The sequence below is a fragment of the Sphingobium sp. V4 genome (assembly GCF_029590555.1).
Lineage (GTDB): Bacteria > Pseudomonadota > Alphaproteobacteria > Sphingomonadales > Sphingomonadaceae > Sphingobium.
This window is the reverse complement of record NZ_CP081002.1, coordinates 288356-403002: the sequence shown is the minus strand read 5'-3', so window position 1 is coordinate 403002 and position 114647 is coordinate 288356. Positions and strand designations below refer to the sequence as shown.

The following is a 114647-nucleotide window of genomic DNA, read 5'->3' as shown; positions in this document are numbered from 1 at the left end:
GTTGAGCCCGTCAAAGCCCATAGCGCCGAGCATGGGCAGCAACCGTGGCAGGTCGGCGGCGCCATAGCCCATCACTTCGCCGTCCAGGATGCGATAGACCATGGTCAGGCCGAGGGCGCGGGCCTCCGTCTCGTGCATTTCGGGGCTGCGCGATCCGGCGATGCCGCTGCCGATCAGGCCGCAGAGGATGGACGCGCGGGGCCGGCCCGCATCGCGCACGGGTTGCTGGAACATGAAATATCTTCCTTGAGAAAGGTCGGGGTCAGGCGGCCCTGGGCAGGCGGATCATCGCTGCGCAGATGCCGGCCAGCACCACCGGCACCGCGAAGATGCCGAAGATCACCGGCAGCGATACCTTGGCCGCCAGCAGGAAGCCGCCAAGCATCGGGCCGATGACCGCGCCGATACGGCCGACGCCCATGGCCCAGCCGATGCCGGTGCCGCGCGCTTCGGGGGGATAGAGACTGGCGGCCAGCGGATAGCAGCCGTTGAAGCCGCCCTGCACGAACACGCCGATCAGGAAGGCGGTGGCCAGCGTCGCCGCGAGCGGCATGGCGACCGATCCGAACACAACCAGGGCAGCGGCGGCGAGGGCCATATAGACCAGGATCAGCCGGCGCAGGTCGAAGCGCATCGCGACGAGTCCGATCGAGGAGGTGCCGACGAAGGCGCCAATATTGTAGATCGCGCCGGCATAGATGGCGTCCTTCGCCGGCAGGCCGGCCTCCACCGCCAGCTTGGGGATCCAGCTGATTACGAAATACAGCGTCATGAAGGCGAAGATGATCGCCAGCCAAAGAAGGATCGTGCTGGGCGCGCGGCCTTCGGTCAGCAGACCGCGCACGCCGGCGTGGCGCGTTTCGCCGCCATTTTGCGCAGGCAGAGCGTCCAGCCGGGGCTGGCCGATCGAGGCGAGCAGGCGGTTCGCCTTGTCGAGCGCGCCCTTGGGCTGGCGGCTGAGGAGGAAGGCGATGGATTCGGGCAGCAACAGCCAGACGAAGGGAATGGCGATGGCGCAGAGCACGGCCGCGCCGAGCAGCATCGCCTGCCAGCCATGGGTGCCGACATGGCTGGCGACGACGAAGCCGGTGATGGTGGCGCCGACGGGATAGCCGGCCTGGAGGAAGCCCACCGCGAAGGTGCGATGCCGGGCGGGGGCATATTCGGCGGTCAGCGCGGCCATGCTGGCCAGCACCGTGCCGATGCCGATGCCCACGACGAAGCGGCTGGCGATCAGTTGCCAGACCGAGGTGGCGACGCCCGATGCGAACATCGCGAGCGTCATCATGACGAGCGAGGCGAGGATCAGCCTGCGGCGGCCGAAGCGGTCAGCCAGCGGTGCGATCAGCAAACCGCCAGCCGCCATGCCGGCGAGGCCGGCGCTGAATACGACGCCCAGGCTTTCAGGGCTGACCTGCCAGTCGGCGGACAGGGCCGGGGCGACATAGGACAGGATCAGCACGTCCATGCCATCGAGCATGTTGAGGATGAAGCAGATGGCGACAACCAGAATCTGGCGCCCGGTCCAGCTGGAATCGGAACCGTGCGACGGGGCGCTGTCAACGGTGACGTAGGGCCGCACGGAGACGCTGCCGGTGGCGGAATAGCTGGCCATGGAAATGACGCCTTTCATCCTCTCGGGGCATTGAGCCCCTGCTCTGAAAACCAGCCCGGTGGCCTGTCGGCTTCTATTCTGCGGGTGTGCCTTCATCGTCTGACCGGTAGGTATTTTCCACTATATGAAACGATGTTCTCTATGCTCTTATGTTATGTCCTGGCGGAGCGGAGCGAGAGCAGGATGGTCCGGGCGATCTCCTCGAACGTCTCGCCGATGATCGCGCGGGGCGATTCCAGATTGCGATTGATATAGACCGGAAGGACGCCGGGATCGTTGAACTCCAGGAAGCGGACCGTGTCGGCATGGGGCTGCATCGCGGTGAAGCTGTCGACCAGCGCGATTCCCATTCCGTTGGCGACGAAGGCGACGGCGGTTTCCGCAAAGCGGATATAGGTGGATACCTGGATCTCGCGTCCCGCCCGCTCGAACATGTCGGCGATGGCCCGGCCATGCGGCGTGTCGGGGCGGAAGGACTGTAGCTGTTCGTCCGCTATCTCCGCGACGCTGATGCGGTCGCGGCCCGCGAGCGGATGGCTGCTGGGGACCGCGCACACCATGCGCCCCGTGCCGATCCGGCTGGACAATATGTTGGGGTGGTCGATCGGAAAGACGGTGAGCGCATAGTCGCCCCGCTGCAACGCCAGATAGTCCGCCGCCTGCTCGACCGACAAGATGTCGAACTGGATGGTCAGCCCCGGATAATTGGCGGTCAGGCGCGCGAGCATGGGCGGCACGATCGAATGGCCGAGCGAGGGGGAAGCGCCGACGCGGAACAGCCTGTCCTCTCCCTTGGCGAGGCGGCGGATGACATGGGCGAGGTCATCGAACCCCTTGTAGATATGCTCGATTTCCTCGAACAGCGTGCGCGCCTCCTGCGTCGGCACCAGCCGGCCGCGGGTCCGGTCGAACAGCCGGAAATTCAGCCGGTCCTCCATATGGGCCAGCATCCGGCTGAGGCCCGGCTGGGAAGTGCCCAGCATCCGGGCCGCGCCGCTGATCGTCTTGGTGATCATGACGGCGCGGAACATTTCAATCTGGCGAACGGTGAGCATGATGCGCCATTATCGCATGAGTAGGGCCGATCCCGCTAGTCCATGGCGGCGGTCGGCGGCGAAAGTCCGACAGCGACATGGACAGTTGCAGCGAAGATCACTTCCATCCGGGTAAATTCTCAGCAAACGATTGCGTAAACGGTATCGAGCCGATATGCTGGCCGAATCCGGGACCAAGCCGGCGACGACAGGAGAGAGGATCATATGCGGGATCGAGCCGGCAAGCCGAGGATGCGCCTCCTGCAGATCGTCGAGATGAATCTCGGCTTTTTCGGCATCCAGTTTTCCTTCGGCCTGCAACAGGCCAATATGGGACCGATCTATCGCTATCTGGGGGCCGATGAAGCCAGCCTGCCGCTGCTGTGGCTGGCCGGGCCGGTGACGGGCCTGCTGGTGCAGCCGATCGTCGGCGCGCTGAGCGACCGGACGGTCAGCCGCTGGGGGCGACGCACGCCCTATTTCCTGATCGGCGCTGTGCTGTGCAGCCTGGGCCTGCTGCTCATGCCCTACAGCCCGACGCTCTGGTTCGCAGCCAGCCTGCTCTGGATTCTGGACGCGGCCAACAATATCACCATGGAACCGTATCGCGCCTATGTCAGCGACCGGCTGAACGAGGAGCAGCGATCACTCGGCTTCCTGACGCAGAGCGCCTTTACGGGCCTCGCCCAGACCCTGTCCTATCTGGCGCCGTCGCTGCTGGTCTGGTGGGGTTTCAGCGCCGATCTGGTCGATGCGAACGGGATTCCCGATATCACCCGCATCGCCTTCCTGATCGGCGCGGTGATTTCCATTTCGACCATCCTGTGGTCGGTGCTGCGGGTGCCCGAACTGCCGCTGGCGCCGGAAGAGATCGCACGGATGCAGGAAGACCGGCTGTCGCCGGGTACGGCGTGGCGCGATTTCGTCGCCGCAGTGCGCGAAATGCCAGCGCCCATGCGCCAGCTGGCGCTGTCGATGCTGCTGCAATGGTTCGCGATGTTCGCCTATTGGCAGTTCATCAGCTTCGCGCTGGCGCGCGCCCTGTTCGATACCGCCGATCCCGCGAGCAGCGGCTTTCGCCAGGCGGTGCTGCTGACCGGCCAGGCGGGCGCTTTCTACAATGCCATCGCCTGCCTGTCGGCCTTTGCCATGGTGCCGCTCAGCCGCCGCATCGGCCCGCAATATATCCATGCCGGAGCGGTCGCCCTGTCGGGCGCGGCGATGCTGGCCATTCCGGGGGCGGACAGCCATGGGCAGCTGTTCCTGCTGATGATCGGCATCGGCATCGGCTGGGCGAGCATGATGGGCAATCCCTATGTGATGCTGGCCAACAGCATCCCGCCGGAACGCACGGGCGTCTACATGGGCATCTTCAACATGTTCATTGTCATTCCCATGCTGCTGGAGACATTGATCGTGCCGGTCATCTACCGCCCCCTGCTGAGCGGCGATCCGCGCAACATCCTCACCATGGCGGGCGTGATGATGATCGCGGCGGGCGCGGCGACGCTGATCGTCCGCGGCCGCGCCGTTCGTGCCTGATCGGCTTCGCGGCGGCGGATTGTCCTATGTCGTTCATGGCCTTAGAAGAAGGGCATGACGGATAAATCTGATGGCCCGGTGAAGAGCATCACCGATCTCGCGCGGATCGCGGGCGTTTCGGTATCGACCGTCTCGCGCGCGCTGACATCGAAGGGAGCGCTTAACAAGGATACGCGGCAACGCATCCAGGATCTGGCCGCCCGCCATGGTTTCCAGCTCAATGTCGCGGCGCAGAATCTGCGGCTCGGGCGCACCGGCGCGATCGCGGTACTGCTGCCTTTGGGCCATGAGCGCGGACAACATCTGTCCGATCCCTTCTTCATGGCGATGCTGGGCTTCCTGGCGGACGAGCTGACCGAAAGGGGCTATGACCTGTTGCTGTCGCGCGTGTTGCCGACCGGGGACGACTGGCTCGACACTTTCATTCGCGGCGGCCGTGTCGACGGCGTCATCATCATCGGCCAGTCCGACCAGGGCGCGGTGCTGGACCGTACGGCGGCCCATTACAGCCCGATGGTCATCTGGGGCGCCTACGCCGCGCGCAACCGCTATCTGACGGTCGGTACCGACAATGAGGAGGGCGGCAGGCTGGCGGCGCGGCATCTGCTGGAGCGGGGGCGCAGGCGGCTCGCCTATTTCGGCAATGTTGCCGTGCCCGAGTTCGCCGCGCGGTATGAAGGGTTCCTTTCGGCGCTGCCGGAGGATGTGCGGGGGCAGGTCGATCTGGTCCATGCCCATGTGACGCCCGAAGCGAGCTATCGCGTCGCCGCCGACTATTTCGCGGCGGGGCATCGGCCCGACGGGATATTCGCCGCTTCGGACGTGACGGCAATGAGCGTCATCACCGCGGCCGCCGAACGGGACATCCGCGTTCCCGACCAGATGTCGGTGGTGGGGTTCGACGATGTCCCCCTGGCCCGGCTGGCCAATCCGCCGCTGACGACGGTGAGGCAGGACATTCAGCACGGCGCGGCGCTGCTGGTCGACCTGTTGTGCCAGCGGCTGGCGGGTGAGCAGCCGGACTCGATCCAGATCGCGCCGGACATCATCGTGCGCGAATCGAGCTGACCCGGCTCCCCCAAAACAAGAAAAGGCCCGGTTCACGAGGAACCGGGCCAGTATCGTCCGGAGGGGCCGATCCCGAATTGGGGGAGGAGAACGGCCCGGCTCCGGCGTCGGAGAGGTCAGAAGTTGTAGCGGATCGAGGCCGTCACCGTGCGGCCATAGACCGCGCTGTTCTGGAAGATGCCGCTCGTCGCGCTGATCGGCAGCAACTGGCCGCCGCCGCGATAGCCCAGCGTGTCGAAGATGTTGTTGGCGTTGAGGCCCAGTTCCAGATTTTCCACCGGCCGCACCTTGATGAAGCCGTTGAAGAAGGTCGTGCCGCGCACGGTGTAGAGGTTGAAGTCGTCGTTCGGCGCGCTCGTCTGGCCGCTGGCCGACAGGCCGACCGCGAACAGGCCCGCATCATAGGAAGGCGAGATCAGGTAGGTCAGCTTGGGGATGCCGCCGGGCCGGTTGCCGACCAGCGCGGCGGTCGCGCTGTCCTTGATCTTGGGATTCACCCATGTCGCATCGACCGCGAGATGGAATTTGTCGATGTTGAGACGACCGGTGAGTTCGATACCCCAGGACCGATAATCATTCGAGATATTGGGGTCGTTGTTCGGCGGAGGATTGTTGATCCGCGTGAAGTCATAGTTGTTTTCGGTGAGGGTCGAGCGAAAACCGGTGATTTCCACCGAGTAATTGCCCGACCCGCCGACATAGCCACGATGCTTCACGCCGATTTCCTGCTGGTTCAGGAAATTGATGGCGGTGCTGGCGCCCTGGCTGTTGAGCGACCCGTCGGCATTGAAATTTCCGCCCAGCGTGCGGCGATCCGCATTGAAGCGGCCGCCCCGGCTGACGCGGGCGAAAATGCTGTTGTTGCCGTCGATCGCGTAGAGCGCGCCGATCGACCAGCTGGTGTAGCTGCGCTTGTAGTTGATCCGCTCGATCGGTCCGCCCGGCAGCATGGACGGCAGGGTCGCGGTGCCCGTTTCGTCGCTGACGACATAGTCCGGGCCGGGGACGCCGGCCTGCGCCGTGCCTTCGCCCCGCACCCGGTCGTACCGGATGCTGGCGTCGAGATCGAACCCACCGCCCGAATAATTGACCGACAGGAAGGGCGCGTCGTCGGTATATTTGAGGTCGACGGTACGGGCGCAGCATGGCCCCCAATTGTCGTTGAAGCCGGCCTGGCCCGCCGCCGTCAGCTGAACCCCGGTGGTCGAGAAGAGATTGAGCGGGGCCGGATTTTCGCCTTCGAGCGCGCTATACTGGCGATTGACATGCCAGTCCTGGACGATGTTCTGGCTCATGTGGAACCAGCCGGCCTGGACCGTGACCCGGCCCGCGCCGACATCGAACTTGCCCGTCAGCGCCAGATTGTTGGCGATGCTGCCCATGTCCTTCATCAGCGTGTTGATGTTCGGATTATTGTTGAGATAGGTGCCGGTATAGGCCTGCCCCAGCTGCGGGCCCGCGGCGTAGCGGATCGCGCCGACGGTCTGGCCGTTCACCGTCGACCCGAGCACGCTGGCGGTGGTGGCAACGTTCAGGAACTGCGTGGTGAAGCTGCCGCTCATGTCGGTATAGCGGAAATTATTGTCGACCGTCAGCAGGTCGCTCAGCTCATAGTGGAACTGCGCGCCGACCGACGTCACCTTGGGATGGATGCCGTTCATGTCGGCGGTGGAGAGCTGGCCGTCGCGGTTCACATATTGGAACTGGCGGTTGTAGATGGAATAGGTCGACCCGTCGCGAGCGTCGAAATTGGGCAGCGGCTTGAAATCGGTGATCTTGTTGCCGTCGATCGTCACGAGCGAAGGCATGGTGGTGTTGGTCGGGGCATGTTCATCCAGCCGCTTGAAATGGAAGCGGATGAAACCCTTGCCGTCGTCGAAATCCTTGGTCAGGTTCGCCTTCACCTGATAGCCGCGCAGGACGTTGAAATCCTCGTTGGTGGGGCCGCCGCCTTCGCGGGCATAGCCGCCCACATGGAAGCGCAGCGTGTCGCTGATCGGGCCGCCATAGTCGAAGTCGATACGGGTCTCGCGGAAGCCGACCCCCTTGGACAGGGCGATCGCGCCGCCCTCCTTGTCGCCCGTCTTGCTGATATAGTTGACGACCGCGCCCGGCGCCTGGCTGGCGAAGGTGGAGGCGGAGCCGCCGCGCACGGCTTCGACCCGCTCGACATTCTGGTCGAAGCGCAGCCAATAGTCGTTGTTGCCGAACTGGATGTCACCGAACAGGGTGACGGGCAGGCCGTCCTCCTGCAACGCGACATATTCCGATCCGCCGGTGGAGACGGGGATGCCACGCACGCCGATATTGGCGTTGCCGCCGGGACCCGCCGTGTCCGATGGCTGAAGGCCGGGGATCGAGCGCAGCACTTCGGCTTCCGACCGGGGCGTGAAATTCTGGATCGCGTCCTGGCTGATCTGGGAGACGGAGATGGACGAACGGAAGCGGGACTTGTCGCCCGCCGCGGCGGTGACGACGATATCCTCGCCGCTGACGGGGGCGGGCTGCTCGGCGGCCTGCGCTTCGGCGGGCGCCGCATCCTGCGCGTGGCCAGTCGCGGTCAGGCACGCCATGGCCAGGGCGGCGGTGGAAATGCAGGTGTAGCGAAAATGAGTCTTCATGATCCCCTCCAGGAAAGGCCGCCGCGCATTGTCTGCGGTCGGTGACGGATACTTGATAGGCTCATCTGCAAACCTTTGCAACGGATTTATGCAAACGTTTGCAGCTTAAATTGGCGATGTCGCGTCGGACGCCGTATATCATGGCCGGCAAACAGCTGACGGGTCGGGGCGTGGGGAGGGTCGGTGTGGAGAAAGACGCGGTTTTTTCAGACCTTGCGGCGCGACAGCCGTCTTTCATGGCGGCGGATGCGGCGGCGTGGCTGATCGAAGCCGAGGCTGCGGCCTTTGCCGCGCTGCGCGCCGGAACGGCGGCGTGGGCGCTGCCCTGCTTCGATCGTCTGTCGGATCGGTGGCCCGACTCGGCCCGGCTGCATTGGCTACGCGCGCTGCTGCTGCGCGAGGAGCAGTCGCACGAGGCGGCTCTGCGGGCCGCGCAGGAGGCTGTCCGGCGAGCGGCGGATGATCCCCGCGCGCAGGCGCTGATCGCGCAGCTGCGCTACGAGACCGGGCGGACCGCCGCGGCCGATTTCGCCGCCGCGCGCCAGCTGGCGCCGGACGATCCGGGACTGATCCGGGGGCAGGCGGGCGCGCTCGCGGCTGAGGGTGAGGGGGCGGGGGCGTTGGCGCTGCTGGACCGGGCGCTGGCCGACCGCCCCGGCTGGGTCGAGGGACAGGCCTATCGGGCCACGCTGGGCCGGCTGTGCGGCATCAAGGGCCGGGAGGATGGCGGCTTCGCGGCGGCGGCGGCGCTCCAGCCGCGCAATCTGGCGCTCTGGATGGCGTGGTTCCATTGGCGCGCCAAGACGAAGGACTGGGCGGGCGCGCGCGACGTGCTGGCGCAGGCAAGGCGGGCGTGCGGGGATGCGCCCGCGATCGAGGTCGCGGGCCTCTATCTCGCGGCCGAATCGGGCGAGGCGCAGGATCGGCCCGACCTGTTCGATGGCCATGCCGCGAGTGGCGATCCCGGCCTGATGCTGGCGCAGGTGCGCCATGCGCTGCGCTGCGGCGCGCCGGACCGGGCGGCCGGGCTGGCATGGGCGCAAATCGGCACGCCGGCGGCGTCGCTGTTCTGGCCCTATCTGTCCCTGTGCTGGCGACTGCTGGGGGATGATCGCGCATCCTGGCTGGATCGGCCGGAGCAATTCATCAGCGTCAGCCAGATTGGTCTGGACATGGTGGCACTGGAGGAACTGGGTGCGCTGCTGCGCACGCTCCATGGCGCGGCGGCGCCCTATCCCGACCAGTCGGTGCGCGGCGGCACCCAGACGGACAGGCCGCTGCTGTTCCGGCATGAGCCTGTCGTCCGCCAGGTACGATCCGCGATCGAGGCGGCGGCGAGGGACTATATCGACGCGCTGCCGCCGCCCGAACCGGGGCATCCGCTGCTGGGGACACCGCGCGGAGAGGTGATGTTCGCGGGAAGCTGGTCGGTGCGGCTCAGCGCCCAAGGCTATCATGCCGCGCACAGCCATCCCGCCGGCTGGATCAGTTCGGCGCTCTATGTGTCGCTGCCGGAACCGGCGATGCTGGGCATGGCGCCGGCGGGGTGGCTGCGTTTCGGGACGCCGCCGCCGGAACTCGGCCTGGATCTGGCGCCCTTCAGCGCGATCGAGCCGGGCGTCGGGCGACTGGTCCTGTTCCCCTCGACGCTCTGGCACGGGACCATCCCCTTCGACGATGGCGAGCGGCTGTCGATCGCCTTCGACGTGCGGACGCCGCGCTTCTAGGTGGTCCGATCCTGACATTCGATACCGTTTGAACCCAGGTTACAGTCGAATGTCAGACTCTTCAGGACCACTGGAAATCATGGATTCTAGTGGATTTTACGATTTTGACATTTGCAGACCGATCCCGGCCGCCAAGGGATGCAAATGTCAAAATCAATCCACTAGCGAACGGCGTCGAACAGGAAGGCCGCGCCCTTATAATCCCCCTTCAGCTTCGCCTTCAGCCCCTGTTCCATCCAGTAGGCGCCGCTCGCCTGGGCCGGCACGCCGTCCGGCAGCACCGCGCCGTCGAGCATCCGCACCCGGTAGCGGCGCGCGGGGTCCAGCCCTTCGACCCTGATCGCCGCCACATTGTCGCGGAACAGGGAGCTGTGCAGCATCTGGAAGAGCACGGCCTGACCCTTGTCGGCGGAGACATAGACGGTGGCGGATGTCGCCGTGCCGGGCAGGGGTGAGGCGATGCGATACAGGTCGCCGCGCTGGACGGTCTGCCGGATGCTCTTGTACGCCGCGATCCACTTGCGCGCGGTCGCGAAGTCGGCGTCCTGCCAATGATCCAGATTGGCGCCGATGCCCAGGCTGCCCTGCATCGCCGACAGGAAGCGATAGTCGAGACTCGTTTCCCGGCCGTTGCCCCAATTGGGGCTGTCGGTGACCCATGCCATCATGATCGAGGGCGCATAGGCGCGGGTGAAGCCGTCCTGGATGAGGAGGCGGTCATAGGGATCGGTATTGTCGGAGGTCCAGCTCTGGTCGGTCAGGCCCATGATGCCAAGGTCGATCCGGCCGCCGCCGCCCGAACAGCCCTCGATCTCCAGCCCCGGATGGCGACGGCGCAGTTCGGCGAGAATATGGTAGAGATTGCGGACATATTCGACCTGCAAGCGCTGCTGGTCCCCCGCTGCGGCCTCGGGCCAGCCGGCCTCCGTCCAGTTGCGGTTATAGTCCCATTTGAGGAAGGCGATGTCATTTTCGCTGACCAGCCGGTCGAGCACGGCCAGAAGATGGTCGCGCACGTCGGTGCGGGCGAGGTTGAGCACCAGCTGGTTGCGCCCCTCGGTGCGTGGCCGATCGGGAAAGTTCAGCACCCAGTCGGGATGCGCGCGATAGAGGTCGCTGTTGACGTTCACCATTTCCGGTTCGACCCACAGGCCAAAATCCATGCCCAGCGCCTTGACCCGGTCGATCAGCGGCTTCAGCCCGTTGGGGAATTTCCGGCGGTTGACCGTCCAGTCGCCAAGCCCCGCCTTGTCATCGTCGCGCGCGCCGAACCAGCCGTCATCGACCACGAAACGCTCCACGCCGATCCTTGCCGCCTTTTCGGCAAGCGCCATCTGCCCGGCCTCGGTCACGTTGAAGGTGGTGGCTTCCCAGCTATTGTAGAGGACCGGGCGAATCCTTGCCCCGGTCCCGCCGGGAATGATATTCGCCCGCTGGAAGGCGTGGAAGCGCCGCGACGCGTCGCCCATGCCGCCGGCGGTATAGCCGCTATGGATGACGGGCGTTTCGAGCGTCTCTCCGGGCCTGAGCGACCAGGCGAAGTCATAGGGATTATAGCCGCCGCTGATGCGTACCCGGCCCAGATTGTCGGCCCCCACGGCGATGCGGAAGGAACCGGACCAGGCGAGCGCGCCGAACCAGACGGGGCCGTTCGTTTCGCTTGTCCTGCCGTCCCGGCCGATGGCGAACCAGGGCTGGTTGCCATGTCCGGTCGAACCGCGGCGGCTTTCCAGTACGGTGAGGGCGGGGGTGACGGGCACGGCCATCTGCGACCATTCGGCGGCGTGGCGGCCGGTCAGATAATGGAGACGATAATCGTCGCCCGTGGGCAACATATAGGTGGCCGCAGCCATCTGGTCGATCCGGACCGGCCGGCTGTCGCCATTGCGGACGCTGGCGGAACGGGACAGGATGCCGGTCGCCGGGTCGATCGCGTAGCGGAGCGTGACGGTCAGCGGCCGGCGGATGTCCGCCAGTTCCACGGTCAGCGTCTCCCCCGTGACCTTGTGGCCGCGATATTTGAGCACCAGGTCGCGATTGCCGTCGGCGAACACGGCCTTGATGCCGGGTTCGCTCACCAGCCCTTCGCCCTGTCCGGGATATTCCTGGGGCGTGATCGATCCCGCCGGGTCGAAGCCCGACAATTCGCCGGGCGCCCTGGCCGCGAGGGGCGCGGCGGCATCCAGCGCGGCGCCCCAGTAGAGCGGTTGCAGATAGCCCTTTTCGTCCACGCCCACCGCATAGGTGACGCCGCCGCCGTCCAGCCGCATGGTCCGCCCGTCCGCGCTTGCCGTCACCTTGGCCCAGCCCGCCGCCGGCGACAGGAAAATCATGGCCATGGCCGTCATCGCCCAGCTCTGTCCGATCCGCATCCTCGTTTCCGCCTTCCTATGTTGTCCTGTCTGTTGGGCCGGCTATTCCGGTACGCCTTCCAGCGCGCTCCAGGCCAGGGCCACCGCGCCGAGCGGTCCGGCCTGATCGCCCAGCGCCGGGGCGCGGACGATCGCGGCGATGCTGTCCGGGGTAACGAACGGCAGATAGCCGTTGAGCTGCGCTAGCAGCTTGGCCCGCACCCTGTCCATCAGCTCCGGCCGGCCCATGCCGACGCCGCCGCCGATCAGTATCTGGCGCGCCGCCGTGGTGAGCAGCAGGGTGCCGACCAGTTGGGCGATGTCATGCGCGACATGATCCCAGCGGGGATCGTTGGCCGCGATCCGGTCGCCGGGCGCGCCGAACCGCCTGGCGAGCGCCGGGCCGCTGACCAGCCCCTCGATACAGTCGCCATGGAAAGGGCAGGCGCCCGCGAAATCGTCGCCCGGCGCGCGACGGATCTGGATATGGCCGAGTTCCGGATGCATCGCGCCGTGCAGCGGTCGGCCCTGCATGGCGAAGCCGCCACCCAGGCCGGTGCCGATGGTGAGGTAGCAGAGACAGTCCGACGGCGGGCTGGATTGCGCGCCCGCGCCCCAGCGCCATTCCGCCAGAGCGGCGCCGTTGACGTCGGTGTCGATGCGCGCGGGGCAAGGCAGGGCCCCTGCCAAGGCGCCAAAGATGTCCGCGCCGACCCATCCCGGCTTGGGCGTAGGCAGCATATGGCCGAAGTCGGGCGCGGTGCGATCCAGTCGCAGCGGTCCGAAGGAGGCGATGCCCAGCGCGGCGAACGGTTCCTCCGCCTGCCAGCGGTGCAGGATCGCGGCGGCGGCAGGCAGCGTTTCGTCCGCCGTGGTGGTGGCGATCGTCTCCCGTTCGAAAATTTCGCGTCCGCGCGCGCGCAGGACGAAGACCTTGGTCCCGCCCAATTCCACTCCCGCCAGCAGCGGCGCTGCATTCATGACACCAGGCCTCCCTTGTCGCCATCCAGCCGCAAGTGGACAAAGGGCGCGAAGCTGCCGCCGAACCGGCGTTCCGTCCCGCTGCCCCAGTCGTCCACGAAACTGGTGACGGACAGATCGGGTAATATCATCCAGCTATAGGCTTGTGCAGGCGCTTGTGGCGGATTGGCGAAAACCAGGCCGCTGCCGTTGATGGGCCGCCAGGGTCCGGCCAGCGTATCGCCGACCATGCCGTACAGGCCCGTCGGGCCGGTCGCCGCATCGGGATTGAAGACATGACGCTGGGTCGACCAGAAGAGATAATATAGCCCCTGATGATGGACGACATGCGGCCGTTCCAGTTCATTGTTCAGCCCGTCGGCCGAAATCAGCGGCGGCGCGATCGTCCAGCGATCGGGCTGGTCCGCCGGGGCGGACGCGAAACCGACGACGCCATTATAGGCGGACTGCGATCCCGCCAGCGACCCGGCGAAGAACAGATAATGGCGGCCATCGGCGGGATCGCGGAAATAGGCGGGATCACGAAACGCCTTGATGGTGCCGATCTGGCCGCCGCCGCTGGTCGGCATGTAGAAGGCGGGATCGGTCGGGATGACTTCCGTCAGGGCGTGCCAGCCGGTCAGGCGGCCATCATCCGCCAGGCGGGCGCGGGCACTGAACATGCGCTGGGCGAAGCCGGGCTCGGTCTCGCCGCGATAGCCGGCGGCGGTGAAGTAGAGGATGATTTCAGCGCTGGCCTCGTCGAATATGGCCGAACCCGACCATTCCCGGCTGCCGGGAGAGAAGCCTTCTGGCATCGCCGGACCAAGATGGTCCCAGCGCCCGTTTTCATGTCGAAAAAGATGGATGCGCGCATGGCCATGGCGTTCATCGGGATCGGCGAAATGGGGTGCCGCGAGCGCCATCCACAACTGGACGCCGTCCTGCAGCACGAGGGGCGTGCCGTCGCGCTGCTGCACCGGCCATGCGTCCCATATGTCGATAGCGGGCGATATGCGCGTGAAATCCCCGGCGTCGATCAGTTGCGAAGCCGGTGGAGCGGCGGAAATCGCGCCGACATGCGCGGCGGTCCAGTCTGTGGCCATAGACGGCGTCCTCTCGTGGGGAGGAGGATGCCCCCAAGCGTGCAGTCTTGGCGACATCCTCCCCCAAGGTGGAAATCAGGCTGGATACGGACCGGGGAGCGGCCGTTCGCAATCTGCTCCAACAGCGCGATAAGGCATTAGGCAAACGTTTGCAACATATGTTTTGAAGTTCGGCACCGACATGTGGCGCATGGTCGGTGTGGCGATCGCCTGGCCACCCTGAAAGTTTATCATGTGGAATGTCGGTTCACATTGAGAAAGTATATGAAGTGTTTTAGCTTTTGAATTGGCAGTCCATGCCGAACGAGCAGAGGGAAACAGGGGATGCAGGAAGCAGTTGTCAGGCGCGGGATCGGCGTCGCCCTGAGCGTCGTGGCCTTGCTGAGCAGTACGCCCGCATCCGCCCGCGAGGCGCTGCTGTTCGACGGCCGGAAGGTCGCCACGGTGATCCATTCCGATGACAGGCCGCTGGAACTGGCGGCGGCCATGCTTACCCGCGACCTGCTGAAAGTGACGGGGATCGCTCCGCGCCGGTCGGCGGACCTGCAGGATTGCGCGACCCTGTGCATTGTCATCGGGAACAGGGGATCGGCGGTGATGGATGCGGTCGTGCGGGACAGTGGGCTGGATCTTGATTCGCTGAATGGCGAGTGGGAGCGTCATGTCCGGGTCCTCGTGCCCTCTCGCAGCCATCCGGGCCGCCAGTATCTGGTGATTGCCGGGTCCGACGTGCGCGGGGCGATCTGGGGCATGGTGGATCTGACGCGCGAGATGGGCGTTTCGGCCTGGGAGTGGTGGGCGGACGTGGCGCCGCAGAGGCGGAAAAGGTTGGCGGTCGATGGCGGCCATCGCCTGTCGAAGGCGCCATCTGTCCATTATCGCGGCATCTTCCTCAACGACGAGGATTGGGGATTGCAGCCCTGGGCGGCGCGCACATTCGAGCCGGAGACGGGCGATATCGGGCCCAAGACCTATGCCCGCATCTTCGAACTGATGTGGCGGCTGAAGGCCAATTTCATCTGGCCGGCGATGCATGACAGCACCCGGCCCTTCTACCAGATTGCGGGCAATGCGCAGGCCGCGCGCGATCATGCGATCGTCGCGGGCACGTCCCATGCCGAACCGATGATGCGCAATAATGTCCGCGAATGGGATGACAGGGCGCGGGGGGCGTTCAACTTCTTCACCAATCGCGACGCCATGATCGAGTATTGGCGCGTCCGCGCGGTGGAGGTGGCGCCGTTCGAGAATGTCTACACCGTCGGGCTGCGGGGCAAGCATGATTCCGAGATGGAGGGGGCCGCAACGCCCGGTATCGCCCGGGATGCGCTCGCCAAGGCAATCGGCGTGCAGCGCGGCCTGCTGGCCGCAGCCCAGGGCAAGCCGGCGGACCAGGTGCCGCAGGCCCTGACGCTCTACAAGGAGGTGCTGGACCTGTACGGGCTGGGCCTGAAGGTGCCCGACGATGTCACGCTGGTCTGGCCCGAGGATAATTACGGCTATATCAGCCAGTTGCCGACCGAGCAGGAACGGGCGCGCCGGGGTGGGTCGGGTGTCTATTATCATGTTTCCTACTGGGGGCGTCCGCATGATTATCTCTGGCTGGGCACCACCCACCCCGCTTTGATCCGCGAACAGATGGAGCGCGCCCGGCAGATGGAGGCGCGCCGCATCTGGATGCTGAATGTGGGTGACATCAAGCCGGCCGAATATCTGACCCAATATTTCCTCGATCTGGCGTTCGACCACGAGCTGTTCGGGCAGAGGGCGCGCGCCCATATGGAAACATGGCTGGCGAGACAGTTCGACGCGCCGCTGGCGGGCCGCATCGCCGACATCATGACGGACTATTATGATCTGGCCTGGGAGCGGCGGCCGGAGTTCATGGGTTTCAGCCAGGTCGAACCCACGCGGCCGATCCGGATCGGCGATCATGTCCGCACCGGCGGAAGCGAGGCATGGCGGCGGATCGACCGCTATGCCGATCTGGTCGCACGGGCGGAGGCGATGGCGGCCCGCATCCCGGCGGATCGGCGCGATGCCTATTTCCAGCTGATACTCTATCCGGTGCGGGGTGCGGCCAGCATGAACGAGCGCAATCTGAAGCTCGATCTGGCGGCGCTCCATGCCCGGCAGGGCCGGCCTGTCGCCAACCGGCTGGCGCAGGAGGCGGAGGCCGCGCATGACCGGATTGTCGCGGATACGGCGGCCTATAATGACCAGCGGGACGGCAAGTGGCGCGGCATCATGAACATGGCGCCCCGCGACCTGCCGGTCTTCGCCCGGCCGGTCTTTCCCAAGGCGGATTTTCCCCGGAAGGCGGGCTGCGGGCTGGATGTGGCCGAGCTGAGTTTCGTCGAGGGGCGCCCGGCGCGCCACGCGCTGACCGTGCATGGCTGGGGCATGGACGGCGAGTGGCGGCTGGCGGACCAGAAGGGGATCGTGGCCGAGGCGACACATGGCGCACTGACGGCCGCCAACGGCTTTCAGCAGCGGATCATCCTGTCCTATGACGGCGGCGGCGCGATCAATTTCGGTACGCTGGAATGTGGCGGCAGGCGCCTGGCCGTCGCGGGGCGGTTCATCCGTGCGGGGCACGCCGCCGCCCCGGTCGAGATCGATCGCACCATTTCCCTGACCGCGGCGTCGCCGGCCGCGATGAACGAGGATTGGGAAGTCGTGCCCGGGCTTGGATCGCGGCAGGCTGCCTTGCGCGCGAAACTGAACCTTCCGTCGCGGGATGCGCCGGGGGAGACGCAGCCGTTGCGCTATGTCTTCGAGACGGGAAACGAGGCCGGGGCGGAATTGCGCGTCGTCGCCGTTCCGGTCCATCCGCTGACCTCCGCCAACGGCCTGCGTCTGGCGGTGCAGGTCGATGACGGCCCGGTCCGGATACTGGATTTCGAAACGCACGGGCGCAGCGAGGACTGGAAGCGCAATGTCCTGGGCAATATGGCTTTCAGGGGCATCGCGTTGCCGCAACTGGCCGAGGGCAGGCACGAGATCCGAGTCCATGCGCTCGATCCGGGCTTTCTGCTGGACCGGATCGACGTCCGGCTGGACGGCGCGGCCGACTTCTATGGCGCGCCGCCCTTGTCCTGAGCGGGAACGGTCAGAAAAATATCCCGCCGCCGAACCGGCGGGGCGGAATGCGACCCTTTGGGACGTCAATAGTCGACGCCGACGGTCACGCCATGGGTGCGTTGCGGACCAGACGGTTGCGACCAACGCGCCTTACCATCGGGGGACAGCAGCGCCTCCGAAATTCCGGTCAGCGGCGACTGCGCCCAGGCCGGTAAGACCGACCTTCCGGCCGTAACCGGCGCTGCGCTCATCCCAGCGTCCGCCGGAACAGGGCAATCGTCCGCGCCCAGGCGAGATCGGCGGCGGCCTTGTCGAAGCGCGGCGTGGTGTCGTTGTTGAAGCCATGCTCGGCGCCGTCGTAGATGAAGGCCCGATAGCGGATGCCGGCTTTCTTCAGCGCCTCTTCATAGCCGGGCCATGCGGCGTTGGTGCGCGCATCATTGCCGCCATAGTGGATGAGCAGTTCGGCCTTGATCGCCGGCACCTCCTCGATCGGCGGCGGGCTGCCATAGAAGGGCACGGCCGCCCGCAGGTCGGGAACGCGCGCGGCCAGCAGGTTGGCGATGCCGCCGCCGAAGCAGAAGCCGACAGCGCCCACGCGGCCGTTGCCGCCCGCCATCCCCTTCGCATGTGCAGCCGCGGCGATGAAATCCTCCTGGATTTTCGCGCGGTCCAGCGTCGCGAACATCGTGCGCGCCTTGTCCTCGTCGCCCGGATAGCCGCCCAATGTGGTGAGGGCGTCTGGCGCAACGGCGAGAAAGCCGTCAACGGCCAGGCGGCGTGCAATATCTTCGATATGTGGGTTGAGGCCGCGATTTTCGTGTGCGACGAGGATCACCGGCAGCCTGGCGTCGGCCCTGCCCACCGGTCGGGCCACATAGGCGCGGATCGTGCCGTTGCCCCTGGGCGACGGGATGTCGACATGGCTGACGGCGATGCGCCGGTCGTCGGGCGGGATCACTTGGCCGCGCGCGAAATCGGGACTGAGCGTGGTCAACATCGCGGTGGCGGCAGCGGTCCCGCCGACATGGATCGCGCATTGCTGGAGGAAGCCGCGCCGGTCGATCGTCCCATGGACATAGGCGTCGAACAGGTCGAGCACGGCGCGGGGATAATCGGCGGCGCGCCTGGATGAGGGCGTGTCGGATTCACTGGGCATGGGGCACTCTCCTTCGCCGGCCTTGATCCAGTCTTCCTGTCCGTCGCCGGCTTGTCCAGCCAAACATGATCGCCCGGCGCGCATGATGGGTGGAACCGGCGGCCAAGCCTCGCTATGGCGTGGCATCCCCGATCGGAAACAGGATCATCGCCTTCTCATGACTGTCTCGCCGTCGCGCCGCGCCATCGGCCCTTTCACCGTGTCTCCCATCGGCCTTGGCTGCATGAATCTCAGCCATGCCTATCTGCCCCGGCCGGAACCGCGGCAGGCGGAAAAACTGCTGCTCCATGCGCTCGACCACGGGGTCGATTTCTTCGACACCGCCGCGCTCTACGGCTTTGGCGCCAATGAAGAACTGCTGGGCCGCACGCTGATGGACCGGCGCGACGCATTCGTGCTCGCCAGCAAATGCGTGCTGGGGGGCAAGGACGGGCAGCGCGGCCTCGACGGATCGCCCGATGCGATCAGCGCGACGCTGGAGGATTCGCTGCGGCGGCTGAAGGTCGAGCATATCGATCTCTATTATCTCCATCGGCTCGACCCCAATGTGCCGATCGAGGAGTCCGTCGGCGCGCTTGTCCGCGCGGTCGAGGCCGGGAAGATCGGCGCGATCGGACTGTCGGAAATGTCGGCCGCGACGCTGCGTCGCGCCCACGCCGTCCATCCGATCGCCGCGATGCAGACCGAATATTCGCCCTGGACGCGCAATGCCGAAGTCGCGGTGCTGGACGCCTGCGTGGAACTTGGCGTCGGCTTCGTCGCCTTTTCGCCGGTCGCGCGTGGCGTGCTGGCGGGCGGGGTCGGACCGGACGGCGTGCCCAAGGGCGATATTCGCGGCGCCATGCCGCGTTTTCAGGCGCCGCACCTCGCGCGCAATCTGGAATTGGCGGCGCAGTTCAGGACGATCGCGCAGGACGCGGGCTGCACCATGGCGCAACTGAGCCTGGGCTGGGTGCTGTCGCGCCGCCCCAATATCGTCGCCATTCCCGGTACGACCAGCATCGCCCATCTGGACGAGGATCTGGCGACGCTGTCCTTCGACCTCTCCGCCGAGACGCTGGCGGCGGTGGACGCGCTCTTCACCTTCGAGGCGGTGTCGGGGCCACGCTACCCCAAGGCCGCGCAGGCGCAGATCGATACCGAGACCTGGCCGGGCGAACCGCTGGAATAGCCTATCGCACGACGACCCGGACGCGTCCCAGATTCTGGATACGCGCAAAGGGCGTTGCCCTGTCACCATGGCGTTCCGATGCGACGCGCAGGGCGGGGAAATAGACGCCTGGCCGGGTGAAGGCGTACCGCGCGGTCAGCCGGACGCTCGATGGTGATCCGGCCGGAAGGCGCGCGCTGACCGGAAAGCGGCCGTCGCCCTCGAAGTCCCATTCGGCCGAGACGATCTTTCCGGCACCCGGCGGAACTGCGATGGTTGCGCTGAACGCGACCGGCTCCCCCGGCCTCGCCGTCGCCATGTCGCCGCCCCGGACCGTCACGGTCGCGACCGGCTGGATGCCCTTGCGCGCCGCCGCGTCCGCCGGAACCAGCACCTGGCCATCGGCGATGCGATAGGCGGTGCCGGCCGGAGGCGCGACGCCCTCTTCCACCCAGGCGGCCAGATCGCGCAGCGCCTGCTGCAACATGCCGAGATAGCTGACCGTGCGGGTCGGATCCTCCTGTCGGCTGCTGTCGCCGTGCAGCGCGTGATCGGTGTACCAGAGCCGCACATGATCGTCGGTCGCCGCGCCCAGATGCGAGGCGATCCGCTGCCGATACCAGTCCGCCTGCCAGGGCATGGCTTCGCGGTCCCACAGATTTTCGACGATGATCATCTTGCCCTTGAAGCGGCCCGTCAGCTGCGATCCGGCGGTGGACTGGACGAAGAGCGGCCCGATGATCATGGGACGCTGGGGATAGATTGGCCGGCCATCGGGCTTGCGGAACTGATCCCAGACCGGAAAGTCCGGCCCCGGCACCTGGTGCCGGTGGTAGGTCTGCGCGGCGAGGAAGTTGCTGTTGTCGACCTGGACCGCATCGCCGGGCTTGAGGCTGGCTGCCAGCGCCGGGTCGGTCACGCCCAGGATCGCGATATCACCCTCGATCCGGCTGAGCGCCAGCCGCTTGCCCATGCCCGCGCCGGATGCGACGACCAGGTCGCCGCCGAGAAAATCGACCCTGGGCGGGGCGCTCGACAGGCGATAGGCGACGATCCGCTGGGCCTCGTTGCCCTGCAAGGCGGCAAAGGCATTGTCGACGCCGCCATCCTTGCGACCGTCGACGACGCTGGTCGAGAGACCCATGCGGGCCGCTTCCGCCGCGCTGATCGGTGCGGCGATGGCGGTCTTGTGCTGCACCCGCGCGCCATCGAAGCCATGGGGATCGTCAAAGCCCAGATAGCCCGGCTTGGTCCAGAAATCGTTGAAATAGGTGGGATCGGCCATCACCAACCCCTGATAGAGGGCGGCGAAGCCATGGACGCCCATGGTGCGGTAGCCGAACCAGGAGGGCGTCGGGAACCCCATGCGCGTAACCTCGCGCAGGGCGGCCGCCTCCTTCGCGTTCAGCCCGGCATAGGGATTGCCGCTGCCGCCCGGCTCCACGGCATCGACGATCTGCGGGAAACGGTCCTTCAGCAGACGCATCGCGTGCATCCGCACGGTGAACATGTTGGGGATCGCCATGGTCGATCCGATCACATAGGGCACCACCCCGTCCCAGACGCCGTCGCTATTTTCGATCGAACCGATCGTGCGGAAGCCGCCGCCGCTGCCGCCATAGGCATAGCCATAGGGTCGTTTGCCGCCATATATGGACTGCGCCACCACGCGGGAATAACGGGCCGCCGCCGCATTGGCGCGCCAGGCGGCGATGGTCGGATCGACCCCCTTGCCCGGCATCCCGACCTGATCGCGGCCGCCGCCGTTGGTCTCGACGAAATAGGCGCCCGATGCGATGGCGAAACCGATCTTGTCCTCTTCCGGCGTGCCTGGAAGCTGGGCGTTGTTCTCGCTGTCGGGAACCGGCGTGATATGCTGGAAGAAGCGGCCCTGATATTGGGCAGGCTCAGGGAAATAGAAGGAAAAGCGCGTCTGCGTGCCCTTGAACCCGCCATGGACGTAGCGGTGACGGACGGGAGCGTCGTGCCATTCATCCTTGTCGATATAGGGCTGGGCGAACAGCGCGTCCTCCACCGACGGGGAGGCTGGTGGGGCCGGCGGAACGGGCGAGGAGGCGGCGCCCGTCGATCCCGCCATCAACAGGGCCAATGTCGCAGCAGTCGCCAGCGCCTTCATGTCCGGTCCCCTCCTTCCATCCTTGTCAGGCGATCGCCGCCGTCATGGCCCGTCGCCCCGCTTCCGCGTGCCAGTGATCCGCATCGCCGCCCAGCACGGCGTTCAGCATCGCCCGCTTGAGGAAGAGATGGCAGGGATGCTCCATGGTCAGGCCGATTCCGCCGTGCAGCTGGATCGCCTCCTCGGCGATCAGGCGATAGACGCCTGCCGCATGGGCCTTGAGCGCGCCCATCGCGATCCGGTCCGCCGCCGGATCCTCGGCGCGCGCCCAGAAGAGCGCTTCGGCCGCCGCCAGCGCGGTCTTCATGTCCGCGACGCGATGCTTGAGCGCCTGGAACAGCGCCAGCGGACGATCGAACTGGCGCCGGGTCTGAAGATAGTCGATCGTCATCGCGAGTGCGGCCTCCGCGCCGCCCAGGCAATCGGCCGTGAGGGCGATGCTGCGCAGCGTGGCGATCCGGTCGGCCAGTGCGGCCGCCTCCGCCCCCGCCACCAGCAGGATCGCGCGATCGTCGGCGACCGTTACGTCGAACAGCCGCCTGGTCCGGTCCCAGGTAGGCCGTTCCGTGACGGTGCAGCCTTCGATCGGCGCCAGCAGGATGCGCGCTTTGTCGGTCAGCACGATATGGCTTGCCCGGTCGGCATCGAGCACTGCCGTGGCTCCATCGGCCAGGGGCGCCGTCATCACCTCGCCCGCCATCGCCCGTTCGAGCAGCGCGTCCTGCCCGGTTGCGGTCAGCGCCTCAATCACCAGCATCTGGGCGATGGCCGGACCCGGCACCAACGCGCGGCCCAGCGCCTGATGCGCCACTCCGACGGCTTCCAGCCCCAGCCCCAGGCCGCCCTGGTCCTCCGGGACGGCCATCATCAGCCAGCCCATCTCCGCGATCATGGTCCAGCTGCGATCGGCGTCGGGTACCAGGTCGGCCGGCGGAAAGGCGCGTATCGCAGCATCCTGCAATTCGGTGCGGGTCATGCTCATGCTGCATCCTCCCGCAGCGTCCAGCCTTTCGGCTCCCGCGGCATCCCGAGCAGACGTTCGGCGATGATGTTGCGCTGCACCTCGTCGCTGCCGCCTGCGATGGTCCAGGCATAGCTGTTCATGAAATCGGCCATCCAGTTGCCCGTTTCCATCCCCCCGCCATAGGTGATCGGGGCATGATATTGCGCGTCGATCCCGCCGATCCGCACCCCCAGATCGGTGAAGACCCGCAGCGTGCGGGCATAGGCGAGCTTGACGATCGAGGCGTCTCCCACCCGTTCCTCGCCCGCGATGCGGTTGGCCAGGAACTGGTCAGCCACCGCGCAGGTGGCGTCCACGCGGGTCGCCAGCTTGCCCAAATCACGCAGGATGCCGGCATCCTCCTGCCGCCCCGCCGCGCGGATGAGGTCGGCGATCCGCCACAGCGCGCCCTTCATCCGGGCGCTCAGTTCCAGCAGGGTCAGGCCGCGCTCGGACGCAAGGGTCGATTGCGCCACGGTCCAGCCCTGGCCTTCCTCGCCCAGCCGGTCCGCCACCGGCACCTCGACATTGTCGAGGAACAGTTCGGCGAACTCCTCGTCGCCATGGATCTGGTGGATCGGGCGGATGGTGACGCCGGGCGCCCGCAGGTCCAGCAACAAATAGGTGAGGCCGGCCTGCTTGGCGCCTTCGCTGCTCGTCCGCACGAGCAGCAGGCATTTGTCCGCGAACTGGCCCATGGTCGACCAGAGTTTCTGGCCGTTCACCACATAGACGTCGTCGCGCCGTTCGGCGCGGGTCCGCAGCGCGGCAAGGTCCGATCCGGCATTGGGCTCGGAAAAGCCCTGGCACCATATCTCGCCTTCCAGGATGCGGGGGATGTAACGCTGCTGCTGCGCCTTGCTGCCCCATTCGAACAGGGTGGAGGCGGCGTGATAGGTCGACATGAAGGAGAGGAGCAGGCGCGGCGTGTCGGCGCGGGCGAATTCCTCGTAGATGACCTTCTGCTCGGCCAGGCTGCGGCCGCCGCCGGGCCATCCGGCGGGCCAGTGCGGCACGGCATAGCCGCCCTCCACCAGCGCGGCGAACCAGCTGCGTTGCAGCTCCAGAAAGGCCGCCTCGCTCGTGCTGCGGGCGCGCCAGTCCCTGGGCGCATGATCGGCAAGCCAGGTCCGCACCTCCTGCCGCAGATTAGCCGCCATGTCGGTCAAGCTGCCACTCTCCTCGTTCGTTCATGCCTCTGTGCGTCGGCCGGGCGCCAATTGCGATGGCCGACGCGCCGGATGGCGCGCGATATCGGCAAGGCGATGAAGATTGCCGCGCGGCTCAGAGCGCCACCTCGATCATGCCGTCCACGATCCGCACCGCATAAGTCGCGATCGGCTCCGTGGCAGGGCCGGTCAGCGGCTCGCCCGTTTCCAGATCGAAGCGCGCGCCATGCGCCGGGCAGGCGATCCAGCCCAGCCGCATCCGGCCGCAGGCGAGCGGTTCCTGCGCATGAGAGCATAGGTTGTCGAGGGCATGAACCTTCCCCTCGAGATGGCACAGCATGATCGAGCGGCCGTCCGTTTCCACCGCCTTTGTCGCGCCATTCGGCACGTCCGCCAGCCGGGCGAGGGGGGTGTAGCGGATGTCGGTCATCGGCGGTCTGGTCCTTGTCGGTCGCGCCGATATTCTCGCGCCGAGCATCCCTTGTCCAAGCCCCGCCGCGCCATATCACCGGGGCGTTCTCTTGGGGGCTGCCCTGTTCTCGGCGCCGGGCTTTGGGTACCCGGAGACATGCGCCATGCCGGAAGAGCGATGCGATGAATTTTGAGTGGACAGAGAAAGAGGCTGGCTTTCGCCAGCGACTGCGCGATCTGCTGGCCGACTGGCTGCCGGAGGATTGGGAGCGTTTTTCGCAGCATGGTCCGGCGTCGCCGGCGCTCACCCGCTATGCGGAGGGCTTTTGCGGCAGGCTGGCGGAGGAGGGGTTGCTGATCCCGCACTGGCCCGTCGCGCTGGGCGGGCTGGGCCTTGATCCGTGGCACCAGGCGATCTTGGCCGAGGAGATGTGGATCGCGGGCGAACCACGCGGCGGCCAGTATATGAACGTCAACTGGATCGGCCCCACCCTGATCCGTTATGGGTCGGAGGCGCAGAAGGCGCGCTACCTGCCACCGATCGCGCAGGGGCGGGCGCTCTGGTGCCAGGGCTTTTCCGAACCCGGTTCCGGGTCGGACCTGGCGTCGCTGCGAACACGGGCGGTGCGCGACGGCGAGACATATCGCGTCAACGGGCAGAAGATCTGGACCAGCTATGCCGGCCTGGCGGACAGCTGCTTCCTGGTCTGCCGGACCAGTGACGATCGCAAGAAGGGCATATCCATCCTGCTGGTGCCGATGGACACGCCCGGCATAACCGTGCGGCAGATCCCCTCGCTGATCGGCGAGGGCGATATTCATGAGGTATTTTTCGACGATGTGACCGTGCCGGTTTCAGCGCTTCTGGGCGAGGAAGGCCAGGCGTGGGAGATCATCGCCTATTCGCTGACCAACGAGCGGCTCGGCATACCGCGCTATGCGCTCGCGCGCGCGGCGCTCGACCGGGCCGTGGCGGAACTCAGGATGCTGGGTGACTGGCGCGGCGATGCGGTGAAGATCGAGGCGGCCCATGCGGCCGCCCTGTGCGAGGCCGCCCGCATGGCGAGCTATGCCCTGATCGACCGTCGCGCCAAGGGCGAGCGGATCGGCGCGGAATCCAGTTCCGCCCGGTTCGCGACGGTGATGGCCGAGCGGCGAGTGTGTGAGTTCGTCGTCGAATATCTGCCCGAAGCGCTGGCGGACGCCCATCCTTATCTGAAGATGCACCACCAGCGCGGCATCGTCGCCGGCATCGCGGCCGGTTCGGCGGAAATCCAGCTCAACATCATCGCCACCGATATTCTCAAACTGCCCAGGGAGCCGCGCTGATGGATCTGGCGCTGAGCGACGATCAGGTCGCCATTCTCGATGCGATCGACAGCCTGACACGGCCCTTCGCCGCGGCTTCCCTGCATGACGCCGGTTTTGCCTTGCCCGATGCGCCGCTGGACCGGGCGCTTGCGGAGGGAGGGTTTTTCGACGTCGGCTTCGACCCCGATCTGGGGATCGTCACGGCGGCGCTGGTCGTCGCGGCGCTGGCGCGCCTGCCGCAGGCGGTGGAGGCGGCGGCCAGCGCGGTCGTCCGGCCGTTGCTGGGGGATGACAAGCCCCGGCCGCTCTGCCTGGTGGAGGAGGGTCGGGAACATCGCCCGATCCGGTTTCTCGCGCCCGGCGCGACCGTGCTGATGGTCGGTGCCTCCGACGTGTCCTGCTTCATCGTGGCCGCGGATCAGGTGCGCGCCGAACCCGACGCACTCCACGCCTATCCGATGGGCAACCTGGTCGCCGCGCCCGTCGATCGCGCACGCCTGGCCCTTTCGCCGCAGGATGTGCTGACTCGCTGGCGCATCGCGCTGGCGGCGGAGGCTGCGGGCCTGCTCGGCGCGGCGCTGGACAGCACGGTCGCGCATGTGACCGATCGCCAGCAATTCGGCCGGCCGCTCGCGACCTTCCAGGCATTGCGGCACCGGCTGGCCGAAGCGCAGGTGCGCGCCAATGGCGTCCACTGGCTGGCGATGAAGGCGGCGGCCACGCTCGATCCGGCGGACGCCGCGCTGGCGGCGCTGCACGCCCAGGAATCGGCGCGCCTCGCGGTATACGACTTCCACCAGTTCCTTGGCGCCATGGGTATGACGCTGGAGCATCCGCTCCATTTGTGGACCTATCGGCTGAAGGCGTTGATCGGGGAGCTTGGGGGGCGCGGCGGGCAGGCGCTGGTCGCCGCCGAGGCGCTGTGGGGATAAGCGGCACGGGCGACGCGGAGATGGTCCGAGCCGCCCGCCGCCCGCGGGGTCAAAGGCCCAGGTCGAGAATCGGCCCGTCGAAATTGCCGGCCAGCTTCTGTGTCGCGGCGAGCAGGCTTTCCCGTGGCGCGCCCTTCAGATAGCCATCGATGATCCGCTGGTAATTGCTGATCAGCCCCTCGATATCCTTCGACAGTCGCATGAAGTCGAAGCCCTGCGCGTGAAGCCCCTTCTGCTGGATGGGGATGTTGGAATAATCCTGCCGGGGGATCTGCGGGAAACGGTCGCTGTCATGTGGCAGCATCACCGTCTCCATCACCGGCGGGGGTTCCTGGCCTTCGGGGAAATGAGTGAGCGACCAGAGTTCGAACAGGCAGCTTTCCGGTCCCAGCGGGCGGATGCGATAGGCCGCCATGCTCGAAAGGAAAGGCAGCAGGAAATAGTTGGGGAAGATGAACTCGACCGCCTTCACCGGAGTTTCCATCGCGATGCGGTTGAGGTCGGGCGCCGGTTCGCCGCGCACGCGTGCCGCTTCGGTGACGCAATGGTTGACCATCCCGAACCAGTGCATGATCGCCTGCTGCGGATCTTCGGGCAGTTCGACATCGACCAGCGTGCGCGCGACCGCGACATCCTTGGCGTGGCACATGCCGGCCATGCCGTCGCTCAGCAACTGCATATGGTCGACCTGATCCTGGATATTTTCCTTCATCGACCGATGCATGTTGATCGGCACGCCGATCCCGCCCGTATCCATGCCGTACATGCTGTTGTAGAGGATCGGCACCTTCTGTTGCAGCTGCGGATGCGTCCGCATCACATGATAGCCTTCCATGAAGGCTTCCATCGCGATCTTCCAGTTGGCCGGCAGCACGGTGCCGAAGCACCATTCGGCGCGCATCCTGTCGGCATGGTAAGCGTCGAGCCCGGCCGCGAGCGGCCCCAGCTGGTCGCGCAGGGACGGCGCATCGTCATCGAAATTGATGAAGACGCAACCGATCGCGATCTCGCTGCGGCAGGGGCGCAGCGCTAGGTCGTCCTCGTCCAGCTGCCGCTCGCTGAACATATGGCGGCCGTAGACAAAGCTGTTCTTGCCCTCGCTGTTCCAGCGCCAGCCATGGAAGGGGCAGATGAAGCCCTTGCCCTTGCAATTGCCGTGCGGTCCTTCGGTCAGCGGCACACCGCGATGGCGGCAGGCATTGTGGAACGCCCGGATGCCGTCCTTCCCGCGCACGATGATGACCGACTTGCCGAGATTGCTATATTCGATCCAGTCGCCGATCTCCGGAATCTGCTCGACCCGGCACGCCATCTGCCAGACATGGGGCCACAGATGCTCGACCTCCTGCTGGTAGAAATCGGCGTCATAGTAGCGCGGCGTGGGGATGCGCTCGGGATCGTTCACCTCGAAGGGCACGTCGCGCGCCTTGGTCATCACATCCTCCGCCATGGTTCACCCTGTCGCTATCCTGTCCTGGGCACCGGAGCGTAAAGACTGGCGAAGGCGGTTCAAGGATGAACGGCCGGCCGGCCTGCTTCATCGCCGTGCCGATGGAGCGGGAGGCCCTGATCGATTCATTCCGGGACGACCGGATATTCCCGGTCCAGTTCGGCCAGCACATCCTGCGTATCCGTGCCCAGTCGGGGCGTCGGCCCGGCCACCCGGCCCGGCGTGCGCGAGAACCAGGTCGGCACGCCCGGATAGCGCACCGTGCCATAGGGCGCCTCGACGGATTCGAAGAAGCCGATGGCATTCAAATGCGGATTGTCGAACAGTTCGTCGGTGGTGCGCAGCGGCGCCGCCGGGATATGCAGCCGCTCCAGCAGATCGAGCCATTCCTGCGTCGTCCGTTCCAGGAAGGTCTCGCCCAGCAGCCCGTAGACGCGTTCGATCTGCTTCGCCCGCTTGGCCAGCGTATCGAAGGCGTCGCTGGCCCAGGGCGGCTGGACAGCCTGGATAAAGGCGTTCCAATGCTTGTCATTATAGACCAGCGCCGCGACATAGCCGTCCCTGGTGCGATAGGGCTTGCGGTTGCGCGCCACGACGCGGTGATAATGGGCCGGCCCGAGCGACGGGTCGAACATCATCCCGCTCGCATGTTCGGCCAGCATGAAGGAGGCCATGGTTTCGAACATGCCGACTTCCACTTCCTGCCCCTCGCCGGTGCGTTCGCGATGGAACAGCGCCATCATCGTGGCATAGAGCGCGGTCAGCCCCGACACCTTGTCCGCCATGATGGTGGCGGCGAAATCGGGCTGGCCGGTCATCAGGCCCTGAAGGTGCGGAATGCCGCATTCTGCCTGGATGGTGTCGTCATAGGCGGGCTTGTCGGCATCCGGACCGCGACGGCTGTACCCATAGCAATTGGTGTAGACGATGTCGGGGCGGATCGCGCTGACGGCGGCATAGTCGAACCCCAGCCGGGCGATCGCCTTGCCGCGCATGGAATGGATGAAGATGTCGGCGGTCGCGATCAGCCGGCGCAGCGTCGTGCGATCGGGCTCCTGCCGCAAGTCCAGCACCACGCTGCGCTTGCCACGGTTCACATTGGTGAACACGCCGCCCAGGTCGGGCGTCGGCCCGGCATTGATGTAGCGGGTCGCGTCGCCACCGTCTGGCGGTTCGATCTTGATGACGTCGGCGCCCATGTCCGCCATGATCTGCGTCGCATAGGGGCCGAAGACCATGGAGGTCAGGTCGACCACCCTGATGCCCGACAAGGGGCCGCCCCCGGCGGTGCCTGCGTTCATTTCGCTCTCCTGTTCCATGCATCGGGGCTAGGATAGGAAGGCGGAGAAATCCACGCGCAACCGCTTCGCCCCACCGATATGTCGCGGGCGTCCGATTGTGCGCTCCGTTGGCCGCTGATACCCCCGACGCGGATCGGGAGAGAAACAGAGGCGAAGCGTCCGTGGATTTTGCATTGACCGAAGATCAGCGGAGTATCCGCGAAAATGTGCTCCAGCATTGCGGGCAGTTTCCCGACGATTATTGGCTTGCGCGCGACCGGGACGGCGTCTTTCCCGATGATTTCTATGCCGCGATGGCCGGTGCGGGCTGGCTGGGCGTCGCCATGCCGGAATCGGTCGGGGGCGCGGGTCTTGGCATTACCGAGGCCGCGATCATGATGCAGGCGGTGGCCGAGGCGGGCGGCGGGATGACCGCGGCATCGACCATCCACGGCCCGGTGTTCAGCCTGGAGCCGATCGCGCTTTTCGGGACCGAAGAGCAGAAGCAGCGCATGATCCCGCCTGTCCTGTCGGGCGCGGAAAAAATGTGCTTCGCCGTGACCGAGCCCAATACCGGCCTGGATACGACCAAGCTCAAGACGCGGGCTGAGCGGGTCGAGGGCGGCTATCGCGTCAATGGCGAGAAGATCTGGATCACCAACGCCCATGTCGCGGACCGCATGATGCTGCTGGCGCGGACGACGCCCCTGGAGGAGGTGGCCAACAAGACCCATGGTCTCTCGCTCTTCTTCACCAGGCTGGATCGGGATCGTATCGAACATCAGCTCATCCCCAAGATGGGTCGCCATGCGGTTGGATCCAACATGTTGTTCATCAACGATCTTTTCATTCCCGAAGGGGATCGGATCGGGGAGGAGGGACAGGGTTTCCGCATCATCCTCAAGGGACTGAACCCTGAGCGCATCCTGCTGGGCGCCGAGGCGATCGGCATTGGCCGCAACGCGATCCAGCGCGCCGCCCGCTATGCGCGCGAAAGGATCGTATTCGACCGGCCGATCGGCATGAACCAGGGAATCCAGCATCCGCTCGCCAAATGCTGGGCGCAGCTCGAGGCGGCGAACCTGATGGTGATGCAGGCGGCGACCAAGTTCGACAAGGGCGAGGATTGCGGCGTGGAAGCCAATGCCGGCAAATATCTGGCGGCGGAGGCCGCGTTCGAGGCCTGTCATACCGCCATGCTGACCCTGGGCGGCATGGGCTATGCGCAGGAATATCATGTCGAACGATTGCTGCGCGAAGTGCTGATTCCGCGCACGGCGCCGGTCAGCCCGCACATGATCCTGAATTTCCTGGCGGAAAAAGTGCTCGATCTGCCAAAATCCTACTGATTGCCCCGTTTCGTTAAAAAGGTGCCTGACCGAATGTCCGTGACCCCGCCCACCAAGATGCGTTCCTGGCTCTTCGCGCCGGGGGACAGCGAAAAGAAGATGGCGAAGGCGGCCGACAGCGCCGCCGATATTGCGCTGTTCGACCTGGAGGATGCGGTCGCGCCGGAGAACAAGGTTCTCGCCCGCCAAATGATCCACGATTTCCTGCGGACGAGGGACGGGCTGGAGCGTTTGTGGGTGCGGGTCAACCCGCTGGATGGGCCGCATACGCTGGCGGACCTGGCGGCGATCATGCCGGCCCGGCCCGGCGGCATCATGTTGCCCAAGGCCAATGGACGATCGGATGTCGAGCGTCTGGATCATTATCTGTCCGCGCTGGAGGTGGCGAACGGCATTGCGGAAGGATCGACCCCGCTGATCGTGCTCGTGACCGAAACGGCCGAGGCCATGTTCCATACCGGCGACTACAAGGGCGCGCCGCGTGTCGTCGCGCTCAGCTGGGGGGCGGAGGATCTGGCCGATTCGATCGGCGCCAGTTCCAATCGGAATGCCGACGGCAGCTATGGCTACACCTATGAACTGGCCCGCAGCCTTTGCCTGCTGGGCGCCGCCGCCGCCGGGGTAGCCGCGATCGAGACGATCCAGGGCGATTTTCGCGACCTGGACAGCTTGAAGAGTAGGGCTGAAAAGGTCCGTCGCGACGGGTATCGCGGAATGCTGGCGATCCACCCGGCGCAGGTGGACGTGATCAACGCGGCCTTCTCCCCCACAACCGATGAAATCGCCGAGGCGCAGGCCATCGTCGATCTGTTCGCCGCCCATCCGGGGGTCGGCACGATCGGTTACAAGGGGGGAATGCTCGATCGTCCGCATCTTAGCCGCGCCGAACAACTCTTGCGGCAGGTCGGGCCGTGACACGCGCTGCACCTGTCCATTTCGCCGATATGTTAAGGGCCGGCGATGCGATCGTCTTCGGCCAGGCCTGCGGGGAACCGACCAGCCTGGTAGAGGCGCTGATCGAGCAGGGCGCTGGGATAAGGGGCCTCACCGCCTTCATCGCGACCAGCTTTTCCGGCCTGTTCACGCCGGAAAGTGCCGAGAGCTTCGCCCTTTCGAGCATGGGTGCGATCGGGACGCTCCGGTCGATGACGAAGGCCGGCCGGTTGCAGATCATCCCTGTCCATGTCAGCCAGGTCGGGCCGCTCATAACCGCCGGGATCATCCCCTGCGACGTGGCGATGATCCAGGTCAGCCCGGCCGATGCCGACGGCAACCATAGTTGCGGCCTGATCAGCGATCATGTCCGCGCCGCGGTCGACAAGGCGCGGGTCGTCATTGCCGAAGTCAACGAAGCCGTGCCCTTCACCTGCGGCGAGAGCATATCCGCTTCGGCGATCGACATGGCGATTCCGGTCAATCGACCGCCGGTGGAGGTACAGCCCGCCGCCATCGGTGCGGTCGACGAGGCCATCGCCGGGCACTGCGCCGCCTATATCGGCGACGGCGCGGTCATCCAGACCGGCATCGGCGCCGTGCCCGACGCGCTGCTGCGCCTTCTCAAGGATCGCAAGGATCTGGGCGTGCATTCGGGCATGATCGGCGACGGGCTCGTCGATCTGGTCGAGGCCGGGGTCGTCACCAACGCCCGCAAGGAAATCGACGCCGGCGTTTCCATCAACGGTGCGCTGATCGGCACCCGGCGCCTGTATGACTGGGTGCATCGCAACCCCGCCATCCGCATGTGCGCAACCAGCTATACCCATGATGCCGCGATATTGGGCCGGCTGTCCCGACTGGTGACCATCAACTCGGCGCTGGAGGTCGACCTGACCGGCCAGGTCAATGCCGAACAGTCCGGCTCCGCCTATCTCGGCGGCACGGGCGGCCAGGTCGATTTCGTCCGGGCTGGCGCGCGATCGCCCGGCGGACGCTCGATCATCGCCCTGTCGGCATCGGCCAAGGGCGGGACTGTCAGCAAGATCGTGTCCCAGCTTTCGGGTCCGGTCACGACCGCGCGCAGCGACGTCGACATCGTCGTCACCGAATTCGGCGCGGCGGAACTCAAGGGACAAAATCTGGCCGAGCGCACGCGCCGCCTGATCGCCATCGCGCATCCTGATTTTCGCGAAATGCTCGAGCGCGCGGCCCACATGATCCAGCAGCAGGGGTTCTGACATGAGTGACGCCGTCCTTTTCGAGGCCCGCAGCGACGGTATCGCCATCCTCACCATCAATCGCCCCGAACAGCGCAATTGCCTCAGCCGCGACGTGCGAGAGGGATTGCGGGCGGCATGGGATCGGTTCGAACGCTGCCCGACCCTGCGCATCGCCATTCTGACCGGTGCGGGAGACCGGGCTTTCTGCGCGGGCGGCGACCTCAAGGAGATGGTCGAGACCGGGATGAGGGTGCCGCCGCGCGACCTTTTTCCGCTGCCCTATGACAGCATAGAACTGTCCAAGCCGACGATCGCGGCGGTCAACGGGGTGGCTTTTGCCGGTGGATGGATGATCGCCCAGGCCTGCGACCTTTGTGTCGCCAGCAACACGGCGCGCTTCGCCATCACCGAGGTCAAGGTCGGTCGGTCTTCCCCATGGGCGGCGCCGCTCATTCACATGATTCCCCAGCGGATCATGATGGAAATCATCCTGACCGGAAAGCCGATCACCGCGCAGCGGGCCTATGAAATCGGTCTTGTCAATCGGCTTGCCGAGCCGGCGGCGCTGATGGACGCGGCGCTGGAACTGGCGGCGGAAGTCCTGGAAGGCGCGCCGCTCTCCGTCAAGGCGGGCCGCGACACGGTGATGCTGGCGACGGAGATGGGCCGTGCCGCAGCGCTGCAGGCTGCGCGGGCCGCGTCCGAACATGCCTATATGAGCGACGATGCGCAGGAAGGTCCGCGCGCCTTTGCCGAAAAACGCCGGCCCGATTGGCAGGGCCGCTGAACAGACAGGGCGGCCGCGCCGCCCGGAAAGCGAGGATGGCATGAACGAACTGAGCAAGGTCGCCCAGCCGGATGAGACCCTGATCGCGCCGGTCAGGGTTCCGGTCGAGGCCTATATTTCGAAGGATTATGCCCGCGCGGAACAGGACCGGCTCTGGCGCAAACTGTGGTTGCAGGCGGCGCGCATCGAGGACATTCCCAATGTCGGCGACTTCATCACCTACGACATATTGGAGGATTCGGTCATCGTCATGCGGACGGGGCCGGACGAACTGCGCGCATTCCACAATGTCTGTCCGCACCGGGGGCGCCGGCTGATCGATACGCCGGCCGGCGCGCGCAATGCGCGGGGCAATCGCACCAGCATCATATGCGGCTTTCATGGCTGGACTTTCGACCGGCAGGGCCAATGCACCTTCGTGAACCACCAGGACGACTGGCAGGGCAAGCTGACGGCCGAGAGGACGAAACTGGGCGATGTCCGCGTCGATAGCTGGGGTGGCTGGGCCTGGATCAATCTCGATCCCGATTGCGGGACGCTTGCCGACTATCTGGGCGTCGTGCCGGAAATGCTGGATCCCTTCCAGTTGCAGAATATGCGCTATCGCTGGCGCAAATGGATCATCTTCGACTGCAACTGGAAGGTGGCGCTCGAAGCGTTCAGCGAAACCTATCATATCCAGACCACCCATCCGGAATTCAACGCCTTCGGCGAGTTCCGGGGATGGGCGCGCAAATATGGGCTGCACAGCAATATCGGCTATGACGCCCCGAAGAACATGGACGAGAACCAGGCGAAATTGCGCATCGGCTCGGGCGAGGATCCCCGCCTGTCCACGGCCGAAATGCAGCTTTTCACCTGGGAGAATGCCAATACCAACACGACCATGACGCTGGTCCGGGCCGCCGAGCGGCTGAAGGACGAATTGCCGGAGGGAACGCCCGCACCCCAGGTGCTCCAGCATTGGCTGGCAAGCGCGCGTGCCGACGACGAAAAGCGGGGGGTGTTCTGGCCCGTGGTCGATCCCGCCCACACGGCCAGGAGCGGCACCGCCTGGCAGATATTCCCCAATTTCCAGATCGGCCACGCGGTCAACAACATGCTCTGCTATTCGGCCCGGCCCTATGGCGCCGACCCAGACAAATGCATCTTCGAGGCAGCGGTCTACGAACTGTTCCCTGAAGGGGAGGCGCCACAGACGGAATGGACCTACACCGCAGCGGAGGAGTGGCCGCCGGTGCTGCAGCAGGACTTCACCAACATGGCTGCCGTCCAGCATGGGATGAAGAATGTCGGCTTTCGCGGCACCCAGCCAAACCCCTATATGGAACGGGCCGTGGCCAGCCTGCACCATAATCTGGCCCGCTACATGGGCACGGGCGACCCTGAACCGCTGGATTGAGCCATGGAGGGGGTGGTGGCACCGCCCCCTTTCCGGAACGGAAAAAGCCGCCGCCAGATCATGGCGGCGGCTTTTTCCTTGATCTTTCGGTCGGCTTATTCGAAGGGCTCTTCGCCTTGCAGCTTGGTGCGATGCATCATCCGGCCGCAATTGGGATCATAGGCCTCGGCCCGGTGCATGGTGCCGGTATTGTCCCAGATCACCAGGTCGCCGACGCTCCATTCGTGGCTGTAGCTGAACTCCTCCTGCGTCGCCCACTCGCGCAGGCCCACAAGGATTTCGGCGCTCCTGGCCGCGGGCATGTCCAGCACGCGATGCGCGGTGCAGCCCAGCACCAGCGACTTGCGGCCCGACCGATGGTTCCACACCAGCGGCAGCTCATTCTCACCGATCGCCTGCATCCCCTTGAGCTTGGCCAAGCTGGGTTCCGGTTCGTAATAGAAAACGCTGGCCCAGACCGAATGGACGACGCGCAGCTTGTCATATTCGGCCTTCTGCTCGTCGCTCAACGCGTCATAGGCGGCATAGGTGTTGCAGAAGCCGGTATTGCCGCCCCAACTGGCCGGCACCTTGCACGACAGCAGGGATGCCAGGATCGGCACGTCGTTCATCGTGCCGTCGATATGCCAATAGAGCGATCCCTTGAGATATTCGGCGCTCTGGGGATTTTCCTTCACGTCCAGCGTGATCTTGTGGATTTCCTCGCCGCCGCGGATCTCCGCCGCAAAGCCGCCAAGCGTCTTGGTGAAGGCGACCTGCTCTTCATCGGTGAAGTTGATCTTCGGAAAAACCAGCACGCCGCGCTGCTCGAGCAATTCGCGAATCTGCGGACCCAGATCACCCGCCAGCAATTCCTCCTTGCTGTTCAGGATTCGGCTGCCGATCCTGGGCTTGATCTCTTCATGGACGAAGCGCGTGATCGTGGTGGCGGACATGCCCGACTCTCCTTTCTTCCTCAACGTTGAACACCTGTTCAGCATGGGTGGACGAAAAAGTCAAGGCATCTCATTTTTTTGGAGGGAACAGGTCGTCCAGCCATTTTTCGACGGCAGCCCTCGCATCCTCATGTCCAGCGACGACACCGAGTCCGCCCTCCATGACGAGAGCGCGGCCGGCGGCCGCCAGTAACAGGCTGAGGCCGGCGGCCGTCACGCCGCGTTCGGCCAGCCGGGCGCCCGCGATGTGTTCCAGCGCTTCGACCTGCCGCGCGCGCATCTCCTCGCTATGGCGCGCGATCTCCGCGCGAATGGCCTTGCGGTGATTGGCCAGGGCGACAAATTCCATCGCCAGTCCGGTGCGGCTCGTGTCCACGAAGAAGCGCCAGAGCGCATGGACCGGGTCATCGCTGGCGAGCGCATCGGCGATCATCCGGTCGCTCTGCTCCGCGCCGCGGCGAAAGACAGCGAGCAGAAGATCGTCGGTCGTCGGGAAATAATAATGGACGAGCGATGGCGGCAGCGCGGCGCGGAGCGCGACGCGGCGGCTGCTGGCGGCAGCATAGCCATCATCGCGGATGACCTGTTCAGCGGCATCGAGGATGCGGGCACGGGTTTCGGAGCTTTCGGTTCCGACGCGGCGTTTCTGGACCATGGCCCGAGCATAAGTGTCGCCGCCGCCCGTGCAAGCCTGTCCGAAGATCGTGCGATCCCCCGCAGGCGTCATCGCGCGAAATCCTGCACCGAAATGCCGCTCATCGCGGTCCAGCCGGCATCGTTGTTGAAGACCCCGCCAGTGGCGAAGCTGGCCTCGTCGCTGGCCAGGAACAGCGCCATCCGCGCCATCTCCTCCGGATCAGCCATGCGGCCGAGCACGCCCATCCGATCGATCAGCGTGCTTGATGTCGGCAATCCCGCCCGTTCCATTTCCGCCCGCTGATGCTTGGCCATGGGCGTTTCGGTCGCACCGGGACAGAGGGCGTTGACCCGGATGCCGTACCGCCCAAGTTCCACGGCCGCGACCTTGGAGAGCGCGACCACGCCCGCCTTGGACGCGCAATAGCCGGCCGTGCCCGCGACTATCGACGCGGCGATGGAGGCGGTGTTGACGATCGATCCGCCACCCGCCTCGATCATGCGGGGCGCGACATGCTTTATCATCAGCCACACGCCCTTGAGATTGACTTCAAGACATTTGTCGAAGGCCGCTTCGTCGATCGAGAGGATCGATTGCTTGTTCTCCGTGTCCACGCCGGCATTGTTGAACAGGATGGTCGGGAGGCCCAGTTCAGCTTCGGTGCGGGCGACGATCGCGGCCACTTCGGCCGACCGGCTGACGTCCGCGCCGACCGCTATCGCCGTTCCGCCCTGTGCGCGGATGGCCTGCACGATCGGCGCGACGCGCGCCTCGTCGAGATCGACGGCCGCGACCGATGCGCCTTCCCGCGCGAAGAGCTGCGCCGCTGCTTCGCCCATTCCCCCTGCGGCGCCGGTGATAATGGCGACCTTGCCGTGGAGACGCATCGATCATCCCTTCCAGGCTGGCGTCAGTGGGAACCCATGTAGCGGCCGCCATTGGTACTGATCGTCTGGCCGGTGATATAGCTGGCCTCCTCCGACGCCAGATAGGCGCAGGCGGCCGCGATGTCCTCGGGCTTGCCGATGCGTTTCATGGGCAGGGTCTGGGCAAAAGCATCGACGTCGATCGGCGCGGCGCGCAGCATCGGGGTGTCGATGAATCCGGGGGGCACCATGTTGAACGTCACGCCGCTCGCAGCGAATTCCAGCGCCAAAGCCTTTGTCATGCCCATGAGGCCTCCCTTCGACGAGACATAATGCCCCTGTGCGAAGGACCCGGACTGGACCGACGAGGAGGTGATGTTGATGACCCGGCCCCATCCGGCGGCGAGCATGTCGGGCAGCACTTCCTTGACGACCAGATAAGGGCCGCGCAGGTTGATGCGGATCACCTTGTCGAACAGGTCGTCGTCAATATCCATGAAGGGCGTGAACGGCGCTATGCCGGCATTGTTCACGAGGATCGCGACCGGCCCGAGCCGCGACCGGGTTTCCGCCGCCGCCGCATGGATCGCGCTCTTTTCGGCGCAATCCGCGGTGATCGCGATGGCGGTGCCGCCCGCTTCCTCGATCAGGCGCGCCGTTTCGGCAGCGCCTTCCCCATTGATGTCCCAGACTGCAATCTTTGCCGTATCCTCGGCCAGGCGAAGGGCGATGGCGCGGCCGATGCCCGATCCGGCGCCCGTCACAACCGCGACCTTGCCATTGAGTGAGCGTGTCATCGCAAATCCTTCCCGTCTATCGTCCATGGACGAATGGTGTTGTTGAACAGGTGATCAGCATTGGAGCGCCTCGACTGTCAAGCGCCCGCCGCCGAAGATCGCCTCCGCGTAAATCGAGGCATCAGTGCCGCGCGAAGAGCGCGGATCGGAGCATGGCATAGCTGACGTCGCGCGTGGGATCGGGCTTGGCGCCATGGTCGGCGGCCGGCTGGAGCAGCTTCATGTCGAACGTCACGTCGCGCCGGGCGAACCGCCATTGCCCATCATCCCTGCGGTAACGATCGACATAGCGCACCGACTGGATGTCATGCTGCAAACCGCCTTTGCCGTCCGGGATAAGGTGCCATGCGATGGCGTAGACCTCCCCTTCCGCCTCATCGCCGTCGACATGGACCAGATGATTGCACACGCAATGGCTGCCGATATGCATATGGGGCAGGGATGCTTCGAGAAAGGCGATATAACCATCGACAGGGCCATTATAATAGGGGCCATGATTGTCGATGGCGTCGATAGTGTAGAGGGAGCGCAGCAGCGCTATGTCCTTGCGGTCGACGCCACGCGAATAGAGCAGCGCCAACTGCCTTATTTCTTCCTTGGCGACCAGTTCGGCCAACAAGTCCATCATTCCTCTCCTCCTCGTTGCGGCAAAGGCTAATCCGAACGAGGGATGCAGGTCACTATGGCGCGCCGCAGTTCATGACCCCGGAGCATGTCCGACCATCCGATATCGGGAGGGCGATCAATCATCCGTTCCGGGGTTTCGGGACGGCGTCGCCTGCGCTTTAAGTCGTATCAGCAAAAAATGGGTGGGAGCGGAAAGCATATGGACAGGCGAATCGCCGCAACGCAGGCCGGGAGGGTCAGCGGTGTCAGCGCGGATGGCGTTTCGCGCTGGCTCGGCATTCCCTATGCGCAGGCCGGACGCTTTGCCGCACCTGTCGCCGTTCCGGCTTGGGAAGGCGCGAGAGACGCCTCCAGCATGGGGCCGCAATGCCCGCAAATGTATGGCAATTCCGCGAAACGGGCGCGGCTTTCACCTCCTGATTTCGACGAGAATTGCCTGACCCTCAATATCTACGTACCGGAGGGGCGCCCGGACGGAGAGCGACTTCCCGTCTACGTCTGGATACATGGCGGCGCATTTGTCGCGGGCAGCGGCAATCCCTATGACGGCTCCGGCATTGCGAGGGATGGCGGCATCATCGTCGTCACCATCAATTATCGGCTGGGCGTGCTTGGCTTCGTCAATTTCGGCGCGGCGCTGGATGACCCGTCCATCCCGTCCAATCTGGGCCTGCGCGACCAGATCGCAGCGCTGCAATGGGTTCAGCACAATATCGCGGCGTTCGGGGGCGATCCGTCGCGCGTCACGATCGGCGGCCAGTCCGCCGGCTCCATGTCGGTATCGCTGCTGCTGCACGCCCCTGACGCGAGGGGTCTGTTCCAGCAGGCGATCATGCAAAGCGGGGCGGTCAGCCTGGTGCACGGCCGGTCGCGCAGCGAGGCGATCGCGCGCGACTATGTGGCGGCTTTGGGCTTGGGCAAGGTGGGTTCACCCGATGTGCGCAGCCTGCCCCTGTCGCACCTGTTCGAGGCGCAGGCGGCTGTCGGTGCGGCGAATCCTGGCACCGTGCCGGCGGCGCCGTGGCTGGACGGCGATCTGGTGCCGGGGTCGCTGGAGGCGTTGCATAAGGCGCAGGCCGCGCCGGTACCGCTGCTCGCCGGCGCGACGGGGCTGGAGATCCGCCTGTTCGAACTCATGCCCGGAGAGATATTGCCGACTAGCTGGTCAGCGCTCGAAGCGCTGCTGGAGCGGCAGTTGGGCGCCGAGGCGATGCAGAAGATCGTCGCAGCCTATCCGCGCACGGCCGCCGGGCGCCGCGCGCTGGCCAGCGACGTCGCTTTCGCTATGCCGACCCGGCATTTTGCCGACCGGCACGCGACGCATAGCCCGACCTGGTTCTATCGGTTCGATTATGCCCATCCGATCGCGGGCGCGACGCACGGGTTGGACCTGACGCTGACCTGGCCGATGCGCGGCCTGCGTGCGGCGCTGGCGCGGGGCGGCCCCATGTCGGGCCGCCGCGCGGCGCTCGGCCGGCGGATGACCGATCATATCGCGCATTTTGTCCGGCATGGCGCGCCGGCGGACGGCTGGCCATGCTATGAAGCGACAGGCGGCCAGACGATGGTCTTCAATCTGGAGGACCGGATCGCATCCTGTCCGGACGCGGAGCGCTGGCGCGCCTGGCGTGGACGGGACGTGGGCGTGGCGCTGGCCTGAGGCCTGTCGCCCGCCTCCGCCCCGACGCAGGCGGGCGATCAGGCGCCGATTTCCTCGGGCCAGTAGAGCCGCATCGGATTCTCGATCAGCAGCTTGCGCTGGAGCGCTTCGGTCGGCGCGATGCGCGGGATCATGTCGACCAGATGGCCGTCGTCGGGGATCGCATCCTGCATATTGGGGTGCGGCCAGTCGGTGCCCCAGAGGACGCGATCCTGATAGTCGGCTACCAGCGGCGCTACTGCATCGGCAAAGGCGTTCCAGGGGTCGCCAGTCTGGTCGAGGCGGTCGGGGCAAGTGGCCTTGAACCAGATGTCGTCCCGGCTGTTCAGGAAAGCGCGAAACGCCTTCATGTCGGCGCCGTCCGGTCCCTGGGTCACGTCCGGGCGGCCCATATGGTCGATCACCAGCGGCACCGGGATCGCATCCATGAAGGGACGCAGTTCTTCGAGAATATCCGCCTCGAAATATATGACGACATGCCAGCCCTTGGGCAGGCGCTTCGCCACTTCGAGGAACTTGTCCTTGGGCGCGTCATCGACCAGACGCTTGAGGAAATTGAAGCGGATGCCGCGCATCCCGCCGTCGTGCAGGGCCGCAAGGTCGGCTTCCGAGATGGCTGGATCGACCACGGCGACGCCGCGCGCCTTTCCGTTCGACCTGGCGATGGCATCGAGCGTGGCGGCATTGTCGGTGCCGTGGCAGCTGGCCTGCACGATGACGTTGCGGTCGAAGCCCAGATGGTCGCGCAGCGCAAACAGCATGTCCGGGCCGGCGTCTTCGGGGAGATATTTGGCTTTTGCGCTGAAGGGGAAGTCCGCCATCGGGCCGAACACATGGCAATGGACGTCGATCGCGCCGGCCGGAGGGGTGTAGAGCGGCTTGGACGGATTGCCGTGCCAGCTGGTGATGCGGGTCATATCTCAAAACTCCGTTCGCCCCTGGCCTGTCGAAGGGCAATTCTTTCTTGAAGAAAAGTGCAGGGCTTCGACAGGCTCAGCCCGAACGGGTTACGAAAAAACGATGCCGTCCATCAATTTGCGCGCGGTGCGCAGCATGGCTGCGCTGGTGACGGCGCCGCTTTCATCCAGTTCCATGACGCAGGTCGTTTCCCCGGTGGGATGTTCGACCGAGAGCGTCTTGCGATTGCCGTCCGGGATCGACGCGACCTCGGCCGCGGGTGATCCCTCGATCAGGCAGGCGGTGGCGACGCTGACCGCGCCGAGCACGCCGATCGAGGCATGGGCGCGATGCGGGATGAAGCTACGCACCGTGACCGCGCCGCCGTCGCGCGGCGGCGCGACCAGCATCATCTTGGGCACCGACTTGTCCGTGACGTCGCCCAGGTTCATTCGCTCGCCAACGGCAAGGCGGATTTTTTCGATGCGCGCCTTGAGGTCGCTGTCCTTGTCGAGCGTGTCGCGATCCTCGTAGCCGGTGACGCCGACATCCTGCGCCTTCATGACGACGCACGGCATCCCGTTGTCGATCAGGGTAACGCGCACGCCCTCCACTTCGTCAAAGGCGTTGCCGGTGGGCAGCAGCGCGCCGCAGGAGGAGCCGGCGGTGTCACGGAACTCCAGCGGGATGGGCGCGGCGCCGCCGGGGACGCCGTCGATCTTTGCTTCGCCGTCATAGCGGACCTGGCCATCGGGGGTCTGCACCGTGGCGATGGCGATCTGGCCGGTATTCTCCATGAAGATGGCGACGCCGGTCTCATCCTGCTGCGCGGCGACGAGGCCGCGCTCGATCGCGAAGGGGCCGATGCCGGCGAGGATATTGCCGCAATTCTGCGCGTCGGTGACGACGGCCTTATCGACGAAGACCTGGAGGAAGAGATAGTCGACATCGACGCCCTCCCGTTCGGATTTCTTCACGACCGCGACCTTGCTGGTGAGCGGGTCGGCGCCGCCCATCCCGTCGATCTGGCGCGGGTCGGGCGAACCCATGATCCGCAGCAGGAAGGCGTCGCGCGCGGCCGTGTCGGCCGGCAGGTCTTCAGCCAGAAAATAGCCGCCCTTGGACGTGCCGCCGCGCATCCACATGACGCGGGCGCTGGTCTGCGCGCCCGCTGCTCCGGGCGAAAAACCGGTTCCCGCTTTTGCGGAGGGGGCCGTGTCAGACATATTTCAGGCCCATTTCTTCGAGGCGCGGGCGCATATTGTAGATGTCGAGCCCGAGTTCGCCGGCCGCAAGGCGGACGCGCTTGGCTTCCTCGGCAGCTTCGCGAGCCTGCGCCTTTTCGAGCACGGCGGCGGCATCGGCGCGGGGGACGACGCACACGCCGTCATCGTCGGCAATGATGACGTCGCCCGGATTGACCAGCGCATTGGCGCAGATGACCGGGACGTTGACTGAGCCGATCGTGTTCTTGACCGTGCCCTGCGCATGAACCGCCTTCGACCAGACCGGGAAGTTCATTTGCGTCAGATCGCGCACGTCGCGCACGCCCGCGTCAATGATGAGGCCGCGGCAGCCGCGTGCCTGGGCCGAGGTGGCGAGCAGGTCGCCGAAATAGCCGTCGGTGCAGGGACTGGTGGGGGCCAGCAGGAGGACGTCGCCTTCCTTGAGCTGTTCGATCGCGACATGGACCATCCAGTTGTCGCCGGGCGCGGCGGAGATGGTAACGGCGCTGCCGGCGATGCGGGCGCCGGCATAGATGGGGCGCATGTAGGAGGCGAGGAGGCCGGTACGGCCCTGCGCTTCATGGACGGTCGCCACGCCGCACTTGGCAAGGCCATCAACGACGGCGAGTTCCGCCCTTTCGATATTCTGGACGACGACACCGGACATGGAACTGCTCCTTCTCCCAAGATGGACAGCGACATGGACAGCTTTGCGACAATGCTCAAATCCGATCTGGCGCAGCATCATTAAATTTTGCTAATTATCAAATATGCAGCCCGATCAGTTCAATATCCGCCATCTCGCCGCCATGGCAGCCGTCGTCGACCAGGGCAGCGTCAGCCTGGCGGCGCGCGCGGTCAATCTGACCCAACCGGCGGTGACACAGGGCATCGCGAAACTTGAGGCGCAACTGGGCGTGCGGCTGTTCGAGCGGCAGCCTGGCGGCATGGCCGCGCTGGAGGCTGCGTGGCGGCTGAAGCCGCGCATCGACGTGGCCTTGCGCCTGATCGGCAGCAATCGGGTGACCGCGGCGCAGGTGCGCGCTTTCGTCGCGCTGGCGCGGGCGGGAAGCTATGCGGCGGCGGCGGCGGCGACAGGCGTGGCGGAACCGTCGCTGCATCGCGCGGTCGGCGATCTGGGACTGGCGGTGGGCAGCCGGCTGGTCGACCGGCGAGGTCGGGGCGTGATGCTGACCAAGGCCGGCACGACGCTGGCCCAGCGGCTGCGACTGGCGCTGGCGGAATTGCGACAGGGGCTGGAGGAACTGGCCGACCTGAAGGGCGAGGAAGGCGGGCGCATCCTGGTGGGCGCGATGCCGCTGTCCCGCGCGCGCTTGTTGCCGGAGGCCATCGCCCGCTTCCGGTCGGACTTCCCGCAAGTCGACATATCGGTCCATGAGGGATCCCATGCGGAGTTGGTCGGGCCGCTGCGCGACGGCGAAATCGACATGATGATCGGTGCGTTGCGCGACCCGGCCATGGAACTGGACCTGGGCCAGCAATCCTTGTTCGAGGATCGGCCGACCATATTGGCGCGGCGCGGCCATCCGCTGGAAGCGGGGTGGGACGCCGATGCGCTGCGCCGTTTCCCCTGGATACTACCGCCCGAAGGGACGCCGCTGCGGCAATTGTGGCGGGCGATGTTTGCTGAATTGGGCGGTGGCCTGCCAGCCGTGCCGATCGAGTGCGGGTCGGTGATGACGATCCGGCAATTGCTGGTCGGCGGCGATTATCTGACCCTGCTGTCGCATGATCAACTGGCGCTGGAACTGGAGGTCGGGTTGTTGGCGGACATTGGCCCGGCGCCAGGGGCGATCAGCCGGACGATCGGATTGACGACGCGGGGCGATTGGCGCCCGACCCGGCTCCAGCGGCAGTTCATGGAAGCCGTGGAAGCATCCGCCAGAGCAATGACTTCGTAAATTCTTATGAAGCAATGGCGGATTCGATTGGCGGGCTTTGGCGCGATGCGGCATCCGATGTCGCCATGGAGCAGGAAGTTGGTCTGATCGGGTTCGGTGAAGCGGGGTCCACCTTTGCGCGAGCGGGGGACTGGGCCGCGGCCGCCCACGTGTTCGACATACAGACGGACGATGCGACGGCGCGTGACGCGATGCTGGCGGCTTATGCCGAGGCTGGCGTGCTGCCCGCCCGTTTTCTCGAGGACGCGCTGGACGGGGTTTCGCTGGTGCTGTCGCTGGTGACGGCCGACCAGGCACTGGCCGTGGCGCAAGCGGCGGCGGCGCTGATCGTGCCCGGCACGCTCTATTGCGATCTAAACAGTGTTGCGCCGCAGACCAAGCAGGCAGCGGCGCAGGCGATCGAGGCGGCGGGTGGACATTATGTCGACGTGGCGGTGATGGCGCCGGTCGATCCGGCGCGATTGAACGTGCCTTTGCTGCTGAGCGGCACGCGGGCTGGCGACGCGGAGGCGCGGCTGCGGGCGCTGGGCTTCGGCAAGACCCGCGTCGTGGGCGCGGATGTCGGGCGGGCTTCGTCGATCAAGATGATCCGGTCTGTCATGGTCAAGGGGATCGAGGCGCTGACGGCCGAATGCGTGCTGGCGGCGGCGCAAGCCGATGTGCTGGACGAGGTGCTGGCATCGCTCGACGCGAGCGAGAAGGCGCGGCCCTGGGACGAACGCGCGGATTACAATCTCGACCGGATGCTGGTGCATGGCACGCGCCGGGCCGCCGAGATGGACGAAGTGGTCAGGACGCTGGAGGGCCTGGGTACCGGCGCCGCGATGACGCGCGGCACGGTCGCGCGGCAGCGGGCGATCGGCGGGCTGGGCGTGAAGGCGCCGCCCGAAGGGTTGGGCGCGAAGATTGGGGTGATTTCTGCCCCTGCGCCTCTTCTGAACCCGGCTTCGCGGGAATGACGGAATTTGCTGGGCGGGCGTGGTGCACCTGCGCTGGGCCGACGGATAAAGGTTGAGGAAAGAGACGCGATGAGCCTGATTATCGATTGCCACGGTCATTATACCGTATTGCCCAAGGGGCATGACGCCTGGCGCGAGGAGCAGAAGGCGGCGTTCAAGGCTGGTACGCCATGCCCGCCCTATCCCGAGATCAGCGACGCCGAGATTCGCGAGACGATCGAGGCGAACCAGTTGCGTCTCATCAAGGAACGTGGCGCCGATCTTACCATCTTCTCGCCGCGGGCGTCGGCGATGGCGCCGCATGTCGGCGATGAGGCGATGGCGAAGGAGTGGGCGATCCGCTGCAACGACCTGATCGCCCGCGTGGTGGCGATGTTCCCCGAAACCTTCGTTGGCGTGTGCATGTTGCCCCAGTCGCCCAAGGCGGACATGAGCAACAGCATTGCGGAGCTGGAACGCTGCGTCAACGAACTGGGCTTTATCGGCTGCAACCTCAATCCCGATCCGGGCGGCGGGCATTTCACCCATCCGCCGCTGACGGACAAATACTGGTATCCTTTCTACGAGAAGATGGTCGAGCTGGACGTGCCGGCGATGATCCATGTGTCGGGCAGCTGTAATCCGGCTATGCACGCCACCGGCGGCTATTATATCGCCGCCGACACCATCGCGTTCATGCAGTTGCTGGAAGGTGACCTGTTCAAGGATTTCCCGACGCTGCGCTTCATCATCCCGCATGGCGGCGGCGCGGTCCCCTATCATTGGGGGCGATATCGTGGTCTGGCAGACATGCTCAAGAAGCCCGATCTGTCGACGCACCTGATGAACAATATCTTCTTCGACACCTGCGTCTATCATCAGCCGGGCGTGGACCTGCTGGCCGACGTGATCGAGAACAAGAATATATTGTTCGGGTCGGAAATGGTGGGCGCGGTGCGCGGCATCGACCCGACCACCGGCTTCTATTTCGACGACACCAAGCGCTATGTCGATGCGCTGGAGATCAGCGATGAGGAACGCGCCGCGATCTTCGAGGGCAATGCCCGCCGCGTCTTCCCGCGCCTCGACGCCAAATTGAAGGAGAGGGGAATATGATAACAGAAGATCCCAAGCATCAGGATATTCACGAATATCTGGCCGAGTTCGAGGATATTCCGGGAACCCGTGTCTACACTGCCAAGCGCGCGCGGCAGGGCTATCACATGAACCAGTTTGCGATGAGCCTGATGAAGGCGGAGAATCGGGAGCGGTTCAAGGCCGACGAGCGCGCCTATCTGGACGAATGGCCGCTGAGCGAGGAGCAGAAGCAGGCGCTGCTGGACCGGGACTATAATCGATGCCTCGATCTGGGCGGCAATGTCTATTTCCTGTCCAAGCTGTTTTCGACCGACGGGATTCCGTTCGCCGAGGCGGTCAGCACCATGACCGACATGGCGTTCCCCGAATATCGGGAGATGATGATGAAGGGCGGACGCTCGCCCGAGGGCGTGCGGTCGATCAAGGCCAATGAAGCGGCGGCTGCCGCCAAGAAAGAGGATCGCTGAGATGGCACGGATTACTGCTGGCGTGGCGTCGAGCCATGTGCCGCTGCTGGGCGTGGCGTCCGACTTCAACAAGGATCGCGACGATTATTTCGGTCCGATCTTTGCCGGTTATGACTGGACCCGCGAATGGGAAAAGGCGGAAAAGCCCGATGTCGTGATCCTGGTCTATAATGACCATGCGTCCGCCTTCGACATGAAGATCATCCCGACCTTCGCGATCGGTTGTGGCGAGCGCTACAAGTCGGCCGACGAAGGCTGGGGGCCGCGCGCCGTGCCGGACGTGGAGGGGCATCCCGACCTTGCATGGCACATGGCGCAGAGCCTGATCCTGGACGAGTTCGACATGACCATCATCAACGAGATGGATGTCGATCATGGCCTGACGGTGCCGCTTTCCATGATGTTCGGCAAGCCCGATGCCTGGCCCTGCAGGGTCGTGCCGCTGGCGGTCAATGTCGTCACCTATCCGCCGCCGTCAGGCAACCGTTGCTGGGCGCTGGGCGAGGCGATCCGCAAGGCGGTCGAGAGCTTCCCCGAGGATCTGAACGTCCAGATCTGGGGCACGGGGGGCATGAGCCACCAGTTGCAGGGCGCGCGCGCGGGGCTCATCAACAAGGAATGGGACAATATGTTCCTGGACGGGCTGATCGGCGAGAGCGATCATCTGCGCCGGATTCCACATATCGAATATCTGCGCGAGACGGGCAGCGAAGGCATCGAGATGGTGATGTGGCTCATCATGCGCGGGGCGCTGGGCAAGAAGACCCGTGCACTGCACCGCCATTATCATGTGCCCTGTTCCAATACCGCGATCGGCCACCTGGTGCTACGCCCGGATAATGGCGAAGGGCTGGACATGACCGGCAGCGGCGTGGCGGCGATCGCGGCGGAGTGAGGATCAGGCGGGAGAGTGCGGCATATGCCTCACTCCCCCCACCCCCAACCCTCCCCTGAAGGGGAGGGGCCAATAATGGAGTAGTTTCCCATGCGTATAGCCCTGGCTGGTGCCGGCGCCTTTGGCGAAAAGCATCTTGATGGCCTCAAGAATATCGACGGCGTGACCGTCACGTCGATCATCGGCCGCGAACTGGACGCGACGAAGAAGGTCGCGGAGAAATATGGCATCGGCCATGTGACGACCGACCTGAACGAAACGCTGGCGCGCGATGACGTCGACGCGGTGATCCTCTGCACGCCGACGCAAATGCACGCGGCCCAGGCGATCGCGTGCATGGATGCGGGCAAGCATGTCGAGGTCGAGATTCCGCTGGCCGACAGCTGGAAGGATGCACAGGCGGTGCTGGCCAAGCAGCAGGAAACCGGCCTTGTCTGCATGGTCGGCCACACCCGCCGCTTCAACCCGTCGCACCAGTTCGTCCACAACCGCATCAAGGCGGGCGAGTTCAACGTCCAGCAGATGGACGTGCAGACCTATTTCTTCCGTCGCAAGAATATCAATGCGAAGGGCGAACCGCGCAGTTGGACCGACCATCTGCTGTGGCACCATGCGGCGCACACGGTCGACCTGTTCGCCTATCAGGCGGGCAAGATCGTGTCGGCGCACGCCATGCAGGGACCGATCCACCCGGACCTTGGCATCGCCATGGACATGTCGATCCAGCTGAAGAGCGAGACGGGTGCGATCTGCACCCTGTCGCTGTCGTTCAACAATGACGGTCCGCTCGGCACCTTCTTCCGCTATATCGGCGACACCGACACCTATATCGCCCGTTACGACGATCTGGTGAACGGCAAGGAAGAGCCGATCGACGTGTCGAAGGTCGCGGTATCGATGAACGGCATCGAATTGCAGGACCGCGAATTCATCAGCGCCATCCGCGAAGGCCGCGATCCCAATTCGAGCGTCGCCAAGGTGTTCGATTGCTATCGCGTGCTGGGCGAGCTGGAACAGCAGCTCGGCTGAGCTTGAAATCCCTTCGGGGTCGCAAGGAAGGGCGTGGCGGGTGACCGCTGCGCCCTTTTTGTGTTGCGCCTGCTATCGATGCAGCTTGGCAACGCGATGCGCCCAAGCTATGCCTCAGCCCGGCCGGTGGAGACGATCCGCCGGTCGTTGATCGCGCCGGTGCCCTTGCGAAGGGGCTGAAAATGGGAATGCGGTGAGAAGGGCTGGCTCCTTCGATTCCGCGGCTGTCCCTGCAACTGTGAGCGGTGAGCATGTTGCATAGGCTTTTCTGAAACAGGGAAAGCAGCCACTGGGCCGGACGCTAAATCATGCGAGGCCTGGGAAGGCCATGCAGCATCGCTATGACCCGCGAGCCAGGAGACCTGCCGGCGTCTGGTCGCTCTTGCCTGGTCCAGGGGATGGCCGTGGCACGGTATGCTCCGTCTGAGCGACGAAGAAGCGGCGGGGGCCGCATTGATGACGCGCGTCTGCGCCGGATGGCGTCCGGCGGAGCGCGCGGCCCCTGTCATGTCGCGCGACGCCGGAGTGTCTGTTCTGCCATGGTCCATCCCGAAATATCTTCCGCGCCGCGCCTGCGGCATCGCGTCACCGGGCTGATGGGCGCGCTGGTCGCGGCCAATGTCGCCGTCTGGCTCTGGGCCATCGCCCAGTTTCATGCCCAGCCGCTGATGCTGGGGACGGCGCTGCTGGCCTGGGGACTGGGCCTGCGCCATGCGGTCGATGCCGATCATATCGCGGCGATCGACAATGTGACGCGCAAGCTGATGCAGGACGGGCAGCGGCCCATTACCGTGGGTTTCTGGTTCGCGATCGGCCATTCCGCGATCATCGCCGTCGCCTCCGTCACCATCGCTCTCACCGCCAGCGCCCTGTCGCGCTTCGAGAGTTTCCGCGAGATCGGGGGCGTGGTCGCGACCAGCGTGTCGGCGCTGTTCCTGTTCACCATCGCGGTGATGAACCTGATGATCCTGCGGTCGGTATGGAAGAGCTTCGCCCATGTCCGAGCCGGCGGCGCCTATGTGGAGGAGGATCTGGACCTGCTGCTGGGCAATCGCGGCCTGCTGTCCCGCCTGTTCCGCCCGATGTTTCGGCTGGTCCGCCGCAGCTGGCACATGGCGCCGCTCGGCTTCCTCTTCGGGCTGGGGTTCGACACGGCCACGGAAGTCGCGATCCTCGGCCTGTCGGCGAGCCAGGCGGCGGATGGCGTGGCGATCGGCACGGTCTTGGTGCTGCCGGCGCTGTTCGCGGCGGGCATGGCGCTGGTCGACACGGCTGATGGCGTGGTGATGCTGGGCGCCTATGAATGGGCCTTCGTCAAGCCGATCCGCAAACTTTATTATAACATCACCATAACCCTGATCTCGGCCTTGGTCGCAATCGTCATTGGCGGGATCGAGACGATGGCGCTGGTGGGCGACAAGCTGGGACTGGACGGAGCGCCCTGGCGGATAGCCGCGGACCTGGGCGAGCATTTCAACAGCCTGGGCTTCGCCATCATCGGCCTGTTCGTCCTGTGCTGGGCGCTCAGCTTCGGGATCTACCGCTGGAAGCGCTTTGACGAGATCGAGGTGCGGGTCGCGGGCTGAACGCCATTGGCTTGGACCGAATTTTGGTCTAGGGCAGGCTCATAGATCGCGCCGGTGCCCCGCGAGGGGCTTCAAATAGGAATGCGGTGCGAGGGGCCTGTCCCCTCAATTCCGCGGCTGTCCCTGCAACTGTAAGCGGCGAGCGCGATGCACATGTCCTCTTGTCGAGGGCGGCCACTGGACCCACTGGTCTGGGAAGGCGTGCATCAAGCCTTGACCCGCGAGCCAGGAGACCTGCCGGCGTCTGGTCGCTCTTGCCCTGGTCCAGGGGATGGCCGCGGCACGGTAGGTTCTTCCGTCTGAGCGACGAAGCTGTGCGGCTGGGGCTGCACGGTGCGGGATGCCGGGCGCGGTCGCGCCCGCCCGTCGTCGCGCGCCGGCTGGCGTCCAGGAAGGGCGTCGGCAAGCCCCCGCCCGTCGTCGTTCCGGCGCGCGGGAGAATGATATGGCCGATTTGGCCAAGCTGCCGGTCACGATCGTCACCGGCTTTCTGGGCGCGGGCAAGACCACGCTCATCAGCCATCTGATCCGCAATGCGGGCGGGCGGCGGCTGGCGGTCGTCGTCAATGAATTCGGCACGCTGGGCGTCGATGGCGACATCCTCAAAAGCTGCGCCATTCCCGATTGCCCGGCGGAGAATATCGTCGAGCTGGCCAATGGCTGCATCTGCTGCACCGTGGCCGACGACTTCATCCCTACGGTGGAGGCGCTGCTGGCGCTGGAGCCGCGTCCGGACCATATCCTGATCGAAACATCGGGACTGGCGCTGCCCAAACCCCTGCTCAAGGCATTCGACTGGCCTGCGATCCGGTCGCGCATCACCGTCGATGGCGTGATCGCGCTTGCCGATGCGGAGGCGGTGGCTGACGGACGCTTCGCTCCCGACCTGGCGGCACTGGACGCCCAGCGGCGCGCCGATCCCGGCATCGATCATGAAACGCCCCTGTCCGAAGTATTCGAGGATCAGCTGGCCTGTGCCGACATGGTGCTGCTGACCAAGGTCGATCTGGCCGGGCCGGACGGCGTCGCCGCCGCCCGCGCGGTCATTGCGGCGGAAACGCCCCGGCCGCTGCCGGTGATCGAACTGGTCGACGGCGTGATCGACCCGCGGGTGCTGCTGGGGCTGGGCGCGGCGGCCGAGGATGACCTGGCGGGCCGACCCTCGCACCATGATGGCGAGGAGGATCATGAGCATGAGGATTTCGACAGCGTCGTCATGACTCTGGGCGAGATCGCCGATCCCGCCGACCTGGTCGCGCGGATCGAGGCGTTGGCCCGGACGCAGCGGATATTGCGGGTGAAGGGCTATGCCGCCGTTGCGGGCAAGCCGATGCGGCTGCTGGTGCAGGCGGTCGGCGCGCGGGTTCGGCATCATTATGACCGACCCTGGCGGCCGGGCGAAGCACGCGCAACGGCGCTCGTCGTGATCGCCGAGCATGATCGTATCGACGAAGCCGCGATCCGGGCCGTGTTGCAGGACTGAGCGTCGTCCATGCACGTCATCTTCCGCGAGACTCACGGGATCGAGGAAGCGGCTGTCCCGCAGGATCTGGGGCAGGCGCCCGCCGATCTTGTGCTGCTGTCCTTTTCGGACAGCGACCTCGGCGCCTTCGCGGCGGGATGGCATCGGGCGCAGGGACGATTGCCGACCCTGCGGCTCGCCAATCTGGCCGCGCTGGCGCATCCCCTGTCGGTCGATACCTATGTCGAACGGACCCTGAGCGGCGCGAAGGCGATCCTGATCCGGCTGATCGGCGGCGCATCCTACTGGAGCTACGGATTGCAGCAGGTGGAGGCGCTGGCGCGCACGCGCGGGATCGTGCTGGCGGTGTTGCCGGGCGACGGGCGGCCCGATGCGCGGCTGGACATCGCGTCGACCGTGCCGGTGACGAGGCTGCGCACATTGGCCCGGCTGTGCGACGAGGGCGGCCCGGCGGCGGCGGGGGCGGCGCTCGGACTGCTGGCGCGTGAAGCGGGGCTGGATGGCCCTGTCGCCCCGGTTCCGCCATTGCCGACGGTCGGGGCCTGGGATGGGAATGTGACCTGTCCAGCGACCCTTACCTTGAGTCTGACTCGGCCGCGCGTCCTCCTCATCTTCTACCGCTCCTACCTGAGCGCTGCCGACACGGAGCCGTTCGAGGCGCTGCGAGACACCTTCGCCAAGCGCGGCTTCGACCTGATCGGGCTGTTCGCGCCTTCGCTGAAGCCGGTCGAGATTCGCAGCTGGATCGCGCGCTGGGTGCGGGCGCTTGCGCCCGCCGCGATCGTCAACGCCACCGCCTTCTCGGCGCGGGGCGAGGACGGCGCGACCCCGCTCGACGGCGCCGGCGTGCCGGTGTTTCAGCTGGCGCTGGCGACATCGGGGCGGCAGGCGTGGCAGGAGTCGCCGCGCGGCCTGTCGCCCGCCGACCTTGCCATGCATGTCGTGCTGCCCGAAGTCGACGGGCGGCTGTTCGCGGGCGTGGTGAGCTTCAAGGAGGCGCAGGCGCGCGACCCGGCGCTGGAGTTTGCGCGCGGCGCGCATCGGTCCGACCCGGCGCGAACCGCCGCGGTCGTAGAGCGGGTGGCCGGCTGGATCACCCTGCGCCAGCGCCCGGCGGGCGTGCGGAAGCTGGCGTTGATCCTGTCGACCTACCCCGGCAAGGTGCACCAGATGGCCCATGCCGTGGGTCTGGATGCGATCGCCTCCGCGCAGGCCATGCTGAGCGACCTTGCCGATGCGGGCTATGGCGTCGCGGCGGCGGGCGATCTGGTAGGCGACCTCCAGATCAAGCGGTTGCACTGGCCGCTCGCCGACTATTGCGCGGCGCTGGCGACATTGCCGGGGTCGCTGCGCGATGATCTCCACGCAGCTTGGGGTGCGCCGGAGGATGACCCGGCCGTGCAGGGCGGCATGTTCGCCTTTGCCGCCGTCCGCCGGGGCGCCGCGATCGTGGCGTTGCAGCCCGAGCGCGAGCGGAGCGCCGATCGGGCGGACAGCTATCATGACCTGACACGCTGCCCGCGCCATGCCTATGTCGCCTTCTATCTGTGGCTGCGCGCCGAGGGCGTCGACGCGTTGGTCCATATGGGCGCGCACGGCACGCTGGAATGGCTGCCGGGCAAGGCGGTCGCGCTGTCCGATGTTTGCTGGCCGGAGGCGCTCGTCGGGCCGACGCCGGTTCTCTACCCGTTCATCGTGAACGATCCGGGCGAAGCGGCGCAGGCGAAGCGACGGATCGGCGCCGTGACGATCGGCCATGCGCCCCCGCCGCTCGCGCCGGCGCAGGAAGGTGCCGGGCTGGGGCGGATCGAGACGCTGCTCGACGAATTTTCCAATGCCGATGGGCTGGACCCGGCGCGGCGCACGCGGTTGCAGGCGGACATCCGGGACGAGGCGCGGACCCGGGGGCTGGAGGCCGAGCTGGGCATAGATGACGCCATGTCGCCCGCCGAAGCGATCAGCCGGATCGACCGCTTCGTCTGCGACATCAAGGAAGGGCAGTTTGGCGACGGGCTGCATGTCTTTGGTCGGGGTGAGCAGGGGCAGGGCGAGCGCGCGGGCCTGCTCGCGGCGCTTGACGGACGGCGGGTGGCGCCGGGCCCTTCAGGCTCGCCGCATCGGGGGCGGTCCGACGTGCTGCCGACCGGGCGCAACCTCTTCATGGTCGATCCGCGCGCGGTGCCATCCCGTGCCGCCCATGCGCAGGGCGTGCGGCTGGCGGAGGAGCTGATCCGCCGCCATTTGCAGGACCGGGGCGATTATCCCAGGGGGCTGGTGGTCGACCTGTGGGGATCGGCGACGATGCGGACGGCGGGGGAGGAATATGCCATGGCGCTCCACCTGCTGGGCGCGGAGCCGGTATGGGACTTCGCGTCCGAACGGGTGACGGCGGTCGACATCCTGCCCCTCGCGATGCTGGACCGGCCGCGGATCGACGTGACGTTGCGCGTGTCGGGACTGTTCCGTGACGCCTTCCCGACGCTGCCGGTCCTGTTCGGACAGGCGGTGCGGGCCTTGTGCGGCAGGGACGAGCCGACCGACTGGAATCCCTTCGCCGGGAGGCCGCCGACACCGCGTGTCTACGGGCCGGAGCCGGGACATTATGGTCTCGACATGGGGGCAACGGCCGACACCTATACGGTCGAGGCCCGGCGCGCGGCGGGGGAGGCATGGCTCGCCGCATCGCGCCATGCGCTGGACGGCGGCGTGACGGACGCGGCCGGGCTCCGCGCCCGCGTCGCGGCGGCGGATGCCTTCGTCCATGCGCAGGACCTGCCGGAAACCGACCTGCTGCTGGCGGCCGATTATGCCGCGCACGAGGCGGGCTTTGCTGCGGCCCAGAGCGTGGTGGGCGGCAAGGCGGCGCTCTATCATCTCGACGCCCGCGATCCGGCGCGGCCAAAGACAAGAGCCTTGACCGAGGAGGTCGCGCGGGTCGTGCGGGGGCGGGCGGCCAATCCCCGCTGGGTCGACGGCATGATGCGGCATGGCTTTCGTGGGGGCGCGGAACTGGCGGCCACGCTCGACCATCTGGGCGCCTTCGCCCATCTGGCCGGGTGCGTGCCCGATCATCTGTTCGACCTCTATCATGATGCCACGCTTGGCCGGGAGGAGGTGCGTGCCTTCCTGGCACAGACCAATCCCGGGGCGCTGGCGGCGATGCGGGCGCGCTTTTCGGCGCTGTACGCCGCAGGCCTGTGGCGCACCCACCGCAACTCGATCCTCGCCGCTCTGGAGCGCGCGCCGTGAGCGTGGTGAAGGGCCGGTGCCCCGACGCCTGGCACCCGATGGAAGCGGGCGATGGCCTGCTGGTGCGGGTGCGCCCGTCGCTGGGACGCCTGGACGGGGCTCAGCTACGGGGGCTCTGCGAAGCGGCCATGGCGTTCGGCAATGGCCTGATCGACCTTACCAGTCGGGCCAACCTTCAGATACGGGGGGTAAGCGCGCAGGCCTGGCCCTTGCTGGTCGAACGGCTGAAGGCGCTGGCACTTATCCATGCTGATCCGATTATGGAAATGCGGCGGGCGATATTGGTGTCGCCGGACTGGACCGAGGGGGACGACACAGTGGGGATCGCGCGCGAACTGGCGGCGCGGCTGGCGGAATTGCCGACCTTGCCCGCCAAGGTCGGCTTCATCGTCGATACCAAGGATGCGCCCTTACTTATTGGAGAAATGAGTGATTTTCGCATCGAGCGCGGGGCGCACGGTGGATTGATCCTGCGCGCAGACGGCCGGCCGACGGGCGTGGCTGTCGAACCCGGCGACGCAGTGGATCAGTTGATCCGGCTGGCGACTTGGTTCTTGGCAAGCGGCGGCGCGGATGCGGGGCGGATGGTCCGCCACCGCGCGCCGCTGCCCGGCTGGGCGCAGGGCGCCCTTGCGCCGGCACGCGTCGGCATGTCGATCCGGCCGGGGCCGCATCCGCTGGGCTTCGCCTATGCCGTGCCCTTCGGCACGGTCGAGGCTGCGACGCTGGCGCAATTGGGGAATGTTGCCGTGCGGCTGACTCCCTGGCGTATCCTGATTGTCGAAGGCGGCGCGGGGCGGACGATCACGGGATTGTCGAGCGATCGGGCCGATCCGCTGCTGCGCGTCGATGCGTGTCCCGGCGCGCCGCGCTGTCCGCAGGCCAGCGTCGAGACGCGGGCGCTGGCGCGGCGGATCGCGCCCCATGTCGCCGGGCGGCTGCATGTGTCGGGCTGCGCCAAGGGCTGCGCGCGGGCGGCGCCGGCCGAACTGTGCGTTACCGGGCGGGAAGGGCGATACGATCTGGCGCGCGATGCGCGGGCCGGCGCGCCGCCGCAGCGGGCGGGAATGGATGCAGCAGCCCTGCTTGATTATCTGGGAGCCGATTGATGCCCTATGTCTACGAAACCGATGGCGCGGAGATCTATCGCCAGTCCTTCGCTATCATTCGCGCGGAAGCGGCGCTCGATCGCTTTTCGAGCGAGGAGGAGCCGGTCGCCGTCCGCATGATCCATGCCGCCGGAATGGTGGAACTGGCGCCGCATATCCGCTTTTCCGCAGGCTTTGCACTGGCGGCTCGCGCGGCGCTGGCCAGCGGCGCGCCGATCCTGTGCGACGTGCGGATGGTGTCCGAAGGGGTGACGCGGGCGCGACTGCCTGCCGAGAACCCGGTGATGTGCACGCTGGGCGAGACATCGGTGCCTGAACTGGCACGGGCGATGGGCACGACCCGATCCGCCGCGGCGCTGGAATATTGGCGGCCGCATCTGGCGGGCGCGCTGGTGGCGATCGGCAATGCCCCGACCGCGCTGTTTCATTTGCTGGACATGCTGGCGGACCCCGCCTGTCCGCGTCCGGCCGCGATCATCGGCTGTCCGGTCGGTTTCGTGGGCGCGGCCGAATCCAAGGCTGCGCTCTGGGTGGAACAGCCCGTCCCCTGCTGCATCGTGGATGGCAGACTGGGCGGCAGCGCGATCACGGTCGCGGCGATCAACGCCCTGGCGAGCCGCGCAGAATGAGCGGGATGCCGGGCACCATCCATGGCGTGGGCCTTGGCCCCGGCGCCCAGGACTTGTTAAGCGTGCGGGCCGACCGGCTGGTGCGCGAGGCGCGCCATGTCGCCTATTTCCGCAAGGCGGGGCGGCCGGGACAGGCGCGGCGCATCGTCGAGGGGATGCTGCGTGCGGACGTGGTCGAGATCGCGATGGAATATCCGGTCACGACCGAGATTCCGCTGAGCGATCCGCGCTACAAGGCCTGCCTGTCGGCCTTCTACGCCGATTGCACCCGGAAGCTCGCGGCGCTGGCGTGGGCGGGCGAGGATGTCGTCGTGCTGTGCGAGGGCGATCCCTTTTTCTACGGTTCCTTCATGCATCTGCACAGCCGCCTGGCGGGCGCCGCGCCGGTGCGGATCGTACCCGGGATCAGCGGCATGGCCGGCGCCTGGACGGCGAGCGGAACGCCGATCACCTGGGGCGACGACGTGCTGACGGTGCTGATGGCGACGCTGCCCGAGGACGACCTGGCCCGCCGTATCCGCGACACCGATGCATTGGTGGTCATGAAGATCGGCCGCAACCTGCCCAAGCTGCGCCGTGCGGTTGCGGCGGCCGGGCGCGAGGCCGAGGCGTGGCTGGTCGAACATGCCGCCATGCCCGAACAGAAGGTGACGCCGCTGGCCGATGCGGACAAGGTCACGCCCTACTTCTCTATCCTGCTGATCCATGGTCAGGGGCGGCGGCCATGAGCGGGTGGATCGCCATCGCCGGGCTGGGACCGGGCAGCGAAGCGCTGGTCACGCCCGAAGTTACGGCGGCATTGACCGAGGCGACCGACGTGGTGGGCTATATCCCCTATGTCGCGCGGATCGCACCGCGCGATGGCCTGACCCTGCATCCCTCCGACAATCGGGTGGAATGCGAACGCGCCGCTCATGCGCTGGAGATGGCGGCGGCGGGCCGACGGGTCGTCGTTGTGTCCTCGGGCGATCCGGGCGTCTTCGCGATGGCGGCGGCGGTGTTCGAGGTGCTGGAGGCCGGGCCGGCCGCATGGCGCGATCTCGATATTCGCGTGCTGCCGGGTATTACCGCGATGCTGGCGGCCAGTGCGCGGGCGGGCGCGCCGCTTGGCCATGATTTTTGCGCCATCAACCTGTCGGACAATCTCAAGCCCTGGGCGCTGGTGGAGCGACGGCTGCGGCTGGCGGTGGAAGCGGATTTCGCTATCGCCCTCTATAATCCACGATCCAAGGCCCGGCCGGAGGGTTTCGTGCGCGCGCTCGACCTGCTGCGGGATGCGAGCGGAGACGACCGGCCTATCCTGTTCGCGCGGGCGGTGTCGATGCCTGAGGAAACGCTGCATGTCGTCCCCTTGTCGCAGGCAACGCCCGACATGGCCGACATGCGGACTTTGGTTATCGTCGGATCGAGCCAGACGCGGATGATCCCGCGCGATGGCGCGCCGATCCTCTACACGCCCCGGTCGGCGCCATGATCGAGCCAGCGCAGCACCGCCTGCGGATCATGCAGTTCCAGCCGGTCGGGCAGGGCGGGCCGATCGATCATCAGCACGGGCAGGCCCAGGTGGCGCGCGGCGGCCAACTTGGCCTGTGCGCCCGTTCCGCCGGCATTCTTGCAGAGGATGAGGTCGATCCGGTGCGCCTGCATCAGTCGCGCGTCGCCATCCATGTCGAAAGGCCCGCGATCGACGACCAGATGGTGATGGGGCAGGGCCGGCGGCGCGAGTGGCGGATCGATGAAGCGCAGCAGGTAGAAATGCTGCGGGCGGACAGCGAAGGCATCCGCGTGCATCCGGCCGAGCGCCAGCATGATCCGCATGGTGGGGCCGTCGATCGCCTCCATCGCAGCCGTCAGGTCCGGGACATGGCGCCATCGGTCCCCGGTGGTGGCGGCCCATGGCGGACGGGTCAGGGCGACGTGAGGGATGGCGGCGATGCGTGCTGCCGCCACGGCATTGGCGCTCATCGTCGCTGCAAAGGGGTGGGTGGCGTCGACCAGATGGGTGACGCCCTGCGCGCGCAGATGGTCCACCAGCCCCTCCACCCCGCCGAAGCCGCCGACCCGCACCGGAACGGGCTGGGGACGCGGGCTTTCGACCCGGCCGGCATAGCTGAGCGTCGCCTGATCGCCGCACTGTGCGAGCAGGCGGGCAAGCGCGCTGGCTTCGGTCGTGCCGCCCAATATGAGGATGTTGCGCATGGCTGATAGTCCGGCACGGCCATGGCTGACGATCGTCGGCATCGGCGAGGATGGATGGGACGGCCTGGGCGCGCCAGCCCGCGCGGCGATCGATGCGGCGGAACTGGTCATGGGACCGGCCCGGCATCTTGCGCTGCTGGGCGAGCATAGGGCGCGGATGCTGCAATGGCCAGTCCCCTTCGCCGATGGCGTCCCGCTGTTGTTGGCGGAGCGCGGCCGGCGGGTGGTCGTGCTGGCGTCGGGCGATCCTTTCTGGTTCGGGGCGGGACGTAGCCTGGCCCAGGAACTGGGGCGAGCGGAATGGGTGGCCTGTCCGACGCTTTCCACATTCTCGCTGGCGGCGGCGCGGCTGGGCTGGGCGGTTCAGGACATGGCCTGCGTCCCGTTGCACGCGGCGCCGGTTACGCGGCTGCGGCCGGACCTCGCGCCGGGGCGGCGCATGGTAGCGTTGCTGCGCGATGGCGCGGCGGTGGGCGAGGTGGCGGCCTACCTGCGCGATCAGGGCTTCGGCGCATCGACCCTGCACCTGCTGGAGGCGCTGGGCGGTCCGCGCGAGCGGGTGCGGGTCGTGCGCGCCGACAGCCCGATGCCGGACGATATAGCGCACCCCGTCGCGATCGGGATCGACTGCGCGGGAGAGGGCAGGGTGCTGTCCTGCGCATCGGGCATCGCCGACGAATGGTTCGATCATGACGGGCAGATCAGCAAGAGGCCGGTGCGGGCGCTGACCCTGTCTGCTTTGGCACCACGGCCGGGCGAACTATTGTGGGACATCGGGGCGGGATCGGGGTCGATCGGGATCGAATGGCTGCTGGCCCATCCCGCCAATCGCGTCGTCGCGCTGGAGGGCGATCCGGTGCGCGCGACCCGGATCAAAGTGAACGCCACGGCGCTGGGCGTGGACCGGATCGACGTGCTGACCGGTCGTGCGCCAGACCTGTTGCCACACGGCGTGCCGGATGCGGTCTTCATCGGTGGAGGCCTGTCGGAGGCGCTGCTGGAAGCGCTCTGGGCGCGCTTGCCTGTGGGGCGGCGATTGGTCGCCAATGCCGTGACATTGGAGTCCGAAGCGCTGCTCGGCCGTTGGCACGCGGCCAAGGGCGGGCATCTGCTGCGGATCGACCTGGCGCAGGCCGCGCCGATCGGATCGCGGCGGGGGTGGCGCGCGAGCTATCCGCTGGTGCAGTGGAGCGTGACCCTGTGATCGTGGCGGGTTTCGGATTTCGCGCCGGGGCGGGTGCGGCATCGTTGCGCGCGGCGCTGGACGGCGCGGGGCGTGGCCTGCCTCCAGTGACGCTGATCGCGGCGCCCGATGACAAGTTGGCGCTGCTCGCTCCGCTGGCCGAGGAACTCGGAGTGCCGCTGGCGGGCATTGCACCCGATGCGTTGATGGCCGTGGCCACCCCGACCCGATCCGCCGCGAGCCTCGCGGCGCGCGGCGTCGGCAGCCTATGTGAGGCAGTAGCGCTGGCGGCCGCGGGACCGGGCGCATCGCTGATCGTATCCCGCTTCATCGCACCCGACCGGATGGCGACCTGCGCCATCGCCCGAGGAGCTTTTTCATGACGATATATTTCATCGGCGCCGGTCCCGGCGCACCCGATCTGCTGACCCTGCGCGGCCGGGACCGGATCGCGGCATCGCCGGTCTGCCTCTATGCCGGGTCGCTGGTGCCGATCGCCTTGCTGGACCATTGTCCGCCCGGCGCGCGCATCGTGAACACGGCGACGCTCTCGCTCGATGAGATCATCGCCGAAATGGCGGCCGCCCATGTGGCGGGCCTGGATGTGGCTCGGTTGCATTCGGGCGACCTGTCCGTCTGGTCGGCGATGGGGGAGCAGTTGCGCCGCCTGCGCGCGCTCGCCATTCCCTATGAGGTGACGCCCGGCGTGCCCGCCTTTGCCGCCGCCGCCGCCGCGCTGGAGGCGGAACTGACGCTGCCGGGCCTCGCCCAGTCGCTGGTGCTGACCCGCACCCCCGGCCGCGCCAGCGCCATGCCGGCGAGCGAAAATCTCGCCGCTTTCGGGGCGAGCGGCGCCACGCTGGCCATCCACCTGTCCATCCACAATCTGGCGCAGGTCGTGGCCGACCTGCTGCCGATCCACGGAGCGGACTGTCCGGTGGCGGTCGTGTGGCGGGCCAGCTGGCCGGACCAGAGGATCGTGCGCGGGACGCTCGCCACCATCGAGCAGGCCGTGGCGGGCAGCATCGAGCGCACGGCGCTGATCCTCGTGGGCCAGGTGCTGGCGGCTGAGCGCTTTGGTGAAAGCAGCCTGTACGCGCCCGATTACGATCGCCGTTTCCGGCCACAGTCGGCCGATTCACTTTTTGCGGGTATCACCGAATGAATGCGCCCGGACTGATGATCGCCGCACCGGCCTCGGGGACGGGCAAGACCACGGTCATGCTGGGTCTGTTGCGGGCGCTGAGCGAGGACGGGTTGGCCGTCCAGCCGTTCAAGAGCGGGCCGGATTATATCGACCCGGCCTTTCATCGCGCGGCCTGCGGGCGCGCCTCGTTCAATCTGGACAGCTGGGCGATGACGCCGGGGCTGATCGACACGATCGTTGCCCAGGCGACCGGAGCCGATCTGGCGATCGCGGAAGGATCGATGGGCCTGTATGATGGTGTGGCCAGCAGGGGCGGCGCCGGTCATGGCGCGAGCGCCGACCTGGCGCGGCGGATGGGATGGCCGGTCGTGCTGGTGATCGATGTATCCGGGCAGGCACAGTCCGCCGCCGCGACCGCGCTGGGCTTTGCCCGCTTCGATCCCGGCTTGCCCATTGCCGGCGTCATCCTCAATCGCGTCGCCAGTCCGCGGCATGAACGGCTGGTGCGTCGCGGCATGGAGATGGCCGGCATCCCGGTACTGGGCGCGCTCCCCCGGCGCGGCGACCTCAGCCTGCCGGAGCGGCATCTGGGTCTGGTGCAGGCAGTCGAGCATCCCGATCTCGACCGGGCGATCGCTGATTATGCCGCCTTCCTGCGCGATCATGCCGATCTCACCGCGATCCGGCAGGCGGCCGCAGGCGTTGTTGTTGGGGGCGGCGGGGCGTTGCCGCCGCCTCCCGCCCAGCGCATCGCGTTGGCGCGCGACGAAGCCTTTTCCTTCATCTATCCGCACCTGCTGGAAGGCTGGCGCCGCGCCGGCGCCGAGCTACAGGCCTTTTCCCCCCTGGCAGACGAAGCGCCGGCAGCGGATGCCGATCTTGTCTGGTTGCCCGGCGGCTATCCCGAACTTCATGCCGGGCGAATCGCTGCGGCCTCGCGCTTCCTGGCGGGGCTGCGCCGCCATGCGGCGAACCGGCCGGTGCATGGGGAATGCGGCGGCTACATGGTGCTGGGCGAAGCGCTGGTCGACAAGGACGGGGGGCGTCACGCCATGGCCGGCCTGCTGGGCCTCGTCACCAGCTACGCCCAGCGCCGGATGCATCTGGGCTATCGTCACGCCGCGCTGCTGGCGCCGGTCGGGGCGCTGGCGGCGGGAACGGCACTGCGGGGCCATGAATTTCACTATTCGACCATCCTCGACCAGCCCGACGCGCCACTGGCGCACGTGACCGACGCCGATGGGGCGGCGGTGGCGGAAACCGGGTCGCGGCGGGGATGCGTCACCGGCAGCTTCTTCCACATGATCGCGCCCGCCGCATGATCGACCTGACCCTGATCGGTATCGGCACCGGCGATCCGGAGCAACTCACGTTGGCGGCGATCCGCGCCATGAATGCCGCCGACCTGATCCTGCTGCCCCGCAAGGGCGAGGACAAGACGGACCTGATCGCGGTGCGCCGGCATATCTGCGCCAGCGTGCTGACGGGCGATACCCGGATCGTCGAGTTCGACCTGCCGGTGCGGCGGGGGCAGGGCGATTATCTGGGCGCGGTGCAGGACTGGCATGACGCCATCGCCGCCTGCTGGGCCGAGCAGTTGGCGGTGCATCTGCCCGCTGGTGGCCGGTTGGCGCTGCTCGTCTGGGGCGATCCGTCGCTCTATGACAGCACGTTGCGGATCGCCGAGCGGCTCCGCGCCTTGGGCGTGGATTTGCGCGTGTCGGTGGTGCCGGGGATCAGCAGCCTACAGGCTTTGACCGCCGCGCACGCCATTCCCCTGAACGCTCTGGCGGAGCCGGTCGTTGTCACCACCGGACGGCAATTGCGCGACCATGGCTGGCCGGCGCAGGCCGACAGCGTCGCCGTGATGCTGGACGGCGGCTGCGCGTTCCAGGCGGTCGACCCGGCGGGCGTGCGGATATGGTGGGGCGCCTATTTGGGCATGGCGGGACAGACCTTGGTCGCCGGGGAATTGACGCTGGTCGCCCCCCACATCGTGGAGCAGCGCGCGGCGCTGCGCGCCCGGCACGGCTGGATCATGGACATTTATCTGATGCGGAAGGAGAAAGGATGACGCAGGACGCCGAAGCGCGCCACGCCGAGAAGATGCGCAAGAAACAGGCGGCGCAAGCGAAGATCATGGCCAACAAGACCCAGGAAAAGGGGCTGTTGATCGTCCATACCGGCAAGGGTAAGGGCAAGACCAGCGCGGCGCTGGGCATGGTCGTGCGCGCCATCGGACATGGCATGAAGGTCGGCGTCGTGCAGTTCGTGAAGGGCGCGATGGCGACCGGCGAGAAGGCGGTGTTCGATGCCTTCCCCGACAATGTCGCATTCAAGCCGATGGGGGAGGGCTTTACCTGGAACACGCAAGATCGCGCGCGCGACGTCGCGATGGCGCGCATGGCGTGGGACGAAGTTAAGCGGATGATCGCCGATCCGGCCTATGACATGGTGCTGGCCGATGAACTCAACATCGTGCTACGCTATGATTATCTGCCGCTGGACGAAGTGCTGGCCGCAGTCACGGAGCGGGATGCAATGAAGCATGTCATCATCACCGGGCGTAATGCGCCCGATGCGCTGGTCGAGGCGGCCGATCTGGTGACGGACATGGTGATGGTGAAGCATCCCTTCCGGTCTGGCGTGAAGGCGCAGAAGGGCATCGAATTTTGAACGCAGCGCCGCCCGATTTCGACGCCACTTTCCTGGAGCAATTCGACGCGCTGCTGTGCTGGCGCCGCGACGTCCGGCATTTCCGAACCGATGAAGTGCCGGAACCTGTCATGCAGGAGCTGCTGGCCAAGGTCAGCCTGGCACCGTCTGTCGGCAATGCGCAGCCCTGGCGGCTGGTGCGGATCGGTTCGCGCGATCTGAAGACGCGGATTGCCGAGCATGTCGATCGGCAGCGCCGCGCCGCCGCAGATCGCTACGCGGACGCCGACCAGCGCGCTCACTATCTTTCGCTCAAGCTGCATGGCGTGCGCGAGGCGCCCCAGCTGCTCGCAGTCTTCTCCGACGAACATCCCGAAACGGGCCACGGCCTTGGCATCGCGACCATGCACGAGATGTTGCGCTATTCCACCGTCATGGCGATTCACACCCTGTGGCTGGCGGCACGGGCGCGGGGCATTGGCCTTGGCTGGGTGTCGATCGTCGACCCGGCGACGATCGCCGCGATGCTGGAGGTACCCGACGACTGGCGCCTGATCGCCCTGCTCTGCATCGGTTATCCCGACGGACCATGCGCCACGCCAGAACTGGAACAACGGGGCTGGCAAGCGCGCGAGGCGCTGAAGGATCGTCTGTTCGAGCGTTGAGCGCCGGCCACGCGGGCTGTTTGCTTACTCCTCGTCCGGTTCGGCCAGGATACGCATGGCCGCGCCGTCCAGATCGTCGAACTGGCCGTTGCGCATGGCCAGAAAGAAGGCTGCCAGCGCGACCAGGCCGCAGATGAGCGCCAGCGGGACAAGAAGGACGAGGCCGGTCATCGGGCGCTCCCGTTCAGGCGCAGGGCGTTGGCGACTACGATCAGCGAGGAGAGCGACATGGCGACCGCCGCGACCAGGGGTGTGACCGCGCCGCCGATCGCAAGCGGCACCGCCAGCACATTATAACCGATCGCCAGCGCGAAATTCTGCTTCACCACCCGCACCGTCCGTCGCGCGGCGCGCAGCGTGACCGCCACTGGCGCCAGACGATCACCCAGAAAGACGATGTCGGCGGTCAGCTGGCTTGCGTCGCTGGCGGATGCGGGCGCCATGCTGGCATGGCCCGCCGCCAGCGCCGGCCCGTCATTGAGGCCGTCTCCCACCATCAGCACCCGCCGCCCCTGCCGCTTCAGTCGCTCGATCAGGGCCAGCTTTTCCGCAGGCCGCAGATGGCCGATTGCGGTGGTGCGGGTCGCGCGGGCGATCTCCTCCAGCGCCTCGGGCCGGTCGCCGCTGGCGATGAGGGTCTGGAGCCCGGCTTCGCGCAGGTCCGCGACCACCTCCAATGCATCGGGACGGATCGCATCGGCGAAGCAGAGCAGCGTCGCCGTCTCGCCGCGCCGATATTCGCTGGCCAGCCCGAACAGGTTGATGAGGCTGCGCGGGCGGGCGAGTGCGACGGCTTCGTTCCGGTATCGGGCGAACACGCCCTCGCCGGCGACCTCCCGAACATCCGCGATCGGGGCCGCTTCCATGCCGTCGAGCGCCTGGCGCAGGGCGTTGCTGAGCGGATGGCGGCTGGCGCGCGCCAGCGCCAGCAGGATGGCGCGATCTTCGTCGGCGAGCCGATCAAGATCGCACGGCACCGGGCGGCCGAGCGTCAGCGTGCCGGTCTTGTCGAAGACAATCTCGTCCACCTCCGCCAGCCGCTCCAGCGCCGACCCGTCCTTGACCAGCACGCCGCGCCGCATGAGCGCGCCGCACGCGACCACCTGGGCGGCCGGGACCGCCAGCCCGAGCGCGCAGGGGCAGGTGATGAGCAGAACCGCGACCGCGATCAGCAGCGCCTGATGGACGCCCGCTCCAGCGACCAGCCAACCGAGGAAGGACAGGGCCGCCAGCGCATGGACGCAGGGCGCATAAAGCCGTGCCGCCCGGTCCGCCAGCCGCACATAGCGCGACCTGCCCTGTGCGGCCTGTTCCATCAGGCGGGCTATGTCGGCGATCACGGTATCCGGTCCTGCCGCCGTGACCGCGACGCGGATCGGCCCTTCGATATTGAGCGCGCCGGCCTGCGCATCGTCGCCGGGACCGACACGGACGGGCGCGCTTTCCCCGGTCAGGAACGATATGTCCAGACCGCTGGTCCCCTCCAATACGCGCCCGTCCGCCGCCAGTCGCTCCCCCGCGGCGACCAGCATCTCCATCCCCGGCCGCAACGCATCGGCCCTGGTCCACACGCTGCGTCCGCCGGCTTCCAGCACCAGCGCGCCCGGCGCGGTCTGCCTGAGCAGTGCGGCGACGCCCGCCCGCGCCCGCCCGCGCATCATGCTGTCGAGGCAGCGGCCCGCCAACAGGAAGAAGAGCAGCATCACCGCCCCGTCGAACCAGGCGTGGTCGCCGCCGGTCAGCGTTTCAAAGAGGCTCATCCCCGTCGTCAGCAGCACCCCGATGCTGATCGGCACGTCCATGTTGGTGCGCCGTTGCCGCACCGCCGCCCAGGCGGAGCGGAAGAAGGGTCGGCCCGCATAGGCGACGGTCGGCAGCGCGATGATGGCGGACAGCCAGTGAAACATCTGCCGTGTCGCACCGTCCGCGCCGGACCAGATCGACACCGACAGCAGCATGATGTTCATCGCGGCAAAGCCCGCCACCGCCAGCGCCCGGACGAGCGCGCGATTTTCCGCCGCGGCAGTATCGACGGCAGGGTCGGCCAGCGGTTCCGCGTCGAAGCCCAGTGCGGCGATGGCGGCTTTCAACGCAGGCGGCGCCAGCGCCGGATCATGCCGGATCGCTACCCGCCTGGCGCTCATGTTGACTCGTGCGGAATCGATGCCGGGCACCTTGGCAAGGCCATTCTCGATCTTGGAAATGCAGCCGGCGCAATGGAGCGAGGGGACGGCGAACAGGCTTTCGATGGTGGCGGGAAGGGTGTGCGGCGCTGGTTGGAACAGGGGTTGGGTCGCCATCACATCACCTCCCGCAACAGATGCTGCGCGCCATGGTTGATGTCGAAGCGCAGCTGCCAGCGCCCGGCCGGCAGGGCGCGGTCGCTGGCATAGCGGCCCGGCGCCGTTTCGTGGAAGATGAGCGGAATGTCGGCCGCGCGACCGAGCGGATGCTCCGCCACCGCCGTCACCGGCGCACCGAGGATCGGCGCGCCTGAGCGGCCGGCCAGCGCCAGCGTCACCTGGCGGCGGTCGGTCAGCGCCACATGATCCTTCCAGCCAAGCTGGTCCTGCGCCCGCGCCTGCGTCAGATAGCGGTTGAACTTCTGGCTCTCGACATAGCTGTTGGCGACCACCGTCCCGCCAAAGGAGCGGATCGCGACCGTCGCCATCAGCAGATTCACGGCGATCACCACGGCGAAGAAGGCGACCAATATGCCGGTCATGTGCCAGCCGGTGAAGCGTCGGGTCTGCATGGGTCAGGGCCTTTCAAAACGGGCGGGTTCGCGCGCGTCGCCGCCTTCGCGGTCGGTGGCGGTCACGGTGAATCTGAAATCCTGCCGCGCGGGTCCGGCGGGAGGGGCGGCGATGAAGATCCGCAACTTGGCCACGCTGTCGGCCGGGACCGTGGCGGTGACGGACGGCGCGGCGGCATCGCGCGGCATGGCGTCGGTCCACAGCCTGGCGTCGGCCAGTCCTTCGACCTTGACCCGCACCGGGCGCGGCCGGGCCTCCATGTTGCGGACCTTGACCATATAGGCGTTGCGGATCGCGCCATCGGACAGCCGGACGAAGATGGGGTTGCGGTCCTGCTGCGCGGCGATGTCGATGCGGGTGCGCGCGCCGAGCGCGAACAGCATGGCCGCGCCGATCGACGTCCATATCGCTGCATAGGCGATAGTGCGCGGCCGCAGCAGCGTCCTCAATATCGGCCTGGATGGCGCGCCATTCTTCTCGGCCTCGGCATCCTCCTGCGTGCAATAGTCGATCAGCCCGCGGGGCCGTCCGACCTGCGCCATCACCTTGTCGCAGGCGTCGATGCACAACGCACAGGTGATGCAGCCGATCTGTGGCCCTTCGCGAATGTCAATGCCGGTCGGGCAGACCGCGACGCACTGATTGCAGTCGATGCAGTCGCCGAAATCGCCCGGATGCGCCTCCGCCTTCTTCAGGCTTGCACGCTTTTCCCCACGCCAGTCCTTGTAGGTGACGACCAGCGATTTTTCATCCAGCATCGCCGTCTGGATGCGCGGCCAGGGACACATGTAGATACACAGCTGTTCGCGCAGGAAGCCGCCCAGGATGAAGGTCGTGGCGGTCAGCACGCCGACCGTCCCATAGGCGACGGGCGCGGCCGAACCCGTCCAGAATTCCCGCTGGAGCGTCGGCGCGTCCGCGAAATAGAAGATCCACGCGCCGCCGGTCAGGAAGGCGATGGCCAGCCATACGCCCCATTTGGCGAGGCGCCGGGCCGCTTTGGCGGCGCTCCATGGCGCCTTCGCCAACCTGATCTGCGCATTGCGGTCGCCGTCGATAAAGCGCTCGACATGCTGGTAGAGGTCGGTCCAGACGGTCTGCGGGCAGGCATAGCCGCACCAGGCGCGGCCCACCGCCGATGTCACCAGGAACAGCCCTATCCCCGCCATGACGAGCAGGCCCGCCACATAATAGAATTCGTGGGGCCAGATCTCGATGGCGAACATGTAGAAGCGCCGGTGGGCGAGGTCGACCAGCACCGCCTGATCGGGCGCGTAGGGACCGCGATCCCAGCGAATCCAGGGCGTCCCCCAGTAAATAGCCAACGTCACCGCCATGATCGCCCATTTCAGGCGGCGATAGAAGCCATCGACCGCCTTGGGATAGACGCCCTTGCGCTTCTCGTAGAGGTCGCCGGAGGCCGGAGGCATCAGCACGTCACCGATCCTCCCCTGCAAGGGGAGGGGGACCGCCGCCCGAGGCGGTGGTGGAAGGGTGTCGCCCTGTCGATGGCGCGACGCCCCTCCGTCATCGCGTCGCGATGCCACCCCACCTTCCAGAGGAGGATTTGCGGGGGGTCACTCCGCACCATTGGCCGCTTCCACCGGAGTCGCCTCGCCGCCGCCCAGGCTGTGGACATAGGCCGCCAGCATCCGGATGGTTGCCTTGTCGAGCTTGTCGTCCCAGCGCGGCATCACGCCCTGGCGGCTGTTCCATATAGTCTCCCGGATCGTGCCCGCATCACCGCCATAGAGCCAGATGCCGTCGGTCAGGTTGGGCGCGCCCAGAGTGCGGCTACCCTTGCCGTCCGCGCCGTGGCAAACCGCGCAATTGTCCGCGAACAGCCTGGCGCCGCGCTGCGAGGCTGCGCCGGGCTTGTCCTGCCGGCTGATGACGCGGACATGGGCGACCAGGTCGTCTACCTGCGTGCCGGTCAGCAACTGGTCGCGGCCGAAGGCGGGCATGATCGACTGGCGCGTCGCATCATGATCGGGATTGCGCACCCCGTCGACGATGGTCCTTTCGATGGTGGCAAGATCGCCGCCCCACAACCAGTCATCGTCATTGAGGTTGGGATAGCCCTTTGCCCCGGCAGCGCCCGAGCCATGGCACTGGACGCAATGGACCTTGAAGGCGGCGCGGCCGCCCTCGACCGCCGCCTGCATCAGGTGCGGCCGGCCGGGCAGGTCGGTGATCGACGTGTCCGCGATCGCCTTGTGGATCGGCGCGATCTGCGCCTCGCGCGCCGCAAGTTCCTGCTCCAGCGTACCCCGGCTCGACCAGCCAAGCGTGCCCCGCGTATAGTCGCTCACCAGCGGCCAGGCGGGATAGGCGATGCAATAGCCGATCGCGAAGAGGATGGTCGCATAGAAAGTCCACAACCACCAGCGTGGCAGCGGCGTGTCCAGTTCGGCGATGCCGTCCCATTCATGGCCCTTGAGTTCGGTGCCGGTGGCGGTGTCGATCCGCTTGTCGCTTGCGTCAGCCATGGTCGGCCTCCGTCTCAGTCTCGGTGAAGATCATCGTGGCGGCGCGCTGGCTGTGCCGGCGGCCGCGGGGCAGGAAGTGCCAGCCGATGAGGATGAGGTAGCTGACCCCCATGAAGACCAGCCCCCAGCTGTCGGCGAAATGGCGCAGGGCGTCGTAGTTCATCGCGACCCCTCCTGCGGCGTCTTTTCCAGGGGCTTGGCCGCGTCGACATCGACCAGAGTGCCGATCATCTGGAGATAGGCGACCAGCGCGTCCATCTCGGTCAGCTTGTTCGGGTTGCCGTCGAAATCGCGGACCTGCGCCTTGGGATAGCGTTTGCGCAGGTCGGCGGTGTCGGCATCGGGATCGGCCTGTGCCATCAGGTCGTCGTTCGCCTTGGCCACGTCATCCTTGCTGTAGGGCACGCCGACCCGCGTCAGCGCGGTCAGGTCGCCGCGCATGTCGCCGGTCTTCAGCTCGCGCTCGCCAAGGAAGGGATAGGTCGGCATGATCGATTCCGGCACCACGGCGCGCGGATCCTTGAGATGCTGGACATGCCATTCGTCCGAATAGCGGCCGCCGACCCGCGCCAGGTCCGGCCCGGTGCGCTTCGACCCCCATTGGAAGGGATGGTCGTACATGCTCTCAGCCGCCAGGCTGTAATGGCCATAGCGTTCGGTCTCGTCGCGGAAGGGGCGGATCATCTGGCTGTGGCAATTGTAGCAGCCTTCGCGAATGTAGATGTTCCGGCCCGCCAGCTCCAGCGGGGTATAGGGGCGCACCCCCTCCACCTTCTCGATCGTGTTGTCGATCCAGAAGAGGGGCGCGATTTCCACGATGCCGCCAATGGCGACGACGATGAGAGAGGCAATGCCCAGCAGCGAGATATTGCGCTCCAGCCTGCCATGATCGAAATATTTGGAAACCATGTCCCGTGTCTCCCTTAGGCTGGCTGAGCGGCGATGAGGGGCTTGTCGGCGATCGCGTCATAGGCCGCGTCGCGCAGCGGCTGTTCCTCGCGCAGCGGCTTGCCCGCGATGGTCATGCCAATGTTCCAGGCCATGATGATCGCGCCGGAGAGGTAAAGCAGCCCGCCCGCCGCGCGGATGAGGTACATGGGCCACATCGCGCGCACGACTTCGGAGAAGGCGTAGACGAGATAGCCGTCGCTGCCATATTCGCGCCACATCAGCCCTTGCATGATGCCCGCGACCCACATGGCGGCGGCGTAGAGGACGATCCCCACGGTCGCGAGCCAGAAGTGCCAGTTGATGAGGCGCAGGCTGTAGAGCCGCTCGCGCTTCCAAAGGCGGGGCGTCAGATAATAGAGGCAGGCGAAAGTGATGAGGCCGTTCCAGCCCAGCGCGCCGCTATGGACGTGGCCGATGGTCCAGTCGGTATAGTGGCTGAGGCTGTTGACTGCCTTCACCGACATCATCGGCCCTTCGAAAGTGGACATGCCGTAAAAGGCCAGCGCCATCACCATCATGCGGATGATCGGGTCGGTGCGGATCTTGTCCCAGGCGCCGTTCAGCGTCATCAGGCCGTTGATCATCCCGCCCCAGCTGGGCATCCACAACATGATCGAGAAGACCATGCCCAGCGTCTGCGCCCAGTCGGGGAGCGCGGTATAGTGCAGGTGGTGCGGACCCGCCCAGATATAGAGGAAGATCAGCGACCAGAAGTGGATGATCGACAGGCGATAGCTGTAGACCGGCCGTTCCGCCTGCTTGGGCACGAAATAATACATCATGGCGAGGAAGCCGGCGGTCAGGAAGAAGCCGACCGCATTATGGCCGTACCACCATTGCGTCAGCGCATCCTGCACGCCGGCAAAGGCGCTGTAGCTCTTGGACCCGAGCAGGCTGACCGGCATCGACAGATTGTTGACGATGTGCAGCATCGCGATGGTCAGGATGAAGCTGAGGTAGAACCAGTTGGCCACATAGATGTGCGGCTCCGACCGCTTCATCACGGTGCCGCCGAACACGACCAGATAGGCGACCCAGACGATCGTCAGCCACAGGTCCACATACCATTCGGGTTCGGCATATTCCTTGCCCTCCGTGATGCCGAGCAGATAGCCGGTCGCGGCGAGGACGATGAAGAGCTGATAGCCCCAGAAGACGAAATCGGCGAGCTTCGGCGAGAACAGCCGTGCGCGGCAGGTGCGCTGCACGACATAGAAGCTGGTCGCGATCAGCGCGTTGCCGCCGAAGGCGAAGATGACCGCCGAGGTATGGAGCGGCCGAAGCCGTCCGAAGCTGGTATATTCGAGACCCAGGTTGAGTGCGGGAAAGGCAAGTTGCAGCGCGATGTAGAGACCGGCCAGAAATCCCGCGAGACCCCAGAAGACCGTAGCGATCACGCCCCAGCGGATCACATCGTCATAATAGAGCCCCTGGTCGGCCGGCATCTTCACCAGCCCGCGCATGATGCCGGCATAGTCGGCGCTGCGCATGGCGGATATCGCCAGCCCCAGCGCCACCGCGCTGATGATCCCCATATGGACGGCGAAACCGCCGTCCGCCGCCGCCAGCATCGCTGCGAAGGCGGCGAGTGCGAGCGCGAACCAGCCGCCCGTCCTCAAAACCAATCTGTCCATGGACATTCCCCGCTTGAAGGCTTTGCGACGCCCCTGTCCGGAATGCCGCACCCATGGCCTGCGTCTGTCAAAAGTGGGAGGATGGGTCTTTACGGGAAAATGCGTAGGCCTGAGGGCGAAGAGGGGCGCGCCATGCCCCATTCACTTCGTCGTTCCCGCGCAGGGAGGGAAGCCCATGAAATAAGAGATTGCGGTCGTTAAAGCCGGGCAGGCGCTAATCCGCGTCCGCCAGCCGCTCCAGCGCGGCCTTGTCGACCAGCCGAACGCCGCGTCGCCCGATCAGGTCGATCACGCCCGCGCGTTTCATCTCGGTCATCTGGCGCGACACCGTCTCGATCGTGATGCCCAAAATGTCGGCGATCTGCTGGCGCGAGAGGGGCAGTTCGATCACCCCGTCACTGTCGGCGCGCAGCCGCCGCCCCATGTCGAGCAGGAAGGTCGCGACCTTCTCGCGCGCGGTCTTGCGTCCCAGGAGCAGCATCCAGGCACGGGTACGATCGAGATCGTCCAACGTCCGCTGGAGCAGCCGGTGCTGCAATTCGCCATGCCGCATCGCGAAACCGTCGAACGCGCCGCGCGGGAAAAGGCAGAGCCGCGCATCGGTGAGTGCTGTAACGCTGTGTGGCGTGCGCGCGCCGAAGGGACGACCGATGAAGTCGGACGCATAGACCACGCCGACGATCTGCTCGCGCCCGTCGCCGGTCGAGGTGGCGAGCTTGAGCGTGCCTTCGATGACGTTGGCGACAACAGTGCTGTCATCCCCTTCCCACATCACCGTCTGCCCGGCATGGAGAGCCACCCGCCGCCCGATCCGGCTCAGCGCGTTGCGATCGGGATCGGAAAGGTCGGCGCAAATGGCATGATCGCGCACGACGCAACTGTCGCAGGACTGGCCGCCGCAGGCGCGGGCCATGGTCGGGAGGGCGGCATTTTGCGCCATGTCAAATCGCATGTCCATGATCGCTGCATGACGCGGCCGCAGGCGTCGACCTATCCGTAAATGTCCCTAAACCAGCGACGCCGCCATGGACCGTCAGGCCTTGGCGGACCAGGCGCTCAGTTCTTCCAGGTCAAGGTCGCGCTCCAGTTCCTGAAGGACATGTTCGTCGATGTCGCCGGCCCGGTGCAGGCGGAGCAGTTCGGCGCGGCCGGCGGCGATCGCTTCCAGGACCAGGTCGAAATGGGCATGGAGCCGATCGGCATAATGTTCTTCCTGGCCCGCATAGTCGGCGGATATTTCGGCCCGACGCTGGTAGCGGGTCAGGAGCTGCGGATGCAGCAGCGTTCCGTCCGCATCATAGGCCAGCGCCTCGACCCTGACGGCCTGGGCCTTCGCCATGGCGGCTTCCGCTTCGCTCATGCTGAGGCGCGGCCGTTCATGCTCGGTGTCGCTGAGGCCGGCCCAGCGGATGAGCAGGCCAAGCGTCGTCCCCTGGAGGAGAACGGTGCCGAGGATGACCCCGAAGGCGGCGACCAGCATGAAGTCGCGACCGGGGAAATCCTGCGGCACGCTGAGCGCCACCGCCAGCGTCACCACGCCACGCATTCCTGCCCAGCTCAGCACGGCGGAGCGCGCGGCGCCCAGTGGCGCGCGATGGGGCAGCCCCATCGCGCAGAAGAGGCGCAGGAGCGCGTCCGATCCGAACACCCAGGCGAAACGCGCAACGATCAAGGCGAGCAGGATGACGAGTACGGGCACCGCCATGTCGTCGAGCACCACGCCGAAGCCGCCGACACGCTCCACCACGCCGCGCAGCGACGAGCCGATCAGCATGAAAACGGTCGCTTCCATCAGGAAGATCATGACCGCCCAGAAGGACGTGCCGCGCATCCGCACGGCGGCGGAAAATACGACATGCTGGTACCAGCCGCAGATGAGACCCGTCGTCACGGTGGCGATCACGCCCGAAACGTGGAAGGTTTCACCGAGCAGATAGGCCGACCAGGGCGCCAGCATGGAGGAGGCGATCATCAGATATTCGTCGCCCAGTCGCCGCACCAGCAGCACCCAGGCTGCGCCGATCGCTGCGCCTACCAACAGGCCGCCGACCAGAAGCGCCAGGAAGCTGCCCAGCGCGTCGACCGCGCTGAAGCTGCCCGTCACCCCGGCGGCGATGGCGAAGCGGAACAGGACCAGGCCGGTGGCGTCGTTCAGCAGGCTTTCGCCTTCCAGCAGGATCGATAGCCGGCGGGGCAGCTTCACCCGTTGCAGCACGGCGCGCGCGGACACGGCGTCGGGCGGCGAGACGATGGCGCCCAGCGCGGCGCACGCGGCCCAGGGAAGCGAGGGCATCAGCAAATGGACCACCACCGCCACGAGAAGGGTGGTGAAGATCACCGCCCCGACCGCAAGCGACACGATGCCGAGCATGTGGCGCTTCATATGGCCAAGTGCGATGAACCAGGCGCCGTCCATCAGCAGGGGCGGCAGGAAGATGACGAGGACCAGTTCGGGATCGAGCGAGATGACCGGCAGGCCCGGCAGGAAGGCGAGCAGCGCGCCGCCCGAAAGCAGCGCGACGGCCGGGGGCAGGCCAAGGCGGTGTGCTGCGTAGTGGAGCGCGATGATGGCCAGCAGCATCGCCACGAGAAGTTCGAAATATTGCATCGGGTGCATGGGCTCGCTCTGGCTGACGCGGGTGGGATGACCCTAGCGCAGGGTCGCTTGCTGTCCAGCGCATAAGCGGTCGCTTATTGGTCGTACATATATCGACATGGCGTGCAAGATCGGCCAGATCATCGTCCATGCCGACCTATCGGAGATGGAATATGTCGCCAAGTTTCAAGATTCTGCGGTTCATGACCGGTGCCGCTCTGTTATCCGCTTCCGCCATGGCGGTGGCTGCTTCGGGCGCCGCGCCGCAGTTCGACGTCCAGCGCATCGTCACCGACATCAAGACGCTGGCCAGCGACGAATTTGAAGGGCGCGGCCCCGCGACCCCGGCGGAGGCCAAGACGATCGGCTATATCGCCGCGCAGATGAAGGCGGCGGGGCTGACGCCGGCCGGCGACAAGGACGGCTGGTTCCAGGACGTGCCGCTGCGCATGTCGAACATCACGGGCACCCCGGCACTGTCGATGACGATCGGCGGCGCGACGCAGCCTCTGGCGCAGGGCGGTGAGATCGCGGTGCGCGCGGCCGAGACGGGCCAGTCGTCGGTCAAATTCGCGGACTTGCCGCTGGTCTTCGTCGGCTATGGCGTCAAGGCGCCCGAACGCGGCTGGGACGACTTCAAGGGCGTGGACCTGAAGGGCAAGATCATGGTCGTGCTGGTCAATGACCCGGACTTCGAGGGGGGCGAGGGCGATTTCGGCGGCAAGCTGATGACCTATTATGGCCGCTGGACCTACAAATATGAGGAAGCCGCGCGGCAGGGTGCGGCCGGCGTGCTGGTGGTGCATGAAAGCGAGCCGGCCTCCTACGGCTGGGCGACCGTTAAGAACAGCAACACCAACACCATGTTCGACATCGTTCGCGCCGATCCCAAGGCCGCGCATACCCAGATGGAAGGCTGGATTCAGAAGGATCTGGCGGCCAAGATTCTGGCCGCGTCGGGGATCGATTTCGAGGCGGCCAAGGCGGCGGCCCGCAAAAAGGATTTCAAGCCGATTCCGCTCAAGGCGACGATGAGCGCGGATTATGCGGTGAAGTCCGAGATCATCACCTCTCACAATGTCGCGGGGCTGGTGCGGGGCAGCAAATATCCCGATGAGACGGTGATCTATTCGGCGCATTGGGACCATCTGGGCATCGGTGCGCCGGACGCGAAGGGCGATACCATCTATAATGGCGCGCGTGACAATGCGTCGGGCACCGCCGCGCTGCTGGAACTGGCGCGGGCCTATGCCAAGGGGACGAAACCCGAGCGCAGCGTGTTGTTCCTGGCGGTGACGGCGGAGGAAAAGGGGCTACTCGGCTCCGAATATTATGCCGACAATCCTTTGCGGCCGCTCGCGACGACGGCGGGCGTCGTCAATATGGACGGACCGTTCGGCGTCGAGAAGACGACGAATTTCAGCATTTCCGGTGCGGCCAGGCTGGACCTGCTGACCATGCTGACCGAGGAGGGCGAGAAGCTGGGCCGGCATTACACGCCTGACGCGCGACCGGAGGCCGGCAGCTTCTACCGCTCCGACCATTTCCCGATGGCGAAGCGCGGAGTGCCGGCGATTTCCTTCAATCCGGGACGTGAGCTGGTCAATGGCGGCGCTGCGCGCGGCAAGGAACTGGGCGACATCTATACACGCGATCGCTACCACCAGCCCGCCGACCAATATGACGATAGCTGGGACACGGGCAGCTGGGCGGGGGATATGACCCTGCTTTACAATGTCGGGCGCCGGGTCGTCGATGGTCATGGCTGGCCGAACTGGTCCGCCGACAGCGAGTTTCGCGCGGCGCGCGACGCCAGCGCGGCGCAGCGCAAATAAGCAGGGCACCCGCGGTCGCCGGCCGGGCGATCGCGGGTGACATCATCGACGGGAGGTGGATATGAATCATGGGCTTCGGCTGCTCGCGATGTTGCTGGCGCTGATCTTTGCACCCGTTGCGCTTGCGCAGAGCCAGTACCGGCTGCTGGTGCTCTCCATCCCCAACACATATCATTATGAATATATACCGGTGGCCCGCGACAGCCTGGAGCGGCTCGCCAAGTTGCACGCATTCGAATTCACCTGGGCCAACCGGACGGATGTGTTCGACGGCGATCTCAGTCAATATGCGGCGGTGATGTTCCTGAATACGCCGGGGGAGGAATTGAATCCGGCGCAGCGCAGAAAGTTCGAGGACTATATGCGCGCGGGCGGCAATGCGATCGTGGTGCATCGCGCCGCAATCACGCCCCCCGGCCAATGGACGTGGTACGAGACGATGGTTGGTCGCAGCTTCGTCATTCATCCGATGTTGCAGACCGGGGTGGTGACGGTGGCGGACAGAGGCTTCCCCGCCAGTTTCGGCGTGCCGGATCGCTGGATATGGAGCGACGAATATTATGTCCTTTCCAATCCTCATGATGTCCGCATCAATCCGGTGCTCAAGGTCGACGAGAGCAGCTATGATCCGACGAAGATCTGGCCTGGGCAAGTCTCCAGGCCGATGGGCAAGGATCATCCGGTGGCCTGGTATCATCATCATGAAAAAGGCCGGGTGTTCGTGACCACATTGGGGCATGATGTGGAGATGTATCGCGATCCGAACTATCTCGCCCATCTGATGGGCGGCATCTATTGGGCCGCGACGGGGCGGGGGCAGCAGCGCTGATAATCCCCTAACCCAGGCCCAGCAATTTTACCGCATTGTCCTTCATGATGAGGGGCAGCACCTCTTCGCGGAAGCCGGCTTCGCGGGCCGCGTCGATCCATTTTTCCGGGCGGATCAGCGGCCAGTCGGAGCCGAAGAGCATCTTGTGCTTCAACTGCGTGTTGGCATACTGGATCACCTGTTTCGGAAAATATTTGGGCGACCAGCCGGACAGGTCCATGAAGACATTGTCCTTGTGCAGCGCCATCGACAGGCTTTCGTCGGTCCAGGGCCAGCTGGGATGGGCGAGGATGATCTTCATGTCGGGGAAGTCGACCGCGACATCGTCCACCAATATGGGCTGACCATATTTCAACCGCACCCCGCCGCCGCCGCGCATTCCGGTGCCCATGCCCGAATGGCCGGTGTGGAAGATGGCGGGCAGTTTATATTCGGCGATCACTTCATAGATGGGATAGGCGACCCGGTCGGCCGGGTGGCAATCCTGCATGATGCCGTGGAACTTGAAGCCCTTGACGCCATAATTTTCGACCAGATCGCGGGCTTCACGCGCGCCGAACTTGCCCTTGCGCGGGTCGATCGACGCGAAGGGGATAACGATGTCGCTGTCGTTCGCAGCCAGTTCCGCCACTTCATAATTGCTGATCCGCTTGGCCCCGATCCCGCTTTCGCAATCGACGGTGAACAAGCAGAAGGCGATATTCTGCTGCCGGTAATAAGCGATCGTTTCAGGGATGGTCGGCCGCTTGCGATCCGCCTTGAAGTAAGCGGAGGCAGCATCGAAATATTTGGCCATCACCGGGTCTTCGGGATCATGGCACGACACTTCGGCATGGACATGGACGTCGATGGCGATGACTTTGCTCGGATCAACGGGCATTGGGTGTGCTTTCCAGTGTCTTGTCCTCATTGGCTCGGTGAATGACATAGGCGCGAATATCCTCGATCTCCTTGGCGGAGAAGATCGAGGCGAAGCTGACCATGCCATTATCCTTGAGCGCGCCGTCATGCACGATCATCTGCCATGTCGCCTTGTCGTTCAAGGTGGCGCTGTGGCGAAGGTCGGGGACGATGCTGCCCCCGACTGCCGCATCGCCATGACAAGTGCTGCAATAGCGGCCGAAGCGCGCCCCGCCCGCTGCGATCTCCGCCGCGCTGGCGGTGGAGGGCGGCGGGTCGAGCGGCATCTTCGCCAGCGGCGGAGCGGGGGGCAGGGCGGCCTTCCCGTCCAGCTTGAAAACCAGCAGGCGGCTGATATTGCGGCTGGGTCCGCTCTTGTCGGACAGGATGCCGGGCGCAAGCGCCCAGACTCCGCCCCAACCCGCCATCACCGCCACATATTGCTGCCCGTCCAGTTCATAGCTGATGGGCGCTGCAACGATGCCGGTCTGTGCCGGGAAGGACCAGAGTTTGCGGCCGTCCACGCTCGCATAGGCGTTGAAGTCGCCAGTCGCCGTCCCCTGAAAGACGAGGTCGCCGCCGGTCGCCAGCAGCCCCCCATTCCATGGCCCTTTGTAGGAGACGCGCCATTTTTCCTTCTGCGCGACCGGATCCCAGGCGATGAGCGCGCCCGTGGTCGCGTTCATCGCCGCCGCGCGCACGGCCTTGTCGGCCGGCATCGCGGCGGCCGCGATATCGACGCCGACATTGAAGCCCAGCTTGTTGGCCCTCCAGCCCTTTTCCGGGATATAGGGGAAGGCGGCGAGGTTGGCGGGAATGAAGACGGTCCGGCTCCTGGGATCGAAGGCCATCGGGTGCCAGCTATGCGCGCCGGTCGCGCCGGGGGAGCCGATGAAGGGCTTGCCGGTCCTGTAATAGCGGGCTTGCGGATTTTCGATCGGACGGCCGGTCTTCATGTCGATGCCGCTCGCCCAGTTGACCGGCACGAAATTCCTGGCCGACAGGAGCTTTCCGTTGGTACGGTCCAGCACATAGAAGAAGCCGTTCTTCGGCGCCTGCATGAGCACTTTGCGCTTGGCTCCGCCAATTTCCATGTCGGCGAGCATGATGTGCTGGGTGGCGGTGAAGTCCCAGCTGTCGCCGGGCGTGGTCTGGTAATGCCAGGCATATTCGCCAGTCTTCGCGTGGACCGCGACGATCGAGGACAGATAGAGATTGTCGCCCTTGCCCTCCGATCGGTAGGCCTGATTCCAGGGTGACCCATTGCCCACGCCGATGTAGAGCAGGTCCAGTTCAGGGTCATAGGCCATGGCGTCCCATACGGTGCCGCCACCACCCTGTTTCCACCATTCCCCATACCAGGTGGCGGCGGCTTTCTTGAGATAGTCCGGTTCCTTCTCGGTGCCGGGCTGTGCCGGGACGGTGTAGAATTTCCACTTTTCCTTGCCGCTATCCGCGTCATAGGCCGCGACATAGCCGCGCGCGCCGAATTCCGCGCCGCCATTGCCGATGACGACCAGGCCGTTCACCACCCGCGGCGCGCCGGTGATGGTATAGTTTTTCGTCTGGTCCAGCGTGACGACGCTCCAGACCGGCTTGCCGCTCTTGCGATTGATGGCGAGCAGTCGACCGTCGAGCGTGCCAACGAACAATTTGTCGCCCCATGCCGCGACGCCGCGATTGACCGCGTCGCAACAGGCCTTGACCAGGGTCTCGCGCGGCACTTCGGGGTCGTAGGACCAGAGCAATTTGCCGCTGCGCGCATCATAGGCCTTCACAATGCTCCAGGCGGTCGAAACATAGAGGGTACCGTCGATGAAGAGCGGTGTCGCCTCCTGCCCGCGATTGGTGTCCATGTCGGCCGACCAGGCGAGGCCAAGCTTGCCGATTGTAGCCTGATTGATCGCCGATAGCGGACTGAATCGCTGTTCGTCATAGGTGCGGCCGGTCGAGAGCCATTCGGCCGGCCTGGCGGCGATAATGCGTGCTGCGTCCACCGTTCCCGAACCCACGGCTTCGGTCTGGCTCGCGCCCTGCCCGCAGGCGGACAAAGCCAGGCTCGTTCCCAACAGCAGCGCAATCGCGACCCGCATCCTCTTCCTCTCCTTATGCGGTGCAGATGTTTGCATCCGTCACCTAATTGACCATCCGCGCGCCGGTCCACCACGCGGCGCGAAGGGCTTTCTTGTCCATCTTTCCGGCGGCGGTCCGGGGAATCGACGGGACGAAGGCGACGCTCTTGGGCGCCTTCACCCCGCCCAGCCGGGCCTTTGCATGGGCGATAATCTCTGTCTCCCCGATATTGTCGGCGACGACAATGGCGTGAACTGCCTCCCCCCATTTTTCATGGGGGATGCCGATGACCGCACATTCGCGCACCTGTGGCAGTTCGGTAAGGGCGGCTTCCACCTCCGCGGTGAAGACGTTGAATCCGCCGGACACGACCATGTCCTTCTTGCGGTCGACGATGTAGAGATAGCCGTCCGCGTCGCACCGAGCGATGTCGCCGGTATGATGCCAGCCATGGGTGCGGATTTCGGCTGTGGCCTGCGGCATCTCATAATATTCGCGCGAGACGAGGACGCCGCGGACCACCAGTTCGCCCGTCTCGCCATCGGGCAGGAGGTTGCCGTCCTCGTCCATGATGGCGACCGTCACGGGACGGGTCGGCCGGCCGCAACTTGCGAGTCGTTCGGGCCGGTCGCCGGCCGCTGCCGCGGCGACATCCTCAGGCGAAAGCCAGGTCACGATCATTGGCGATTCGACCTGACCATAGGCCTGGCAGAGGCAGGGACCGAAGAACTGAACCGCGCGGCGCAGTTTCTCCGGGGAAACGGGAGAGCCTACGAGGAGGAATATTTTCAACGACTTGGTATCGCTGTCCGGCAGTTCCGGCGCGTCGAGCAGGCTGTAGAGCGCAGTCGGGGGCATATAGACATGGGTGATGCCATGGCGTTCGATCGCGTCCAGAACGGCGGCCGCATCGAAGCCCGGCAGAATAACCTGCGCGGCGCCCAGAGACAGCGTCGCCAGCGCCACTGGCCCTGCGGCATGGGTGATCGGTGCGACAACGAGTGAGACTGGCGTGTCGGTCCTGCCATCCACCGCCGCCGCCAGCGTCTCGACCATCGTGCCCCAGCCCAGATTGGTGACGACCACCCCCTTGGACGGACCGGTGGTGCCGCCGGTGGGGAAGAGGCCGACGATATCGTCGGGCTTGCCGAACGGATCGGAAAAGTCGGGCAAGCTGTCAACGTCGCAGTTCGCGATGAACTGATCGAGCGAGGGATCGCCATCCTGCGCGCGGTCGAGGCAGACGAAACGGGAGAGGCTGGGCACCCGCGCCTTGAGCGCGGCCACATCCTTCGTCTGGCTGCTGTGATAGAAGAGCCAGCCGCAGCTGACATAGTCGAGATAGGCTGCATTGGCGTCGATCGCGTTGCGGGTATTGACCGGCACCCACTGGCCATTGGCGCGCCAGATCGCGAGCAGGGCGACCATCATGATTGCGCTGTTGGGGCCATAGAGTGCGATCGGCTGCTGATCGCGGAAACCCGCTGCATGGAGGGCGACGGCGATCCGCCGGGTCAGCGCCCCGACCTGGGCGAAGCTCAGCGTCTCGCCGCTTTCCGCGTCGATCAGGCAGGGGCGTTCGGGGTCACGATCATGGCCCCTGTCGAAATAGTCGATCGCGCGCATCGCATCAGCCCCAGCGGTTGATCTCCGGGCCGGGCGCCCAGATGGCTTCGGGGTTCGGGACGGTCGCGAGGTCGCGCGCCTGCCGCACGGAGGCGCGCGCGCGCAGGCGCATTTCCCAGGCGTCGGTCAGCGGAGCGGAGGCGAAGGCTTCGGGGACGAGAGGGCGCATTCCGGCGAGCCAGGCGAAGCTTTCAAGGTCGGCTATGGAAAAATCCCCTATCAGCCAGTCGCGTCCGTCGGCCAGTTGCGCTTCGATCTTTTCGACCGCCTGGGCGATCTTGGCCCGGCTGTCGGCCAATTGCGTGTCACTTGCCCTGCCTTCGACGGCGTCCTGCCAGCGCTCGGCGAGATCCGCGCTGGCGATCCCGACCGGGACCGCGCGCGGAGGCGCGGCAGCATTGCCCAGCGCGGCGGCGGCCGGGGCGACCCGTTCGATCACATAGCGGCACCAAGCCATCATCTGCCATCGAGCGTAGGGGTCGATGGGGCGGATGGGCGGGCCGTCTCCTGCCTCGTCCAGATAACAGGCGAGGAATACGCTGTCGGTCATGGCGACGTCGCCCACGATCAGCACCGGGCCTTCGCCCTCGATCGACTGGTCCACTTCGAGGGGATGGGGGAGGGCGGTGGAGTGTCGCTCACCCGCACGAAGGTCGATAGGGTGGAGGTCCAGATCGACGCCTTTCTCGAAAGCGGCGGCGAGGACAGTGAAGCTCGGGCCGTTGGGCTGGCCATGATAGAGGATGCCGGTCATGCAGGTTCGCTTTCGAGCAAGGAAATGCGGCGGGCGAGATCAGTGCGGCCGAGTGCCCAGCAGGCGCGGGTCGCCGGCCGCGCGTAAATGGCGCGCAGCCAGCGCATGATGTTGGGCGTGAGCTGGTCGTTGCAGAGCTGCGGCTGCGACAGGGGCATGGCATAAGCGAGGTTGAAGCCGTTGATGTCGGCCAGACTGTAGCTGTCCGACGCAAGCCATGGGCGCTGTCCCAAGGCATTTTCCAGATAGCCGATGCCGAGGGCGACGCGGCGCTGCGATTCCGCCATTTCCTCTGGCGAGAAGGCGCCGTTGATCGCCTTGCGCCAGGCGGTGCGCCGTTCGGGCATGGGTATGCGGTCGATTGCGGCTTCCAGTTCGGCCGCGTCTTTCTGCCGCACGGAGGGGCCGACGAACACGCTCCATCCGATCATCGAGAAGCTGGGCGCCAGCCACTGGTCGAGGAACTTCATCCACCAGCGCGCGCGCCACCGGTCGACCGGATCGGCCGGCATCAGGCTTGGGCCGTCGAACGCCTCGTCCACATATTCCATGATGGCGGTGGATTCGGTCAGAACCTTGACCCCATGCGTCATGGCGGGAATGGTGCCGAGCGGGTTGACCGCCAGATAGGCGGGCCTGTGCTGGTCGAAGTTGAGCAGGTCGAGATAATGGCTGTCGAAGGCGACGCCTTTCTCGAACAGGGCCAGCATCGGCTTCCCCGAATTGGCATTGGGTTCCCAATGATAAAGCGTGACGTCGGTCATGCCTGGTGCATCTCCATGAAGCGAACCGGGCGACGAGGCGCCGCCCGGCCGTGAAGTCAGAATTTCTTTTTCACCGTCACCGCCCATTCGCGCGGATTGCCGGGGCGGCCTTTGCGGACACCCGCGCCCGCACCACGCAGGTCGAAGACAGAGAGGAAATAATATTTGTCGAACAGGTTGGTGACTTCGAGCGAGACGTCGAGATCCTCGTCCGCATTGGCCCAGGTCAGCCGCGCATTGGCGAGAGTGTAAGCGGGAACGAAATTGAGGATACGGGCGCCGTTCACCACCGACCCGCCGCCGAACTTCTTGTCTTCATAGGTGACATCGAAGCGCGGTGTCAGGCTGCCGGCCTTGTCCAGGTCGATCTTGTATTGCGCGCCCAGGCTGAACTTCCATGGCGGCGACACTGGCGGATCGTCGGGGGACACACCGCCCGGATTGGTGGGATAGGCGGCGGCGGGATTGAGGCTGTCGCCTTTATACTTGAAGTCTAGATAGCTTATCGAGGCGTCGATCGCGAGGCCATCGACCGGATAGGCGGACAGTTCCGCCTCGAACCCCTTGACCCGTGCGTCACCAGCATTGAGGCGTGCGGCGCAAGGCGCGCCGGGGCAGGTCAGCACCGGAATCTGGATGTCGACATAGTCGTTGATGAAGGCCGCAGCATTGAAACGGACGCGGCGATTGAAGAAGTCGCTCTTGAAGCCGATTTCATAGGCGGTCAGCTTTTCCGGGCGGAAGGCGATGACCTGGCTGCTGTTGAAGGGGCGCGGGTTGCTGCCGCCGCCCTTGAAGCCGGTCGACACAGACCCGTAGACCATCAGGCTGTCGGTCAGGCGATAATCGGCCGCGACGCGATAGTCCCAGCGCTTGGCGCTGTAATGGGCAGTGAGGCCCGACAGCGCAGTGACCGTTTCGGCGATGTTGCCATTGCCATTATAGTCGAGCGTGTCCGCGCCGGAATAGCCGAGGCCATAGGTTGCGCCGACCGGGTCGAGGAAATGATTGACCGTGCCGTCATAATTCAGGCGATAATAGGTCTGATCCTTGCTCTCGCTCGTGTAGCGCACCCCCCCGCTCAGGGTCAGCCGGTCGATGGGTTTCCACGAGATGTGGGCAAACACCGCCTTCGCTTCGGCATCGGTCGGGTCGGGCTGGCGGAATTGCAGCGGATAGACCGGGACATAGCGGATGTCCTGGAGCGAATCATAGGTCGACTTCTGCTCGAAATAATAGGCGCCGACCGTGCCGTTAAGCGCTTCACCCAGTTCCGCGTTCAGCCGGACTTCCTGGCTGAAGCTCCAGTTTTCCAGATAGTTGCGGCCGAAGCCGATATTGGCGGGCGAGATGTCGTCGTCCGAATCGAACTGGGTGTTGAAACTCCGGTAGCCGGTAATCGAACTCAGCTGGAAAGCGTCGGACAGGGCATAGTTGATCTGTCCGGATACGCCCCAGCCCTTGTAGAGACTGCGATCGGTCCCCTGAGTGGCGGCGAGCGGCGTGCCGGCCGCGCCGAAGGGGTCGACCGGGATCGGCGGAGTCCAGGTGCCGGCGGGCTGGCCGGTGCCGATATAGTTGCAATAGCGGCCGCAGATGAAGCGATTGTCATAGGGGACGCCCGGCGCTGCGTTGGTGTTGGGCGAATTGACCGGGCTGGTTTCCAGCAGCACTTCGCCTGCAATCGTATGTTCGTCGCGCGTATAGTCGCCGATGATCGTGACATCGAGCTTGTCGCTCGGCTCCCAGAACAGGATGCCGCGGATGGCCTGATAGCCGACGCCGCCCAGCTTGCTGATCGTGCAATCGCCGGCGGGCTGGGTCGAGGCGATACCGCTGCCCGGATTGGCGCAGCCATAGTCGATGCGGTCAACGAAACCGTCCTGCTGCTTGGCGACCCCCGAGATTCGCACGGCGAGCGTGTCGGTGATTCCGAAATCGGCGGCCGCGCGAATACCGATGCGATTGCGGATGCCGTAATTCACCTCGACGAAGCCGCCGCCATCGCCCGATGGCCGCTTGGAATAGAGCTTGATCGCGCCGCCTTCGGCATTGCGGCCGGCAAGCGTACCCTGCGGGCCACGCAATATTTCGACCCGGTCGAGGTCGAGCAGTTCGAACACCGCGCCGGTCAACTGCGGATAATAGACGTCGTCGATATAGATGCCGACGCCCGGTTCATAGGCGGGGTTGAAGTCGTTTTGCCCCACGCCCCGGATGGAGGCGGTGATCGACGGGCCGAAGGAGGCGCCTTGCGGTTTCAAGGAGACGTTGGGCGCTGCATCGGCCATCTGCGCCAGGTTGGTCTGGCTCTTCGCCTCCAGCTCCGCCGCGTTGACCGCCGTGATCGAGATCGGGGTGTCCTGCAACCGCTGCGCGCGGAACTGGGCGGTGACGACGATGTCGGCGACGGTGCCCGCGGGCAGTGTGTCCTGTTCGGCCGCCTGCGGCGCGGGCGGGAGCGGCTGGGACTGCGCCAGCGCACTCGCCGGGGTGGTGATCGCAGCTATCGAAGCGGACGCCAACAGGGCGCGCGCCATCATTGCACGAAGATCGTGTTGCATGGGAAATCCCCTCTCCTAGACCGGCTTCAGATCCGCCCTGACCAGACGTGATCCGCCGTGAACGCCTTCCGTGATATTGTTAGTAAGGCATACAATTTTTATCGATGCAAGAGGCCGAATGCCCCTGCAGCCATGATAATGGAAATATTTGCCGATATTGGGAGAGGGCAAATAATATCGGTATTTCCGTTGGTAGTAGTGGAAGTAACAGGATCGAACCACTTGCTCGGTTCGACGGAAGGATCAAACGTAGACGCGACGCAATAGTTCGACCAGCATTGCCGTTTCCGCTGGCGTGAATCGCGCCTTCAGCCATTTCTCGTGCTCGGCGATGCAGGCACGCGCCTGTTCCAGCGAGGCGTGCCCGGCGTCAGTGAGGCTGAGCGTCTGGCGGCGGCGGTCCTGCGTCGACGCGCCCCGCTGAACGAAGCCACGGTCCTGCATCCGGTTGACGATCGCCATGACACTGGCCCTGTCCATCTTCAGGCGGCGGCCGATATCGGCCTGCGCGATACCGGGTTGGTCCTCGATCAGCCAGAGTACGGCCACCTGCTTCTGCGTCAGGCCCAGGTCGCTGAACGTATCGGTGAAATGCTGGTAGACGGCCGCGCTCGCCAGCCGGATGTGGAAACCGACAAGACCGTCAATGCCGCTGAGACGAGGATCGGGAAAGAGGCCGAGCGGCTCCATAGCGTCCATGGTATTCATTGTAACAGTGTGCGGACTAAATAGTTTCGCGTCAATCCTGCGGCTTGAAAAATTGTCAGTGTCACATACAATATCTCTGACCAAGAAGCAGGGAGAGGATCAGCCGTGGCGCATTTTCCGGACACACCGTCCTTCACGGGTTTCAACACGCCGTCGCGGATTGAGGGCGACGTTGCCGACCTGGACGTGGAAGGCGCGGTGCCGCGCGAACTGGACGGCGCTTTCTACCGGGTGCAGCCCGATCCGCAGTTTCCGCCCCTGCTCGGCGACGACATCGCCTTCAATGGCGACGGGATGATTTCCATGTTTCGTTTCCGGGATGGCAAGGTGGATCTGCGCCAGCGCTGGGCGAAGACCGACAAGTGGAGGCTGGAACATGAGGCGGGGCGCGCGCTGTTCGGCGCCTATCGCAATCCGCTGACTGACGACGAGTCGGTCAGCGGCAGGATACGTGGCACTGCCAATACCACAGCCCTCGTCCATGGCGGGCGGCTTTATGCGCTGAAGGAGGACAGCCCGGCACTGGTGATGGACCCGGCAACGCTGGAAACCGACGGCTATACCCGCTTTGACGGCAAGATGACCGGCCAGACCTTTACCGCCCACCCCAAGATCGATCCCGCAACCGGCGACATGATCGCTTTCGGCTATGCGGCCAAGGGGCTGCTGACGCGCGACATGACCTATTATGAGGTCGCTCCCGACGGGACGCTCAAGCGCGAGCTATGGTTCGAACTGCCCTATTATGCGATGATGCACGACTTTGCGATCACGCCGGATTATGCGCTGTTCCATGTCGTGCCGAGCACATCCAGTTGGGACCGGCTGGAGCAGGGGTTGCCGCATTTCGGCTTCGACACGACGCTGCCGGTCTACCTTGGCGTGCTGCCGCGTCGGGCCGATGCGACGGGGAGCGACATACGCTGGTTCAAGCGCGACAATTGCTTCGCCAGCCATGTCATGAACGCCTTTCAGGAGGGGACGAAAATCCATTTCGACACGCCCGAGGCGAAGAACAACATGTTCCCCTTCTTCCCGGACATCCATGGCGCTCCGTTCAATCCCCAGGAGGCAGCGAGCTTCCTGACGCGCTGGACGATCGACATGGCGTCCAACGGGGAGGATTTTGCGGCGGTACGGCGACTGACCGACATGATGGGCGAGTTTCCCCGCATCGACGATCGCTATACCGGCCTGCCCTATCGCTATGGCTGGATGCTGGTGATCGATCCGACCAAGCCGGTGGAATTGAAGGGCGGCAGTCCGTCCGGGATGTTGATGAACACGCTGGGCCTGATCGACCATCGGACCGGCGAGGAGCAGAAATGGTGGTGCGGGCCGGTTTCCTCTTTGCAGGAGCCCTGCTTCATTCCGCGCAGCGCGGACGCGCCGGAAGGCGATGGCTGGATCGTCCAGCTTTGCAACCGGCTTGAGGAGCATCGCAGCGACCTGCTGCTGTTCGATGCGCTGGACATCGCCAAGGGACCGATTGCGGAGGTGCGAGTGCCGATCCGCTTGCGCTTCGGGCTGCACGGCAATTGGGCGACAGCGGAGCAGATCGGCCTGTCGTCCTGACGGTCAGACGGCCTCCCCCGCCGTTCGCGCGCGGGGGAGCAGCCTTTCATGGTCCCGCTCGACGCGCAGCAGCAGCAGCAGCAACAGCAGTATCAGGGGCGGCGCGACCCAATTGATCGACAGGATCGCCCCGCCGAGGTCGCCGCCCCGCGCATCGCTTATCATGCCCACCGCATAGGGACCGATGCCGAGGCCGAATATGGTCGAAACGACGATGTAGAGGCTGACCGTCAGCCCGCGCATCCGTGGCAGCACCTGTTCGAACAGGACGGCATAGAGCGGCGGCATCCACATGGTCAGCACCAGGCTGTAGAGGGTGAAGCGCAGGTAGAAGTCGCCGGCTTCGGGCGCCCGATAGACCCAGAGCGCCAGGCAGGGCGACAGCCCCATGGCGAACAGCGCCACCCAAACGCGGCGCGACAGGCGGTTCGCGCCGATCCGGTCGGACAATGGCCCGGCGATCAGAGGCCCGACGACGCCGAGCGCGGCGGACAGCAGCCCGAATTGCAAACCGGTGTCGGCAGGCGAGAGGCCGTAGCTATTCATCAGGAAGGACGGGGTAAAGCCCATCACTCCATAATTGATGACGCTCTGGAGTGCGCCCGCCGCGATGCAGAGCAGCAGCGAGGGATTGCGGGTGATGAGCGCGAAGGCGACCGGATCGCGGCCTTTGAGATTTTGCAGCAGGTTGGCAATGACGAAGGCGCCAAAGCCGATCACGCTCCATTGCACGACATGGGGGCTGATCGACACGCTGCCAAGAAGCAGAGGCGGACGGGGCGAGAAGGCTTCGGCCCAGCCGATCGCCAGCAGCATCGCGACGATGATCAGAGCCAGCAGGCCGATGTTCAGCGCCCAGTCCCGCGTCGTCGCCCGCATTCGCGCCAGGCTGAGCCAGTGAAAGCCGGGCGTCACCGCGCCCAGCACGTCCAAGCTGGCGCGGAAGGGATGGGGATCGTGGGCGGTCGGAATGCCGTCCATTGCGCCGCGCTGCGGTTCGGGCAGCCGGCTCATCAGGACGGCAATGAGGAAGCCAGGCGTCGCGGCCACAGCAAAGGCGAATTGCCAGCCTTTCAGACTTAGCGGCGCGGCGCCCGCGGCATAGCGCGCGTCCCACCATTGCGCCGCCATACCGCCGATGATGAGCGACCCGCCCAGCCCAATGGCGATCGCCGCGGCCATCACCGCCATCACCATGCCGCGCTTCTCGCGGGGGAAATAATCGTAGGTAAGGCTGGTGCCTGCAGGCTGCGACGCCGCCTCGCCGATGCCGACGCACAGGCGTGAGAGCATCAGGGTGAAGAAGCCGGTGGCCAAGGCTGCGCCCCCGGTGGCGAGCGACCAGAAGCCGATGGTGATCGCCAGCAGCTTCGTGCGTATCCAACCGTCCGCCAGCCGCCCCAAGGGCAGCGAAAACAGCGCGTAGAAGAGCGCGAAGACGGTGCCGTAGAGCAGCCCCATTTCCGCGTCGCCGATCTTGAGGTCCGCCTTGATCGCGGGGGCCAGGATGGCCAGGATATTGCGGTCGAGCAGGCTGACCAGGTTGGTTCCGGCCACCAGCGCCAGTGCATAATAGGCCGTGGCGCGCGAAGGGGGCGCTGCGGTCACAGGTTGAACACACGCTCGGCATTGGCCTGCATCAGCTTGCGCTTGGCTTCGTCGGTAATGTCCAGCAGATCGTGGGTCCGCACCTCGTCCGCCACATATTCATAGGGATAGTCCATCGCATACATGACCCGGTCCTCGCCCAGCACCTGCTGCGCGAATTGGATCGCCGGTGCCCATGCCATGCCGCTGGTGGTCACGCAGACATTCGACCGCATATAATCGTGGATGCTTTTCTTGAGCGGCTTCATCCGCTCATAGCGCTGCGACCGCACGCCCGCCTGGTGCATATAGTCAAGGCGATAGAGCCAATAGGGCAAGGCTTCGCCCATATGGCCGACGACGATCTGCAAGTCGGGATAGCGATCAAAAATGCCAATGGTGATGAGCCGCAACAGGTGCATCCCCGTCTCGACGCCAAAGCCGAAGATCGCGCCGTCCAGCCCCGCGTCCAGCATCGGCCCGATCATCGCGTCGGGCGGGGTGGACGGGTGGATGTAAAGCGGCTGGCCGGTATCGGCGAGGGCGCGGAAAATCGGGTCGAACTTGGCATCGTCCAGATATTCGCCTTGGGTGTGGCTGTTGACCATCACTCCCTTGAAGCCGAGTTCGCCCGCGCCGCGCCGGATTTCGGCGGCGGACCAGTCCGGGTCTTGCGGCGCGATCGACGTCATGCCGACGAAGCGGGTGGGATGGGCGGCGCAGCGATCGGCGAGATGATTGTTGGCGCGGGCCACCATCGCCTTGGCCTCATCCGTGTCGAGTAGCGGCTGCACCCCCGGCGAAGTCAACGACAGGATCGCCACGTCGATGCCGGTCGCATCCATGTCCGCCAGCCGGCGGCCGCCCAGGTCGAGCAGCCGGTCAATTATCTGGGTGGCGCGCTCGGACGGCGACTGGGCATAGAAGCCCCAGAGCGACACCATGCCCCGGTCGGCGGTTCCATCGCGCACCATGCGGAGATAGGCGTCGATCTGCTCGCGCGTGGCGAAGGCTTCTTCAGTGGCAATGCGCAGATAGCCGCGGTCGCCGCCGGTCTTGAGTTCATGGCGCATCGCTTATCCTTCATGGATGGCTTTGGTGACGAGGCAGGCGTCGATCCCTTCCGGGCCGTCCTCCGCGCCGTGGCCCGACCATTTGACCCCGCCGAACGGTGAATCCGACCCGCCGATCATCGCTGTGTTGATGCCGACCATCCCGGCCTCGACTGCCCGCGCGATGCGGCGTTGCCGTGCGGCGTCACTGGTCCAGGCATAAGCGGCCAGGCCATAGGGCAGGCGATTGGCCTCCGCGATCATCGCGGATTCATCAGCATAGGCGTTGATGAGCGCGACGGGACCGAACGGCTCCTCGTTCATGATGGCGGCGTTCAGCGGCGTGCACGATAGCACGGTGGGGGCAAAGAAATAGCCCGCATTGCCGATCCGTTCGCCACCCGCCTCCAGCTTGGCGCCCTTGGCCACCGCGTCGCCGATCAGCCGGTCCATCGCGTCCAGCCGCCGCGCATTCGCCATCGGTCCCATGATGCTGGCAGCGTCCGATCCGTCGCCGACCGTTACCTTCTTCGCCCGCTCGACAAAGCCCGCAAGAAAGCGATCATGCACGCCCGTTTCCACGATGAAGCGGGTGGGCGACACGCATACCTGCCCGGCATTTCGATATTTGCCCGCCACCACCGTATCGAGCGCCCGCTCGATGTCGGCATCGGCGAAGACCAGCACCGGGCCATGGCCGCCCAGTTCCATGGTCGTGCGCTTGCAATCCTCCGCCGCCAGCTTCGCCAGATGCTTGCCGACGACGGTGGAGCCGGTAAAGCTCATCTTGCGGATGATGGGCGAGCCGAGCAGGTGGCGCGACACCTCGTCGGGCACGCCGAACACCGCCTGCGCGACGCCGCGGGGAAGGCCCGCGTCGAGCAGGCATTGGAGAACCCCCAGCGCGGATGCTGGGGTTTCCTCCGCCGCCTTCAATATGACCGAACATCCCGCCGCGATCGGCGCGCCCAGCTTGCGGCCGGGATTGCCGAGCGGGAAATTCCAGGGCGCAAAGGCTGCGACCGGGCCGACCGGCTCCTTAGTCACGGTCGATCGCTGCCCGGCCGGACGCACCAGCGCCCGGCCGTAGAGGCGGAAGACTTCGCCCGCGTAGAAATTGAACAGGCCGACATTCATCATCACTTCGATGCGCGCTTCGGCCAGCGTCTTGCCCTGTTCCAGCGTGGCGATGCGGGCCAGTTCCTCCTGCCGCTCGACCATCAGCCGGGCCGCGCCTTGCAGCACGGCCGCCCGCTCATGGGGCGTTGAATCGCGCCAACGGTGGAAGCCGCGCTGCGCCGCCGCCAGCGCCGCATCCAGATCCGCCGCATCGGCCAGCGGCAGGTCGGCGATCGCCTCGCCGGTGGCGGGGTTGACGACCTTATGGGTGCGTCGCCCGCCGCCCGACAGCCGCTGGCCATCGATCATAAGATAAAGGTCGGGATAGGCCATGGGGTCAGGCGCTCACGGCTTCGCGCGCCGCGCGTTCGCGGTCGATATCGCCCTGCCAACGTTCGGCGACGATTTCCTTGCCCGTTACCGGATGGACCATGTGGAACGGCACCATTTTGTGCGTCGGCCACAACCAATGATCTTCGATCAGCGCATCGGGGCCGGTCGGGTCTTCGGGCCAAGTGATCTTGGGGAAGGGCACATATTCGGCGGGCGTGTTCGCCCAGCCCTTGTCGAAATCGGCGTGCCATTGCGGCATGTAGTTCAATATCTCGATGCGCCAGATGCCGTCCACCTTCTTGTAGGTATTTTCGTAGATGCCGCCTTCCCACCACTGGCGCGCGCCGAGCATCGGGTTGGTAGGATCGGCATAATCCTTGTGCCGCCCCGCCTGCATCATCGACCGCGCGCGGGCATGGGCGGTGATGCCATCAGGATCGATATCGACAATGTCCTGCAACTGCGGATGGTCGAGCAGGAAGCCGTCGATCGGTCCGTTGGTGCCATGGGTGAAGCGCGCCTGGAAGCGCTCGACATAGAGACGGCGGATGCCCGCCTTGCCGCGCCAGACGCCCCCGAAAAAGCGGACTTCGCCGTCGTCGGTAAACAGATCGACTGTTTCGTTATAGAGGCATTTGTCGATCAGATAGCCGTAGAGATGCTGGAGCTTTCGCACATCCAGCTCATCCTCGCGCCGTTGCAGACGAGTCGCGAGGTCAGCGACCGACTGTTCCAGGCGGGCGATGCGGTCGGCGTCGGACATGATATTCTCTCCTATTATTGTATGTAATACTTACGAATTACGCGACTTCGGCGGCCAGCCGCTCCACTTCCTCGCGATAGGGGCGGATGGCGCGGACCATGCAGAGGGTGGCGATCGGCAGAAGCACGCCGGCCGTCAGAACCAGCGACTTCCACAGTTGGCTGGGGTCGCCGATGACATAATCCTGCACCAGCCCGACCAGGAAGCTGCCCATCGCCCCGAAAAAGGTGAACATGAACAGGTAGATGGCCGTCACCTGGCCGCGCATGGCGTTGGGGGCGACGCGCTGGATGGCCGCGTTCTGCGGCACTGCGCCGGCAATGCCGAACATCGCGCCGAAGCTGGCGACGCCCAGCGAGGCATAGCCATTGGGCATCAGCGGGGCGAGGATGGCGCATATCGTCACACAGCCGAAGAAGATCGCGGCGGCGCGCACATTGGCATCGGCATGACGCTTGGCCAGCCATTCGACGAAGATGCCGCCCAGCAGCAACCCGGTCAGAGAGGCGAGCAGCGTCATGCTCCCCATGACAGCGCCGATTTGTGCCTCGTTCCAGCCATAGGTGCGGATCATGAAGGGAACGCGCCAGAATTGCAGGCCGAACACCTCGATCGCGCTCAGCGCGAGGCCTGCGAACAGCGGATAATAAACACGACGCTTGGCATGGATCGCCCGGGCGGCGTCCAGCCCGGTGAAGGTCAGGATGCGGCGGCCCAGCGATGCGTCAGCCGGCGGCGTGATGCTTCCGACCGGGGGCGTTTGGCGCGGTGGCTCCCTGATCGTCAGGAACAGCAGCGCGACCAGCAGGGCCGGCAGCCCCAGCCAGATCATCAGCCATTGCCAGCCCAATATGGTCAGGCCCCCGTGCTCGGTTGGCGCCCACCCCGCCGCCGTCGCGATCAGAAGCCCGCCGATTGCCGGCCCCAGCGTCGTGCCGCCAATGAAGCCGAATTGCAGCAGCGCAAAGGCGCGGGTGAGGATGCGGGGCGGAAAGGCGTCGGCCAGCAGAGAGTAGGAGGAAGGCGCATGGGCCGATCCCCCCGCCGCCAGGAAGACCCGGGTTCCGACGAACTGGCCGAAGGTCTGGGCGATGCCGCCGAGCGATGTGATGACGCCCAGCGCTGCGCACCCGCCTGCCAGAACATATTTGCGCGGAAAGATGTCCGCCAGGCGCGCCAGCGGGATGCCGACGAACAGATAGCAGATGATGCTGGCCGGACCGGCCAGGAAGCCAAGCTGCGAATCCGACAGTCCGAAATCCGCCTTGATCCGCTCCGCCAGCATGGCGAAGACGACCTGCTCGAAGAAGGTGATGAACGTGGCAAGGATGATGACGAACAGCGCCCAATAGGCGGCAGTCATCGAATAGGGTTGCAATCCCGGTCGGGCTGGATCCGGGGATGTCGTCTCATCCTCGTTCCACGGATTGTCGGTCGCAATAGGCGCGGGCGCCAGGGCCATGACCATCTCCTCTCCACTTCCCCCTTTGTTCACAGGGGTGAAATTTCGGCTTGGCGAATTTGTAAGTGAACTATACGAATATGGCGAGAGAAAAATGCACGCTCGTTATAAAGATGCGACGAAGGAGAATGGGATGCTGGAATTTGCAGGCCGCACAGCCTTTGTGACCGGCGGCGCGAACGGGATCGGCCTGGGCCTTGCGTGCGCCCTGCTGGCGCAAGGGTGCAAGGTCGCGATCGCCGACATTCGCGAGGATGCGCTGGCCGCCGCGCTCAAGACGCTCGACAATCAGGCGGTCACAGCTGTCCATGTCGACGTCGCGTCCCGCGCCGGCTTCGCGCAGGCAGCCGACCGGGCGGAAGCGGCGCTGGGACCGGTCAGCCTGCTGTTCAACAATGCCGGTATCAACCTGTTCCAGACCATCGACGAGTCCAGCTATGATGATTGGGACTGGGTCATGGGGGTCAATCTGCACGGCGTCATCAATGGTATCATGACCTTTGCGCCGCGCATGAAAGAGGCGGGGCTTGGCGGCCATATCGTCAACACCGCATCGATGGCGAGTTTCCTGTGCGGCGGTGCGCCAGGCATCTACAACACCACAAAATTCGCGGTGCGTGGCATGAGCGAATCCCTGCGCTACAGCCTGGCGCCGCACGGCATCGGCGTTTCGGTACTTTGCCCAGGTCTGGTTAAGAGCCATATCTACGCCAGCGACGAAGTCCGCCCGACGGGCCTCAGCGCCGATGCCAAGCCCGTGGACGGGGCAGCGGTCGAGCGGCTGGCCCAACTGCACCAGTTCGGCATGGAACCGGACGTCATCGCCGCGCGGACGCTGGCGGCGATGCGGGAAAACCGCTTCCACATCTTCCCGCATCCCGAATTTCGCGACGAACTCGCAACAGTGTTCGAAGAGATACTGGCGGATTTTCGGGACTATCCGCAGGATGTCGGTTTCGACCAGCGCGTCGGCTTCGAAAAGATGCGGCGGGAGAGCTACGCCAGGGCGCGGCAGGCAGCGCGCGAACGGGCTTAGGAGGCGAACAGGTCTCCCTGGCGCGGCCGGGGCGCCGCGGGCCGTTGCGCGGCAGGCGGTGCGCCGACCAGCGCCCGGGCACGCCCGGTCAGCGTATAGACAGCCTGGCGCTGCGCCCCGCGATTGAGATGATCGACGCGGAAGCCCTGATAATGGCGCTTGAGCAGGCCCGCCTTCACCAGTTCAGAGGCCGCGCGGCTGAGATTGGTCTTGCCCGATGCCCGTACCCGCGCCCGCACATCATCCTGCACCTGCGCGTCATCCGCTGCCATGTCGCCGGACAGTTTCCCGGCTTTACGCAGTTCCTCCCGCACCCGCTCCACCAGCGCCATGCGGCGCGGGTCGCGATGGCCCATCGGCGTCAGCGCGTCGCACAGCCAGTCGCGCAACGGGATGAGGGCGTCACCCACCCGCACGGACGGACCGGCGCTGCCGTCGGGGCGGGCGACATCGGCAATCAGCGTCAGCAACATGAACGCGTAACGGGGCCGTGAGCAGCAATGCGACAACTGGTCGAGAAGCAGCGAAATATCGCTGCCGCCAGCAATGCGAGAGGGGACGGAGCCATGAAACATAAGGTGAATCAAGCACAGTGCGGACTCCTTGTGAATCCGCTTTTTTGGCCGAGTCGCACTTTTGTCGGCTGTGACACTTTGCCCTCCGGTAAAGTGTCATGTCGGAAACTTTACCGGAGGCGAGGCCCGCCGGTGTGCCAATGCAAAAGGCGGCACCTTGAGGAGGCCGCCTTCTGCATCTGCCAGATAAGGAGGAAGCGGCCTCCGCCTTGTCAGACGGTGACGCGTTCCAGCCGGGGGGAAAGCAGGTGAACTGCGGCCAGCGCAATGAAATAGGCGCTTCCAGCTACTGCGAAGAGCGGCGTGTAACTGCCAATACCATCAAGGATATAGCCGGCATATTTGGCCATCGCCATGCCGCCGACCGCGCCCATCGTGCCGCCGATGCCGACCACCGAACCCACAGCGCCCCGCGGGAAGATGTCCGAGGGGAGGGTATAGAGATTGGCCGAAAAGGCCTGATGCGCAGCGGTGGCTATGCCGATCACGAGCACGGCGAGCCACAGATTGTCGATTTCCTGCGCGAAGAAGATCGGCACCACCGCGAAGGCGCAGATCAGCATCGTCAACTTGCGCGCGGCGTTGACGCTCTTCCCGGCTTTCATGAGTCGGCTCGACAGCCACCCGCCGAAGATGCTGCCACCGTCCGAGAGGAGGTAGATCGCCACCAGCGGTGGCCCGAAGCTGACCAGGTCGAGACCGTAGCGGGTCCCGAGATAGCCGGGCAGCCAGAAGAGGAAAAACCACCAGATCGGGTCGATGCAGAACTTGCCGATCGCATAGGCCCAGGTTTCCTTTACCGTGGCGATGCGGCCCCACCCGATCTTCTGCACCGGGTCGGCGGGATCCTGTTGGATATAGGCGAGTTCGTCGGCCGAAACCTTGGGATGTTCCTCCGGCCGGCGATAGATGGCGAGCCAGGCGATCAGCCAGACGATGCCGAAAATGCCTGTGGCATAGAAAGCGACGCGCCAGCCATAAGCCACCGTCAACCAGGGGACGAGAAGCGGCGTCACGATCGCGCCGACATTGGCACCGGCGTTGAACAGGCCGATAGCGAAGGCGCGCTCCTTCTGCGGGAACCATTCGGCAACGGCCTTGATGCCTGCGGGGAAATTGCCGGATTCACCGACGCCGAGCCCGAAGCGGGCCATTGCGAACTGGGTCACGCCATGGACACCGCCATGCGCCATATGCGCGATCGTCCAGATCACGACCGCCACGGCATAGCCCATTCGCGCGCCAATCACGTCGACGATGCGGCCAAAGCCCAGATAGCCGACCGCATAGGCGGCCTGGAACCAGAAGACGATATTGGCATAATCGGTTTCCGACCAGGCCATTTCCTGGGCCAGCGTCGGTTTCAGCACGCCGATCATCTGCCGGTCGACATAGTTGATCGCGGTAGCCGCGAACAGCAGGCCGACTATCACCCAGCGATAGCGCCCGACCTGCGGCGCCTGCTTAGCAACTTCCTTCATCATCCTGCTCCGTTTCTGAAATCGGCCGCTTATTGCGGCTCTTGCGCGTCGATCCGGCAATGGAGGGTGCCGAGCGGCCCGAAATCCATCTCCACTTCCTGCCCCGGCCGCACCGGATGTACACCGGTGACAGCGCCTGTCGATACCCACCAGCCCGACTGGATGGCAATTCCCCGCGAGGCAAGATTTTCGAGGAGGAAGCGGACAGACCCCAAGGCGCCGTGTGAGAAGGCTGATGCGGCACCGGTGCCGACCTCCGTACCGTCGATGCGGGTCGTCACACTTTGCTCCGCATAGGCGCCGCTGGTCCAGTCCGGCACCGCCGGACCGATCAGCAGGCCATTGTTATTGCCGAAGTCGGACACCGTCACCGCCGGTCCCATCGCGTTGATGCCGACGAAGGGTGAACTGGCAATCTCGACGCCGATATGCACAGCATCGACATGATCGGCTGCCTCCTCCAGCGTGAAGTGCGTCATTCCCGCTGGCGGTGTCTTGCCGATCCGGAAGAGAAATTCGGCTTCGATCGCGCCGAAGCCGTCGGCGAAGACCAATCCGCGGGTATGGGATTCGATCGCCGCGACCGTGCGGGCCAAGATCGGGCCGGCGAGGCGATCGCTGCCATATTGGTCGGAAAGCGGGGGCAGGATGCGTCCGACCTTCCAACCGGCCACCCTGTCTTCCACGCGGGCCAGCGCCGCATCCTGGATGGCATAGGCTTCTGTCAGCGTGTCAGGCACCGTGCCGGGATAATCCGCAAGGCCCTGTGCTGCCCTGCGTGCCGACAGAAAGCCTTTCGCGATGGCATCGGCCATGCTGCTGCTTGCGCTCACGCAATAATCCTTTCCTTGAACATGGCGGCTAGAGGTATAGGAAACCGGTGTCATTGACAAGCCATTGCCTGCAACGCCGCTGGCGCTGGCCGTCAACTGGGCTATAAGGCGGCATGGCCAAGCAGAAGCAGGATGAGGGGTCGACCCCCAAACTGACGATCAACGACATCGCGCGTATGTCCGGTGTATCCAAGAAAACCGTCAGTCGGGTGATCAACCGGTCACCGCTGCTCAACGGAGAAACGCGCGACAAGGTGGAGGCGATCATCCGGGAGACGGGTTATGTGCCCAACCCTCAGGCGCGGGCGCTGGCGCTGGGACGCAATTTCCTGATCGGGCTTATCTACGACAATCCCAATGCGCAAATGGTGTTGTCGATGCAGCGCGGCATATTGGAAGCGTTGCATGGGACGGAGTTCGAACTGGTGATCCGCCCCGTCGAGCGCGGGTCGAACCATGTCATGGACGATATTCGGGGCTTCGTGACACGTCAGCGCCTGTTCGGTGTCGTGGTCCTGCCGCCCATGTCGGAAAATGATGCGCTGGCACGGATGTTGGACGAGCAGGGTTGCCGCTATGTCCGCATGGGGTCGGCGATGCTGGACGATGCCGAACATATGGTCGCTTCCAATGATCGGGAGGCGGTGGCCGATGCCGTGCGGTATCTCATTGCCCAAGGGCATCGGCACATCGGCTTGATCGCCGGGCCGCACGGGTTCCGTTCCGCGCAGGAACGACGCGAAGGCTTCGAGCTGGCTTTGGCCGAGGCGGGCATCAGCCTGCCGCGTAGCCTTGTGGCGGATGGGCAATACACGTTCGAATCGGGCCTGTCCGCTTCGGAAAGCCTGTTCGACCTGACGCCCCGTCCCACGGCGATATTCGCCAGCAATGACGAAATGGCGGCCGGCGTTTTATATGCGGCGCGCCTGCGGGGCATCGCCGTGCCGGAGGAATTGTCGATCATCGGTTTCGATGACACGCCTGTCACGACCCGCGTCTGGCCGCCGCTGAGTACGGTTCGCTGGCCGATCGTGGCGATGGGACGCGCCGCTGCGTTGAAACTGATCGGCACTGCCATCGGTGAGGCAGGGGATGTCAAGGAGCCGTCCATGTTCAGTTCCACGCTGATCCGCCGCGGATCGGTTGCGCCGCCCGCCAACAATTGATAAAAGCACAGAAATGACACCGGTGTCTAATGCTATGCCGGGATCAAGGACGAGGAAGCAGCATGTTCGAGAAGACCTATCACGCGACGCATCCTGACATGATGGAGTGCGTGGACAATGAGAGCCTGCGGGACCGTTATCTGGTGGGGGGGATGTTCGAGGCGGGGCAGGTTGTCCTCAACTATTCGCACAATGAGCGGTTCGTGATCGGCGGCGCGGTGCCGGCCGGTGGCAGACTCAAGCTGCCCGACCAGACCGAACCGGCCTCGGCGGCGGGCCATCCCTTCCTGGAACGGCGTGAAGCGGGCATCGTCAATATCGGCGGCCCCGGCGCGATCATCGTCGACGGCACCCGCTACGAGATCGGCAACAAGGAATGCCTCTACGTCCCCATGGGCACGAAGGAGGTGATCTTCGAGGGCGCGGAGGCCCGCTTCTACATCGCCTCGCTGCCCGCGCACAAAGCCTGCCCGATCAGGAAGATCACGCTGGCCGAGGCGAACCCGCTGGAGCGCGGCGACCTCGCCAATTCCAACCACCGCACCATCTACCAGCTGGTGATCCCCGGCGTGTGCGAAAGCGCGCAACTGCTGCTGGGCCTGACGGTGCTGGAAACCGGCAGCGTATGGAACACCATGCCGCCGCATCTTCACGACCGTCGCAGCGAAATCTATCTCTATTTCGACTTGGCTGGCGGCGACCGCGTCTTCCATTATATGGGTGAACCGGACGCGATGCGCCACATCGTCATCGAGAATGAGGAAGCGGTCATCTCCCCGCCCTGGTCGGTGCATATGGGATCGGGCACCAAGAGCTATGCCTTCATCTGGGCGATGGGCGGCGAGAATCTCGACTATACCGACATGAACGTGCTGGACATCTGCCAGCTGCGCTAACCTGTTTGTCGTCATCCCCGCGCAGGCGGGGATGACGCGGGAGAGAATAGGATGACCACCCCCTTCGATTTGACCGGCAGGCGCGCGATCGTCACCGGCGCCAACACCGGCATCGGCCAGGCGATCGCGCTGTCGCTCGCAGCCGCCGGCGCCGACATCGCCGCCGTCGGTCGCACGCCCGCGCAGGATACCGTCGATCAGGTCCACGCGCTGGGCCGCAAGGCGGAGATCGTCTCCGCCGACCTTTCCAGCATCGAGCCGGTCCAGCGCGTCATCGACGAAACGCTGGAAAAGCTCGGCGGGCTCGACATCCTCGTCAACAATGCCGGCATCATCCGGAGAGCCGACAGCGTGGACTTCACCGAGGAAGACTGGGACGCGGTGATCGACACGAACCTGAAGACCAGCTTCTTCCTCTGCCAGGCGGCCGGTCGTCACATGATCGCGCAAGGCAGCGGCAAGATCGTCAACATCGCCTCGCTCCTGTCCTTCCAGGGCGGCATCCGCGTGCCGAGCTACACCGCGTCCAAGAGCGGGATCGCGGGCCTCACCAGGCTGCTGGCGAACGAGTGGGCGGCAAAGGGCGTCAACGTCAACGCCATCGCGCCGGGCTATATCGCCACCAACAACACCGCAGCGCTGCAGGCCGACGAGACCCGCAACCGCCAGATCCAGGAACGCATCCCCGCCGGCCGCTGGGGCGATCCCGGCGACATCGGCGGGGCCGCCGTGTTCCTCGCCTCCGCCGCCGCCAACTATATCCACGGCCATATCCTCGCCGTCGACGGCGGATGGCTCGCGCGCTGACAGGACTGTGTGCTGCCGGCGTTGACCGGAAGCGCTGATTGGCCGGAGGAGGGGCAAACCCTCCCGCACCCCACAGGAGAGGATCGATGCCCGCAATCGACAGGCGAACTATGATCGGCGCGGGGCTGGTCCTGGCGTCCTCGCCCGCTTGGGCAGAGAAGGGCGATCCTGTGGTTGCGACGCGGAACGGGCGCATCCAGGGAACGCGCGAAGGCGGGCTACAGGTGTTTCGCGGGGTACGCTACGGGCAGAACACTGCGTTCCACCGGTTTCGTGCGCCGGTCGCGCCAACACCCTGGCGGGGCATCGTGCCGGCTACCCGCTTCGCGCCCTCCTGTCCGCAAAAGGCGAAGCAGGACGCCACCAGCGAGGATTGCCAGTTCCTCAACATCTGGACGCCGGGGAGGGAGCCGGGCGCCCGGCGGCCAGTCCTGCTCTACATCCACGGTGGGGCCTATGCCAACGGCAGCGTGGTCGACCCGCTCAATGACGGACGACATCTGGCCGCCCGCGATGTGGTGGTGGTGACGGTCAACCATCGCCTCAATGCGCTGGGCTATCTCTATCTTGCGCGGCTCGACCCTCGCTTTGCCGACAGCGGCAATGCGGGGCAGTTGGACCTGATCCTGGCTCTGCGCTGGGTGCGGGACAATATCGCGGCCTTTGGAGGCGATCCGGCCAATGTGCTCGTCTTCGGCCAGTCTGGCGGCGGGGCGAAGATCGCCACGATGATGGCGATGCCCGCTGCCAAGGGGTTGTTCCATCGCGCCGTTACCATGAGCGGCCAGCAGGTGACGGCGAGCGGCCCGATCAATGCGTCCCGCCGTACCGCCGCCTATCTGGACAGGCTGGGCCTGTCACCCGGCAATCTCGAACCCCTGCTGACGCTGCCGGTCGAGCGGCTGATCGAGGGGCTTGGGGCGGAAGACCCGATCCTGGGCGGAGACGTCTATATGGGGCCAGTGCTCGACATGCGCTGGCTCGCCCGGCACCCTTTCTGGCCAGACGCCGCGCCGCAGGGCAATGCGATCCCGATGATGCTGGGCAACACATTGGATGAGACCCGGGCGTTCATTGATCCTGACGGGCCGCTGCTGCATGGGCTGGATTGGAGCAACCTTGCCGAGCGGATGGCGGGGGAATTGCGCGTGGACCTGTCGCCCGAATGGATTGTGTCACAATATCGAGCGCATTATCCCGACTGGTCGGCCGAGCGCATTTTCTATGCCGCGACCACGGCCGGGCGAAGCTGGCCGGGACAGGTGATCGAGGCCGAGGCGCGGGCGCGGGCAGAGGCGCCGACCTGGGTCTATCAAGTCGATTTCCAGTCGCCGACACAACCCAAGCGCGGTGCGCCGCATACCATGGACATAGCATTGGCCTTCGGCACGCTGGATGCGCCGGGCTCGTTTACCGGTACGGGCGCCGCAGCGCGGGCCGCGTCCATGGCGATGATGGCGCGCTTCCTGGCTTTTGCCCGGGACGGCGATCCCAACGGGCCGGGCATGGAGGCCTGGCCCCAATATCGGCTCGATCGGCGGACCACGATGCTCTTCGACGTCGAAAGTCGAATAGTAGAGAACCCGCGTGGGTGGGAGCGCGCATTATTCGCGCGCGTGCCCTATATCCAGCCGGGCAGTTGACAGGCGACAGTGCCTTCCTTTCGCACAAGTCCCGCATCTGCGGGGATGGCGAGCAAGATAAAAGCGCCGCCCACGCTCTGCCGCAAACGAACCGGTGGACAAGTCGTGGCGTGGCCTACTCCTTCACCGGATAGGCGATGATCAGCGCCAGCGGTTCCTGCCCGGTCTGCCTGATCCCGACCACCGCACCGTCATAGAGATATGCGGCCATGCCCGGCTTCAGCGCCCGGGTTTCCCCGTCGGAGGTGACGTCCCCGGTGCCAGAGAGGACATAATAGACCTCGTCATGGGCTATGGGATGGAGGCCGATCGCAGCGCCGATATGGAGGATGCGCTTGCGAAACTCCATGCGGCGCGGCTGGGGCACGGCATCGCTGATGCGATAGGCGGTGCTCATGCCGATCCGGCCGTGAGGCGTCTGCTCGTCGCGGCGGACGCTGTTCTCATCGATCACGGCCATCGGCGGCGCGCCCGACGCGGCAGCCGCAGCCATGAGGAGGGGCATCATGCTCATTTCCGATCTCCTGCCTGTTCTCCCTGCCGCATCATCTTGTCGCGATCGGACAGATGCTCGGCGATTTTCTCCGACTTCTGGCCAGGATAGCGGCCCGACTTCGGCTCCATCGTGTCGAGATCCCAATCGGCCTCGACAAAGGGCGCGCGGGTCTGCGCCATCTTGGGATAGCCGCCCACTTGCCGTTCATCGTCGATAATCTCGCCGCGTCCCTCGGCCACGAAGAAGAGGACGCGCAGATCGTCGGCGTCGCGATCCCAGGGGCGGGCGCCGACGTGGGCAAGGACATGGGTTTCAACTTCGCGCACCGGCAGAACCTGTGTGCCGGGCCACCAGACCGGCGGGGCGGGCAGTTGGTTGAGCCTGGCACGGGTTTCGCCATAACGACCGAACATCGGGAGCGGCTGGCCGAACCTGTCCACGGCGATATTATCCTTGCCGTGATAATCGAGGTCGCCGTCGCCGCCCAGCGTCAGGAACGGGAGGCCCTGGGCAGTCGATACGCCGCCGCGCATGACATTGCCCACGGCCGAGATCTTGCCGGTCTGGTAGGGATGCTCGCCCCATTCGAGTGCCATCAGGTTGTAATGGAGCGCCCGTTCGCCGGGATCATAGAGGATATTGTTGACCAGTTCCACCTGACCGCCGCCCTTGACCAGCGGGTTGCGTTCGACATTATGCGCGTAGAGATTGCGGTAGATGAGAATTTCGCTGGCGTTGTCGTGGATCAGCGTACCCTTGCTATGCTCGCCCTTGGGGTGGCTGGCGTTGGCCAGCCCTTCTGCTGCGATATTATAGGAGAAGGTGATGGCGTGGCTGGTATTCTGCCGCCACTCCTCCGGTGTCCTGCCCTCGAAACGGGGACCGGAGGCCGACATATTCTCGTCGATCGCCCAAGTGAAACTGCAATGGTCGATGATCACATTATGGGCGCCCACAGTCGAGAGCGAGTCCGCTTCCCAGCCGCTCAGTTTCGGCTGGCCATCGACGCCGGTGCGGACGCGGATATGGCGAACGACGACATCATGGGTTGCAATGTCGATCCCGGTCTTGATGAGCGTGATGCCGGGCGAGGGCGCGGTCTGGCCAGCGATGGTGACATGGGGTTCGCTGATCTTCAACGTCTGGCGCCCCATGTCGATGACACCGGCCACCTCGAACACGATGATGCGTGGTCCCTTCGCCTCGATCGCTGCCTTGAAGCTGCCGGGCCCGTCGGGGGCGAGGCTGGTGACGCGGATGATGCGCCCGCCGCGTCCGCCGGGCGTCGTTGCCGCCCAGCCGACAGCGCCGGGGAAGGCGATGGGGGAGGAATCCTGCCGAGCGGAAGCGGCGGTAGCCGATGGGACGGCCATGACCAGCATCGCGGTCAGCAGGGGCAGGCGGAACAGCCTTGGGGACCGGGCGACATTGGCAAGCAAGGCCATATCCGGCAACAGGGGATGCGCCATCAGTTTCATTCTCCTCTCGTCCGCAATCTTGGCATCCCGCTTCGGCCGTTGCAACCTTTTCTGACACCGGTGTCTGACTAAGCCATTCATCAGATCTTGAACGCCCCAGATGACTGGGCGCTGGTAGATGATGAGGGCAGGCAATCCCTGCTCTTGCTCCCGGCGCGGTCTCGCCACTCCCCATTCTCATTACAGACCGCCCGCCCGACATTGGATTATCGATCAATGATACAGGCCGGGATCCGACTGTGTGCGACCATCGCTTCGGCAAGAGGCGTCACCGGCCCGCACCGCCCATCATGGATGCCGATCAACGAACACGGCGGTGCAACCGAGACGCCTCAACCAAGGCGTTCACGATTGTGGTTAAAAGCGCGGAGCGGGCGGCCATAGCACCGCCTTCGCAAAGCCTGCCTCAAAATAATTCCATTTATCTCAGATGCCTACATGCCGTTCCGATCTGGTTCGGTATCATGAATGCGGCAGCATATTGACAGGCTTTTGTGTTGGGCGCATTTATGACACCGGTTTCCGCGATGTGCTGACGACCAGCTATAGCTGGCGGCGCGCGGGCTGGGGGAGGTTGCGGCCATAGTGAGGCGCACTCCTCCCGGCCGGGGATAGCCCGGAAACCCGCCTGCGCCTGATCGCAGGGTGGAGATTTGGGAAGGGAGTGGATGAACGTGCAGATTCAGCAGGACAAATTTGCGGCGCGGCGCTGGTTGGCGGGGGCATCCTTCGCCGCGATGGTCATGACCCTTTCGAGCGGCGCCCTGGCCCAGGATGCGGCTGCCCCGCAGCCACAGGACGTGGCGGAGGGCGAGGTCGCCGACATTGTCGTCACCGGTTTCCGGCAGTCGCTGGGTGCGGCTATCAATCTCAAGCGCCAGACAGTCGGGTCGGTCGATGCGATCGTGGCCGAGGATATCGCCAAATTCCCCGATCAGAATCTGGCGGAGTCGTTGCAGCGCATTCCCGGCATCTCGATTCAACGCGACGGTGGCGAGGGGCGGGCCATCACAGTACGCGGCCTGGGTGCGCAATTCACCCGCGTCCGTGTCAATGGATTGGAAACGGTCGCAACTTCGACCGATGGCGCCAGCTCGAACCGCGATCGTGCATTCGATTTCAATGTCTTCGCATCCGAACTGTTCAGTTCGCTGGTGGTCCACAAGACCGCCGAAGCCTCGCTGGACGAAGGCTCGCTGGGCGCTGTCGTGGACCTTAACACCGGCAATCCTCTGGCCGGTAAGGACGGTTTCACGTTCGTCGGATCGGCGACAGGCTCCTATAATGACCTCAGTAAGAAATGGGGGCCACGCCTTGCGGGCCTGCTGTCCTGGAAGTCGCAGGACGGACAATGGGGCGTGTCGCTGTCGGGTGCCTATTCCAAGCTCGACACGCTCCAGATGGGCAATAACACGGTGCGCTGGTCGCAGGCGCGGTTCGACAGCGTCGATGGCACCCGCTGTTTCACCACGCAGAACAGCGGCGGCGCCTATGTGCCGAGCGCGGCCTGCAACGACGCGGCGCTCGCCTTCCACCCGCGCATTCCGCGCTACGGCGAGATCGCGCAGGAACGTGAACGCATCGGTGTGACCGGATCGATCCAGTGGGCGCCTTCGGATGCCACAAAGATTTCGATCGACGGGCTATTCTCGCGCTTCCGCGAGACGCGCGAGGAGAAATGGGGCGAGGTCCTGCTGCGCTCCAACGAGCGCTCGATCGACGTGGTGGACCCGGTTTATGACAGCAACAACAATATGGTGTCGGCGACGCTGAACGACGCCTGGGTCCGGACCGAACATTATCTGCGCAAGTCGCAGACCAAATTCTACCAGTTGGGCGCGACCTGGGACCAGGATGTGAGCGACAGCTTCCGCTTCACCCTGCTGGGCGGCTTTTCCAAGTCGGATGCGTCGATCCCGGTGGAGACAACCCTGGTGTTCGATGATCGCGACGCGCAGGGCTATAGCTACGACTACAGCAACATGCGTCGCCCGGTGCTGACCTTCGGCACCAGCGTCACCGATCCCGCCAATTTCCAGCTGGCGGAGATCCGTGATCGGCCGTCCTCGACCGTCAACAAATTCCGCACCGCGCAGCTGCGCACCGAATGGGACGTGACCGACGGCTTCACGGTTAAGGCGGGGGCGGTTTATCGCCGCTTCTCGTTCGACACCGAAGGTTTCACCCGCGACACGGTGGTGTGCGGCAATGGTGGTGTCGACCGGGTGCTAGGCACCGTGAACTGCTCGCCGAGCAGCCTCTTCGGCCCGACTGCCGTTTATGGCTTGCCGGTCACCTCGCAACTCGCCGAGTTGTTTACCCTGAAGGGCGCGGGCGCTCCGGCGGGGACGACCACCCAGTGGCTGATCCCCAATCTGGCGACAGGGACGGACTATACCAATCTTTATGAGCGGGCGCTGACTGTGGACGCGGGCAACACCCGCGGCGTGGTGGAAAAGACCAAGGGCGGCTACATCCAGTTCGATGCCAAGGGCGACATTTTCGGGCTTGAATATGCGGCAAATGCCGGCATCCGCTACGTCAGGACCGAGCAGAGTTCGACGGGCCTCAACAATGGCCAGCTGGTCGGCGTATCCCGATCCTATGAGGATTGGTTGCCGGCGGTGAACGTTGCGCTGTTCCCCCACCGCGACATCATCATCCGCGCATCGGTTGCAGACGTGATGACCCGTCCGTCGCTCGGCAACCTTACGCCGGGCGGGTCGGTCGACGGCTTCAACTATCGCGTCAGCTTCGGCAACCCCTTCCTCGATCCTTTCCGTGCGACTGCCTATGATCTGGCGATCGAATGGTATTTCGCGCCCCAGTCGGTATTCTCGGTCGCGGCCTTCAAGAAGGATGTGCAGAGCTTCCCGATCAGCCAGACGATCACCGGGACATTCGCATCGACCGGCCTGCCGCTGTCTGTCATCCCGCCCAGTTCGCCAGCGGCGATCCAGCCCGAGCGGGCGGAAGGCTGGGCGATCAGCACGATCGTCAACGGCACTGGCGCGAGCCTCAAAGGCATAGAGTTGGCGGTCCAGGCACCCTTCACCTTCCTGCCCGGTTTCCTGTCGCGCTTCGGCGGTATCCTGAATGCCACCTTCGTGGATTCGAGTGCGGACTATACTGTCTCGGGTCCGGCAATCGTGCCGGGTGGCGGCAATGTCGCGGCGGTGCGCAACGCGACCCTGTTCGGACTCTCGAAGAGGGCGTTCAACGGTACGCTCTATTATGAGGATGCGAAATTCTCGGCACGCGTTTCCGCCAGCTATCGCAGCAAATATATCGACCAGAACAGCGGAACCGGCAATGTGTTCGAAGGCTATAACAGCACGATCAACGTCGACGCATCTGTCCGGTACAAGCTGACCGACTGGATCGAATTGTCGCTGGAAGGCATCAACCTGACCGACGACTATCGCGACCGCTACACCGACCAGGACGCCAATCGCAATTATGAGCAGCTGCATTTCGGCCGCACCATCCAGCTGGGTGCACGGTTCAAGCTGTAACTGCTCGGCCGGGCCGCCTCTGCACGGGCGGTCCGGCATTTTCCATTCAGGAGAGATCATGACCATCAGCCGCCGCGATGCGATGACCGGAGCCTTGGCGGGCAGCGCCCTTGCGCTGGGGCATAGCAGAACGGTGATGGCGTCGCCCGGACCTTCATCACGCCTTGCGGTCGAGTGGAAACGCGGACCGGACAATCAGCGTATCGCCGACCTTGGCGACGGGCGTTTCCTCAATCCCCTGATTTCCGGCGACCGGCCTGATCCCGCCATCCTGAAGGACGGCGCGGATTATTACATGACCTTCTCCACCTTCGATTCCTATCCCGGCATCACCATCTGGCACAGCCGCGACCTCATCAACTGGCAACCGCGCAAGGCCGCGTTGACAAAGAATATCGGGTCGGTCTGGGCTGTCAGCCTGGAAAAGCATGAGGGTCGCTATTTCCTATACATTCCGGTGAAGGCGAGTCCGAACAGCATCTTCGTCATTCATGCCGATAGCATCGACGGACCCTGGAGCGACCCGATCGACCTGAAACTGCCCGCGCATATCGATCCATGCCATGCGGTGGGCGAGGATGGCAGCCGCTGGCTGTTCCTGTCCGGCGGTGACCGCATCCGCCTGTCCGATGACGGGCTGTCGACCGTGGGCGAAGTCGAGCATGTCTATGATCCCTGGCGTTATCCCGACACGTGGGATGTGGAAGGATTTTCGCCCGAGGGCCCGAAGATCCACCGGCATGGTGACTGGTTCTACATGCTGACGGCGGTGGGCGGCACCGCTGGGCCGCCGACAGGACATATGGTGATCGCGGCTCGGTCACGCTCCATCCACGGACCTTGGGAACAGCATCCCGGCAATCCGCTGGTGCGGACCGAGCGGCTGGACGAACGCTGGTGGTCGCGCGGTCATGCCAGCCTGGTCGAGGCGCCGGACGGGAGTTGGTGGGCGCTCTATCACGGCTACGAAAATGGTCTCTGGACGCTGGGGCGGCAGACACTGCTCGATCCCGTCGAATGGACTTCGGACGGCTGGTTCCGCATGACCGGTGGCGACCTGTCGCAGCCGCTGCCCAAGCCCCGCGGCGGGCAAGCCTTACCCCATGGGATGGCGCTGTCGGACGATTTCCACGACCTGAAGCTGGGCGCGAAGTGGAATTTCTTTCGCCCGGGCCCGGACGAAGCAAGCCGGGCGCGGGCGGAGAAGGGCGCGCTGGTGCTCAAGGGACGGGGCACCGCACCGGTCGATTCCTCCCCGCTGCTATTGATCGCGGGTGACCCAGCCTATGAATTCCAGTGCGATATCGAGATCGCGCCGGGCGGAACGGCGGGGTTGCTGCTCTTCTACGACGACAAGCTCTATTGCGGCCTGGGCTTCGACCAGACGCGCTTCGTCACCCATCAATATGGGATGGAGAGAGGACGGCCCGCCAACCCCCATGGTCGCCGGCTGACCATGAAGGTCATAAACCATCACCATATCATTTCCTATCATCTGAGCGGGGACGGCGGGCGGACCTGGCGCCGGTTCGACCGGGGGATGGAAGTGTCGGGCTATCATCATAATGTCCGCGGCGGTTTCCTGATGCTGCGGCCGGGTCTCTATGCTGCCGGGACCGGCGAGGCACGCTTCCGCGATTTCCGCTTTCGCGCGCTGTGACGAATGGCTGGTTGCGGCGGAGAACCAGTGGCATGGTAGCGAAAGCCGACAGCGATCTGGACAGCTGAACGACATTGTACGGCGTGACGGAATTTAACATAATATATATTATCGAATATTAGTCCATATCGCCCCCGTGGTATGTGCCGGAACATGCGGGTTGGCCCTGTTCGCTTCGGCCCATCGGCTGATAGCGTCGTCCGACGGTTCGGGGAAACCGAGCGGCATGGGAGACCGGAGCGATGGACGGAAGCGTTGCAGCCTTGTTGGCGCGGGCGCGGATTGGCGATTGCCTGGCGCGGCTTGCGCGCGGCGAAGATCGGCGTGACGCCGGCCTGATCCGGTCCTGCTGGTGGCCGGATGCGCGCTATGACTATGGCGTGCGGGCCGGCGATTTTGCCGACTATCTGGCGTGGGTAGTCCCCGGTTCCGACGCCATTGCCAACACCCAGCATATATTGGGCCAGAGCCATGTCGAACTGGCGGGCAGCAAGGCCAGGGCCGAAACACATGTCCTCTCCTATCATCGCGTCGACATGGGCGCGGGCGATCGGGACAAGGTGATCGGCGGGCGTTATCTGGATCTGCTGGAGGAACGTGGTGGGAACTGGCGCATCGCCACCCGGATCATGCTGTATGACTGGTGCTGCGACTGGGGCGAGGCGGCCGACTGGTCCAAGGGGCTGATGGGCCTCCCCTTCCCGGCAGATCGCCATGCGGGTGATGCCCGGCGCGACGCCAGTGTCGCCTTCTTCGCCCAAGGGCACGCCTGATGGGCCCGCTGTCGGGCAAGGTCGCGCTTGTCACCGGCGCGAGCCGGGGCATCGGCCGGGGCATCGCGCTGGTCCTCGCCGAGCAGGGGGGCACCGTCTATGTCACTGGCCGGACGGTCAATCCGGGTGATTATTATCTGCCGGGCACGGTCGGCGAAACCGCCCAGCAATGTACCGAGCGGGGACAGGCCAGCGGCGGTCGCGGCATCGCGGCGGTCTGCGACCATGGCGACGATGCGGCGGTTGCGGCTCTGTTCGAGCGGATCGAGGCGGAACAGGGGCGGCTAGACATATTGGTCAACAATGCCTTCCTGCTGTCGGACGATCTGATCGAACCCAAGCCCTTCTGGGAAAAGCCGCTGTCCAACCTGGAAATGTGGGATGTCGGCGTCCGCTCCAACTTTGTCGCCGCCTGGCATGCGGCGCGCATCATGGCGCCGCAGCGGTCGGGACTGATCGTTGCCATCTCGGGCTTCGCCGCCGTGACCTATACCTATGGCGTGGTGTTCGGCACCGCCAAGTCGGCGGTCGACCGCATGGCGCGGGACATGGCGATCGAGCTGGCGCCGCACAATGTCGCGTCGCTGACGCTGTGGCAGGGGCTGACCCTGACCGAGAAGGCGCGCGACAACCTCGCCAGGATGGGGGAACGGATGACGCAATCGATCACCAGCCAGCAAGGCAGCTCGGTCGAGCATCCCGGCCGGGTGATCGCGGCGCTGGCCGCAGACCCCGACATCATGCAGCGGTCGGGGGGCGAATATATCACCGCCGAACTGGCCCGGCATTATGGCATCGTCGACATTGACGGCGCCGTCATTCCGTCGGCGCGGGCGACCAGGGGCGCCCCCATCTGGGGCCCAATCGCAGGGGCCGGCCGTCATGGGCAATGAACTGGACACCCGGCTGGCCGGCCTGATCGACCGGCAGGCGATCGCGGACTGCCTTGCCCGCTTCTGCCGGGGCATGGACCGGTTCGATCGCGACGCCTATCTGTCCGCCTTTCATGCCGATGCGGAGATCGCGGCCGGTCCCTTCGTCGGCAGCGCGGCCGATTGCTGGGACTGGGCCATGCCCCTGCATGACCAGGCCCAGAGCCTGACCCATCACGTCCTGCTCCAGTCGAGCATCGACGTGGACGGCGACACGGCCCATGGCGAAACCTATTATCAGTTCATCGGCCGCAACCGCGACGACAGCGTCATCATGGCCGGGGGACGCTATATCGACCGCTTCGAGCGGCGCGACGGCGCATGGCGGATCGCGCTGCGGGTCAATGTCATCGAATGGTCGGTGATGCCTCCCGCCGTCGCCATTCCCTTCGCCGATGTGCCCGACATCGCCGCCAATGGCGTGTCGGCGCGCGGGCGGGAGGATCCCTCCTACCAGCGCCCGCTCGTCAATCGGCGGGCGCGGCAGCGGCCGGACGCGGCGCTATGACATCTCTGGCTTCCCCCCTGACCGAAAGCACGACCATGCGACGCACGACGCGGAGCGGATGGAATATCCGCTGGAACGAAGCGCTCGCCCAAGCGGCGCGAGCCGATGGCTGGTGGCGGGACGACACCTGCGCCGACGCGCTGCGCCGTGCCGCCATCGACACGCCCGACCGGATACTGGTGCAGGACGATATGGGCCAATTGTCCGCCGCCGTGCTGCTCGCTCAGGCCAGCGCCCTAGCCCGGTCGCTGCTGGCTCGCTTCGCCCCCGGCAGCGTCATTTCCTTCATGCTGCCCAACTGGCGGGAGGCGGCCGTCATCTACATGGGATCGACGCTGGCCGGCATGGTCGCCAACCCGATCCTGCCGTCGTTGCGCGACCATGACCTGCGCTTCATCCTGGCCGATGTGCGGAGCCGGATGATCTTCATTCCGGCGAGCTTCCGGGGGCATGACTATGCCGCGATGCTGGCGCGCGTGAGCGCCGATCTGGCAGAGCCGCCGGAGATCGTCGTTCTGCGCGGCGAACCCGGTGCGACCGGGGACTTCGAGGCGCTGCTGGATACGCCGGGCGGTGACACCCTGCCCGCACTGGACGCGGGCGACGTGCGGATGGTGATGTACACCAGCGGCACCACCGGCCAGCCCAAGGGGGTGCTCCACAGCCATAATTCGCTCAATGCGCTGATCCGGCAGATCGGCCGCCATTGGTTGGTGGAGCCAGGCGACCGTTTCCTCGTCCCCTCCCCGATCAGCCATATCGGCGGGTCCATTTATGCGTTCGAGATGCCTGTCATGCTCGGCACGACGGCGATATTGATGGAGAAATGGGACGGAGACGAGGCCGTTCGGCAGATGGTGCAGGGACGCTGCACCCATATGGCGGGGGCGACACCGTTCCTCCAGACGCTGTTGACGGCGGCCCGCGCGGCCGCCACCCGCCTGCCCCACCTCAAGCTGTTCATCTGTGGCGGCGCCTCGGTGCCGCCAGCTCTGATCCGCGATGCTGCGGACTATTTCGACAGGGCAATCGTCAGCCGCGTCTATGGCTCGACCGAAGTGCCGGTGACGACCATCGGCGTGGTCGACGCCACCGATCAGGCCCATGCGGCCGACACCGACGGCCGGCCCGGCATCGCGACCGTGCGCCTGTCGGCCGAGGGCGAGATTTGCGCGCGCGGGCCGCAGATGATGGTCGGCTATATCCATGCGGAGGACGAGGCGGACGCCTTCGATGCGGACGGCTTCTACCGGTCTGGGGACCAGGGCGCCTGGGTCGATGGCGATCATCTGGTGGTGACCGGGCGGATCAAGGATCTGATCATCCGCAACGGCGAGAATATCTCGCCCAAGGAGATAGAGGATCTGCTGGCCGGCCATCCCGACATCGCCGACATCGCGATCGTGGGCATCCCCGATCCGCGCACCGGCGAACGCGCCGTCGCCGTGGTCGTGCCGCAGGCGGGGGCGACGCCAGACTTCGCGGCAATCAGCGACTTCCTGGCGGGCCATGGGGTGGCGCGGTTCAAATATCCCGAAGCGGTAACGCTGTGGGATGCCCTGCCCAAGAACGACGCAGGAAAGGTGCTGAAGCACGCCATCCGCGCGTCGTTGACGACGGGCTGAGGCGCTTCAGCACCGACGAGGCGCGTCAGAGGCCCCGCGCCGCGCGCTCGCAGCTGTAACGGATATGATCGACATGGCCGTCCAGCCCGAAGATGAGTGGATTGGCGCTGTCGAAGATGCCGTCCTGCTGCGCGGCGACATCCTCGATCG

The 114647-nt window shown here is 65.6% G+C and carries 100 protein-coding genes and 2 riboswitches (2 of these 102 running past the window's edge); of the genes, 47 read left to right on the top strand and 53 right to left on the bottom strand.

Annotated features, from left to right (window positions below):
* The 3 genes from K3M67_RS17500 to K3M67_RS17490 all read right to left on the bottom strand — a co-directional run.
* Positions 1–234, bottom strand: the beginning of a protein-coding gene (locus K3M67_RS17500; protein WP_066863322.1) for a shikimate dehydrogenase. Its footprint begins 663 nt before the window's first position; 234 of the gene's 897 nt are visible here — the first part of the coding sequence; it begins with the start codon at positions 232–234; the stop codon falls past the left edge of the window.
* Positions 235–262: 28 nt separating this feature from the next.
* Positions 263–1615 carry an MFS transporter gene (locus tag K3M67_RS17495; protein ID WP_285833595.1) on the bottom strand — a complete coding sequence of 451 codons (1353 nt, stop codon included), beginning with the start codon at positions 1613–1615 and terminating at the stop codon, positions 263–265.
* 152 nt (positions 1616–1767) lie between these two features.
* Positions 1768–2670 (bottom strand): LysR family transcriptional regulator, encoded by a 903-nt coding sequence (locus tag K3M67_RS17490; protein ID WP_285833594.1) that lies wholly within the window; start codon positions 2668–2670, stop codon positions 1768–1770.
* A gap of 204 nt (positions 2671–2874) precedes the next feature.
* Here K3M67_RS17490 and K3M67_RS17485 point away from each other — a divergent pair, with 204 nt between their 5' ends.
* The gene (locus K3M67_RS17485; protein WP_285833593.1) at positions 2875–4191 is read left to right on the top strand and encodes an MFS transporter; all 1317 of its coding nucleotides are present in this window, start codon (positions 2875–2877) and stop codon (positions 4189–4191) included.
* 54 nt (positions 4192–4245) lie between these two features.
* Positions 4246–5259 carry a LacI family DNA-binding transcriptional regulator gene (locus K3M67_RS17480; protein ID WP_285833592.1) on the top strand — a complete coding sequence of 338 codons (1014 nt, stop codon included), beginning with the start codon at positions 4246–4248 and terminating at the stop codon, positions 5257–5259.
* A 116-nt stretch (positions 5260–5375) separates the two neighbouring features.
* Here K3M67_RS17480 and K3M67_RS17475 read toward each other — a convergent pair whose 3' ends face one another.
* On the bottom strand, positions 5376–7880 hold the full coding sequence (locus K3M67_RS17475) for a TonB-dependent receptor plug domain-containing protein (protein WP_285833591.1): 2505 nt from the start codon (positions 7878–7880) through the stop codon (positions 5376–5378).
* Positions 7881–8116: 236 nt separating this feature from the next.
* On the opposite strand from K3M67_RS17475, the gene K3M67_RS17470 reads away from it, so the two are divergent.
* Entirely contained in the window at positions 8117–9607 is a 1491-nt protein-coding gene (locus tag K3M67_RS17470; protein ID WP_285833590.1) for a putative 2OG-Fe(II) oxygenase, read from the top strand.
* Positions 9608–9768: 161 nt separating this feature from the next.
* Here K3M67_RS17470 and K3M67_RS17465 read toward each other — a convergent pair whose 3' ends face one another.
* The 3 genes from K3M67_RS17465 to K3M67_RS17455 all read right to left on the bottom strand — a co-directional run bounded on the left by K3M67_RS17465 (position 9769) and on the right by K3M67_RS17455 (position 14024).
* Positions 9769–11877 (bottom strand): alpha-galactosidase, encoded by a 2109-nt coding sequence (locus K3M67_RS17465; RefSeq protein ID WP_285833721.1) that lies wholly within the window; start codon positions 11875–11877, stop codon positions 9769–9771.
* A 144-nt stretch (positions 11878–12021) separates the two neighbouring features.
* Positions 12022–12939 (bottom strand): ROK family protein, encoded by a 918-nt coding sequence (locus K3M67_RS17460; protein ID WP_198162994.1) that lies wholly within the window; start codon positions 12937–12939, stop codon positions 12022–12024.
* The gene (locus tag K3M67_RS17455; protein WP_285833589.1) at positions 12936–14024 is read right to left on the bottom strand and encodes a glycoside hydrolase family 68 protein; all 1089 of its coding nucleotides are present in this window, start codon (positions 14022–14024) and stop codon (positions 12936–12938) included. The genes K3M67_RS17460 and K3M67_RS17455 overlap by 4 nt, the downstream gene beginning before the upstream one ends.
* Positions 14025–14348: 324 nt before the next feature.
* Here K3M67_RS17455 and K3M67_RS17450 point away from each other — a divergent pair, with 324 nt between their 5' ends.
* Complete coding sequence (locus K3M67_RS17450; protein WP_285833588.1) at positions 14349–17126, top strand: glycosyl hydrolase 115 family protein; 2778 nt, start codon at positions 14349–14351, stop codon at positions 17124–17126.
* A gap of 65 nt (positions 17127–17191) precedes the next feature.
* Here K3M67_RS17450 and K3M67_RS17445 read toward each other — a convergent pair whose 3' ends face one another.
* Together K3M67_RS17445 and K3M67_RS17440 are read right to left on the bottom strand one after the other, a co-directional pair.
* Positions 17192–17359: a hypothetical protein gene (locus K3M67_RS17445; RefSeq protein WP_285833587.1), complete on the bottom strand. Its 168-nt coding sequence runs from the start codon at positions 17357–17359 to the stop codon at positions 17192–17194.
* Positions 17356–18267 carry a dienelactone hydrolase family protein gene (locus K3M67_RS17440; protein ID WP_285833586.1) on the bottom strand — a complete coding sequence of 304 codons (912 nt, stop codon included), beginning with the start codon at positions 18265–18267 and terminating at the stop codon, positions 17356–17358. The genes K3M67_RS17445 and K3M67_RS17440 overlap by 4 nt, the downstream gene beginning before the upstream one ends.
* A gap of 157 nt (positions 18268–18424) precedes the next feature.
* Here K3M67_RS17440 and K3M67_RS17435 point away from each other — a divergent pair, with 157 nt between their 5' ends.
* A complete protein-coding gene (locus tag K3M67_RS17435; protein WP_066863767.1) occupies positions 18425–19438 on the top strand; it encodes an aldo/keto reductase in 1014 nt (337 codons plus the stop codon).
* Position 19439: 1 nt separating this feature from the next.
* Here the strand turns inward: K3M67_RS17435 and K3M67_RS17430 are convergent, their stop codons facing one another.
* From K3M67_RS17430 to K3M67_RS17415, 4 genes are all read right to left on the bottom strand, one after another.
* Positions 19440–21554, bottom strand: a complete 2115-nt coding sequence (locus tag K3M67_RS17430) for a hypothetical protein (RefSeq protein WP_285833585.1) — start codon at positions 21552–21554, stop codon at positions 19440–19442.
* 25 nt (positions 21555–21579) lie between these two features.
* Positions 21580–22536: an acyl-CoA dehydrogenase family protein gene (locus K3M67_RS17425; protein ID WP_285833584.1), complete on the bottom strand. Its 957-nt coding sequence runs from the start codon at positions 22534–22536 to the stop codon at positions 21580–21582.
* On the bottom strand, positions 22533–23717 hold the full coding sequence (locus tag K3M67_RS17420; protein WP_285833720.1) for an acyl-CoA dehydrogenase family protein: 1185 nt from the start codon (positions 23715–23717) through the stop codon (positions 22533–22535). The genes K3M67_RS17425 and K3M67_RS17420 overlap by 4 nt, the downstream gene beginning before the upstream one ends.
* A 124-nt stretch (positions 23718–23841) precedes the next feature.
* Positions 23842–24156: a Rieske (2Fe-2S) protein gene (locus K3M67_RS17415; protein ID WP_285833583.1), complete on the bottom strand. Its 315-nt coding sequence runs from the start codon at positions 24154–24156 to the stop codon at positions 23842–23844.
* Positions 24157–24320: 164 nt separating this feature from the next.
* Here K3M67_RS17415 and K3M67_RS17410 point away from each other — a divergent pair, with 164 nt between their 5' ends.
* Together K3M67_RS17410 and K3M67_RS17405 are read left to right on the top strand one after the other, a co-directional pair.
* Positions 24321–25466 (top strand): acyl-CoA dehydrogenase family protein, encoded by a 1146-nt coding sequence (locus K3M67_RS17410; RefSeq protein ID WP_285833582.1) that lies wholly within the window; start codon positions 24321–24323, stop codon positions 25464–25466.
* The gene (locus tag K3M67_RS17405) at positions 25466–26380 is read left to right on the top strand and encodes an acyl-CoA dehydrogenase family protein (protein WP_285833581.1); all 915 of its coding nucleotides are present in this window, start codon (positions 25466–25468) and stop codon (positions 26378–26380) included. Before K3M67_RS17410 ends, K3M67_RS17405 begins: the two co-directional genes overlap by 1 nt.
* 49 nt (positions 26381–26429) lie before the next feature.
* Here K3M67_RS17405 and K3M67_RS17400 read toward each other — a convergent pair whose 3' ends face one another.
* Both K3M67_RS17400 and K3M67_RS17395 read right to left on the bottom strand, forming a co-directional pair.
* Positions 26430–27815, bottom strand: a complete 1386-nt coding sequence (locus tag K3M67_RS17400) for an aromatic ring-hydroxylating oxygenase subunit alpha (protein ID WP_066863763.1) — start codon at positions 27813–27815, stop codon at positions 26430–26432.
* Positions 27816–27955: 140 nt separating this feature from the next.
* Entirely contained in the window at positions 27956–29131 is a 1176-nt protein-coding gene (locus K3M67_RS17395) for a CaiB/BaiF CoA transferase family protein (RefSeq protein ID WP_285833580.1), read from the bottom strand.
* 161 nt (positions 29132–29292) lie between these two features.
* On the opposite strand from K3M67_RS17395, the gene K3M67_RS17390 reads away from it, so the two are divergent.
* From K3M67_RS17390 to K3M67_RS17370, 5 genes are read left to right on the top strand one after another with little or no spacing between them, the layout of a single operon-like run.
* Positions 29293–30459, top strand: a complete 1167-nt coding sequence (locus K3M67_RS17390; protein ID WP_285833579.1) for an acyl-CoA dehydrogenase family protein — start codon at positions 29293–29295, stop codon at positions 30457–30459.
* 33 nt (positions 30460–30492) lie between these two features.
* Positions 30493–31374 (top strand): HpcH/HpaI aldolase/citrate lyase family protein, encoded by an 882-nt coding sequence (locus K3M67_RS17385; protein WP_198162993.1) that lies wholly within the window; start codon positions 30493–30495, stop codon positions 31372–31374.
* A gap of 29 nt (positions 31375–31403) precedes the next feature.
* On the top strand, positions 31404–32633 hold the full coding sequence (locus K3M67_RS17380) for an acetyl-CoA hydrolase/transferase family protein (protein ID WP_066863271.1): 1230 nt from the start codon (positions 31404–31406) through the stop codon (positions 32631–32633).
* 1 nt (position 32634) lies between these two features.
* A complete protein-coding gene (locus K3M67_RS17375) occupies positions 32635–33402 on the top strand; it encodes an enoyl-CoA hydratase/isomerase family protein (RefSeq protein WP_285833578.1) in 768 nt (255 codons plus the stop codon).
* 40 nt (positions 33403–33442) lie between these two features.
* Positions 33443–34804 (top strand): aromatic ring-hydroxylating oxygenase subunit alpha, encoded by a 1362-nt coding sequence (locus K3M67_RS17370; RefSeq protein WP_285833577.1) that lies wholly within the window; start codon positions 33443–33445, stop codon positions 34802–34804.
* 95 nt (positions 34805–34899) lie between these two features.
* On the opposite strand, the gene K3M67_RS17365 is transcribed toward K3M67_RS17370, so the two are convergent.
* The 5 genes from K3M67_RS17365 to K3M67_RS17345 all read right to left on the bottom strand — a co-directional run bounded on the left by K3M67_RS17365 (position 34900) and on the right by K3M67_RS17345 (position 38667).
* Entirely contained in the window at positions 34900–35739 is an 840-nt protein-coding gene (locus K3M67_RS17365; RefSeq protein ID WP_285833576.1) for a TauD/TfdA dioxygenase family protein, read from the bottom strand.
* 70 nt (positions 35740–35809) lie between these two features.
* Positions 35810–36466, bottom strand: coding sequence for a TetR/AcrR family transcriptional regulator (locus K3M67_RS17360; protein ID WP_502958918.1), 657 nt, complete (start codon positions 36464–36466; stop codon positions 35810–35812).
* Positions 36463–37263 carry an SDR family NAD(P)-dependent oxidoreductase gene (locus K3M67_RS17355; protein ID WP_066863259.1) on the bottom strand — a complete coding sequence of 267 codons (801 nt, stop codon included), beginning with the start codon at positions 37261–37263 and terminating at the stop codon, positions 36463–36465. Before K3M67_RS17355 ends, K3M67_RS17360 begins: the two co-directional genes overlap by 4 nt.
* A 23-nt stretch (positions 37264–37286) precedes the next feature.
* Positions 37287–38039, bottom strand: a complete 753-nt coding sequence (locus K3M67_RS17350; protein WP_285833575.1) for an SDR family NAD(P)-dependent oxidoreductase — start codon at positions 38037–38039, stop codon at positions 37287–37289.
* A gap of 121 nt (positions 38040–38160) precedes the next feature.
* Positions 38161–38667: a nuclear transport factor 2 family protein gene (locus K3M67_RS17345; RefSeq protein WP_285833574.1), complete on the bottom strand. Its 507-nt coding sequence runs from the start codon at positions 38665–38667 to the stop codon at positions 38161–38163.
* Positions 38668–38865: 198 nt separating this feature from the next.
* Between K3M67_RS17345 and K3M67_RS17340 the strand changes: the two genes are divergently transcribed.
* Entirely contained in the window at positions 38866–40326 is a 1461-nt protein-coding gene (locus K3M67_RS17340) for a carboxylesterase/lipase family protein (RefSeq protein ID WP_285833573.1), read from the top strand.
* Positions 40327–40364: 38 nt separating this feature from the next.
* Here the strand turns inward: K3M67_RS17340 and K3M67_RS17335 are convergent, their stop codons facing one another.
* The 3 genes from K3M67_RS17335 to ligK all read right to left on the bottom strand — a co-directional run bounded on the left by K3M67_RS17335 (position 40365) and on the right by ligK (position 43116).
* Entirely contained in the window at positions 40365–41243 is an 879-nt protein-coding gene (locus K3M67_RS17335) for an amidohydrolase family protein (RefSeq protein WP_285833572.1), read from the bottom strand.
* Between the two features lie 90 nt (positions 41244–41333).
* Positions 41334–42368: a 4-oxalomesaconate tautomerase gene (locus K3M67_RS17330; RefSeq protein WP_285833718.1), complete on the bottom strand. Its 1035-nt coding sequence runs from the start codon at positions 42366–42368 to the stop codon at positions 41334–41336.
* Positions 42369–42441: 73 nt separating this feature from the next.
* Positions 42442–43116 (bottom strand): 4-carboxy-4-hydroxy-2-oxoadipate aldolase/oxaloacetate decarboxylase, encoded by a 675-nt coding sequence (gene ligK / locus K3M67_RS17325; RefSeq protein WP_066863243.1) that lies wholly within the window; start codon positions 43114–43116, stop codon positions 42442–42444.
* Positions 43117–43219: 103 nt separating this feature from the next.
* Here ligK and K3M67_RS17320 point away from each other — a divergent pair, with 103 nt between their 5' ends.
* The 13 genes from K3M67_RS17320 (at position 43220) to cobJ (ending at position 58328) form a co-directional block, all read left to right on the top strand.
* Positions 43220–44371 carry a LysR substrate-binding domain-containing protein gene (locus K3M67_RS17320; protein WP_066863240.1) on the top strand — a complete coding sequence of 384 codons (1152 nt, stop codon included), beginning with the start codon at positions 43220–43222 and terminating at the stop codon, positions 44369–44371.
* A gap of 65 nt (positions 44372–44436) precedes the next feature.
* The gene (locus K3M67_RS17315) at positions 44437–45330 is read left to right on the top strand and encodes an NAD(P)-dependent oxidoreductase (RefSeq protein ID WP_285833717.1); all 894 of its coding nucleotides are present in this window, start codon (positions 44437–44439) and stop codon (positions 45328–45330) included.
* Between the two features lie 69 nt (positions 45331–45399).
* Complete coding sequence (locus K3M67_RS17310; protein WP_066863237.1) at positions 45400–46425, top strand: amidohydrolase family protein; 1026 nt, start codon at positions 45400–45402, stop codon at positions 46423–46425.
* Positions 46422–46874, top strand: coding sequence for a protocatechuate 4,5-dioxygenase subunit alpha (gene ligA / locus K3M67_RS17305; protein ID WP_066863234.1), 453 nt, complete (start codon positions 46422–46424; stop codon positions 46872–46874). Before K3M67_RS17310 ends, ligA begins: the two co-directional genes overlap by 4 nt.
* Before the next feature lies 1 nt (position 46875).
* Positions 46876–47769: a class III extradiol dioxygenase subunit beta gene (locus tag K3M67_RS17300; RefSeq protein WP_066863231.1), complete on the top strand. Its 894-nt coding sequence runs from the start codon at positions 46876–46878 to the stop codon at positions 47767–47769.
* A 90-nt stretch (positions 47770–47859) separates the two neighbouring features.
* Positions 47860–48798, top strand: coding sequence for a Gfo/Idh/MocA family oxidoreductase (locus tag K3M67_RS17295; RefSeq protein WP_066863228.1), 939 nt, complete (start codon positions 47860–47862; stop codon positions 48796–48798).
* Between the two features lie 140 nt (positions 48799–48938).
* Positions 48939–49182: riboswitch (cobalamin riboswitch) on the top strand.
* A 155-nt stretch (positions 49183–49337) separates the two neighbouring features.
* Positions 49338–50384 carry a HoxN/HupN/NixA family nickel/cobalt transporter gene (locus K3M67_RS17290; protein WP_066863225.1) on the top strand — a complete coding sequence of 349 codons (1047 nt, stop codon included), beginning with the start codon at positions 49338–49340 and terminating at the stop codon, positions 50382–50384.
* 35 nt (positions 50385–50419) lie between these two features.
* Positions 50420–50640, top strand: a riboswitch (cobalamin riboswitch).
* Positions 50641–50829: 189 nt separating this feature from the next.
* Positions 50830–51867: a cobalamin biosynthesis protein CobW gene (cobW, locus tag K3M67_RS17285; RefSeq protein ID WP_066863222.1), complete on the top strand. Its 1038-nt coding sequence runs from the start codon at positions 50830–50832 to the stop codon at positions 51865–51867.
* 9 nt (positions 51868–51876) lie between these two features.
* On the top strand, positions 51877–55116 hold the full coding sequence (cobN, locus tag K3M67_RS17280) for a cobaltochelatase subunit CobN (RefSeq protein WP_285833571.1): 3240 nt from the start codon (positions 51877–51879) through the stop codon (positions 55114–55116).
* 38 nt (positions 55117–55154) lie between these two features.
* Positions 55155–56225, top strand: coding sequence for a ferredoxin-like domain-containing protein (locus K3M67_RS17275; protein ID WP_285833716.1), 1071 nt, complete (start codon positions 55155–55157; stop codon positions 56223–56225).
* On the top strand, positions 56225–56854 hold the full coding sequence (locus K3M67_RS17270; RefSeq protein ID WP_285833570.1) for a precorrin-8X methylmutase: 630 nt from the start codon (positions 56225–56227) through the stop codon (positions 56852–56854). The genes K3M67_RS17275 and K3M67_RS17270 overlap by 1 nt, the downstream gene beginning before the upstream one ends.
* 5 nt (positions 56855–56859) lie before the next feature.
* Positions 56860–57582, top strand: a complete 723-nt coding sequence (cobI, locus tag K3M67_RS17265; RefSeq protein ID WP_084439246.1) for a precorrin-2 C(20)-methyltransferase — start codon at positions 56860–56862, stop codon at positions 57580–57582.
* On the top strand, positions 57579–58328 hold the full coding sequence (gene cobJ / locus K3M67_RS17260; protein ID WP_285833569.1) for a precorrin-3B C(17)-methyltransferase: 750 nt from the start codon (positions 57579–57581) through the stop codon (positions 58326–58328). The genes cobI and cobJ overlap by 4 nt, the downstream gene beginning before the upstream one ends.
* Here cobJ and K3M67_RS17255 read toward each other — a convergent pair.
* Positions 58304–59053 (bottom strand): cobalt-precorrin-6A reductase, encoded by a 750-nt coding sequence (locus K3M67_RS17255; RefSeq protein WP_285833568.1) that lies wholly within the window; start codon positions 59051–59053, stop codon positions 58304–58306. The genes cobJ and K3M67_RS17255 overlap by 25 nt on opposite strands.
* Here K3M67_RS17255 and cbiE point away from each other — a divergent pair.
* The 7 genes from cbiE to bluB are packed head-to-tail and all read left to right on the top strand — an operon-like array spanning position 59052 to position 64703.
* Positions 59052–60257: a precorrin-6y C5,15-methyltransferase (decarboxylating) subunit CbiE gene (gene cbiE / locus K3M67_RS17250; RefSeq protein ID WP_285833567.1), complete on the top strand. Its 1206-nt coding sequence runs from the start codon at positions 59052–59054 to the stop codon at positions 60255–60257. The genes K3M67_RS17255 and cbiE overlap by 2 nt on opposite strands.
* Positions 60254–60619 (top strand): cobalamin biosynthesis protein, encoded by a 366-nt coding sequence (locus K3M67_RS17245; protein WP_285833566.1) that lies wholly within the window; start codon positions 60254–60256, stop codon positions 60617–60619. The genes cbiE and K3M67_RS17245 overlap by 4 nt, the downstream gene beginning before the upstream one ends.
* Complete coding sequence (gene cobM / locus K3M67_RS17240; protein WP_285833565.1) at positions 60616–61401, top strand: precorrin-4 C(11)-methyltransferase; 786 nt, start codon at positions 60616–60618, stop codon at positions 61399–61401. The genes K3M67_RS17245 and cobM overlap by 4 nt, the downstream gene beginning before the upstream one ends.
* Complete coding sequence (locus K3M67_RS17235) at positions 61398–62705, top strand: cobyrinic acid a,c-diamide synthase CobB (RefSeq protein WP_285833564.1); 1308 nt, start codon at positions 61398–61400, stop codon at positions 62703–62705. The genes cobM and K3M67_RS17235 overlap by 4 nt, the downstream gene beginning before the upstream one ends.
* Positions 62702–63457, top strand: coding sequence for a precorrin-6A synthase (deacetylating) (gene cobF, locus K3M67_RS17230; RefSeq protein ID WP_285833563.1), 756 nt, complete (start codon positions 62702–62704; stop codon positions 63455–63457). Before K3M67_RS17235 ends, cobF begins: the two co-directional genes overlap by 4 nt.
* Positions 63454–64059, top strand: a complete 606-nt coding sequence (gene cobO, locus K3M67_RS17225) for a cob(I)yrinic acid a,c-diamide adenosyltransferase (RefSeq protein ID WP_285833562.1) — start codon at positions 63454–63456, stop codon at positions 64057–64059. Before cobF ends, cobO begins: the two co-directional genes overlap by 4 nt.
* The gene (gene bluB, locus K3M67_RS17220; RefSeq protein ID WP_285833561.1) at positions 64056–64703 is read left to right on the top strand and encodes a 5,6-dimethylbenzimidazole synthase; all 648 of its coding nucleotides are present in this window, start codon (positions 64056–64058) and stop codon (positions 64701–64703) included. Before cobO ends, bluB begins: the two co-directional genes overlap by 4 nt.
* Before the next feature lie 24 nt (positions 64704–64727).
* On the opposite strand, the gene ccoS is transcribed toward bluB, so the two are convergent.
* The 10 genes from ccoS to K3M67_RS17170 all read right to left on the bottom strand — a co-directional run bounded on the left by ccoS (position 64728) and on the right by K3M67_RS17170 (position 75150).
* Positions 64728–64874, bottom strand: a complete 147-nt coding sequence (gene ccoS, locus K3M67_RS17215) for a cbb3-type cytochrome oxidase assembly protein CcoS (protein ID WP_066863179.1) — start codon at positions 64872–64874, stop codon at positions 64728–64730.
* Positions 64871–67003, bottom strand: a complete 2133-nt coding sequence (locus tag K3M67_RS17210; protein ID WP_285833560.1) for a heavy metal translocating P-type ATPase — start codon at positions 67001–67003, stop codon at positions 64871–64873. Before K3M67_RS17210 ends, ccoS begins: the two co-directional genes overlap by 4 nt.
* Entirely contained in the window at positions 67003–67458 is a 456-nt protein-coding gene (locus K3M67_RS17205; RefSeq protein ID WP_285833559.1) for a FixH family protein, read from the bottom strand. The genes K3M67_RS17210 and K3M67_RS17205 overlap by 1 nt, the downstream gene beginning before the upstream one ends.
* A gap of 3 nt (positions 67459–67461) precedes the next feature.
* Positions 67462–68889 (bottom strand): cytochrome c oxidase accessory protein CcoG, encoded by a 1428-nt coding sequence (ccoG, locus tag K3M67_RS17200; protein ID WP_285833715.1) that lies wholly within the window; start codon positions 68887–68889, stop codon positions 67462–67464.
* A gap of 147 nt (positions 68890–69036) precedes the next feature.
* Positions 69037–69948 carry a cytochrome-c oxidase, cbb3-type subunit III gene (gene ccoP / locus K3M67_RS17195; protein WP_285833558.1) on the bottom strand — a complete coding sequence of 304 codons (912 nt, stop codon included), beginning with the start codon at positions 69946–69948 and terminating at the stop codon, positions 69037–69039.
* Complete coding sequence (locus K3M67_RS17190; protein WP_066863169.1) at positions 69941–70111, bottom strand: cbb3-type cytochrome c oxidase subunit 3; 171 nt, start codon at positions 70109–70111, stop codon at positions 69941–69943. The genes ccoP and K3M67_RS17190 overlap by 8 nt, the downstream gene beginning before the upstream one ends.
* Positions 70108–70857, bottom strand: coding sequence for a cytochrome-c oxidase, cbb3-type subunit II (ccoO, locus tag K3M67_RS17185; protein ID WP_285833557.1), 750 nt, complete (start codon positions 70855–70857; stop codon positions 70108–70110). The genes K3M67_RS17190 and ccoO overlap by 4 nt, the downstream gene beginning before the upstream one ends.
* A 14-nt stretch (positions 70858–70871) precedes the next feature.
* A complete protein-coding gene (ccoN, locus tag K3M67_RS17180) occupies positions 70872–72533 on the bottom strand; it encodes a cytochrome-c oxidase, cbb3-type subunit I (RefSeq protein ID WP_066863163.1) in 1662 nt (553 codons plus the stop codon).
* 214 nt (positions 72534–72747) lie between these two features.
* A complete protein-coding gene (locus K3M67_RS17175) occupies positions 72748–73491 on the bottom strand; it encodes a Crp/Fnr family transcriptional regulator (protein ID WP_285833556.1) in 744 nt (247 codons plus the stop codon).
* A 75-nt stretch (positions 73492–73566) separates the two neighbouring features.
* Positions 73567–75150, bottom strand: coding sequence for a Na+/H+ antiporter (locus K3M67_RS17170; RefSeq protein ID WP_285833555.1), 1584 nt, complete (start codon positions 75148–75150; stop codon positions 73567–73569).
* A gap of 152 nt (positions 75151–75302) precedes the next feature.
* On the opposite strand from K3M67_RS17170, the gene K3M67_RS17165 reads away from it, so the two are divergent.
* The gene (locus K3M67_RS17165) at positions 75303–76964 is read left to right on the top strand and encodes a M28 family metallopeptidase (protein WP_285833554.1); all 1662 of its coding nucleotides are present in this window, start codon (positions 75303–75305) and stop codon (positions 76962–76964) included.
* 88 nt (positions 76965–77052) lie between these two features.
* Positions 77053–77793, top strand: a complete 741-nt coding sequence (locus K3M67_RS17160; RefSeq protein ID WP_443018174.1) for a ThuA domain-containing protein — start codon at positions 77053–77055, stop codon at positions 77791–77793.
* Positions 77794–77800: 7 nt separating this feature from the next.
* Here K3M67_RS17160 and K3M67_RS17155 read toward each other — a convergent pair whose 3' ends face one another.
* The 7 genes from K3M67_RS17155 to K3M67_RS17125 all read right to left on the bottom strand — a co-directional run bounded on the left by K3M67_RS17155 (position 77801) and on the right by K3M67_RS17125 (position 87173).
* A complete protein-coding gene (locus K3M67_RS17155; RefSeq protein ID WP_285833553.1) occupies positions 77801–78673 on the bottom strand; it encodes an amidohydrolase family protein in 873 nt (290 codons plus the stop codon).
* A complete protein-coding gene (locus K3M67_RS17150; protein ID WP_285833552.1) occupies positions 78663–80786 on the bottom strand; it encodes a PQQ-dependent dehydrogenase, methanol/ethanol family in 2124 nt (707 codons plus the stop codon). The genes K3M67_RS17155 and K3M67_RS17150 overlap by 11 nt, the downstream gene beginning before the upstream one ends.
* 43 nt (positions 80787–80829) lie before the next feature.
* Positions 80830–82392 carry an AMP-binding protein gene (locus K3M67_RS17145; RefSeq protein ID WP_285833551.1) on the bottom strand — a complete coding sequence of 521 codons (1563 nt, stop codon included), beginning with the start codon at positions 82390–82392 and terminating at the stop codon, positions 80830–80832.
* A gap of 4 nt (positions 82393–82396) precedes the next feature.
* Positions 82397–83146 carry a glutathione S-transferase family protein gene (locus tag K3M67_RS17140; protein WP_285833550.1) on the bottom strand — a complete coding sequence of 250 codons (750 nt, stop codon included), beginning with the start codon at positions 83144–83146 and terminating at the stop codon, positions 82397–82399.
* A complete protein-coding gene (locus K3M67_RS17135) occupies positions 83143–83910 on the bottom strand; it encodes a glutathione S-transferase family protein (protein ID WP_066863138.1) in 768 nt (255 codons plus the stop codon). Before K3M67_RS17135 ends, K3M67_RS17140 begins: the two co-directional genes overlap by 4 nt.
* Positions 83911–83966: 56 nt before the next feature.
* Entirely contained in the window at positions 83967–86474 is a 2508-nt protein-coding gene (locus tag K3M67_RS17130; RefSeq protein WP_285833549.1) for a TonB-dependent receptor, read from the bottom strand.
* Between the two features lie 243 nt (positions 86475–86717).
* Positions 86718–87173: a Saro_0803 family transcriptional regulator gene (locus tag K3M67_RS17125; RefSeq protein ID WP_232313875.1), complete on the bottom strand. Its 456-nt coding sequence runs from the start codon at positions 87171–87173 to the stop codon at positions 86718–86720.
* 114 nt (positions 87174–87287) lie between these two features.
* Here K3M67_RS17125 and K3M67_RS17120 point away from each other — a divergent pair, with 114 nt between their 5' ends.
* A complete protein-coding gene (locus K3M67_RS17120) occupies positions 87288–88757 on the top strand; it encodes a lignostilbene-alpha,beta-dioxygenase (RefSeq protein WP_285833548.1) in 1470 nt (489 codons plus the stop codon).
* A 3-nt stretch (positions 88758–88760) separates the two neighbouring features.
* Here the strand turns inward: K3M67_RS17120 and K3M67_RS17115 are convergent, their stop codons facing one another.
* Genes K3M67_RS17115 through K3M67_RS17095 form a run of 5 tightly spaced genes read right to left on the bottom strand, consistent with a single transcriptional unit; the run spans position 88761 to position 95073 of the window.
* The gene (locus K3M67_RS17115) at positions 88761–90365 is read right to left on the bottom strand and encodes an MFS transporter (protein WP_285833547.1); all 1605 of its coding nucleotides are present in this window, start codon (positions 90363–90365) and stop codon (positions 88761–88763) included.
* Positions 90362–91417 carry an amidohydrolase family protein gene (locus K3M67_RS17110; RefSeq protein ID WP_285833546.1) on the bottom strand — a complete coding sequence of 352 codons (1056 nt, stop codon included), beginning with the start codon at positions 91415–91417 and terminating at the stop codon, positions 90362–90364. The genes K3M67_RS17115 and K3M67_RS17110 overlap by 4 nt, the downstream gene beginning before the upstream one ends.
* 3 nt (positions 91418–91420) lie before the next feature.
* Entirely contained in the window at positions 91421–92848 is a 1428-nt protein-coding gene (locus K3M67_RS17105) for an NAD-dependent succinate-semialdehyde dehydrogenase (RefSeq protein ID WP_285833545.1), read from the bottom strand.
* 4 nt (positions 92849–92852) lie between these two features.
* Positions 92853–93611, bottom strand: coding sequence for a nuclear transport factor 2 family protein (locus K3M67_RS17100; protein WP_066863120.1), 759 nt, complete (start codon positions 93609–93611; stop codon positions 92853–92855).
* Positions 93612–93648: 37 nt separating this feature from the next.
* Complete coding sequence (locus tag K3M67_RS17095; protein ID WP_285833544.1) at positions 93649–95073, bottom strand: MFS transporter; 1425 nt, start codon at positions 95071–95073, stop codon at positions 93649–93651.
* A 133-nt stretch (positions 95074–95206) separates the two neighbouring features.
* Here K3M67_RS17095 and K3M67_RS17090 point away from each other — a divergent pair, with 133 nt between their 5' ends.
* Positions 95207–96109, top strand: coding sequence for an SDR family NAD(P)-dependent oxidoreductase (locus K3M67_RS17090; RefSeq protein ID WP_285833543.1), 903 nt, complete (start codon positions 95207–95209; stop codon positions 96107–96109).
* On the opposite strand, the gene K3M67_RS17085 is transcribed toward K3M67_RS17090, so the two are convergent.
* The 3 genes from K3M67_RS17085 to K3M67_RS17075 form a co-directional block, all read right to left on the bottom strand.
* Positions 96106–96684 (bottom strand): hypothetical protein, encoded by a 579-nt coding sequence (locus tag K3M67_RS17085; protein WP_066863115.1) that lies wholly within the window; start codon positions 96682–96684, stop codon positions 96106–96108. The two genes, K3M67_RS17090 and K3M67_RS17085, sit on opposite strands and share 4 nt — an antisense overlap.
* 212 nt (positions 96685–96896) lie before the next feature.
* A complete protein-coding gene (locus K3M67_RS17080) occupies positions 96897–98165 on the bottom strand; it encodes an MFS transporter (RefSeq protein ID WP_198162992.1) in 1269 nt (422 codons plus the stop codon).
* 29 nt (positions 98166–98194) lie between these two features.
* Positions 98195–98980: a 2-keto-4-pentenoate hydratase gene (locus K3M67_RS17075; protein WP_285833714.1), complete on the bottom strand. Its 786-nt coding sequence runs from the start codon at positions 98978–98980 to the stop codon at positions 98195–98197.
* 131 nt (positions 98981–99111) lie between these two features.
* Between K3M67_RS17075 and K3M67_RS17070 the strand changes: the two genes are divergently transcribed.
* The 4 genes from K3M67_RS17070 (at position 99112) to K3M67_RS17055 (ending at position 103510) form a co-directional block, all read left to right on the top strand.
* On the top strand, positions 99112–100164 hold the full coding sequence (locus K3M67_RS17070; RefSeq protein WP_066863107.1) for a LacI family DNA-binding transcriptional regulator: 1053 nt from the start codon (positions 99112–99114) through the stop codon (positions 100162–100164).
* Between the two features lie 62 nt (positions 100165–100226).
* Positions 100227–101060: a 5-dehydro-4-deoxy-D-glucuronate isomerase gene (kduI, locus tag K3M67_RS17065; protein WP_285833542.1), complete on the top strand. Its 834-nt coding sequence runs from the start codon at positions 100227–100229 to the stop codon at positions 101058–101060.
* Between the two features lie 51 nt (positions 101061–101111).
* Positions 101112–101867 carry a 2-dehydro-3-deoxy-D-gluconate 5-dehydrogenase KduD gene (gene kduD, locus K3M67_RS17060; RefSeq protein ID WP_285833541.1) on the top strand — a complete coding sequence of 252 codons (756 nt, stop codon included), beginning with the start codon at positions 101112–101114 and terminating at the stop codon, positions 101865–101867.
* 86 nt (positions 101868–101953) lie between these two features.
* Positions 101954–103510, top strand: a complete 1557-nt coding sequence (locus tag K3M67_RS17055; protein ID WP_285833540.1) for a carboxylesterase/lipase family protein — start codon at positions 101954–101956, stop codon at positions 103508–103510.
* On the opposite strand, the gene K3M67_RS21960 is transcribed toward K3M67_RS17055, so the two are convergent.
* Genes K3M67_RS21960 through K3M67_RS17045 form a run of 3 tightly spaced genes read right to left on the bottom strand, consistent with a single transcriptional unit; the run spans position 103472 to position 105388 of the window.
* Positions 103472–103612 carry a hypothetical protein gene (locus K3M67_RS21960; protein ID WP_084439050.1) on the bottom strand — a complete coding sequence of 47 codons (141 nt, stop codon included), beginning with the start codon at positions 103610–103612 and terminating at the stop codon, positions 103472–103474. The genes K3M67_RS17055 and K3M67_RS21960 overlap by 39 nt on opposite strands.
* A 13-nt stretch (positions 103613–103625) precedes the next feature.
* Positions 103626–104024 (bottom strand): cupin domain-containing protein, encoded by a 399-nt coding sequence (locus K3M67_RS17050; RefSeq protein WP_066859027.1) that lies wholly within the window; start codon positions 104022–104024, stop codon positions 103626–103628.
* The gene (locus tag K3M67_RS17045) at positions 104021–105388 is read right to left on the bottom strand and encodes a pectate lyase family protein (protein ID WP_502958933.1); all 1368 of its coding nucleotides are present in this window, start codon (positions 105386–105388) and stop codon (positions 104021–104023) included. The genes K3M67_RS17050 and K3M67_RS17045 overlap by 4 nt, the downstream gene beginning before the upstream one ends.
* An 833-nt stretch (positions 105389–106221) precedes the next feature.
* On the opposite strand from K3M67_RS17045, the gene K3M67_RS17040 reads away from it, so the two are divergent.
* From K3M67_RS17040 to K3M67_RS17015, 6 genes are all read left to right on the top strand, one after another.
* The gene (locus K3M67_RS17040) at positions 106222–108999 is read left to right on the top strand and encodes a TonB-dependent receptor (RefSeq protein ID WP_502958932.1); all 2778 of its coding nucleotides are present in this window, start codon (positions 106222–106224) and stop codon (positions 108997–108999) included.
* Between the two features lie 58 nt (positions 109000–109057).
* A complete protein-coding gene (locus tag K3M67_RS17035; RefSeq protein WP_285833538.1) occupies positions 109058–110659 on the top strand; it encodes a family 43 glycosylhydrolase in 1602 nt (533 codons plus the stop codon).
* 242 nt (positions 110660–110901) lie between these two features.
* Positions 110902–111432, top strand: a complete 531-nt coding sequence (locus K3M67_RS17030; protein ID WP_066859024.1) for a nuclear transport factor 2 family protein — start codon at positions 110902–110904, stop codon at positions 111430–111432.
* Positions 111432–112325, top strand: a complete 894-nt coding sequence (locus K3M67_RS17025) for an SDR family NAD(P)-dependent oxidoreductase (RefSeq protein WP_285833537.1) — start codon at positions 111432–111434, stop codon at positions 112323–112325. The genes K3M67_RS17030 and K3M67_RS17025 overlap by 1 nt, the downstream gene beginning before the upstream one ends.
* Positions 112315–112872: a nuclear transport factor 2 family protein gene (locus K3M67_RS17020; RefSeq protein WP_285833536.1), complete on the top strand. Its 558-nt coding sequence runs from the start codon at positions 112315–112317 to the stop codon at positions 112870–112872. The genes K3M67_RS17025 and K3M67_RS17020 overlap by 11 nt, the downstream gene beginning before the upstream one ends.
* A 35-nt stretch (positions 112873–112907) precedes the next feature.
* Complete coding sequence (locus K3M67_RS17015; protein ID WP_285833535.1) at positions 112908–114497, top strand: AMP-binding protein; 1590 nt, start codon at positions 112908–112910, stop codon at positions 114495–114497.
* A 25-nt stretch (positions 114498–114522) separates the two neighbouring features.
* Here the strand turns inward: K3M67_RS17015 and K3M67_RS17010 are convergent, their stop codons facing one another.
* Positions 114523–114647: the 3' portion of an SDR family NAD(P)-dependent oxidoreductase gene (locus K3M67_RS17010; RefSeq protein WP_285833534.1), read on the bottom strand. The gene runs 784 nt beyond the window's last position; the window shows 125 of its 909 coding nt (coding positions 785–909); the start codon falls outside the window, past its right edge; the stop codon is at positions 114523–114525.

Bases quoted from the DNA above. Each gene is read 5' to 3' on its own strand.
- K3M67_RS17495 (WP_285833595.1), bottom strand. From the start codon at position 1,615: ATGGCCAGCTATTCCGCCACCGGCAGCGTCTCCGTGCGGCCCTACGTC.
- K3M67_RS17490 (WP_285833594.1), bottom strand. From the start codon at position 2,670: ATGCTCACCGTTCGCCAGATTGAAATGTTCCGCGCCGTCATGATCACC.
- K3M67_RS17485 (WP_285833593.1), top strand. From the start codon at position 2,875: ATGCGGGATCGAGCCGGCAAGCCGAGGATGCGCCTCCTGCAGATCGTC.
- K3M67_RS17480 (WP_285833592.1), top strand. From the start codon at position 4,246: ATGACGGATAAATCTGATGGCCCGGTGAAGAGCATCACCGATCTCGCG.
- K3M67_RS17475 (WP_285833591.1), bottom strand. From the start codon at position 7,880: ATGAAGACTCATTTTCGCTACACCTGCATTTCCACCGCCGCCCTGGCC.
- K3M67_RS17470 (WP_285833590.1), top strand. From the start codon at position 8,117: ATGGCGGCGGATGCGGCGGCGTGGCTGATCGAAGCCGAGGCTGCGGCC.
- K3M67_RS17465 (WP_285833721.1), bottom strand. From the start codon at position 11,877: ATGCGGCTGGACGGCGGCGGCGTCACCTATGCGGTGGGCGTGGACGAA.
- K3M67_RS17460 (WP_198162994.1), bottom strand. From the start codon at position 12,939: ATGAATGCAGCGCCGCTGCTGGCGGGAGTGGAATTGGGCGGGACCAAG.
- K3M67_RS17455 (WP_285833589.1), bottom strand. From the start codon at position 14,024: ATGGCCACAGACTGGACCGCCGCGCATGTCGGCGCGATTTCCGCCGCT.
- K3M67_RS17450 (WP_285833588.1), top strand. From the start codon at position 14,349: ATGCAGGAAGCAGTTGTCAGGCGCGGGATCGGCGTCGCCCTGAGCGTC.
- K3M67_RS17445 (WP_285833587.1), bottom strand. From the start codon at position 17,359: ATGAGCGCAGCGCCGGTTACGGCCGGAAGGTCGGTCTTACCGGCCTGG.
- K3M67_RS17440 (WP_285833586.1), bottom strand. From the start codon at position 18,267: ATGCCCAGTGAATCCGACACGCCCTCATCCAGGCGCGCCGCCGATTAT.
- K3M67_RS17435 (WP_066863767.1), top strand. From the start codon at position 18,425: ATGACTGTCTCGCCGTCGCGCCGCGCCATCGGCCCTTTCACCGTGTCT.
- K3M67_RS17430 (WP_285833585.1), bottom strand. From the start codon at position 21,554: ATGAAGGCGCTGGCGACTGCTGCGACATTGGCCCTGTTGATGGCGGGA.
- K3M67_RS17425 (WP_285833584.1), bottom strand. From the start codon at position 22,536: ATGAGCATGACCCGCACCGAATTGCAGGATGCTGCGATACGCGCCTTT.
- K3M67_RS17420 (WP_285833720.1), bottom strand. From the start codon at position 23,717: ATGGCGGCTAATCTGCGGCAGGAGGTGCGGACCTGGCTTGCCGATCAT.
- K3M67_RS17415 (WP_285833583.1), bottom strand. From the start codon at position 24,156: ATGACCGACATCCGCTACACCCCCCTCGCCCGGCTGGCGGACGTGCCG.
- K3M67_RS17410 (WP_285833582.1), top strand. From the start codon at position 24,321: ATGAATTTTGAGTGGACAGAGAAAGAGGCTGGCTTTCGCCAGCGACTG.
- K3M67_RS17405 (WP_285833581.1), top strand. From the start codon at position 25,466: ATGGATCTGGCGCTGAGCGACGATCAGGTCGCCATTCTCGATGCGATC.
- K3M67_RS17400 (WP_066863763.1), bottom strand. From the start codon at position 27,815: ATGACCAAGGCGCGCGACGTGCCCTTCGAGGTGAACGATCCCGAGCGC.
- K3M67_RS17395 (WP_285833580.1), bottom strand. From the start codon at position 29,131: ATGAACGCAGGCACCGCCGGGGGCGGCCCCTTGTCGGGCATCAGGGTG.
- K3M67_RS17385 (WP_198162993.1), top strand. From the start codon at position 30,493: ATGTCCGTGACCCCGCCCACCAAGATGCGTTCCTGGCTCTTCGCGCCG.
- K3M67_RS17380 (WP_066863271.1), top strand. From the start codon at position 31,404: ATGTTAAGGGCCGGCGATGCGATCGTCTTCGGCCAGGCCTGCGGGGAA.
- K3M67_RS17375 (WP_285833578.1), top strand. From the start codon at position 32,635: ATGAGTGACGCCGTCCTTTTCGAGGCCCGCAGCGACGGTATCGCCATC.
- K3M67_RS17370 (WP_285833577.1), top strand. From the start codon at position 33,443: ATGAACGAACTGAGCAAGGTCGCCCAGCCGGATGAGACCCTGATCGCG.
- K3M67_RS17365 (WP_285833576.1), bottom strand. From the start codon at position 35,739: ATGTCCGCCACCACGATCACGCGCTTCGTCCATGAAGAGATCAAGCCC.
- K3M67_RS17360 (WP_502958918.1), bottom strand. From the start codon at position 36,466: ATGACGCCTGCGGGGGATCGCACGATCTTCGGACAGGCTTGCACGGGC.
- K3M67_RS17355 (WP_066863259.1), bottom strand. From the start codon at position 37,263: ATGCGTCTCCACGGCAAGGTCGCCATTATCACCGGCGCCGCAGGGGGA.
- K3M67_RS17350 (WP_285833575.1), bottom strand. From the start codon at position 38,039: ATGACACGCTCACTCAATGGCAAGGTCGCGGTTGTGACGGGCGCCGGA.
- K3M67_RS17345 (WP_285833574.1), bottom strand. From the start codon at position 38,667: ATGATGGACTTGTTGGCCGAACTGGTCGCCAAGGAAGAAATAAGGCAG.
- K3M67_RS17340 (WP_285833573.1), top strand. From the start codon at position 38,866: ATGGACAGGCGAATCGCCGCAACGCAGGCCGGGAGGGTCAGCGGTGTC.
- K3M67_RS17335 (WP_285833572.1), bottom strand. From the start codon at position 41,243: ATGACCCGCATCACCAGCTGGCACGGCAATCCGTCCAAGCCGCTCTAC.
- K3M67_RS17330 (WP_285833718.1), bottom strand. From the start codon at position 42,368: ATGTGGATGCGCGGCGGCACGTCCAAGGGCGGCTATTTTCTGGCTGAA.
- ligK (WP_066863243.1), bottom strand. From the start codon at position 43,116: ATGTCCGGTGTCGTCGTCCAGAATATCGAAAGGGCGGAACTCGCCGTC.
- K3M67_RS17320 (WP_066863240.1), top strand. From the start codon at position 43,220: ATGCAGCCCGATCAGTTCAATATCCGCCATCTCGCCGCCATGGCAGCC.
- K3M67_RS17315 (WP_285833717.1), top strand. From the start codon at position 44,437: ATGGAGCAGGAAGTTGGTCTGATCGGGTTCGGTGAAGCGGGGTCCACC.
- K3M67_RS17310 (WP_066863237.1), top strand. From the start codon at position 45,400: ATGAGCCTGATTATCGATTGCCACGGTCATTATACCGTATTGCCCAAG.
- ligA (WP_066863234.1), top strand. From the start codon at position 46,422: ATGATAACAGAAGATCCCAAGCATCAGGATATTCACGAATATCTGGCC.
- K3M67_RS17300 (WP_066863231.1), top strand. From the start codon at position 46,876: ATGGCACGGATTACTGCTGGCGTGGCGTCGAGCCATGTGCCGCTGCTG.
- K3M67_RS17295 (WP_066863228.1), top strand. From the start codon at position 47,860: ATGCGTATAGCCCTGGCTGGTGCCGGCGCCTTTGGCGAAAAGCATCTT.
- K3M67_RS17290 (WP_066863225.1), top strand. From the start codon at position 49,338: ATGGTCCATCCCGAAATATCTTCCGCGCCGCGCCTGCGGCATCGCGTC.
- cobW (WP_066863222.1), top strand. From the start codon at position 50,830: ATGGCCGATTTGGCCAAGCTGCCGGTCACGATCGTCACCGGCTTTCTG.
- cobN (WP_285833571.1), top strand. From the start codon at position 51,877: ATGCACGTCATCTTCCGCGAGACTCACGGGATCGAGGAAGCGGCTGTC.
- K3M67_RS17275 (WP_285833716.1), top strand. From the start codon at position 55,155: ATGGAAGCGGGCGATGGCCTGCTGGTGCGGGTGCGCCCGTCGCTGGGA.
- K3M67_RS17270 (WP_285833570.1), top strand. From the start codon at position 56,225: ATGCCCTATGTCTACGAAACCGATGGCGCGGAGATCTATCGCCAGTCC.
- cobI (WP_084439246.1), top strand. From the start codon at position 56,860: ATGCCGGGCACCATCCATGGCGTGGGCCTTGGCCCCGGCGCCCAGGAC.
- cobJ (WP_285833569.1), top strand. From the start codon at position 57,579: ATGAGCGGGTGGATCGCCATCGCCGGGCTGGGACCGGGCAGCGAAGCG.
- cbiE (WP_285833567.1), top strand. From the start codon at position 59,052: ATGGCTGATAGTCCGGCACGGCCATGGCTGACGATCGTCGGCATCGGC.
- K3M67_RS17255 (WP_285833568.1), bottom strand. From the start codon at position 59,053: ATGCGCAACATCCTCATATTGGGCGGCACGACCGAAGCCAGCGCGCTT.
- cobM (WP_285833565.1), top strand. From the start codon at position 60,616: ATGACGATATATTTCATCGGCGCCGGTCCCGGCGCACCCGATCTGCTG.
- K3M67_RS17235 (WP_285833564.1), top strand. From the start codon at position 61,398: ATGAATGCGCCCGGACTGATGATCGCCGCACCGGCCTCGGGGACGGGC.
- cobF (WP_285833563.1), top strand. From the start codon at position 62,702: ATGATCGACCTGACCCTGATCGGTATCGGCACCGGCGATCCGGAGCAA.
- cobO (WP_285833562.1), top strand. From the start codon at position 63,454: ATGACGCAGGACGCCGAAGCGCGCCACGCCGAGAAGATGCGCAAGAAA.
- ccoS (WP_066863179.1), bottom strand. From the start codon at position 64,874: ATGACCGGCCTCGTCCTTCTTGTCCCGCTGGCGCTCATCTGCGGCCTG.
- K3M67_RS17210 (WP_285833560.1), bottom strand. From the start codon at position 67,003: ATGGCGACCCAACCCCTGTTCCAACCAGCGCCGCACACCCTTCCCGCC.
- K3M67_RS17205 (WP_285833559.1), bottom strand. From the start codon at position 67,458: ATGCAGACCCGACGCTTCACCGGCTGGCACATGACCGGCATATTGGTC.
- ccoG (WP_285833715.1), bottom strand. From the start codon at position 68,889: ATGCCTCCGGCCTCCGGCGACCTCTACGAGAAGCGCAAGGGCGTCTAT.
- ccoP (WP_285833558.1), bottom strand. From the start codon at position 69,948: ATGGCTGACGCAAGCGACAAGCGGATCGACACCGCCACCGGCACCGAA.
- K3M67_RS17190 (WP_066863169.1), bottom strand. From the start codon at position 70,111: ATGAACTACGACGCCCTGCGCCATTTCGCCGACAGCTGGGGGCTGGTC.
- ccoO (WP_285833557.1), bottom strand. From the start codon at position 70,857: ATGGTTTCCAAATATTTCGATCATGGCAGGCTGGAGCGCAATATCTCG.
- ccoN (WP_066863163.1), bottom strand. From the start codon at position 72,533: ATGGACAGATTGGTTTTGAGGACGGGCGGCTGGTTCGCGCTCGCACTC.
- K3M67_RS17175 (WP_285833556.1), bottom strand. From the start codon at position 73,491: ATGGACATGCGATTTGACATGGCGCAAAATGCCGCCCTCCCGACCATG.
- K3M67_RS17170 (WP_285833555.1), bottom strand. From the start codon at position 75,150: ATGCACCCGATGCAATATTTCGAACTTCTCGTGGCGATGCTGCTGGCC.
- K3M67_RS17165 (WP_285833554.1), top strand. From the start codon at position 75,303: ATGTCGCCAAGTTTCAAGATTCTGCGGTTCATGACCGGTGCCGCTCTG.
- K3M67_RS17160 (WP_443018174.1), top strand. From the start codon at position 77,053: ATGTTGCTGGCGCTGATCTTTGCACCCGTTGCGCTTGCGCAGAGCCAG.
- K3M67_RS17155 (WP_285833553.1), bottom strand. From the start codon at position 78,673: ATGCCCGTTGATCCGAGCAAAGTCATCGCCATCGACGTCCATGTCCAT.
- K3M67_RS17150 (WP_285833552.1), bottom strand. From the start codon at position 80,786: ATGCGGGTCGCGATTGCGCTGCTGTTGGGAACGAGCCTGGCTTTGTCC.
- K3M67_RS17145 (WP_285833551.1), bottom strand. From the start codon at position 82,392: ATGCGCGCGATCGACTATTTCGACAGGGGCCATGATCGTGACCCCGAA.
- K3M67_RS17140 (WP_285833550.1), bottom strand. From the start codon at position 83,146: ATGACCGGCATCCTCTATCATGGCCAGCCCAACGGCCCGAGCTTCACT.
- K3M67_RS17135 (WP_066863138.1), bottom strand. From the start codon at position 83,910: ATGACCGACGTCACGCTTTATCATTGGGAACCCAATGCCAATTCGGGG.
- K3M67_RS17130 (WP_285833549.1), bottom strand. From the start codon at position 86,474: ATGCAACACGATCTTCGTGCAATGATGGCGCGCGCCCTGTTGGCGTCC.
- K3M67_RS17125 (WP_232313875.1), bottom strand. From the start codon at position 87,173: ATGGACGCTATGGAGCCGCTCGGCCTCTTTCCCGATCCTCGTCTCAGC.
- K3M67_RS17110 (WP_285833546.1), bottom strand. From the start codon at position 91,417: ATGCGCCATGAACTCAAGACCGGCGGCGACCGCGGCTATCTGCGCATT.
- K3M67_RS17105 (WP_285833545.1), bottom strand. From the start codon at position 92,848: ATGGCCTATCCCGACCTTTATCTTATGATCGATGGCCAGCGGCTGTCG.
- K3M67_RS17100 (WP_066863120.1), bottom strand. From the start codon at position 93,611: ATGTCCGACGCCGACCGCATCGCCCGCCTGGAACAGTCGGTCGCTGAC.
- K3M67_RS17095 (WP_285833544.1), bottom strand. From the start codon at position 95,073: ATGGCCCTGGCGCCCGCGCCTATTGCGACCGACAATCCGTGGAACGAG.
- K3M67_RS17090 (WP_285833543.1), top strand. From the start codon at position 95,207: ATGCTGGAATTTGCAGGCCGCACAGCCTTTGTGACCGGCGGCGCGAAC.
- K3M67_RS17085 (WP_066863115.1), bottom strand. From the start codon at position 96,684: ATGTTTCATGGCTCCGTCCCCTCTCGCATTGCTGGCGGCAGCGATATT.
- K3M67_RS17080 (WP_198162992.1), bottom strand. From the start codon at position 98,165: ATGAAGGAAGTTGCTAAGCAGGCGCCGCAGGTCGGGCGCTATCGCTGG.
- K3M67_RS17075 (WP_285833714.1), bottom strand. From the start codon at position 98,980: ATGGCCGATGCCATCGCGAAAGGCTTTCTGTCGGCACGCAGGGCAGCA.
- K3M67_RS17070 (WP_066863107.1), top strand. From the start codon at position 99,112: ATGGCCAAGCAGAAGCAGGATGAGGGGTCGACCCCCAAACTGACGATC.
- kduI (WP_285833542.1), top strand. From the start codon at position 100,227: ATGTTCGAGAAGACCTATCACGCGACGCATCCTGACATGATGGAGTGC.
- kduD (WP_285833541.1), top strand. From the start codon at position 101,112: ATGACCACCCCCTTCGATTTGACCGGCAGGCGCGCGATCGTCACCGGC.
- K3M67_RS17055 (WP_285833540.1), top strand. From the start codon at position 101,954: ATGCCCGCAATCGACAGGCGAACTATGATCGGCGCGGGGCTGGTCCTG.
- K3M67_RS17050 (WP_066859027.1), bottom strand. From the start codon at position 104,024: ATGAGCATGATGCCCCTCCTCATGGCTGCGGCTGCCGCGTCGGGCGCG.
- K3M67_RS17045 (WP_502958933.1), bottom strand. From the start codon at position 105,388: ATGCTGGTCATGGCCGTCCCATCGGCTACCGCCGCTTCCGCTCGGCAG.
- K3M67_RS17040 (WP_502958932.1), top strand. From the start codon at position 106,222: ATGGTCATGACCCTTTCGAGCGGCGCCCTGGCCCAGGATGCGGCTGCC.
- K3M67_RS17035 (WP_285833538.1), top strand. From the start codon at position 109,058: ATGACCATCAGCCGCCGCGATGCGATGACCGGAGCCTTGGCGGGCAGC.
- K3M67_RS17030 (WP_066859024.1), top strand. From the start codon at position 110,902: ATGGACGGAAGCGTTGCAGCCTTGTTGGCGCGGGCGCGGATTGGCGAT.
- K3M67_RS17025 (WP_285833537.1), top strand. From the start codon at position 111,432: ATGGGCCCGCTGTCGGGCAAGGTCGCGCTTGTCACCGGCGCGAGCCGG.
- K3M67_RS17020 (WP_285833536.1), top strand. From the start codon at position 112,315: ATGGGCAATGAACTGGACACCCGGCTGGCCGGCCTGATCGACCGGCAG.
- K3M67_RS17015 (WP_285833535.1), top strand. From the start codon at position 112,908: ATGCGACGCACGACGCGGAGCGGATGGAATATCCGCTGGAACGAAGCG.